Here is a 115343-nt window from a genome sequence, read left to right as displayed (position 1 = left end):
CCACTGGGCAAGCCCACCACCAACGGCGCACCTGCCGTTGAGTTCGCCGGTTCTGGCCAGCCTACCAACCTGCCGATGGTCGGCCAGCCGGTCATGCGTGGCCCGTTGGCAGAAGAAGCAGGTGGTATCACCGAAGGCGATGATGGCGTACCGGTAGAAGGCTCCAGCGCCACGCCTCCGACCGTCACCACCGTGGCTCCACCACCTGGCGCAACCGCAAGCCCTGCACCTGTCCCGGCGGCCAAGCCAACGCCTGCGCCGACTCAGGTCGCTACCGCCAAGCCAGTCCCGGCACCAGTGGTCAAGCCAGCGCCAGCCCCTGTGGCCAAGCCAGCTCCCGCCGTCAAACCTGCGGAAAAACCGGTCACCGTGGCCAAGGCCGCTGCCGGCAGCGGCTGGTACGGCAGCCAGCCAGCCAAGAACTACGTGGTGCAGATCCTCGGCACCAGCTCTGAAGCCAACGCCCAGGCGTTCGTGAAAGAGCAGGGCGGCGAGTACCGTTATTTCAAGAAAGTGCTCAACGGCAAGCCTCTCTACGTGATCACCTACGGCAGTTTCCCGAGCCGCGCGGCAGCCGACTCCGCTATCAAGGCCTTGCCAGCGAAGGTCCAGGCTGGTAAACCTTGGCCTCGCACTGTTGCCAGCGTTCAACAAGAACTCGCAACAACTCGCTGAAGATCCGGCGACCTTACCCAGGTCGCCCTCCCAGCACCTCAAAAAACAACAAAGCGTGCAGCCCTGAAGGCCGCGCGCTTTGTGGTGTCTGCGTTACAGTAGCTTTTGAGTAGTAGCAGTCAGAATTAAAAAAGTTTTGACTAGCACAGCATATCGCTTTAAACCTTTCATAAATGCGACATAGATTTGCGACAGTTCGTCGCCAAATTTGTGGGCGTCTGTGTCGGTGTGTACAATGACCTCCCTTTTGCCCCCGCTAAGCCGGCGTACGTTCGGCGTGGAAGGTAACCGGTTGAATTGAAAAGAAATTTGCCTCGAAATAAGAGGCAGCCTGGTGAGAAAGTGTCTATGAAAGCAGGTCTGTACCAACCCGATGAATTCAAGGATAACTGTGGTTTCGGCCTGATTGCCCATATGCAGGGCGAACCCAGTCATACCCTTTTGCAAACGGCCATCGAGGCCCTGACCTGCATGACCCACCGCGGTGGGATCAACGCTGACGGCAAGACCGGTGACGGTTGCGGCTTGCTGATTCAAAAGCCTGACCAGTTCCTGCGCGCAATCGCCAAGGAAACCTTCGGCGCCGATTTGCCCAAGCAATACGCGGTGGGCATGGTGTTCTTCAATCAGGACCCGGTAAAAGCCGAGGCCGCTCGCGAGAACATGAACCGCGAGATCCTGGCCGCTGGCCTGCAGTTGGTCGGCTGGCGCAAAGTGCCGATCGATACCAGCGTACTCGGCCGCCTGGCCCATGAGCGCCTGCCGCAGATCGAACAAGTGTTCATCGCAGGCGATGGCCTGAGCGACCAGGACATGGCGATCAAGCTGTTCACCTCCCGTCGCCGCTCGTCCGTGGCCAACGCCCTGGATAGCGACCACTACATCTGCAGCTTTTCCCACAAGACCATCATTTATAAAGGCCTGATGATGCCGGCGGACTTGACCGCCTTCTATCCAGACCTGAGCGATGAGCGCCTGCAAACCGCGATCTGCGTGTTCCACCAGCGCTTTTCCACCAACACTCTGCCGAAATGGCCGCTGGCCCAGCCATTCCGCTTCCTCGCCCACAACGGCGAGATCAACACCATCACCGGCAACCGCAACTGGGCCGTGGCCCGTCGCACCAAGTTCGCCAACGATTTGATGGACCTCGAAGAACTCGGCCCGCTGGTCAACCGCGTGGGTTCCGACTCTTCAAGCATGGACAACATGCTGGAACTGATGGTCACCGGTGGCATCGACCTGTTCCGTGGCGTGCGCATGATCATTCCGCCAGCGTGGCAGAACGTCGAGACCATGGACCCGGACCTGCGGGCGTTCTATGAGTACAACTCGATGCACATGGAGCCGTGGGACGGCCCGGCCGGCGTGGTCATGACCGATGGTCGCTACGCGGTGTGCCTGCTCGACCGCAACGGCCTGCGCCCAGCGCGTTGGGTGACCACCACCAACGGCTTCATCACCCTGGCCTCGGAAGTCGGCGTGTGGAACTACCAGCCTGAAGACGTGATCGCCAAAGGCCGCGTGGGCCCTGGGCAGATCCTTGCCGTGGACACCGAAACCGGGCAGATCCTCGACACCGATGCCATCGACAACCGCTTGAAGTCGCGTCACCCCTACAAGCAATGGCTGCGCAAGAACGCCCTGCGCATCCAGGCGACCATGGAAGACAACGACCATGGCTCGGCTTTCTATGACGTCGACCAGCTCAAGCAGTACATGAAGATGTACCAGGTCACGTTTGAAGAGCGTGATCAGGTACTGCGCCCCCTCGGCGAGCAAGGCTACGAAGCCGTCGGCTCCATGGGTGACGACACGCCAATGGCCGTGTTGTCCCAGCGCGTGCGCACGCCATACGACTACTTCCGCCAGCAGTTCGCCCAGGTGACCAACCCGCCGATCGACCCGCTGCGTGAAGCCATCGTGATGTCGTTGGAAGTGTGCCTCGGTGCCGAGCGCAATATCTTCCAGGAATCGCCAGAGCACGCGTCGCGCGTGATCCTCAGCTCGCCGGTCATTTCCCCGGCCAAGTGGCGCTCGTTGATGACCCTGGACCGCCCAGGCTTCGACCGGCAGATCATTGACCTGAACTACGACGAGAGCCTCGGCCTGGAAGCCGCTGTGCGCAACGTCGCCGATCAGGCAGAAGAAGCGGTGCGCGCCGGTCGCACCCAGATCGTGCTGACCGATCGCCATATCGCTCCAGGCAAGCTGCCGATCCACGCGTCCCTGGCCACCGGCGCGGTACACCACCGCCTGACCGAAAAAGGCCTGCGCTGCGACTCCAACATCCTCGTCGAAACCGCCACCGCCCGCGACCCGCATCACTTTGCGGTATTGATCGGCTTTGGCGCCTCGGCGGTGTATCCGTTCCTGGCCTACGAAGTGCTGGGCGACCTGATTCGTACCGGCGAAGTGCTGGGTGATTTGTACGAAGTATTCAAGAATTACCGCAAAGGCATCACCAAGGGCCTGCTGAAGATCCTGTCGAAGATGGGCATCTCCACCGTCACGTCCTACCGTGGCGCGCAGTTGTTCGAGGCCATCGGTCTGTCGGAGGAAGTTTGCGAACTGAGCTTCCGTGGCGTGCCAAGCCGCATCAAGGGCGCACGTTTCGTCGATATCGAAGCCGAACAGAAAGCCTTGGCGGCCGAAGCCTGGAGCGCGCGTAAGCCGATCCAGCAAGGTGGCCTGCTCAAGTTCGTACACGGTGGCGAATACCACGCCTACAACCCGGATGTGGTCAACACCCTGCAAGCCGCTGTGCAGCAGGGCGACTACGCCAAGTTCAAGGAATACACCGCGCTGGTGGATAACCGCCCGGTGTCGATGATCCGCGACCTGTTCCAGGTGAAAACCCTGGACACGCCGATGGACATTGCCGAGGTCGAGCCACTGGAGTCGATCCTCAAGCGCTTTGACTCCGCCGGTATTTCCCTGGGTGCCTTGTCACCTGAGGCCCACGAAGCCCTGGCCGAAGCCATGAACCGCCTGGGTGCGCGTTCCAACTCCGGCGAAGGCGGTGAAGACCCGGCGCGCTACGGCACGATCAAGAGCTCGAAAATCAAGCAGGTCGCCACTGGCCGTTTCGGGGTGACCCCGGAGTATCTGGTCAACGCCGAAGTGCTGCAGATCAAGGTGGCCCAGGGCGCCAAGCCCGGCGAGGGCGGCCAACTGCCAGGCGGCAAGGTCAACGGTCTGATCGCCAAGCTGCGTTACGCGGTGCCTGGCGTGACCCTGATCTCGCCGCCGCCACACCACGACATCTATTCGATTGAAGACTTGTCGCAGCTGATTTTCGACCTCAAGCAAGTCAATCCCAAGGCCCTGGTCTCGGTGAAACTGGTGGCAGAAGCCGGCGTGGGCACCATCGCTGCCGGCGTGGCCAAGGCCTATGCCGACCTGATCACCATCTCCGGCTACGATGGCGGCACTGGCGCATCGCCGCTGACTTCCATCAAGTACGCTGGTGCGCCGTGGGAGCTGGGCCTGGCCGAGACTCACCAGACCCTGCGCGGCAACGATCTGCGCGGCAAGGTCCGGGTACAGACCGACGGCGGCCTGAAAACCGGCCTCGACGTGATCAAGGCCGCAATCCTCGGTGCCGAAAGCTTCGGCTTCGGTACCGCGCCAATGATCGCCCTGGGCTGCAAATACCTGCGCATCTGCCACCTGAACAACTGCGCTACCGGTGTGGCGACGCAGAACGAGAAGCTGCGCAAGGATCACTACATCGGCACCGTCGACATGGTGGTGAATTTCTTCACCTACGTCGCCGAAGAGACCCGCGAGTGGCTGGCCAAGCTCGGCGTGCGCTCCCTGGAAGAGCTGATCGGTCGTACCGATCTGCTGGACATCCTCCAGGGCCAGACCGCCAAGCAGCACCACCTGGACCTGACGCCGCTGTTGGGCAGCGATCACATCCCGGCAGACAAGCCACAGTTTTGCCAGGTCGAGCGCAACCCACCGTTCGACAAAGGCCTGTTGGCCGAGAAAATGGTCGACATGGCCGGTTCCTCGATCAATGACGCCAGCGGTGGCGAGTTTGCCCTGGATATCTGCAACTGCGACCGTTCCATCGGCGCGCGGATTTCCGGCGAAATTGCACGCAAGCACGGCAACCAGGGCATGGCCAAGGCGCCGATCACTTTCCGCTTCAAAGGCACGGCCGGCCAGAGCTTCGGCGTGTGGAACGCCGGCGGCCTGCACATGTACCTCGAAGGCGATGCCAACGACTACGTGGGCAAGGGCATGACCGGCGGCAAGCTGGTTATCGTTCCGCCGGCCGGTAGCGTCTACAAGACCCAGGACAGTGCCATCATCGGCAACACCTGCTTGTACGGCGCCACCGGTGGCAAGCTGTTCGCCGCCGGGACCGCCGGTGAGCGTTTCGCCGTGCGTAACTCCGGTGCCCACACCGTGGTTGAAGGCACTGGCGATCACTGCTGTGAGTACATGACTGGAGGCTTTGTCGCGGTATTGGGCAAGACCGGTTACAACTTCGGTTCAGGCATGACCGGTGGTTTCGCCTACGTGCTGGACCAGGACAACACCTTCGTCGACAAGGTCAACCACGAGTTGGTCGAGATCCAGCGGATCAGCGGCGAAGCCATGGAGTCCTACCGGAACCACTTGCAGCACGTGCTGGACGAGTACGTCGAGGAGACCGGCAGCGAATGGGGTCGTAACCTCGCCGAGAACCTCGATGATTACCTGCGTCGTTTCTGGCTGGTCAAGCCCAAGGCTGCCAACCTGAAATCGTTGCTTTCCAGCATCCGTGCCAACCCGCAGTGATATGCGCCTGAAGAGTTTGATGAGGTTTTAACATGGCTGAACGTCTGAATAACGACTTCCAGTTCATCGATGTCGGGCGCAAAGATCCGAAGAAGAAACTGTTGCGTCAACGCAAGAAAGAGTTCGTGGAAATCTACGAACCCTTCAAACCCCAGCACTCGGCCGACCAGGCCCACCGCTGCCTGGGGTGCGGTAACCCGTATTGCGAATGGAAGTGCCCGGTGCACAACTTCATTCCCAACTGGCTGAAATTGGTGGCCGAGGGCAACATCCTCGCCGCCGCCGAACTGTCGCACCAGACCAACACCTTGCCGGAAGTCTGCGGCAGGGTGTGCCCGCAGGATCGTCTGTGCGAGGGTGCCTGCACCCTCAACGACGGTTTCGGCGCGGTGACCATCGGTTCGGTGGAGAAGTACATCACCGACACCGCGTTCGCCATGGGCTGGCGCCCGGACATGTCCAAGGTCAAGCCGACCGGCAAGCGTGTCGCGATCATCGGCGCAGGCCCGGCGGGCCTGGGTTGTGCCGACGTGCTGGTACGTGGCGGCGTGACCCCGGTGGTGTTCGACAAGAACCCGGAAATCGGTGGCCTGCTGACCTTCGGCATCCCCGAGTTCAAGCTGGAAAAGACCGTGCTGAGCAATCGCCGCGAAGTCTTCACCGGCATGGGCATTGAGTTTCGCCTGAACACCGAAATCGGCAAAGACGTGACCATGGAGCAGTTGCTCGAAGAATACGATGCGGTATTCATGGGCATGGGCACCTACACCTATATGAAGGGCGGCTTCGCCGGTGAGGACCTGCCGGGTGTGTATGACGCGCTCGACTTCCTGATCGCCAACGTCAACCGCAACCTGGGCTTTGAAAAATCCCCGGAAGACTTCATCGACATGAAGGGCAAGAAGGTCGTGGTGCTGGGCGGTGGCGACACCGCGATGGACTGCAACCGTACGTCGATCCGCCAGGGCGCCAAGTCGGTGACCTGTGCCTATCGTCGTGACGAAGCCAACATGCCGGGCTCGCGCAAAGAGGTGAAAAACGCCAAGGAAGAAGGCGTGAAATTCCTCTACAACCGCCAGCCGATTGCCATTGTGGGTGAAGATCGCGTCGAAGGCGTGAAGGTGGTCGAGACCCGTCTCGGCGAGCCGGACGCCCGTGGCCGCCGCAGCCCCGAGCCGATCCCGGGTTCCGAAGAGATCATCCCGGCCGACGCCGTGGTCATCGCTTTCGGCTTCCGTCCAAGCCCGGCGCCGTGGTTCGAGCAGTTCCAGATCCAGACCGACAGCCAGGGCCGCGTTGTAGCCCCGGAACAAGGCCAGTACAAGCACCAGACCAGCAACCCGAAGATCTTCGCCGGTGGCGATATGGTGCGCGGTTCGGACCTGGTAGTTACCGCGATCTTCGAAGGCCGCAACGCCGCCGAAGGCATCCTGGACTACTTGCAGGTCTAATACCGATCCCCAGCTGCAATGGGATCAAAAATGTGGGAGCGGGCTTGCTCGCGAATACGGTGTAACAGTGACTAGATATGTCCACTGACAACCCGCATTCGCGAGCAAGCCCGCTCCCACATTTGTTTTGCGGCGCTTTCATGTCCGCGACAAATTGACCCGATAGACAAAAGGCTGACCTGCAACCGTGCCTTTTGCGTCCGGCTCTGAGAAAATGCCCGCACTTTTTTTGCGGATGCCGACATGACTGCCCTCAAGAACGACCGTTTCCTTCGTGCCCTGCTCAAGCAACCTGTAGACGTCACCCCTGTGTGGATGATGCGTCAAGCCGGTCGCTACCTGCCGGAATACCGCGCCAGCCGCGCCAATGCGGGCGATTTCATGAGCCTGTGCATGAATCCGGAGTTCGCCTGCGAAGTCACGATGCAGCCGCTGGACCGCTATCCACAACTGGATGCGGCCATCCTCTTCTCCGATATCCTGACCATCCCTGACGCCATGGGCCAAGGCCTGTACTTTGAAACCGGCGAAGGCCCGCGTTTCAAGAAAGTGGTCAGCACCCTGGCCGATATCGAAGCCCTGCCGATTCCTGATCCACACAAAGACCTCGGTTATGTGATGGATGCCGTCAGCACCATCCGCCGCGAGCTCAATGGCCGCGTGCCGCTGATCGGCTTCTCTGGCAGCCCGTGGACCCTGGCCACCTACATGGTCGAAGGCGGTTCGTCGAAAGATTTCCGCAAGACCAAGGCCATGCTCTACGACAACCCACAAGCCATGCACTTGCTGCTGGACAAGCTGGCACAGTCGGTCATTTCCTACCTCAACGGCCAGATCATGGCCGGCGCGCAAGCGGTGCAGATCTTCGATACCTGGGGCGGCAACCTGTCGGCGGCGGCGTACCAGGAGTTCTCCCTGGCCTACATGCGCAAAATCGTCAGCGGCCTGATCCGCGAACACGAAGGCCGCAAAGTGCCGGTGATCATGTTCACCAAGGGCGGCGGCCTGTGGCTGGAAAGCATTGCCGACGCCGGTGCCGACGCGCTGGGCCTGGACTGGACCTGCGACCTGGGCGAAGCCCGTCGCCGTGTGGGTAACCAAGTGGCCCTGCAAGGCAACATGGACCCGACCGTGCTCTACGCCAAGCCGGAGGCGATCTGTACCGAAGTCGGTCGCATCCTCGCCAGCTACGGCAAAGGCAGTGGCCACGTGTTCAACCTCGGCCATGGCATCACCCCGGAAGTGAACCCGGAGCATGCTGGCGCGTTCCTGCGGGCGGTGCATGAGTTGTCGGCGCAGTATCACGAATAACACGCAAAACACATGTGGGAGCGGGCTTGCTCGCGAATGCGGAATGTCAGCTGATACATTCATGACTGATACACCGCTTTCGCGAGCAAGCCCGCTCCCACATTTGAAGCAACACCGTATCAGGTCTTTACGTTCCCCAGCGGCGGCAACTTTGCCAGCTTCAGCGCCACCAGCAGCGCAACGGTCAACAACGCAACGATAAACCCGCCAATCCCGTTCCACCCCGCGTAGTGCCAGAAAACCCCACCCGCCGTACCGGCAATACTCGACCCCGCGTAGTAGCTGAACAGGTACAGCGACGAGGCCTGCCCCCTGGCTTTCAGCGCACGCCGGCCAATCCAGCTGCTGGCCACCGAATGGGCGCCGAAGAAGCCGAAAGTGAAGATCAGCATGCCGATGATGATCAGCGGCAGCGAGCTGAACAGGGTCAGGGTGATGCCGGCGAGCATCAGCACGATAGTGGCCCAGAGCACCCGGCGACGGCCCAGGCGGTCGGCCAGCGAGCCGATCTTCGCTGAGCTGTAGATCCCTGACAGGTACACCACTGACAGCAGGCCGACCACCGCCTGGCTCATGTCATAAGGGGCGGCCAGCAAGCGGTAGCCGATGTAGTTGAACAGCGTGACGAAGGCGCCCATCAGTACGAAGGCTTCGAGAAACAGCCACGGCAGGCCGGCATCCTTGAAGTGCATGACAAAGCCATTGAGCAGGTTGCGCGGCTTGAGGCTGCTGGCGCGGAAGTTGCGCGACTCGGGGAGGATTTTCCAGAACACCGTCGCCGCAATCAGTGCCAGCGCGCCGATGATCAGCATTGCCGTGTGCCAACTGACGAAATCGATCAGTACGCCGGTGATCAGGCGCCCGCTCATGCCGCCAATCGCATTGCCGCCGATATACAGGCCCATGGCCAGGCCGATGTGCTGCGGATGGATCTCTTCGCTGAGGTAGGTCATGGCCACGGCCGCCAAGCCACTAAGGGACAGGCCCAGCAACGCGCGCAGCCACAGGATGCCTTCCCAGGTCGGCATCAGGCCGCTGGCGATGGTGCACACCGCCGCGCAGAACAGCGAGGTGACCATCACTGGCTTGCGCCCCAGGCGGTCGGAAATCGGCCCGGTGATCAACAGGCCAAAAGCGAGCATCGCCGTGGAGACGGAGAGGATCAGGCTGCTTTGCGCGGCATTGATGGAAAATTCGTGGGACAACGCCGGCATCATCGGCTGCACGCAATACAGCAGGGCAAAGGTGGCAAAGCCGCCGGAAAACAGTGCCAGCACCGTGCGCATGAACATCGGCGTATCTTTTTCGATGTACACATCGTTGAGCTGCGCCACCACCTCGTCGAGGGCGGTGGGTGGCAGTTCCTGGGCGAGTGGAGCGACAGCAGATTTCACGCGGGACCTCGGGGGCAAAGGCTGCCAGGGCTGGCAATGAAAAAAGAATATAGCTGGCTAATGATTCTTTCCAATATATTGTTCGACCTGTTTGATAGCTTTTACAACCTAATGAGGTTTTCATGGAATTGCGCCACTTGCGCTACTTCATCGCCGTGGCTGAAGAGTTGCATTTCGGCAGGGCGGCCCAGGTCCTGGGCATCTCCCAGCCGCCGTTGAGCCAGCAGATCCAGGCGCTGGAACAGGAAGTGGGCGCCCGCTTGTTTGAACGTACCAATCGTCGGGTTGAGCTGAGTGAGGCCGGGCGTTTGTTCCTCACAGAAGCCCGCCTGGTACTGGCCCAGGTCGACAAGGCCGCGGATGTGGCACGCCGGGCGCAGTTGGGGGAGTTGGGTGAGCTGAAGATCGGCTTCACCTCTTCGGCGCCGTTCAACTCCAGCATCCCACAGGCGATTTTCGCTTTTCGCCAGGCTTTCCCGGCGGTGCACCTGAACCTGCAAGAGATGAGCAGTACCGAGGTGGCGGGCGCGTTGGTGGACGAGTCGATCCAGGTCGGCCTGATGCGCCCGCTGCCGCTGCCGGACTCATTAAGTGTCGTGGAGCTGATGCGCGAGCCTCTGGTGGCGGTGCTGAGTGCCGGCCACCCACTGGTAGAAGGCAGCGAGCGCGGTTTGCACCTGGCCCAGTTGGCTGAAGAACCTTTTGTATTTTTCCCACGGGCCTACGGCAGTGGTCTGTACGCCCAACTGATCAACCTGGCACGCGATGCCGGTTTCAGCCCGCACTTCGCCCAGGAGGCCGGAGAGGCCATGACCATCATCGGCCTGGTGGCAGCGGGGTTGGGGGTGTCGGTGTTGCCGGCGTCGTACCAGCGCATCCGTATCGACGGCGTGGTCTATCGCACCTTGCTCGACCCTGAGGCGGTGACGGCGGTGTGGCTGGTGCAGCGTAAAGACCAGCAGTCGCCCATGGCCAAGGCGTTTGTCGAGCTGCTGACGCGCAAGGCGTTGGTGTAGCGGCATTCACATATCAGGTAATGGAACCGGTTTAGTGATTTGCCTTGGAGTTGCGCAAAATCGTTTCTTTTTCACTGAGTGACATGGATGACACTTCTCTATCAACCCAAAGACAGGAGGCGTTTTGCCACGGATTGTCCTGTCCGGCTTTTCAGGCATACTGCCCCAGTTCCCGAAAGGGGCTTGTGAGACTCTGAGGATCCTGGAAATCCAGCCATCGCAGAGCCGGGCAGGACAAAGGCGATGACAAGCCAGCCTGCTTGTGAAGAGGGCGCCGAAAGGCGCCCTTTGTCGTTTCTGGTGTTATGTCGGAGGCATCGATCAGTTCTGCTTCGACGTCCCCGTCTCCTTGAACAACTGCTCCGCCGTACCCGCTTGCGCCGCGCCGCTTGCGCGCAGCCCGGCCATGATGTCGCGGTCGAGCATGCTGATCCAGCGGTTGTAGTTGCGATGAATCTTGCCGTCCTTGTAGCCCAGTTCCTGGCTGTCACGATAGGTGATGGCGTAGCGGGTGCCGGTGTAGCGGATGTCGATCTCGGCGTAGTAGCGGTTGCGCACGTTGATCTGGGCCTGGATCAGGCGTGGGTCGGCGCGCTGGACGGTCCAGTTGCGCTTGTCCAGGGCGGTGAGGATGCTCTGTTTCATTTTCTCTTCGCTGACCTGCTCGTTGGCGGCGAGCGCGTGCTGGGTGTTGAGTACCGGCTTGCTGGTACAGCCGGCAGCGGTCAGCAGGGTCAGGGCGATGAGGGTGGCGCGTAGCAACGAAGACATTCCGTTCTCTCCAATCAAATAAAAGGCTTACTGCCAGCGGCGAAAGATCAGCGACGTGTTGACGCCGCCAAAGGCAAAGTTGTTGTTCATCACGTAGTTGTTGTGCATCTGGCGGAACTCGCCGCGCAGGTAATCCAGTTCGCCGCAGCGCGGGTCGACTTGATCGAGGTTGAAGGTCGGCACGTACTGGTCGTGGTTCATCATCTCGATGCTGAACCACGACTCCAACGCGCCGCAGGCACCCAGGGTGTGGCCCAGGAAGCTCTTCTGCGAACTGATGGGCATACGGCTGCCGAACAGGCTGCTGGTGGCCAGGGTTTCGGCAATGTCGCCTTGTTCGGTGGCGGTGCCGTGGCCGTTCACGTAACCGATGGCATCCGGCGTCAGGTTGGCATCTTCGAGGGCCAGCTCCATGGCCCGGCGCATGGTGACCTGCTCGGGACGGGTGGTGTGCTGGCCGTCGGCGTTGCTGCCAAAGCCGACGATCTCGGCATGGATATGCGCGCCACGGGCCAAGGCATGTTCCAGCTCCTCAAGCACCAGCATGCCGCCGCCTTCGCCGATCACCAGGCCGTCGCGGCCGCTGTCGTAGGGGCGTGGGCTGGTCTGCGGGGCGTCGTTTTTCAGGCTGGTGGCGTAGAGCGCATCAAACACCATGGCTTCGGTGGGGCACAGCTCTTCAGCGCCGCCGGCGAGCATCAGCGGCAGGCGGCCGAATTTGATTGCCTCATAGGCATAGCCGATGCCCTGGCTACCGCTGGTGCAGGCGCTGGACGTGGGGATCAGGCGTCCGGTGAGGCCAAAGAAAATGCTGATATTGGCCGCTGTGGTGTGCGGCATCATGCGCACATAGGAGTTGGCGTTCAGGCCCTCGGCCACCGAGTTGAGCAGCATATTGCCAAACGCCTTGATCTCATCGGTGCTGCCGGTGGATGAGCCGCAGGCCACACCCATGCGCCCGTCCTTGATCGACGCATCGCCCAGCAGGCCGGCGTCCTGCAACGCCTGCTCGGCGGCCCACACGGCCAGGCGCGAGACCCGGCCCATGCTGCGCAGTTGCTTGCGGGTCCAGTGGGCCGGCACCACAAAATCGTCAATCGGCCCGGCCAGCCGTGTGTTCAGTTCGCTGAAGCGATCCCACTCATCCATGCGCCGGATGCCGCTGCGCTGGGCGCGGAAGTTGGCGACGATGGTTTCCCAGTCGCAGCCCAGGGAGGTCATGCCGGCCATGCCGGTGACTACCACACGTTTCATCAGCACAGGCCCCCATTCACGGCCAGGACCTGGCGGGTGATGTAGCCGGCCTCGGCCGACATCAGGAAGTTCACCGCACTGGCGACCTCTTCTGGCGTACCCATGCGTTGCGCGGGGATCATCTTCAGCAGTTCTTCCACCGGCACGTTCTCATCAAGCATTGCCGTGTCGATCAGGCCGGGGGCCACGCAGTTGACAGTGATCTTGCGCTTGCCCAGCTCGATTGCCAGCGCCTTGGCCGCACCGATCAAGCCGGCCTTGGACGCGCTGTAGTTGACCTGGCCACGATTGCCGATCAGCCCCGAGACTGAAGTGATGCACACAATGCGCCCGGCCGCGCGGCGCCGGATCATCGGCATCATCACCGGGTGCAGTACGTTGTAGAACCCGTCGAGATTGGTGCGCATCACCACGTCCCAGTCATCCTCCGACAGGGCTGGAAACGCGCCATCACGGGTCAGCCCGGCGTTCAGCACTACACCGTAATAGGCGCCGTGGGCTTCAACGTCGGCTTCGAGGATCTGCTTGCAGGTGGCACGGTCTGCCACATCAAATTGCAGCACCCGCGCCTTGCGTCCCAGGGCCTGGATTTGGACCTGTACGGCATCCGCCTCGGCGCGGCCACTGCGGCAATGCAGCACGATGTCATGGCCGGCCTGGGCCAGGCGCAGGGCGATAGCGCGGCCGATACCCCGGCTGGAGCCGGTGACCAGTACGGATTCAGTCATGACGCGTGTCCTTCGATTCAGCTAAATAGTTGGCCGCCTGGGGCGGTCGAAATACGTTCAGGCGCGCGCTGGCCTGGATGCCGTCGCCGGTCAGGTGGCATTCGAACACACCCATGCCGTTGTCGTCTTCCAGTGAGCGCAGGCCGTGGATGGTCAACTCGGTGCCGGCGGGAAAGTGCTCGACGTTGCATTCGAACTTACGGGTGCCCAACAGGAACCCCAGCTCGACGGCTTCGCCGTTCTGCCGTGCCCGACAGCCGGCATAGGCGGCGACGCTTTGCGCCATCAGCTCGACGCCGACCCAGGCCGGCAAGCTACCGTCGGCACGGTTGAACAGGCCGCCGGGCTTGACGGTGAGGCGGGTGCGGATCTGCTCTTCATCGAACGCCAGCACCTGGTCGATCAGGATCATGTCCCCGGCGTGGGGCAGCAGTTCGGCGAGCGGCCAATTGATCATGGGGCGTCTCCGATAATCAGGCTGACGTTATTGCCGCCGAAGGCAAACGAGTTGCTCATCAGGCAGCGTGTTTGCAGGGTGTCGCCGACCTTGGCCCAATGCAGGGTAGGCAGCGCCGGGTCGGCTTGACCGTCCCAGACATGCGGCGGCACGGTACCTTCCATCAGGCTCAACCAGCAGAACGCCGCTTCCAGCGCACCCGCGGCGCCGAGGGTATGCCCGGTCAGCGGCTTGGTCGAGGAACAGGCCACGCCAGCGGGAAACAGCGCTGCCACGGCCAGGCTTTCCATCGCATCGTTATGCTGGGTCGCGGTGCCGTGCAGGTTCAGGTAACCGATCTGCGCGGATGTCAATTTGGCGCTGGCCAGGGCTTTGCTCATCGCCTGCAATGCGCCCTTGCCGCTGGGCTCAGGGGCGGAGATATGGTGGGCATCGCAGCTCGCGCCACTGCCCAGCAAAGCGATCGGCGCCGGGCTTTTGCTCATCAGGAACAGCACCGCCGCCTCGCCGATGTTGATGCCGTTGCGGTTCACCGAAAACGGGTTGCAACGCTGGGCGGATACCGCTTCCAGGGAGGTAAAACCGTTGAGGGTCAACTTGCACAGGCTGTCGACCCCACCACACAGCACCGCATCGCACAGGCCCAGGTCCAGCAGGCGCTGCGCGCTCATCAGGGCGCGGGCGCTGGACGTGCAGGCGGTGGAAATCACATAGGCCGGGCCGCTCAGTTGCAGCCAGTCGGCGAGGAAATTGGCCGGGGCGCCGAGCTCTTGTTGCCGATAGTCATAATCTGCGGGGAAGTGCCCTTCACGCAGGTAGTCGGCGATACCGCGACTGGCCTCATCGATGCCCGAGGTGCTGGTGCCCAGCACGATGCCGATGCGCGAGGCGCCAAAGGTCTGGATCGCCTGTTGGATCGGGCCTTCGATCTGCAAGGCGGCCTCCAGCAACAGCTGGTTGTTGCGACTGTTCTGTTGTGCCAGGTGCGGCGGCAGCGCTGCCAGCTCACCGGGCACGCTACCCACCGGCAATACCCGCTCGGGAACCCAGCCGCTCTCGCTGCGCATGCCGCTGCTATCGCCGGCAAACAGGTTGCGCCGCACTTCGTCCTGGCCGCGACCCAGGGCACAGATGATCCCGAGGGCGTTGAGGTAGGCCGTCATGGGGTGTTCCCAAGCGCGCTGACGCGATAGTTCAGATGCTGGCCAGGCATGCTCACGCTGAATGCCAAGGGCGCCTGGTAGATCACTTGCCAGTGTGGCTTGAGCACCCGCACGCCATCGTCTTCACGGGCTTGGGGGTAGTTGCCTGGCAGCTCGGCGGCGGGCGTCAAAGCAAACAGTAAGGCGGCAAACAACTCGCGGGCCTGGGGATTGGGTGGCAACAAACCATCCGCCTGCCAAGTCCCCTCCACCAGCTTTTGCCGGGCCTGGGGGATGCCCAGCGGATCCATCAGCGACCAGCGCAAGGCATCGCCTTCGCGCTGGATCACCAGCAACCAGTCCTGGCGCTGGCCATCCTGTTCGCGTTCTACATGCAATTGCAGCGGCAGGGCCAGGCTTGGGGTGTGCACAGGCAGCGGCGGCTGGCTGGCGCAGGCGGCCAGCAGCAACAGGCAGCCGATCAACAGCGCACGGATCATGCTGTCGGGCCTGTGAATGGCTTGCGTGCGACCACATTCACCAGGGTCTCTTCACGCTCGCCAAACGGCTTGGGTTGGCGCAGGCCCCAACGCTCCAACAGGCCGAAGTCCGCCGAGCGGCTCCACCACAGGTAGGGGTACGACACATTCTGCGGGCCAAACTCGAAGCCCTGGTCACGGATCATCTCCAGGTACTCTGCGGCACTTTTCTGCACGTGCATCGGGTGGCGGAACAGCCAGCGAATCACCCAGGTGTCGATATAGGCTTCGGTGGACTCGGCAAACAGCAGGTAGCCGCCGGGCTTGAGCACTCGGTAGAACTCGGTCAGCGCCCGTTGCTGCTCCACCAGGTGGTGGAAGGTCTGGTGGCAGAACAGGATGTCGACACTTTCATCGGCCACCTCAAGGGTTGCGCAATCACTGCCGATCAATTCGATATCAATGCCCTGGCGCGCGGCTTCGGCACGGCTCAGATCGAGGCTGTGGGGGTCGGCGTCAAGGCCGATCAAGCGTTCGGGGGCGAACACCTGCTGCAAGTAGCGGAACGATTTGCCCTGGCCGCAACCGGCATCCAGCAGCACCGGCGCCTCAGGCAACGGGTCGCTGAACAGGTTGCGCAGGTCGTTGATTGCCACGCGCAATACGTGATGCTGCCAGGTGTGGCTGCGCAGGAACCAGAAGCCGAACCTGGTTTCTTCGACGTAGTTTTTGCTCAAGTACTCTTTTTGCACAGACGAGCTGCTCATACGTTATCCCCTGCACAAATTTCCGAGAGCATCCGCAAACGGCGCTTGGGTTCGCTGACAAATGGGTTGCGCTCGTCCCAGGCATAACCGGCAAGGATCGAGCTGATCATGCGACGGATTTCCGGCGAGCTGCCTGGGTGGTAGATCACATCCTGGAACGTGCCGGCGTACCAGCCTTCGACGTAGCAGCGGAAGGTGTCGACCCCGCGTTTGAGTGGCTCGGCGAACTCGGTTTGCCAGTCGACGCTTTCACCCGTCAACTGGCGGTGCAAGAGGCCTGCGGCCATGCTGGCCGAGCGCATGGCGATGGTCACGCCAGAGGAGAACACCGGGTCGAGGAATTCGGCGGCGTTGCCCAGCAGCGCGAAGCCCGGACCATGCAGCGTCGTGACATTGGCCGAGTAACCGCCGATGGTCCGCGCCGGAGTATCCCAGAGCGCGTTGGCCAGGACGCGGGACAGGCTTGGCGTTTGCTCGATAAAGCCGCGCAGGCAGGCATCGAGGTCGGCGTCGTGACCGTCGAAATGCGCCTTGGCCGCCACCACACCTACCGAGCAGCGCCCGTTGCTGAACGGGATGGTCCAGAACCAGATATCGCGCTGGGTCGGGTGGGTGGTGATGAGGATTTTGCTGCGGTCGAAGCCTGGGTGCTCGATACGGTCTTCGACGTGGGTGAACACCGCCTGGCGCAACGGGAAGTTCGACGGTGCTTCGAGGTCCAGCAAGCGTGGCAGCACGCGGCCGTAACCGCTGGCGTCGAGGACAAAGCCGGCCTTGATGTGGTATTCGCGGCCATTTTCGCGGCGTACGTGCAGGTAGCGGTGGCCGGCGGCGAAATCCACGCCGACCAGGGTCTGGCCGTAACGGATCTCTACCCCTTGCAACGCGGCCTGATCGGCCAGCAACTTGTCGAAATCGGCGCGCTGGACCTGGAAGGTAGTGGGCTTGCCATCGCTGAACGTATCGCCGAAATCGAAGGCACTGTAGCGCTCGCCCCAGGCAAACGCGGCGCCGGTTTTCAGCTGGAAGCCGGCGGCGTTGACTGCGTCGAGCATGCCGGCTTCTTCGATAAAGTCGATGCAGTGGGACAGCAGGCTTTCGCCGATGGAAAAGCGCGGGAAGTACTGGCGCTCGATGATCAGCACATCATGCCCTTTACGCTTGAGCAACGCGGCCGCAATGGCGCCGGACGGGCCGGCACCGATCACCACGACCTGGCGATGTTCCATTTCAACTGTGGGCACTGTGGCTCCTTGCCGGGTTGGCGATCATCACATTCAACTCGATAAAATTAGTGGGCATCATTGCGCATGTTCCTGGCGGCCAGCCCACGGCGCCAGCATAAAGCTGAAGGCCAGGCCCAGGCTCACCGACAGGCCGAAGTTACTCACCGCCGGGGTGCTGGACACCGCCAGCAAACCAAAGGACAGCCAGGTGGTGACGGCTGCCAGCAACGTCCCCAGCAGGCTGACCGCGGCCCCGCCGATCTGTTCGCGCATGAGGATCGCATAGTCGACGCTGATCGCCGTTACCAGCAGCAGGCCGAACAGGCTGAACAGGGTCAGCGGCTGCCCCAGCCAACCGAGGCTGGCCAGGCTGCACAGGGCGGCCAGCAGCGGTAGCGCGACGATCCGCAGCGCGCCGCCCAGGCCAAAGGGCAAGAGCAGCAGCAAGACGATCAGTACACAGGACAATAATTTCAATTCGGCGGCGCTGACCTGGGTCGCGGCAAAGACCTGGTTCAGGTCGCCGAGGCGATCCACCAGTTGCACGCCAGGCAAGTCCTGGGCCTGGATGCGCAACAGCGCCGGGTTGTTCAAGCCTTGCAGGCTGACCATTGCCGCCACGCCGCCATCGACATTGCCCAGCCACAACAGGCGCCAGGGCTCGGCCAACGGGCCGGCCAGGGCCGCGTTGATATCTGCGGTGGGCAGCGTCTGCAACTGCGCCAGCTCCCCTTGCAGGGCGCTGGCCGGAATGCCGAGGTCCAGCAGCGGTTGCCACAGCGCCGGCAATTGCTTCAGGGCCTCGCGCAGTTGTTGCTGTTCGTCAGGCGTGCTGACCAGTTGATTGAGCGCCAGGTAACCCTGGAGCTTGTCCATATGCACCAGTTGATCCAGGCGTTGGCTCAGGGCCGCCTGGCGTTCCAGCAACTGCTGTTGATTATCCGCACGCACCAGGAAGAACTGGCTGGTGGGCTGGTAGCCGGTAATGCGTGCAATGGCCTGGGCTTCTTGCAGTAACTGCGGCGGCGCGCCGATCCACTGGCGAATATCGTTCTTGCTGTTCAACTGCCACAGGCCACCGGCACAAAACAGTAGGGCCAGCACCAGTAACGCCTGGCTCGGCAAGCGTTTGAGCAGCGATTCGCGCACCCCCAGCAGGAACTCGGCGACCCGCAGCGGCCACTGCGCCGGGCGCAGGTCCAGGCCGTTGAGCAGCGCCGGCAACAGGCACACCGCCGACAAATAGGCCCCGACCAGACCTGCGGCAGAGAATACGGCGATTTGGGTCAGTGCCGGGAATGGCGTCCAGGCCAGGGCCAGGTAGCCGATGCAACTGGTGGCCAGGCTCAGGCTCAGGCCCGGCAGGGTCAGGCGCAAGGCCGGCCAACTGCGCCAGGGTTGCAGGTTCCAGCTCTTGGACAGGTAGTGCAGCGGGTAGTCGACCGCCACGCCGATCAGGCTCGCCCCCAGCACCAGGGTCATCACATGCATATGGCCAAACAGCGCCACGCAGGCCACTGCACCAAACAGCATGCCCACTAGCACCGGGACAAACGCCAGCAACACGCGCCAACGACGGAACGCCAGTAACAGCAACAGCAGGATGCCGACGGTGGCACCGCCGCCGACCCAGGTCATCTCCCGGCTTGCCTGTTGTTGGCCATTGGCCGCGTACAGCAGGCCGCTGGCGGCCAGCAGTTGTACGTCGTGCTCGGCGGCCTGTGCGCGGCTGGTTTGCAGCAAGTCGGCGACTTGCAACGGCAGTTTCATATCAAAGGCATTGCCCTGGGTGCGCGCACGCAGCAGCACCCAGCTTTTGCCGTCGGCATCGGCGATCAACGCGCCGCTACCGATATCCAGTTGCACCGCGCCGTGTTGCGGCTGGCTGCTCTGGATGCGTCCGGTCAGGCCCAGCCAATCATCCTGGCTTGGCACCAGGCTGAAGCCGGTGAAGGGGTCGAACAGTGATTGCACACGCTGCTGGATAAACGCTTCGGGCTCGGCGATCAACTGTTCGCGGTCCTTGGCCGAGAGCATCGCCAGGCGCCCTTGCAACAGTTGCTCGCGCAGGGCGGGCAAGTCGGCCTGCAAGGTCCAGGTGACCTTTTCAAACAGGCCGCTGGCTTGCCACTGTTCGCCGAGTTGTTGGGCCATGCCCAGGGCTTGCTGGCGATCGGTATGCCCGACCAGCACCAGCATCTCGCGGTTCAGCGGCTCTTGCATGCGTTGCTCGGCCATAAGCTCCAGCGCATCCGGCGAGTTGCCTGGCACCAGTTCCATCAGGTTGGCCGACAGCGGCGCGCCATGGCGCCACTGCCAGCCGGCCAGGGCCAGCACGGCCACCAGCAGGATCAGGAACAGGCGCGGCAACCAGCGCTCACTGGGCAAAGTCGTGTTGCTCCGTGTCGCTCAAAGGTTGCGTGCTGGTGCTGTCCTGCATGCGCAACACCGTGCTGTCGCCCTGGGTTTCCAGCAATTGGATGGTGTGCACCAACTCGCCACCGTCGATATTGATCTGGGTGAACACCTGCTTGAGCAGCAGCGAGCGTGGGGTCAGCATGAGTTTCCAGGCCGTGGCCGTGCCTTGCAGCTGCAACTCGAAGTCGCGCTGCAAGCCACTGCTGTCACCTTGCAGCACCGCGAGGAACAAACGGTTCTGCTCGGCCCCGGCGCTTTTGTTGGGCAGTGGCTGCCAGCCGTTGGCATCGCGGCGGGCAATGCCCTGGGCGTTGATGCGATAGTCCTGTTGCAGCGGGGTTTTCAGCAGCCAGAGCAGGCCGTGGTCCCGGGCCAATACAAAGGTGCCCTTGCTGGTCAGCGGCTGGGGCAGGGCGCGCAGGTGTTTTTCCTGGATGAAGTTGCCGTGGATCACCGAGGGCTTGGCCAGTTGGTCGCTGAGCTGCTGCAAGTCAAAAGCATAAGCCCCAAAACTTAGCAACAACCCAGCCCCTGTAGGAGCGAGCTTGCTCGCGAAAAACCTGAGGACGCCGCGCAGTGTCAGGCGTCCCGCGTTATCGTTGGCGACCATCGCGGGCAAGCCCGCTCCTACAGGGGGCCGCATTTCAAAGCCCCTTCGACGGCCCTCTGTGGGAGCGAGCTTGCTCGCGAAAAACCTGAGGGCGCCGCGCAGTGTCAGGCGTCCCGCGTTATCGTTGGCGACCATCGCGGGCAAGCCCGCTCCTACAGGGGGCTGCATTTCAAAGCCCCTTCGACGGCCCTCTGTAGGAGCGAGCTTGCTCGCGAAAAACCTGAGGGCGCCGCGCAGTGTCAGGCGTCCCGCGTTATCGTTGGCGACCATCGCGGGCAAGCCCGCTCCTACAGGGGTCAGCATTTCAGGGCCCTTTCGACGGCGTCAGTGAATACTTTGGGCGAGGCCAACTGCATTTCGCGGCTGGCAATTTCGACGGCCACTTGCACGGTACTGGCGCGGGTCAGGCGTTCGCCGCTGGCAAGGTCGGTGATCAGGTAGTTGACCTTCAAGCGGCTCTCCCATTCCACCAGGCTGGCGCGCACGTTGAGAGTCTGGCCAAAGGTGGCGCCACGCACGTAGCGCAGTTGCATGTCGATCACCGGCCAGGCGTAGCCCGACTCAAGCATGGCCGTGTAGTTATGGCCGAGCTTGTCCAGCAGCGCGCAACGGGCGATTTCCAGGTATTTCACGTAATGGCCATGCCAGACCACGTTCATCGTGTCGATATCGAAGAACGGCACGAGAATCTGTGTGTCGCTGTGCAATACGCCGGGGCTACGCATGCAGCCTCCAGTGTTGCGCGGCGATACGTTGCAGGCACAGGCGCAGTTCGCCTTCCAGGGCGCGGTCTTCAATGACTGGCGGGAAGTCCTTGGCCAGCTCGATATGCATGGCCGCCAGGGCCGGCGGCAACGGACGTGCATCGGCGACCTGGGCGCGCAGCCACACGCCCTGGTTGGCGGCGAGCAAGGTAGCGGCGGCGACCTGTTCGGTCAGCTCCAGCACGCGGATCGCATCGCGGGCGGCAATGGTGCCCATGCTCACTTTGTCCTGGTTGTGGCACTCGGTGGAGCGCGAGAACACGCTGGCCGGCATGGTGTTTTTCAACGCTTCGGCGGTCCAGGCGCTGGTGCCGATCTGCACGGCCTTGAAGCCGTGGTTGATCATCGCGCGATCCGCCGGGGCGCCCGACAGGTTGCTCGGCAAACCATGGTTGTAGCGCTCGTCCACCAGCAGTGCCAGTTGCCGGTCGAGCAGGTCGGCGACGTTGGCCACCAGGTTTTTCAGGCTGTCCATGGCAAAGGCGATATGCCCGCCGTAGAAATGCCCACCGTGCAGCACGCGCTCGGCCTCGGCGTCGATGATCGGGTTGTCGTTGGCGCTGTTGAGTTCGATCTCGATAAACGAACGCAGCCAGCTCAAGCTGTCGGCCAGCACGCCAAGGACGTGGGGCGCGCAGCGCAGCGAGTAGCGGTCCTGCAGGCGGTGCAGCGGCGCGGTCGGGGCGTCGATGGCCAGGTCCTTGCGCAACCAGGCCGCGACCTGCATCTGGCCGGGGTGTGGCTTGGCGGCGAACAGGCGCTCGTCAAAGTGCTCCGGGTTGCCTTGCAACGCCACCACATTCAACGCGGTAATGCGTGTGGCCAGTTGCAGCAGGTAGTCGGCGCGGGCGAAGGCCAGGCAGGCGAGGCCGGTCATCACTGCGGTGCCGTTCATCAGTGCCAGAGCTTCCTTGGGCCGCAGCACCAACGGGGTCCAGCCCAGTTCGCGATGCACATCGCCAGCTTGGCGGCGCTCGCCGCGAAACAGCACTTCGCGCTCGCCGGACAAGGTCGCAGCCACATACGACAGCGGCGTCAGATCGCCGCTGGCACCCACTGAGCCCTCTTCGGGGATCAACGGCAAGATGTCATGTTCAAGGAACGCATGCAGGCGCTCCAGCAGTTCAACCCGCACCCCGGACACGCCATGGCACAGCGACTGCAAGCGCGCCGCCAGCACCGCACGGGTGGCCTGGGCGTCGAGCAACTTGCCCAGGCCGCAGCCGTGGAAGGTGTACAGATGACGCGGCAAAGCCTCGACATGCTGCAACGGTACCGCCACCACACACGAGTCGCCGTAGCCGGTGGTCACGCCGTAGATCACGCCTTCCTTGTCCAGCAGCGAATCGAGGAACTGCGCGCCCTTGGCGATGCGCTGGCGGTAACCGGCATCGTCTTGCAGGCGGGTAGGCGCCTGACGGTTGGCCAGGGCCAGCACGTCTTCGATGCGCAAAGGGAGTTCGCCGAAGGTTACCGGCTCAAGCAGATGCGTCGTCATCGGTCTTCCAGAAAGGGTAAAAGTTGAACCATTGTTGGGGCGCTTGCAGGCAGAACTGGCCCAGGCGCTCGGCATAGCGGGCGGTCCAGTGGGCGATCACGTGCTGGCGGTCGCTGCGTTTCCATTCGATCAATTGCGCAAAGGGCTCGATGATCAGGCGATAGCGGCCCTGGTGCTTGAGGCACATCAGCAGGTTGACCGGGCATTTGAGCAGGCCTGCCAGCAGCCACGGGCCCTGGGGGAATGCCGCGTCATGGCCGAGGAAGTCCACGCGCACCGTGCGTCCACCGTGCAATGGTACGCGGTCACCGGCAATCGCCAGCCATTCGCCGTCGTCCAGGCGCTGGCTGAGCAGCAGCATCACTGCCGGGTCCAGCTCGCTGACCTGGATCAGTCGCAAGTTGTTCGCCCCGGCTTCACCCAGCAGGCGGTTGAACTGTTCGGCATGCTTGGTGTGCACCAGCACGTTCATGGTGACTTTCTCGCCAAGCTCCGCGAGGGCGCGGCACACTTCCAGGTTGCCCAGGTGCGCACCTACCAGCATCTGCCCGCGCTCGCCGCGCAGTTGCCCGCGCAGCTGCGCCGGGTCGATGATTTCGATCTGTTCCAGGCGCAGCTTGCCGTTCCATACGTCGAGCTTGTCCAGCAAGGCGTCGGCGAAGGCCATGAACTGGCTAAAGACCCTTGTGTGGCTGGGGCGCAGGTCGTCGCGCCCGCTCCAGTCGGCCAGGCGCTGCTGGTATTGCCAGATGCTCTGGCGGGCGGCACGGCCAAACACGAAAAAGTACAGGACGATGCCATACAGCAGCGGGCTCAACACGCGGCGGCCGAGGACCCTGGCGGCGAACGCGGTGAATTTCATCAGCCGGAAACTGCCGCGCTCCTGGCGGTCGGCCCAATGCCGGGGGGCGTCGCTCATGCCTGCCACCGTCGCCAGAGGATCATCGGCGCGCGCACCAACATGCCGAAGAACAACCGGGTGTGCATCGAGGAAATCAGCGCGTTGTCGTGGACCATCCGAAAGTGCGACAGGCCATCGGCCGGGTAATGCACCTTGGTCGGCAGCCAGCGCATCGGCTGGTTGCGCCACGACAGGCGCACCACGATGTCGGAGTCGAAATCCATGCGCTTGCCGATCCGCGCCGAGTCCATCAGCGTCAGTACCGGTGGCAGTGGGTAGATACGAAACCCGCACATCGAATCACGGATCTGCAACGACAGGCTGTTGATCCACACCCAGACGTGGGTCAGGTAACGGGCGTAGAGGCGGCCCTTGGGCACGCTGTCGTCGTATTCGGGGTAGCCGCAGATCAATGCGTCGGGGTGCGCGCGCGAGGCGTCGAGAAACAGTGCGACTTCGCGCAGGTCGTGCTGGCCGTCGGCGTCCACTTGCAGGGCGTGGGTGAAGCCCAGGCGCGCGGCTTCGCGAAAGCCCGCCATCACCGCTGCGCCCTTGCCCTGGTTGGTGGGCAGGGTCAGCAGCGATACGTTATCCAGGCTCGCCAGTTGCGCCAGCACCGCGGCGCAGGCCGGGCTGCTGCCATCGTCTACCAGCAGGCAGGGCAGGCCGTGGTCCAGCAAGTTGCGGACCACGGCGGGCACGGCGGCTTCGTGGTTGTAGACCGGGATCAGGGCGCAGGGGTTATGCATGGTGGTGGACGCCTGATGGACCGAGTCGACTGCATCGCAGGCAAGCCAGCTCCCACACTGGATTTGTGTTTGGCATGAAACCAATGTGGGAGCGGGCTTGCCCGCGATTGAGCGCGCAGCGCTCACCCAACCTATGCATGAAAATTCTCCAGCAAAATTCGCCCGCTGGAACATGCCGCACTGTCATTGCGATAAGCGAAGTACAACTTGCCGCGCTCACGATCAAAGCGCAGGTGCAGTTCGATCACATCGCCGGGGCGTACCAGTTGCTGGAACTTGAGTACTTCCATGCCGGCAAAGGTCGGCGGTAGGTCGAGCAGTTGCTGGCCCAGATTGAACGCCCATTCCACCTGCACCACTCCCGGCAGCACCGGTGTGTGCGGGAAGTGTCCGCTGAAATAGGCCAGGTCCGGCGGGATGCTCAGCTGCAGAGTCCATTCGCCGTCGTTCTCGGTTTGCGCCAGGACTTCCGGGGCCTTGGGCCTAGGCGCCAACAGCAGTGCCTCGACTTGCGCCTGGGGCAGCTTGCCTTGGGTATTGAGCGGCAACTGGCGCAACAGGCGCCAGCGGCGGGGCAGGGCCAGGGCTTCGCAGTGTTGGCCCAGGTGTTGGCGCAGGGTCTGGGTGACGGTGCGCCGGCCCTGGTTACGCAAGGCGTGCAGGCCGTCGCCACTGAGGACCACCAGGGCGCCCAGCGAGGCGCGGTTTTCCTGGACCACGCCCAGGCGTGCCTCGGCGACCCAGGCGTGCTCCGCCAGGGCTTGTTCGAGCATCGGCAGGGAGATGCGTTTTTCTTCCAGCTTGACGATCCGGTCCAGCCGTCCCAGCAGCTCAAAGCGCCCGTCGGCGTGGATCAGGGCGGCGTCGGCGGTCTGCTCCACATGCCCGGCCGGTAGGTACGGCGAGGCAATGCGCAACGCACCGTCGGCGTCCTGGCTCAGTTGCACTCCGGCAAACGGCTGCCACGGCGTTTGGCCCTGGCGCCAGGCAATGCCGCCGGTTTCCGAACTGCCGAGGATCTCGGTCGGCCACTGTTGCAGGCGTTGCTGCAGGCTCTGGGCAGCGTCTGCGGGCAGTGCGCCACCGGAGGAAAACACCCGCTTGACCTGGCTCAGTGCCGGCCAGTCGAGGTTGTCGCCCATGCGCTTGAGCAGCGCCGGGCTGGCGACCCAGGCAAAGTGCGGCTGCTCGCGGCTGGCGCGTTGCAAGTCTTCCGGGAACGGCAGTTGCTGGCGCACAAAGGTACGGCCGGCGCACAACGGCCACAGCACGCGAAACAGCAAACCGTAGATGTGTTGGGTGGCGACGCTGCCGATGATGCACGCCCGGCCGAGGTCGGCGCCCCACAGGGTTTCCAGGGCCTGGACCTCATTGGCCAGTTGGCGCAGGGTTTTGTCGATGCGCTTGGGGGCGCCGCTGGAGCCGGAGGTGCACAGGCTCAATTGGCACACCTCCAGGTCGAGGGCTGCGGCGCTGAGCGGCGTTTGGTAGAGCGCCTCAAGGTCGTCGGCTTCACTCAGCCAGGCGTCCACCTCGTTGGCCCAGCGTTGGCGGGTCTGGGGTTGCAGGTCGGCAGGCAGCAATACGCTGACCCCGGCACGCCAGGCACCTAGCAAGGCCACAGCCAGCAGGCCGGCATCGGTCAGATGGACGGCCAGGCGCTGGATGCCACGGGTTTGCAGCCCGGCCGCCAGGCTCAGGGCCCGCTCACACAGCTGTGCGTGACTCATCGAAGGCTCGGTGGTGACCGAACGCAGTTGCACAGGCTCAAGCAACAGGTGCTCAAGATTGACCCAATTCATACGCGGCCTCGAACCCTTTGTCGTACCAGCCATTCCACGGCAAACAACAGGCCCATCAAGCCATAGGCGATCAGACCGTTGTACAACATCCACCAGCTCAGCGGTGCCCACAGGGTGAGCGCGGCGGCGAGCAGGCCGTTACACAAGAAAAATACACTCCACACCACGGTGACCTTGCGTGTGTACGCAATGGCTTTCTCGGGCAATTGCGGGTCGCTCAGGCGTGCCAGGCGCTCGACCATCGGCGGGCCGTATTTCAGGCTCAGGCCAAACAGCGCCAACATGAAGACGCTGACCAGGCTGGGGTACCAGCGCAGCATCTGCGGGTTGTCGAACCAGGCCAGCAGCAGGCAAAACACGACCGCTACAAAGGCCATCCAGCCGCTGCCGGGGCGTCGTGCACCGGTCAGTGCGCGCAGCAGCCACAGGCTGGCCAGCAGCAGGCCGAATTGCCACGGGGCGAAATGCTCCGTGCCGTAATACACCGCAAAAGGATACAGCAGCCCTACCAGCAACAGGCCAAGGCCGATCAGCCGGCTCATGCGGCCGGTTGGACCAGACGGTAGACCGCCTCGACCACGTCGTTGACCGTACGCACAGCCTTGAACTCTTCGGCGGCGATTTTCTTGCCGGTCTGGCGCTTGATGTGGTCGATCAGGTCCACCGCGTCGATGCTGTCGATTTCCAGGTCCTGGTACAGGTTGGCGTCGAGGGTGACCCGTGCCGGGTCCAGTTCAAATAATTCCACCAAGGCATCGCGCAGGGTGTTGAAGATATCGTCACGAGTTTGCATGGTTAAGTCTCAAGCTGCCTGTCTGGCCGTGACGAACGCCGCGAGGCTGGCCACGTTGATGAAGTGATTGCGGGTGTCCTTGGCGTCGGCATCGATCTTGATGCCGTACTTTTTCTGGATCGCCAGGCCCAATTCCAGGGCATCTACCGAATCCAGGCCCAGGCCTTCGCCGAACAGGGTTTGCTCGCTGCCAATGTCGCAGGCGTCGATGTCTTCAAGGCCCAGGGCCTCGATGATCAGGGTTTTAATTTCGTGCTCAAGGCTGTTGGGATTGCTCATCTTCGGCGAGCTCCTTAATGAAATAGTGATGCAGGTAATCGTTGAGCTTGCGTGAGGCCTGGGGTGCGGGCCCTTGTGAGGCAAACACCTGTGGGTCTATATCGGCACCCACCTGCAAACTGAAGTGAAAGCGGCGGTGGGGGATGCGATACCAGGGCTCGGCCTTGGTCAGCGTGGTCGGGCTGACCTTGAGCACCACGGGGGTGATGATTGTCGCACCCCGCAGGGCGATGGCGGCGGCCCCGCGATGAAAGGCCGGCGCTGCGCCTGGCACGGTGCGGGTGCCTTCGGGGAAGATAATCAGGGTCTGGCCGCCCCGCAGGGCGCCCGCTGCGGCATCGAGCATGTCGATGCTGCCGTCATTGCTGATATAGCCGGCATCGCTCACCGGGCCACGGGTGAAGGGGTTCTGCCAGAGGCTTTGCTTGACCACGCAATTGGCCTGGCGCACCAGGCCGATCAGCACCACGACGTCAATCAGCGACGGGTGGTTGGCGATGATCATCTGCCCGGGACGCCCGAGTTTCTCAGCGCCTTCGACGCTGTAGGTCAGGATGCCGGCGCGCTGCATCATGTTGATAAAGAACCAGAACAACCGCCCGATGGTCAGGCGCGCCCGCCGTTGGTGCTGCTGTGCGTCCCCCGGCAGGCAACTGAGCAGCGGAAACACCAGAAGGCGCAGGCACAGGCCGCCCAGGCCAAACAGCGTGAAGCTGGCCGCCGTGGCAAACAGGCGCCAGTAGTAGGCGTCCCGGGGTTTGTCGGTCAGTGTTTGCGTTGCCAGTTCCATACTCGGTTCTTCCAGGCATGTTGGCAGGCGCCTTGCTCGGTGAGCAGGGTGCGCAGCAGGTTCAGGGCGTGAGGCCACTGGGTGTTGGTCGGTTGGACAGTCGCGGTGTGCAGCGCCAGTTGCCATTCGTCGCCTGGGGTCAGCAACAGGCCCAGGGCGTAAGGGAACGGCACGTCGTTGATCCAACTGGCATAGGCTTGGGGTGGCTGTTCTTCGGTGATCACCAGCAGCACGGCCGGTGCGCCTTCGTTGAGTAGGGCTGCGGCTTCCAGCATACCGTGCTCCAGGCCATCGCCTGCTGCGGCCAGGGCGGTCATTTCACTGGTTTCATTGCGCAGGATCGACCACAGGCCAATCACCGCGTTGTGTACCGACAGGCTGAACTGGGTGGGCGACAGGGGCTGGTCATTGGCCAGGTCGCTGAGGATATCCAGGGTGCGCGGGGTTTCGCCATGGCGTGAAACAAACACCAGTGGCAGGTCCTGCAGGCCTTCGGCCAATGGCCAGCCGACACTGAAGGCCATCCGGGCCAGGCGGCTCAGGCGCCGGCGTTGCATGGCGGGCAGAAACGACACATCGGGAGCAGCATCGCTTTGGGCCAGCAACGTCGGGGCCTGGTACCAGTCGCGCCAGGCATCCACGCTGTCGAGCCCAGGGGCCCAGGCGCGCCATTGGGCGATGTTGAAGTTGATCACTGAGAAAATATCCCGCCCCTGCGGGCTTCCTTGTGCTGCAAATTGCCCATGAAACCGGGGCATGGCGCGATGGCCGAGTGGCGCGCATTATCCCGGTGCGGTGGGGTTCTAGCAAACTTTGGTAAAGAATTGTTCACGGGATATTACAAATTTTCTGAAAAGAATCACTGATTGTCCGTTATGGCGGTGGGGGCGAATATCAGAAGGCTCCTACTTTGTAGGGCTGCTACAGGTTTGTGAGGTGAGATCTAGCCGTCGATGTTGTAGTACAGGAGTGAACAAGGTAGCTAACCGGCGCTTTTGCCCTCTACACTCGATCATTCATTGATACACGGAGGTTTTTCCATGCGGCGCGTGGTGTTCAATCAAAAAGGTGGTGTTGGCAAATCCAGCATCGCCTGTAATCTGGCGGCAGTCAGCGCCAGTGAAGGCTATCGAACCCTGTTGGTGGACCTCGATGCGCAGGCCAATTCGACCCAGTACCTGACGGGACTGACGGGCGACGATATCCCCATGGGCATTGCCGATTTCTTCAAGCAGACCCTGTCTTCCGGGCCGTTTTCGAAGAAAAACCAGGTCGATATCTACGAAACCCCCTTCGACAACCTGCACGTCATCACCGCCACCGCAGAACTGGCAGACCTGCAGCCCAAGCTTGAGGCCAAGCACAAGATCAACAAGCTGCGAAAGCTGCTCGATGAGCTGGCCGAGGATTACGACCGAATTTACCTGGATACGCCGCCGGCCTTGAACTTCTATGCGGTTTCCGCGCTGATTGCAGCTGATCGCGTATTGATCCCGTTCGATTGCGACAGCTTCTCGCGCCAGGCGCTGTACGGCCTGCTGGCGGAAATCGAAGAACTCAAGGACGACCACAACGAAGGCCTGGAAGTGGAAGGCATCGTGGTCAATCAGTTCCAGGCCCGGGCGAGCCTGCCACAGCAAATGCTCGATGAGTTGATTGCCGAAGGCCTGCCGGTGCTGCCGGTGTACCTGGCCAGCTCGGTGCGCATGCGTGAGTCCCACCAGGAAAGCAAACCGCTGATCCACCTCGACCCGCGACACAAACTCACCCGACAGTTCGTGGAACTGCATAACCTGCTGGAAAACACCTGATCCATGTAGGCGCCGGCTTGCCGGCGAAAAACGTCAACAATAACGCGGGGCATCTGGTGCCCCGTATTGTTCTCGGGTTCTTCGCCGGCAAGCCGGCTCCTACAGTGAGGGGGTCATACTCCCTGGCTGCGCAACCAGCTCATCAACTGTGGTAACGCCAATGCCCCGCTCTGGCGCGCCACTTCCCGGCCGTTCTTGAACAGGATCAGGCTGGGAATCGAGCGAATCCCCAACTGCGCCGAAAGCTGCTGGTTGGCTTCGCTATCGAGCTTGGCCAGGCGGCACTTGCCCGCCAACTGCCCAGCCGCCTGTTCAAACACCGGCGCAAACGACTTGCACGGCCCGCACCACTCGGCCCACACATCCACCAGCAGCGGCAAATCGCCCTTGATCTGGCTGGAGTAGTCGCCCTGTTTCAGGTCAAACGGTTTGTTCAGCAGCACCGGCTGCTTGCAGCGCCCGCACTTGGGCGCATCACCCAGGCGTTCGTGGGGGATGCGGTTGAGGCCGTTGCAATGAGGGCAGGGGATTACCAGGGGATCGGACATGGTGGGCTCTGTGGTTGATGTGGCCAATGATTGTTATTTGGAGCCGTTGCGAAGACTTATCAAGCAACAGTGCCCTCAAGAGGAGCAACTGATCTCCAAATGCTTGCCCCAATCGGGCGGCCGCTGCGCGTATTGCTCCATTCCCGCCTGTTCTTCAAATGGCTTGCTCAACACCTCATGCAACCTTCGCACTTCATGGTAGTCGCCTGACTCGGCGGCGGTGATGGCGTTTTGTGCAAGGTAGTTGCGCAGGATGTACAGCGGGTTCACTGCGTGCATCCGCTCGCGGCGTTCTGCCTGGGGGCTGTTGCCATCGCGCTCGACACGGGCTTTGTATAGGTCTGCCCAGGTATCGAACCCATTGAGGTCAACAAAGTCATCGCGCAACTGCGCCACGGCCAGTGCGGCGGACTCATCCCCCAGGCGGCGGAAGAACAAGGTGTAGTCCACGCCGCTGTCCTGCATCAATTGCAGCAATCGCTCCACCAGTTTCTGGTCGTCGTCTTCGGCGCTGGTCAAGCCCAGGCGGCGGCGCATCAGGTCCAGGTAGTGGGCCTGGTAGAGCGGCAGGTACAGGCCGAGGGTTTCGCGCAGGGCGTCAACGCTGATATACGGCGTCAGCGCCTGGGCCAGGGCGCTGAGGTTCCATTGGCCAATCGGTACCTGGTTGCTGAAGGAGTAACGCCCTTCGTGATCGGAGTGGTTGCAGATGAAATGGGCGTCGAAGTCATCGAGGAAGGCAAATGGACCGAAGTCGAAGGTAATGCCCAGGATCGACATGTTGTCGGTATTCATCACCCCATGGCAAAAGCCATAGGCCTGCCATTTGGCGATCAGTTCGGCGTTGCGCTCGACGATCTCGCGGAACATCGCCAGGTAGGGTTCGGGTTGTTCCTGGCACTCGGGGAAGTGCAGGCTCAGGACGTGCTCGGCCAGTTGCTGGTGCAACTCGGTTTTCTGGGTGTAGTAGAAGTATTCGAAGTGCCCAAAGCGGATATGGCTCGGTGCCAGGCGCAGGACCATCGCGGCGCGCTCCTGTTTTTCGCGCCACACCGGGGTGTCGGAGCCGATCACGCACAGGGCGCGGCTGCTGGGAATGCCCAGGGCATGCAAGGCTTCGCAGGCGAGAAACTCGCGGATCGAGGAGCGCAACACCGCACGGCCATCGCCCATGCGTGAGTAGGGCGTTTGCCCGGCGCCCTTGAGGTGCAAGTCCCAGTGTTCGCCAGCGGCGTTATACACCTCGCCCAGCAGCAAGCCCCGGCCATCACCCAGTTGCGGGTTGTATGAGCCGAACTGATGCCCTGAATAGACCATCGCCCGCGGTTCGGCTTCGGCCCACAGCTTATGGCCGCTGAACAGTTCGGCGAATACCGGTGTTTGGGCGATAGCCGGGTCGAGATCAAGCAGGGCCATGGCCGCATTGCTCGCCACCACCAGGCGCGGGGCGTCGATGGGTTCGGGTAGGACGTGGGTTGAGAAACCATCGCCCAGGCGGGCGAAGCGGTTGTCGAAGGTCAGTTCGTCGAGGGCTTTCACTGGCCGTCTCCAGCAGAATGTCCGAGCATTCTGCTGGGGATAGCGCGGTTAGTCGAGTTTGGTGGGCGGTGGTGGTTGTGGCGAACCGTCATTCGCCGGTTTGCTCAGGGGCTCGATTTCCACCAGCTTGTATTCCTGGCCGTGCAGGTTCTTCAGGTAGACCTCCATCTGGCGGAACGAAATGTTGATGCTCTGCTTCTTGAACTCACGGTTGATGAAGCGGTTGACCTCATCGATCACCGGGTTCCGGTCGCCCAGGTCGCGTACGTGCATGCGCAATTCGTGGTCCAGGGTACTTTCGCCGAAGTTGAGGAAGTACACGTGGGGTTCCGGATCTTTCAGTACCCGTGGGTTATCCCTGGCGGCCTTGAGCAGCAATTCCTTCACCAGGTCCAGGTCGGAGCCGTAGTCCACGCCCAGCTTGAGGGTGACTCGGGTGATGGTGTCGGTGAGCGACCAGTTGATCAGTTGCCCGGTGATGAAGGTTTTGTTCGGGACAATGATGTCCTTGCGGTCGAAGTCGGTGATGGTGGTGGCGCGGATACGGATCTTGCTCACCGTGCCCGACAGGTTGCCGATGGTGATGGTGTCGCCAATCCGTACCGGGCGCTCGAACAGGATCATGATGCCGGAGATGAAGTTGGCGAAGATCTCCTGCATGCCGAAACCCAGGCCCACCGACAGTGCCGCCACCAGCCATTGCAGCTTGTCCCAACTCACCCCGAGGGTCGACAGGGTGGACACGAAACCCACGCCGGCAATTACATACGACAGCAAGGTGGTGGTGGCGTAGGCGCTGCCCTGGGCCAGGTCGAGTTTGGACAGCACCAGCACTTCCAGAAGCCCCGGCAGGTTGCGCGCCAGGGCGAAGGTGATGCCGATGATGATCAGTGCGCCGAGCATGTCGCCGATGCTGATGGGCACCATGCTGATATTGGCGCCGGTGCCGCTGGTGTATTCGTAGAGGGTGACGTTGTCCAGGTAGGAGAACACCGAGATCAGGTCCGACCAGACCCAGTACAGCGCGGCGATAAAGCCGCCGAGCAGGGCCAGGCGAATCAGGCGCATGGACTGTTCGTTGACCTGCTCGATGTCCAGGGTCGGCTCTTCGACCACCACTTCGCCATCGCCGGCTTCCTTGGCAGCCTGGCGCTTGGCCAGGGCCCGGGAGTAGGCCAGGCGCCGCGCGGCAACGCTCAGGCCACGGACGAAGGTGGCTTCGATCACCAGCCAGAACATCAACAGGTACAGGGTGTTGATCAGGCGATCACTGAGCTTGAGGGCGGTGTAGTAGTAGCCAAAGCACACGGCGATAAACAGGGCGATAGGCAGCGCGGTAAACAGTACGCCCACCAGTTTGCGAAACAGCGAGGCTTTCTCATGGGTCGGGCTGTTGAGCAACAGGCGGCTGAGCAGCCAGGCCATCAGCCCATAACAGGTCAGGACTACGGCGATACCCAGCACATCGTCCGCCAGGGCGGCAGGTTGATGTTCGGCGATCGACACCACGGCCACCAGCGCCAGGACCACCAGCCCCAGCTTACGGATCCAGCCCTGGAGGAATTCGACCTGGGGTTTTTCCCAGCGGAAATGCAGCTCGGCCACACCGCCCGGCGCCAGGATCCGATAGGCGGTGTAGAACACCAGCCATGCCTGGGCGATCTGCACCAGGGCCATGCCCAGGTTGGCGTTCTGCCCACGGGCGTCGATTTGCAGGGCGTAGCCGCACAGCGCCAGGCCGAGGCTCACCGGCAGAGCCAGGAAGATGTTGACCAGAATTGCGATGGGAGTGTGCCACTGGCTGTCACGTTTGAAGTGACCGATATCCATGTGGATCTTTTTCAGGCGCTCGTACAGGTTGCTGCGCCGCCACAACAGTGCGCCGATCAACAGCAGCAGGGGTAAAAACAGCAGCGGGCGTTGGGTCAGGCCGTCATACAACTCGCTGAGGCTGGAAGCCCAGGGCAGGGTGTCGACCTGCTTTTCCAGGCGGTTGGGTACGGTTTCCAGCCATTCGATGTCCAGCGGTTTGTTGCTGGGGATCCAGAACATCTGTTCGTCGAGGGTCGCGCGCAAGCTGGACGCGGTACTCAGCAGTTGCTTCTGGTTCAACTGCAGGGTGATGGATTCATTGAGCAGCGCACTCAGTTCCCGGCTCAGGCGCTCCAGCAGGTCGCTGCGGGTCACGGCCAGTTCCATCAGGGTGCGGCGCAATTGCGGGGTGACCTGATCCTCTGGCTGATTGGCCAGCAGGTTTTCGACGTAAGTGCTCGGCGAGCTGATCAGTTCGCGCTGCTGGTTGACCTCGAACTGGTACAGGCGAATGTTGGCAATATCGTCGGCCAGGTCGCGGTCGACCTTCAGGCGCGGCAATGCCTGCTTCTGCTTGTAGAGGATCTTCGACAGCAACAGGCTGCCCTTGAGCACGTTGATCTGCTCGTCCAGGGCCGAGTCACTTTGGGTCACGTTGTCCAGCAACTGCTTGGTCTGCAGGTTCTGCTGGGTCAGCTCATTGAGCCGGTCGGTGCTCTTGAGCAGGTAGTCAGAGAGTTTCAGGTTGGCTGCACTTTCCGTCGCCAGCAGGCTGCTGCCGCCGGCCTTCTGCGCTTCGATGGACTGCTGGGTCACGGTCTCCTGGGACTGGGCCAGGCGCTTCTGGTTGATCAGCGTCTGCAGGTCCTGGATTTCCTGTTCCATGCGCGCGGTTTTTTCCACCACCAGGTCATGCTGGCTGTTGCCCAGGTCCTGCAGTTGGCTGTTGCCTGCCAGCTCCTGGCGGCGCAACGGGATCAAGGCATTGAGCGCCGCCAGTTCGGCGTTCAGCAGGTTGCGCTGGTCGCTAGTGAGGGGTTTGCCATTGTCCTTGCCGGCCTTGAGGGTGGCGTTGATCTGCTGGATGCGCGTCTGGCTGTTGCTGATCTCGGTCTGGGCGCGCTCGGGCCGGGTTTGGGCGGCGATGCTCAAGCTGTTGGCGTCGGCCAGCTCCTTTTGCAGATCACCTTGCTGGGTGCTGCGCTGCACCAGCAGTTGTTCAAGTTGCGGGATTGGCAGGCTGGCATAGCGCTGCGCGACCGGGACGACCTTGCTGGCCTTGAGCCGGGTCAGTTCGCGGGCGTTTTCCGTGGTCTGGCGCGGGGCGTCTTCCAACTGGCGCTTGAGATCGGCCAGGCGTTGCTCGTAATCCTGCTTGTTGCCGAGGAATGTCAGGGTCTGCTGCAGTACGTTTTGCAGCGCCTTCATGTCGGCGTCAGGCAATTTTCGGTCAGGCAGTTTGTCCAGGGTCTGCTGGACACTCTCGGTGCTCGGCGGGTCGGCGGCATACACAGGGCTGACGCAGAGGCTCAGGCCGAGCAGGGCAGTGGCTAAAAAAGTGCGCAGGATTGTCATAGAGACCGGTCGAACAAGATGAAGAGTAGGGGGCGTCCTGGCATCCAATGGCACGCCGTCGCCCCGCAGTTTAGAGGAAGAGTCCGGGGCCCGGGCGACTTCCTTCGGGGAATCTGACGCCGACTTTGCCGATCTTGTTCCCCTCCATCACCGCGACGGTCCAAATGGTGTTGTTCCACTCCACCTGGTCGCCAACAATCGGCGCACCGCCGACTTTGTGGGTGATGAACTGGCCCAGCGGCATGTCCGGGTCGATACCGTCGAGCTTGAGCCCGTAGAGTGCCGATACCGCGCCCAACTGGGCGTCGCCTTCCAGCACGAAATCACCGAAGAAGCGCAGGTCCAGGCCCCGTTGTGGTGCCTGGCTGAACAGTTTGCCGAGGGCGGCGAGGTTGTGTTCATGGCCGATGACACAGAGCAGATCACCGACTTCCAGCACTGTACTACCCGACGGGTGGAGCAGTTGCTGGCCACGAAATAACGCAGCGATCCGCGTGCCTTCGGGCATTTTCAGCTCGCGCAGGGCGGCGCCGATGCACCATTTTTCGGCACCCAGGCGATAGACGAACAGCTCCCACTCGCTGGTGACGTGCACTTCCAGGGCCGCCCGGGAAATCGGTGCGGGCTCGGGCGGTACCGTCACTTTCAGCAACTTGGCGACCCAAGGCAGGCTGGTGCCCTGGACCAGCAACGACACCAGCACGATAAAGAACGCCAGGTTGAAATACAGTTGGGCGTGGGGCAGGCCGGCCATCAGCGGGAACACCGCAAGAATGATCGGCACCGCGCCGCGCAGGCCGACCCAGGCGATAAACACTTTTTCGCGGCCATGGAACGCCTTGAACGGCAGCAGGCCAACCGCCACTGACAGCGGCCGGGCAAACAGGATCATCCACAGCGCCAGGCCCAGGGCCGGCAGGGCGATCGGCAGCAGGTCATGAGGCGTGACCAGCAGGCCCAGCACCAGGAACATGCCGATCTGCGCCAGCCAGGCCATGCCGTCGAGCATATGCAGGATCCCGTGGCGGCTGCGTACCGGGCGGTTACCGATCACCAGGCCGCACAGGTACACGGCCAGGAAGCCGCTGCCGTGCAAGGCGTTGGTCAGGGCAAAGACGAACAGGCCGCCGGCGATCACCAGGATCGGATACAGGCCGTTGGCCAGGTTGATGCGGTTGACCAATTGCAGCATCAGCCAGCCGCCACCCAGGCCGATAATGCCGCCGATGCCGAATTCGCGGATCAGGTGGGTCAACAGGCTCCAGTGCAGGCCGGTCTGGCCGCTGGCGAGCATGTCGATCAGGGTCACGGTGAGGAACACCGCCATGGGGTCGTTGCTGCCGGATTCGATTTCCAGGCTGGCGCTGACCCGTTCGTTCAGGCCCTTGCCGCCCAGCAGCGAGAACACGGCGGCGGCGTCGGTGGAGCCGACGATGGCGCCGATCAGCAGGCCTTGGATCATATTGAGGTCGAACAGCCAGGCCGCCGCCATGCCAGTGAGGCCGGTGGTAATCAACACCCCCACGGTCGCCAGCGACAGGGCTGGCCACAGTGCCACGCGAAAACTCGCGACCCGCGTGCGCAAGCCGCCATCGAGCAGGATCACTGCCAATGCCAGGTTGCCCACCAGGTACGCGGTCGGGTAGTTATCGAAAATAATCCCGCCGCCATCGACGCCGGCGAGCATGCCCACGGCCAGGATGATCACCAGGATCGGAATCCCCAGGCGGGACGAAAGAGAACTCACCAGAATGCTCGCACTTACCAGCAACGCGCCGATCAAGAACAGGCTGTTGATGGTTGTTGCATTCAAAGGCAGTACTCCGGAAAGAAAGGCGAGGCGCAGACTGACCATGCAGTCTGCGTGCCAGCGATTCTAACCTGTTGAATTGCTGCGCTGTCAAAAGCTTTCAGGTTGTGCCTATAAAATGGCGGGCAGTTCCAGTACTCGTCGCAGGCCTGCGGCTATTTATCAAATCAATATGTGTTTGTACGGTCAGAGTTGGTTTTTATGCGCCAATTGAAAGGCATGAACTTGTATGTCTAGTTGAGTGGTCTGTCTGTTATTGGCTTGGACAACTTTAGTAGGATGGTCACGTCCAGCTGGAACCGACAAGGTCTCCATTCTTTACTTGCCCTTCTACAGTAATGCTAAGAGGCTGCCGGCCGAGCACAAAAATATGGGTTTTACCTTCTTCCGAGTCCCAGTTCAAAAACGTGTCGCCCGGTTTTTTTATGGCCTCAGGACCTAGGGTCTGGATGGTGAAAGAGTCCAGACCCATGTGTTTCAGAGTGTCAGAAAGGTCTATGCGATCGTTGCCGGTTTGGAAACCATAGATTTTATGAGAACCGGCGCTTGGGTTGGATGGGCCGTAGATCGAGTAGGTGTTTCCTCCTGTATCGTTGGGGCTTACTCTGATGCCGCGGGCTGTGTCCGCTGGGGTGGTGGAGGAGTCCTGAATGGATGAGGCTGTTTCTAAAGTGTTCACGCTCGAAATGGTCATGATGTTTTACTCTCTCTTTGTTTGAATGTGTGTCCTGAATTAAATGGTTTGATTTTCGCTAGTGCGAGAATTAAGTATTCCATGACTGACTTTTTATTTGCCATGGCGGGTGTGTTTCGAATGTTTGCGTTTTTGATATTATTTTTATAGTGGGTTTTCTTGGGGGGAAGTACTTGGCGGGCTATTGAATAGTTCGGCGTGCGATGAGTTGGTTGGAAGGAGGGGTTTATATAAATACAAACTCGCTTGAAATGCTTCGGGCTGAGAATGGAGGTTGATGCCCTCCATTCTTCATTATTTCAATCAGAGCCGAAAACGCCCCACCATCCCATTCAAATCCACCGCCAGGCGCGACAACTCGTTGCTGGCCGCACTGGTCTGGCTGGCACCCGTCGCCGATTGCACCGACAAGTCGCGAATGTTCACCAGGTTGCGGTCCACTTCCCGCGCCACTTGCGCCTGTTCTTCCGCTGCGCTGGCGATCACCAGGTTGCGCTCGTTGATTTCGACGATCGCGCTGTTGATGGTATCCAGGGATATTCCTGCGCCTTTGGCGATATTCAGCGTCGATTCGGCACGCTCGGTGCTGTTGCGCATCGAGTCCACCGCCTGTTCGGTGCCGGCCTGGATGCTGCCGATCATCCGCTCGATTTCGCTGGTGGACTGCTGGGTGCGATGGGCCAGGGCCCGCACTTCATCGGCAACCACGGCAAAGCCGCGGCCGGCTTCCCCTGCGCGGGCTGCTTCAATGGCGGCGTTCAGGGCCAGCAGGTTGGTCTGGTCGGCCAGGCCGCGAATCACGTCCAGCACCTTGCCGATGTCCCGGGACTCTTCGGCCAGGGCGCCAATCAAGGTGGCTGTGCCTTGCACGTCACCACTCATGCGCTCGATGGCGCTGACGGTTTCCTGCACCAGATCACGCCCGTCGCCGGCCGAGGTGGTGGCGTTTTTCGAGGCTTCGGAGGTGCTGACGGCATTGCGCGCGACTTCTTCGACGGCGCTGGTCATTTCGTTGACCGCAGTGGCCGCCTGTTCGATCTCGTTGTTCTGCTGGGTCAGGCCGCGAGCGCTTTCGTCGGTGACGGCGTTCAGTTCTTCCGCTGCCGAGGCGAGCTGGGTGGCCGAGCCGGAAATACGCTGCAGGGTGTCGCGCAATTTTTCCTGCATTTTATTCATTGCCCGCAACAGGCGGCCGGCTTCGTCGTCGCCATCGACCTTGATCGGCCGGGTCAGGTTGCCTTCGGCAATGTTCTCGGCGGCGTCCAGGGCCTGGGCGATGGGCAGGGTGATGCTGCGTGTCAGCAGCCAGGCGAACAGCACTGTCAGCGCCGTGGCCAGCACCAACAAGGCAACCACCAGGTCAAAGGCTGAATCATATTGATCGGCGGCTTTCTGGTTGCTGTCGTTGGCCATCGAATTGTTGATGTCCAGCAGGTGCGTCAGGACCGTGTTGACCGCCTCGGAGTTGCTCAACAGTTCGGTGTTGAGCAAGGTACGCAGCTCTTCGGTCTGGTTGTTGCGCGACAGGCTCTTCATCCGCTCTTCAATCTGGCGGTACTGGCCCAACAGGCGCACGTAATCGTCGTAGGCTGAACGTTCCTCACGGCTGTCGATCAGCTTTTCGTAGACAGTCTGGGCTTCGCGGATCTGCTGGTTGCGCAGTTCGAAGGCTTCCAGGGTCTTTTGTTGCACCTCCGGTTCGCGGTTGGTCAGCAAGCGGTAGGACAGCACGCGCAGGCGCAGGGTCAGTTGGGTGAAGTCATCGAGGGCGCGAATGCTTGGCACGCTGCGCAGGGTGATGTCTTCGGTGGCGCCACGGATCTTGCTCATCTGGTTCAGGGCAAAAATACCGAGAAACAACATCAGCGCACCAATGCACGCGAAGCCGAGAAACGCGCGCGGCGCGATATTCATATTACGAAGAGACATGCAATGGTCCTGGGAGAGGCGCGATCCGTGCGGCGTTGAGGCGGGGTATGCATGACCTATCGGACGTACGACTAAAGTCTTGAGGGGCTGCGCGCTTTTGTCGCACCCTCGGTGGATCGGAATGGATTCAGGAACCAGATGGCGTAAATGCAGTCACTAAGGCTCGCAAGCGTGGCCTGCCCCGTGCAATCAAGGCTGCGCGCCAGGATATCCCTGGCTTCCACGGTGAATTTTCTTTATCGTCACCGCCCTTTGAAAAAGCCCGAGAATTCAAAATGTTAGAAACATCCCTCAGCCAACTGGAACAACTGGTCAGTGACCTGGTACAGCAGAATCAGGAACTGCTGGGCACCAATGAATCCCTCAAGGCGGAACTGGCCCGTGCCAAGGACGAAAACGACAGCTTGCAGCTGAACCTGATGGAGCAGGAAGAAAAGCAGGGCGCCACCGCAGCCCGTATCCAGGCGTTGGTTGAGCGTGTGAGCGCAGGTCCTGTCAGCGCATGAATGAAGGGATAAAGGTCGTTTCGATTCTCGGTGAGGATTACTCGATCAAGGCCCCGGACGGGGAAGACAACACCCTGCTCAAGGCTGTGACCCTGCTCAAGGCATCCTTGGCCACCACCAAGCAGAAGTACCCGACCTTGATCGGCGACAAACTGCTGGTGCTGGCGGCGCTGAACCTATGTGCCGAGCAGATCGAGATGCAGCAGCGTCACCAGCAGGAACTCGACCGTTACCAAGAGCAAGTCAGCGCCACGGTCGAGGTGATTTCCAAGGCCATCGGCCAGCCCTGATCAGAACCATTCGTCCTGCATGGCCAGGCACGTATCGTCCCGTGCCTGCAGGATCGCCAGTTCATGATGGCACCCCGGTATTTCCCAGGTCAGGAAGTACCGGGCGGCTTGCAGCTTGCCTTTATAGAAGGCCACATCCGCCGCATTGCCTTTGGCCAGCCCTTCTTCGGCGCGGATCGCCTGTTCCAGCCAGCGCCAGCCAATCACCGTATGCCCAAACACTTTCAGGTACAGCGCCGAGTTCGCCAGGCTGCTGTTGACCTTGCCCTGGGCGAGATCCACCAACAACCCGAGGGTCACGCTTTGCAGGCGTGCCACCAGTTGCTCCAACGGCTCGCGCAATGCTGTGAGTGACTCATATTGCTGGGCCCGGGCTCCGGTCTCGGCGATCAGGCGGATCAACTGCTTCAAGCCCGCACCGCCGTTTTGTGCGAGCTTGCGCCCCAGCAGGTCCAGGGACTGGATGCCGTGGGTGCCTTCGTGGATCGGGTTCAGACGGTTGTCGCGGTAGTACTGCTCCACCGGGTATTCACGGGTGTAACCGTGGCCGCCGAGAATCTGGATCGCCAGCTCGTTGGCCTTCAGGCAGAACTCCGAGGGCCAGGACTTGACGATGGGGGTCAGCAGGTCCAGTAACTCATGGGCCTGCTTGCGTCCGGCCTCACTGTCCAGGGTGGTGGTGTCATCGAACAGCCGCGCGGCATACAGGCCCAGGTCGAAGGCGCCTTCCACATAGGCTTTTTGCGTGAGCAGCATGCGCTTGATATCGGCGTGCTGGATGATCGACACCGGGGCGGTGTTCGGGTCCTTGCTGTCCGGCAGTCGGCCTTGCGGGCGCTCCCGGGCGTAGTCCAGGGAATACAGGTAACCGGCGTAGCCGAGCATCACCGCACCCATGCCGACGCCAATCCGTGCCTCGTTCATCATCTGGAACATGCAGGCCAGGCCCTGGTGCGGCTTGCCCACCAGATAGCCGACACACTCGCCGTTATCGCCGAAATTCAGTGCGGTGGAGGTGGTGCCGCGCCACCCCATCTTGTGGAACAGCCCGGCCAGCAACACATCGTTGCGCTTGCCCAGACTGCCATCATCGTTGACCAGGAACTTGGGCACGATAAACAGCGAAATGCCCTTCACCCCGGCGGGCGCATCCGGCAGCTTGGCCAGCACCATGTGCACGATGTTTTCCGACAGCGGATGATCGCCGCCAGAGATGAAGATCTTGTTGCCCTTGAGGCGGTAGGTGCCATCTGGCGCGGGCTCGGCGCGGGTGCGGATATCCGACAGCGACGAACCGGCATGGGGCTCGGTCAGGGCCATGGTGCCGAAGAAGCGGCCTTCGATCATCGGTTGCAGGAAGCGTTGTTTCTGTTCCGCGCTGCCAAAACTCTCGATCAGATTGGCCGCGCCCATGGTCAGGAACGGGTACGAGGTCGAGGCCGCATTGGCTGACTGAAAGTGCGCAAAACACGCTTGGGACAGCAGGGTTGGCAGTTGCATGCCGCCTGCTTCGAAGCTGCGGGCAGCGTTGAGGAAGCCGGCTTCGAGAAAGGCATCAACGGCAGGTTTCACTTCTGGAATCAGGATGGCCTGACCGTTTTCATAGCGCGGCTCGTTCTCGTCACCCTTGCGGTTGTGCGGTGCGAAGTACTTTTCGGCGATGTTGCGGGCGGTGCCAATGGCAGCATCGAAGGTTTCGCGGTTGTGCTCGGCAAACCGCTCGCGCTGGGTCAGGCCCTCGGCATCGAGGACTTCGTACAGCTCGAAAGCCAGATTGCGGGAACTGAGGAGCGTCTCGGACATGGCGGCTTACCTATGAGGGAATAGGTCGGAGTCTAAGTCTGGGAATAGAGGCGCGATAGCAAGATTGATCTGGGTGATAGAGCAGCAAAACACAACGTAAAGGTATGACGCGGTCAATGTAGGAGCTGGTTTCGACTGATGCAATGCAGTGGGGCGCCCATTGCAGGCGCCCCACGTTGGCATTGATCAGCCGATAGTCATCAAGCTCGCATTACCGCCGGCCGCAGCGGTGTTGACGCTCAACGCGCGCTCGATCACCAGGCGCTCCAACGCAATGTTGGTTTCGCCCGAAGACAGGCCGTTGACCCCGACAATCGCGCCACTGCGCTGGGCCACTTGCTGGCAAACCCCACGCAGTTGGTCGCTGTCGCCGTGGTGCAGGACGGCGTCGAAGATCACTTCGTCCTTGGTCCAGTCGGCCACGCGCTGGATCTTCGCCTGAATTTCCTTCGGCAGCCGTGGGAACAGCGCTTTGGTCAGGTCGGATTCCGGCCACACTGCCGAGCTACCCACAGCCAGTACGGCCGCCAGTTGCGACAACAGGTCGCCTTCCACCTCTGCCAGGCACAGCACGTGCTCGCGGGGCAGGATGGCGTAGCTGTTGCGCTCGCCGGTCGGGCCGGCCAGTTGGCGGGTGATGCCGCTCTGCGATTGCGCCGCGAACTGGCTGCACAGGCTGCTCAGGTCGCTGAACTTGTTGCTGTCGGCCCAGGTTTTCAGGGCGGTCAGCGGTTGGCTCATGGCGTCACGCAGGCGTACATCCGGCGCGGCCAGTGCATCACCGCGTACGAAGGATTGCTCGATCGCATCGGTAGGGCGCGTCGACAGCAAGCGGTACAGGTACAGCGGGCCACCGGCTTTCGGGCCAGTGCCCGACAGGCCTTCGCCGCCGAATGGCTGCACGCCGACCACGGCACCGACGATGTTGCGGTTGACGTAGACGTTACCGGCATGGACGTTGTCGATCACCTTGGCGATGGTCTCGTCGATACGGGTGTGCACGCCCAGGGTCAGGCCGTAGCCAGAAGCATTGATCTGGCCGATCAACTGGTCGATCTCTTTACGCTTGTAGCGCACCACGTGCAGCACCGGGCCGAAGATCTCCCGTTGCAGCTCGTCGAAGCTTTCCAGCTCGATCAGGGTTGGCATCACGAAGGTGCCGCGCTTGATTTCTTCGCTGTCGGCAATCGCCACCTGGTACACGGTGCGGCCTTTGTCGCGCATGGCCTGGATGTGCTTCTCGATGCCTGCCTTGGCTTCGGCGTCGATCACCGGGCCGATATCCACGGACAGGCGCTCCGGGTTGCCCAGGCGGCATTCAGCCATGGCACCCTTGAGCATTTCGATGACGCGGTCTGCCGAATCTTCCTGCAGGCACAGTACACGCAGGGCCGAGCAACGTTGACCGGCACTGTCGAAGGCCGAGGAGACGACGTCGATCACCACCTGCTCGGTGAGGGCCGAGGAGTCGACGATCATTGCGTTCTGGCCGCCGGTTTCGGCGATCAGCGGAATCGGGCGGCCCTGGGCATCCAGGCGACCGGCGACGTTGCGTTGCAGCAGGCGCGCCACTTCGGTGGAGCCGGTGAACATCACGCCTTTGACGCGCTCATCACCGACCAGTCGGGCACCGACGCTTTCGCCCTGGCCCGGCAGCAGTTGCAGCACGCCTTGCGGAATGCCGGCTTCCAGCAACAGGCGCACGGCCTGCGCGGCCACCAGCGGGGTTTGTTCGGCCGGCTTGGCCAGCACCGGGTTACCGGCGGCCAGTGCAGCGGCGACTTGGCCACTGAAGATCGCCAGCGGGAAGTTCCACGGGCTGATGCAGACCACCGGGCCCAATGGGCGGTGGGCGTCGTTGGTGAAATCGTTACGGGCCTGCACCGCGTAGTAACGCAGGAAGTCCACGGCTTCACGCACTTCGGCGATGGCGTTGGCGAAGGTCTTGCCGGCTTCACGGGCCAGCAGGCCCATCAATGGCTGGATCTCGCCTTCCATCAGGTCAGCGGCGCGTTCCAGGATCGCCGCGCGTTCGGCCGGCGGGGTGGCCTGCCAGATCGGTGCGGCGTTAAGGGCGCACTGGATCGCGTTGTCGACGTCTTCGACGGTGGCTTCCTGGACATGGCCGACCACATCACGCAGGTCGGACGGGTTCAGTACCGGCGCAGCAACTTCATTGCTGGACGCGCAACCGAGCATCGGCGCAGCTTTCCAGTGGTTGTGCGCGGTGGCCAGCAAGGCGCAGGACAGTGACGCCAGGCGGTGTTCGTTGGCCAGGTCGATACCGGCCGAGTTGGCACGCTCGCTGCCATACAGGTCACGCGGCAGCGGGATACGCGGGTGCGGCAGGCCGAAGCCGCCTTCCAGCGTCGCCATCTGCTCGATGCTGGCCACTGGATCGGCCACCAGCTCCTGGATCGAGATGGATTGGTCGGCGATACGGTTGACGAACGAAGTGTTGGCGCCGTTTTCCAGCAGGCGACGCACGAGGTAGGCCAACAGTGTTTCGTGGGTGCCAACCGGGGCGTACACGCGGCACGGGCGGTTCAGCTTGCCTTCGGAAACCTTGCCTACAACCTGTTCGTACAGCGGTTCACCCATGCCGTGCAGGCACTGGAACTCGTACTGGCCGGGGTAATAGTTCTGGCCGGCAATATGGTAGATGGCCGACAGGGTGTGGGCGTTGTGCGTGGCGAACTGCGGGTAGATGACTTCCGGTACCGACAGCAGCTTGCGTGCGCAGGCAATGTAGGAAACGTCGGTGTACACCTTGCGGGTGTACACCGGATAGCCTTCCAGGCCTTCGACCTGGGCGCGCTTGATTTCGCTGTCCCAGTACGCGCCTTTTACCAGGCGGATCATCAGGCGGTGACGGCTGCGGCGTGCCAGGTCGATCACGTAGTCGATCACGTACGGGCAACGCTTCTGGTAAGCCTGGATCACGAAACCGATGCCGTTCCAGCCGGTCAGTTGTGGCTCGAAGCACAGGCGCTCCAGCAGGTCCAGGGACAGTTCCAGGCGGTCGGCTTCTTCGGCGTCGATGTTCAGGCCGATGTCGTATTGCTTGGCCAGCAGGGTCAGGGACAGCAGGCGCGGGTACAGCTCGTCCATCACGCGCTCGTACTGGGCGCGGCTGTAGCGAGGGTGCAGGGCCGACAGCTTGATGGAGATACCCGGGCCTTCATAAATCCCACGGCCATGGGAGGCTTTGCCGATGGAGTGAATGGCTTGTTCGTACGAGGCCAGGTATTTCTGCGCATCGTGTTCGGTGAGTGCGGCTTCACCGAGCATGTCGTAGGAATAACGGAAACCCTTGGCTTCGAACTTGCTCGCGTTGGCCAGGGCTTCGGCGATGGTTTCGCCGGTGACGAACTGCTCGCCCATCAGGCGCATGGCCATGTCGACACCCTTGCGGATCATCGGCTCGCCGCTTTTGCCGATGATGCGGCTCAGGGACGAGGTCAAACCCGCCTCGTTGTGCGTGGCCACCAGTTTACCGGTCAGCAACAGGCCCCAGGTGGCGGCGTTGACGAACAGCGATGGGCTGTTACCCAAGTGTGGGTGCCAGTTGCCGGTGCTGATCTTGTCGCGGATCAGCGCGTCACGGGTGCCCTTGTCCGGGATGCGCAGCAGCGCTTCGGCCAGGCACATCAGTGCCACGCCTTCCTGGGACGACAGGGAGAATTCCTGCAACAGGCCCTGAACAATCCCGGCACGGCCGCCGGCGCTCTTCTGATTGCGCAGTTTCTCGGCAATCGAGGCGGCCAGCTTGTTGGTGGCCTCGGCCATTGGGGCCGGCAGGCGTGCCTGCTCGATCAGCATCGGCACCACTTCTGGCTCGGGGCGACGGTAAGCAGCAGTGATCGAAGCGCGCAGTACCGATTGCGGGAGGATGCTTTCAGCGAATTCCAGGAAGCACTGGTGGGCGTGATCGTTCTGCACCTCGCCGGCGTCGTCTGCGTCCTTGATGCCCGAGCCGTTGAGCTCGGTCAGGGTTGCACCACCCTCAAGTTTCTCCAGGTAATTGAAAATTGCCTGCTTGATCAGCCAGTGCGGCGTGCGATCAATGGAGGTCGCGGCGGCCTTGAGGCGTTCGCGGGTTGGGTCATCGAGTTTGACCCCAAGGGTGGTCGTAGCCATATTTTTATCCTCATGGGTGCCACTACTGCGTGGCATCAGCTGGCGGCAAGATTAGCTTTGCGCTGAACGAGGTGCAACCGGGTGCAACCCATTTTCTTCATGAAACCCGCGCTGCTCGTCAGAAAACAATTTCACTCGACGGAATCGGCTTGATATTGGTGCATTTGCTTCTGGATTTGGCTGTTCTTGCTCCGAAAAGGAGCAAAAAGCCGCCGTTTGCCGAAAAACGCGCTTAGGTGCAACTAATTCTCACGAAACTGGTTGCACCTTATTTGCTTTGTTGAATAGCATTCGCGCACCAAGGTGCAACCATCTGCAAAGTTCGGTTCATCGGCTGATGGCTTTCCTGGGGAAACGTCAGTCATAAATGCGCGGCATGCAGCTTCGTCTACAAGCTACTCTCTTGTAGGTGGGCTGACAGACCGCCGCTACATAAAAACAAAGCCAGGGCGTAACTCAATGAGCGTAAGTAATCCAACCCTGATCACATTTGTGATCTACATCGCGGCAATGGTGTTGATTGGTCTCATGGCCTATCGCTCCACCAATAACCTTTCCGATTACATTCTAGGCGGTCGCAGCCTCGGCAGCGTCGTCACCGCACTCTCGGCTGGCGCCTCGGATATGAGCGGCTGGTTGTTGATGGGCCTGCCAGGTGCCATCTACATGTCGGGCCTGTCGGAAAGCTGGATCGCCATCGGCCTGGTTGTCGGTGCTTACCTGAACTGGCTGTTTGTGGCCGGTCGCCTGCGCGTGCAGACCGAACACAACGGCGACGCCCTGACCCTGCCGGACTACTTCTCCAGCCGCTTTGAAGACAAAAGCGGCCTGCTGCGGATTATCTCGGCCGTCGTGATCCTGGTGTTCTTCACCATCTACTGCGCCTCCGGCATTGTGGCCGGTGCCCGTCTGTTCGAAAGCACCTTCGGCATGTCCTACGAGACGGCGCTGTGGGCCGGTGCTGCGGCGACGATTGCCTACACCTTCATCGGTGGTTTCCTGGCAGTGAGCTGGACAGATACCGTACAAGCCACCCTGATGATCTTCGCGTTGATCCTGACGCCCATCATCGTGCTGCTGGCCACCGGCGGCGTGGACACCACGTTCCTGGCCATTGAAGCGAAAGATCCAACCAGCTTCGACATGCTGAAAAACACCACCTTCATCGGCATCATCTCGCTGATGGGCTGGGGCCTGGGCTACTTCGGCCAGCCGCACATCCTCGCGCGTTTCATGGCGGCGGATTCGGTGAAGTCGATTGCCAAGGCGCGTCGCATCTCCATGACCTGGATGATCCTGTGCCTGGCCGGCACCGTGGCTGTAGGCTTCTTCGGTATTGCCTACTTCTCGGCGCACCCAGAAGTCGCCGGTCCCGTGACCGAAAACCCTGAGCGTGTCTTCATCGAGCTGGCCAAGCTGCTGTTCAACCCATGGATCGCGGGCGTGCTGCTGTCGGCCATCCTGGCTGCCGTGATGAGCACCCTGAGCTGCCAATTGCTGGTGTGCTCCAGCGCCCTGACCGAAGACTTCTACAAGGCTTTCCTGCGCAAAGGTGCTTCCCAGCTTGAACTGGTATGGGTCGGCCGTATCATGGTGCTGGTGGTTGCGTTGATCGCCATCGCGATGGCTGCCAACCCGGAAAACCGTGTACTGGGCCTGGTGAGCTACGCCTGGGCAGGCTTCGGTGCCGCGTTCGGTCCAGTGGTCCTGATCTCTGTACTGTGGAAAGGCATGACCCGCAACGGCGCACTGGCCGGTATCCTGGTCGGCGCGATCACCGTGATCGTGTGGAAGCACTTCGAACTGCTGGGCCTGTACGAAATCATCCCAGGCTTTATCTTCGCCAGCCTGGCGATCTACTTCGTGAGCAAGATGGGCGCACCTACCGCCGGTATGGTTGAGCGCTTCACTGCTGCCGAGAAAGACTACAACCTCAATAAATGAGGCGTTCATGCGAGCCTTGATGGCCCGCTGAACTGAAAACGGCCCGCATCCTTTGGATGACGGGCCGTTTTTTTGCCCAAAGTTAATCGAAGTAAGTGATGATCAGCCCTGCCATACCGGCCACACCCAGAAGGGCGGTTCCGTGAAGCAGAATCTTGATGTCGCGTGGAAAGGCCTGTACCTGCTGAAGGTCAACGACACCACGTCGCGCATTCAGCCTGGGCAGCGCAATGGCTGCATACACTGCGCAAAGCCTCATCATTCTTCCTCGCGGTGAGTTCCCGAAGTAACTGCCGTGAAAGCTGACGAGTCGACACTTGTTTAAGTGAGCTTCCATAGCCTCAAGCTTTCGATAACACAAAAACACTCCGAGAATATTGGTAATAACTACCGCCGTTAGCGAGCCGATTACGATCTGGGCGCTGGCAGGGAGATTCAAGAAATAATCAATATTCATACAAAAGTAATCCTGCCTTTTCGCCGCCCGTACCCCCGAGGCTCCCACCTGCTGCGCCGCCAATCCCTGCGCCAATCAGCAGGCAAGTCAAGGCTCCTGGGCCAGTGGTGGGGGCTAAAATGGTGAGGCATAGTAGCGATCCGGCAGCGCCACCGAGTGAGCCACCAGCAACCCCGCCGGCCAGTTTTCCCAGTTCGGTATATTTTGCCATCCTGCACTGCTCTTCTCTTCCAGTAGAACATGCCTCCTTAATTTGCAGCGCCGTCGAGGTCGTACTCAACGCAATTCCCAGTGGCGTGCCGTTCTTAAGCAGCTTCGCGGTCTTTGAAATCCGCGCAACGGTTTCGGCATACCGAGTGATCTCCCCGGTATGCAGGTAACTCCTGGTGGATATCCCCAGCATTTTCTTGATCGAGCCCTCATTGCGTAAACCCGTGCCATATCGGGCGAACCCGCGCATCTGCGACTCCAGCTTGGCAAACAAGGTTTGGCGTCGGGCCAGGAAATCATCTCGCACCGTGCCCCCGCCCTGGCGCAGGGACTGTTTGTGCAGGGCATCAATGTCTTCAAGGGTTTTGCCAATGCCTTGCAGATGGCGACTCCAGGCGTCGCCCGCCGTACCTATACCCAGCGAAGCGAAACCCAGCAGTTTTTGTCGGTGTGGAGGCATTTCACAAGAGGGTGGTTGCGTGTCATACAGGCATTCCTTTGAATGAAGATGACGCAGCAATTTAAGGACCCGACTCACGTCTGTCGTGCTTGTGGCGGCTGAATTCGGGGGGCTTTTACAGTTTTGGGAAATGGGCTACTCAATCCAGTCCGGTGTCCGACAAAAAGCACCGCCCGGCATGCAGCCCTGCACCTTTGCCCGCGTAGAAGGTAAACTTCGCCCCCTGCGCAGGAGCAACCATGAATTATCGTCACGCCTTTCACGCCGGCAACCACGCCGATGTCTTCAAACACCTGACCTTGACCCGCCTCATCGCCCTGATGTCGCGCAAGGAGCAGCCGTTTGCCTATCTCGACACCCACGCCGGGATTGGTCTGTACGACCTGCAAGGCGACCAGGCCAACCGCACCGGTGAATACCTGGAGGGCATCGCCCGCCTGTGGGGCGAGGCGGACCTGCCGGCGCTGACCGCTGACTACATGCAGGTGCTGCACGAGATGAACCCGGATGGCCAGTTGCGCTATTACCCAGGTTCGCCAGAGCTGGCGCGACGCCTGACTCGTCCCCAGGACCGCGTGCTGCTCAATGAAAAACACCCGGAAGACGGCGTGCTGCTCAAGGACAACATGAAGGGCGACCGCCGGGTGAAGGTGCATCTGGGCGAAGGTTGGCATGTGCCACGGGCTTTGCTGCCGGTGCCGGAAAAGCGTGCGTTGATGCTGATCGACCCGCCGTTCGAGCAACTCGACGAGATGCAGCGCTGCGCCGCCTCCCTCAAGGAGGCCGTGGGCCGCATGCGCCAGACGGTCGCCGCGATCTGGTACCCGGTGAAGGACCAGCGCATGTTGCGTCGCTTCTATCAGGACCTGGCAGGTACCGGCGCGCCAAAGCTGCTGCGCGTGGAATTGCTGGTGCATCCGCTGGACACGCCCAACACCCTCACTGGCTCGGGCCTGGCGATTGCCAACCCGCCGTGGGGGTTGGAGGAGGAGTTGCGTGAGCTGCTGCCGTGGCTGTCGAAGAAGCTGGGGCAGACCCAGGGTGGGTGGCAGATGGATTGGCTGATTGCCGAGTAACCGGATCTAAAGGCGGTCACAGAACAAATGTGGGAGCGAGCAAGCCCGCTCCCACATTTTGATTGGGTTGTCTTTTAGATCGGGCAGGTCACGCCAGTACCGCCGATACCGCAGTAACCCTGCGGGTTCTTCGCCAGGTACTGCTGGTGATAGGCCTCGGCGAAGTACACCGTCGGCGCCTGGTCGATTTCAGTGGTGATTTCGCCCAGCCCAGCCTTGGTCAATTCTTGCTGATAGGCCTGTGCGCTGGCATTCGCAGCGTCCAGTTGCTCTGGCGTGGTGGCATAGATCACCGAGCGATACTGGCTGCCGATGTCGTTGCCCTGGCGCATGCCCTGGGTCGGGTTGTGCAGTTCCCAGAACATCTTCAGCAGGTCTTCGTACTTGAGTTTGGCCTGGTCATACACCACCAGTACCACTTCGCTATGACCGGTCAGGCCCGAGCAGACTTCTTCATAGGTCGGGTTTGGCGTTAAGCCGCCGGCATAGCCGACCACGGTGCTGACCACGCCGTCGCGCTGCCAGAATTTGCGTTCGGCGCCCCAGAAACACCCCAGGCCAAAGATCGCGAATCCCACATCATCCATGAACGGGCCCAGCAGCGGATTGCCGTTGACGAAGTGCGTCTCGGGCAGGCTCATCGGGGTTTCACGACCAGGCAAAGCTTGTTCGGCAGTAGGCAGCACGTTTTTATTCACCAGGATTTCCGAGCGCAAGACCATGATCAGTCCTCTCGTCAGGTTGAGTTAACAGTTCAGACCACCAGTGTGCCCGAGTGTTACAGCGCTGTCAGGCGATTGGCCCGCGTGGATAGCGTTTGAGCTTGTCCAGCAACTCGGAGCCGGGGATTGGCCGGTCGAACAGGTAGCCCTGGCCGACGTCGCATCGATGGCGGCGCAGGAACGCCAGTTGCTCGGCGGTCTCGATGCCTTCGGCGACCACCTTGAGCTTGAGGTTGTGCGCCATGGCGATCACCGCCGAGGTGATTTCCATGTCGTCCTGGTTATCCGGGATTTCATGGATAAAGCTGCGGTCGATCTTGATGATGTCGATGGGGAATTTCTTCAGGTAACTCAGGGATGAGTAACCAGTGCCGAAATCATCCATGGCCAGGGTCAGGCCAAAGCTCTTCAACTGGTCCAGTTGCAGGCGCGTGTCCTCGGTGGCTTCCAGCAGCAGGCCTTCGGTCAGTTCCAGCTCCAGCAGGTTGGCGGGCAATTGCTCTTCCTTGAGGATACTGGCGATGGACGCCACCAGGTCCGGGTCGGAAAACTGCTTGGGCGACAGGTTGATCGCCACCTGCAGGTTGCCCATGCCGGCGGCGCTCAACTGCTTGCTCATGCGGCAGGCCTGGCGCGCGATCCATTTGCCGATGGGGATGATCAGCCCGGTCTCTTCGGCAACGCTGATGAACTGGTCCGGACGGATCATGCCCTTTTCCGGATGGTTCCAGCGCAGCAGCGCTTCCATGCCCAACAAGCGACCGCTGCGCAGGCACAGCTTGGGTTGGTAGAACACGTCCAGCTCGTTCTGGGTCAGGGCGCGGCGCAGGTTGTTTTCCACGAACAGTTTGTAGCTGGCCTCGGCATTCAGGGCCTCGGTAAACACCTGCACCTGGTGTTTGCCGTTAGCCTTGGCCTTGTGCAGCGCCAGGCCGGCGTTGCGCATCAGGGTCTGCGGGTCGCGGCCATGCAGCGGCGCGCAGGCCAGGCCCACGGAGCCGGTGACACTGATCAGTTGGTTGTCGACGAACATCGGCTTATCGAGGGTCATCAGCAGTTGGCAGGCCATTTGCTGGCCGACCTCAAGGTCGGCGTTGTCGAGCAGCACTGCAAATTCGTTACTGGCAAAGCGCGCCAGGCTACCGCCGGCATTGAGACTGTTGCGCAGGCGCCGGGCCAGGCTGATCAGCAACTTGTCGCCGGTCTGGTGGCCGAGGCTGTCATTGATCCGCTTGAAGTTGTCGATGTCCACCAGCAGCAGGCTGATGGGCGCGTCGCTGTCGCGGGCGAAGCGTTCATCGAGGTTGCGGATGAATGCCGGGCGGTTGCCCAGGTTGGTCAGGTTGTCGGTGTAGGCCAGGCGTTCGATACGCTGCTGGGCCAGTTTGGTCTGGGTGATGTCTTCGTAGATGCCGATGTAGTGGGTCAGTTCGCGATTGTCGCCATAGACCTTGGAAATCGACAGTTGGCCCCAGTACGGTTCGAGGTTTTTGCGCCGGCTCTTGAATTCGCCCTGCCAGCTGTTGCTCTTGGCCAGGCTGGAGGGCGCGTCGAACAACAGTTCGCTGAGGTTTTCCAGGGCCGGCAACTGGGCCAGGCGATGACCGTGGACTTCCTCGGTGCTGTACTGGGTGATCGCGGTGAAGCTGGGGTTGACGTACTCCACCACGCCGTCGCAATTGACCAGCAGGAAGGCATTGGCACTTTGCTCCACGGCGCGCTGGAATAGGTGCAGGGCGCTGGTGGCGGCGCGGCGGTTATGGTTGTTGATGACCTGGGCGAACTGGTCGGCCAACTCGCCGGCAAAGGCTATCTCATCAGATAGCCAATCCCGGGTGCCGGTGCTTTGCTCCAGGCACAGCACGCCCACTACCTGGCCGTCGATGCGGATGCTGGCATCGAGCATCGCGTGGACGTCCATGGGGCGCAGGGTTTCGACCATTTCCCGGGTGCGCGGGTCGCGCATGGCATTGCTGGCATCGATGGCACGGCTGCTGTGCAGGGCTTCCAGATAATCCGGGAAGCCGCTGGCATCAATCGACAATGGCAGATGGTGCTGTTGGTCGGCGCGATTAAAGGCCGAAATCGGCACCAGTTGCTGACCTTCCAGATTCCAGATGCTGGCACAGTCGATCTGGTAGATGTCACAGGCGCTGCGGGTGATCAGTTCGGCGGCTTCTTGCAGGGAGTTGTTGGTGCTGTAGCGCTGGCGGGCCAGCAGCAGGATCAGTTCCTGTTGGGCACGCACCCGTTCCAGGTGCTGCAACTGCTCCTGCTGCGCGCGCTGGTTGAGCTCCAGGGCGATCTGCAGGCGACTGTTCTGGTCTTCCAGGTCGGCGGCGGGCACAGGTGTCAGGTTACTGAACAAACCGTCCACCACCATCAGGTAGCCGCGCAGCAGATGGCGATTGTGCTGCTTGTAGGCCTCACCCACCTCCAGCAGGCTCAGCGGGCCGTCGTTGGTGTGCAGGGTGTAGCGCACCAGGTAATGGGGGCTGAGGGTCAGTTGCTGCTGGATCGCATCGTGCAGTTGGTAGCGCGCCTGGGGCTCCATCAGGCTGGCGTAGGGCGAGCCGACCAGCGAGCACAGCTCTACCGCGGGCAGGCCGAATTGGCGTTCACAATTGGGGTCGAGGTACAGCAGCGCCCAGCTTGCCTCATTCAGCCGCTCGAAACGCAGCATACCGAGGCGCGAAGGCACCGGTAATTGCGTCACGACCTCGGCCGCCGTTCGGGCGACATCGGGTTGGCTTTTCATGGGGAAACTCGCTTGGAAAAATGCGCATCGCGCCGGGCTATCGCCCTCTTTACTGTTGTCTGCGGCAAGGTTGCATCATGCAGCACGGACTGACAAGTGAGGATGAAGGCTAAGTGCTATAAGTGGGTTATCGGCCGCGCAGCGGTTTTCTACAGTCGCAATGATGGACGGTTATCCTGCATGCCCTTTGTAGGCGCGAGCTTGCTCGCGAAAATCGTTAACGATAACGCGCCTAACCTGAATGAGCGTGGCGTCCTTGAGTTTTTTCGCGAGCAAGCTCGCTCCTACAGAAGGGCATGGGCAATTCAGGTGGGCAAAAAAAGCCCCGCCAAATTGGCGGGGTTGAGGTACGAGCGTGGCGCTCGGAAATCGGTGCAGCCAGGCCTCCCCGGTGAAGGGGAGGCCCGTTGGGTTACAGCAGGATCGTGCGGATGTCGTTCAGCAACTGGCTCAGGCGCTGGGTGAAACGTGCAGCGGCCGCGCCATTGATCACACGGTGATCGTAGGACAACGACAGCGGCAGCATCAGCTTCGGCTGGAAGGCCTTGCCGTCCCAGACTGGCTGGATGGTGGCCTTGGAGACACCGAGGATCGCCACTTCCGGCGCGTTGACGATTGGCGTGAAGCCAGTGCCGCCAATGTGCCCGAGGCTGGAGATGGTGAAGCAGGCACCTTGCATGTCGTCCGGAGTCAGCTTCTTGTCACGGGCCTTGGCAGCCAGTGCAGCCGCTTCGCCAGCCAGCTGCAGCAGGCTCTTCTGGTCGACGTTCTTGATGACCGGTACCAGCAGGCCATCCGGGGTGTCGACCGCAAAACCGATGTGCACGTACTTCTTGCGAATGATCGCTTTGCCGCTGGGTGCCAGCGAACTGTTGAAGTCCGGCAGTTCCTTGAGCAGGTGCGCGCAGGCCTTGAGCAGCAGTGGCAGTACGGTCAGTTTCACGCCGGCCTTCTCGGCCACGGCTTTCTGCGCAACGCGGAAAGCTTCCAGGTCGGTGATGTCGGCCTGGTCGAACTGAGTCACGTGCGGAATGTTCAGCCAGCTGGCGTGCAGACCGGCTGCGCCGATTTGCATCAGGCGGGTCATCGGCACTTCTTCGATTTCGCCGAAGCGGCTGAAGTCCACGGTGCGGATTGGCGGAATGCCCGAGCCACCGGTAGCAGCGCCGGCAGCCGGAGCTTCCTTGGCTTTTTGCATCATGGATTTGACGTAAACCTGTACGTCTTCCTTGAGCACACGACCGTGCGGACCGGTTGGGCTGACTGCGCTCAACTCGACGCCGAACTCACGGGCCAGTTGGCGCACAGCAGGACCGGCATGGGTCTTGGCACCGCTTGGTGCTGGGGCAGCAGCCGGGGCCGGAGCGGCCTCGGCTTTTGCCGTAGGCGCCGGGGCAGCAGCAGGTGCAGCTTCAGCCTTGGCGGCCGGAGCAGCGGCGGCTGGAGCGGCAGCAGCAGGAGCCGCAGCGCCCGCTACTTTCAGCTTGAGGATGAAGTCACCAGTGCCGACTTCGTCTTCCAGCTTCACGGCAATGCTTTCCACCACGCCGGCAGCCGGCGATGGGATTTCCATGGAGGCCTTGTCGGACTCCAGGGTGATCAGCGACTGGTCGGCTTCGACGGTGTCGCCGACTTTAACCAGCAGCTCGATGATCTTGGCCTTGCCCGACGAGCCGATGTCCGGAACGTGAATGTCCTGGACGGTAGCAGCGGCGGCAGGTGCAGCAGCCGGGGCCGCTGGGGCCTCGGCAGCAGCGGCAGGCTTTTCAGCGGGAGCCGGGGCAGCAGCAGGAGCGGCCGCCGCAGGGGCCGCATCAGCGGCACCTTCGATTTCCAGCTCAAGCAGTTCGTCGCCTTCTTTCAAGCGGTCGCCCAGCTTCACTTTCAGGCTTTTGACCACGCCGGCCTTGGGAGCAGGGATTTCCATGCTCGCCTTGTCCGACTCCAGGGTCAGGATGCTCTGGTCGGCTTCGACTTTGTCGCCGACCTTCACAAACAGTTCAATTACTTCACCTTCACCGCTGCCGATGTCAGGTACGCGAATGAGCTCGCTCACAGATAGTCTCCTCAGCAGTCCAGTGGGTTGCGTTTTTCCGGGTTGATCCCGAACTTGACGATGGCATCCGCCACCACCTTGGGTTCGATCTCACCACGGTCAGCCAAGGCTTCCAGGGCTGCCAACACCACGAAGTGACGGTCGACTTCGAAGAAGTGACGCAGCTTCTTGCGGCTGTCACTGCGGCCGAAACCGTCGGTGCCCAGGACTTTGAATTCCTTGGACGGGACCCACTGGCGAATTTGTTCAGCAAACAGTTTCATGTAGTCGGTAGAGGCAATGACTGGACCTTTACGGCCGGCCAGGCACTCTTCGACATAGCTCTTGGCTGGCTTCTGGCCAGGGTGCAGGCGGTTGCTGCGCTCTACGGCCAGGCCGTCGCGACGCAGTTCGTTGAAGCTGGTCACGCTCCACACGTCAGCGCCGACGTTGAACTCTTCACGCAGGATCTTCGCCGCTTCACGCACTTCGCGCAGGATGGTGCCGGAGCCCATCAGCTGTACGTGGTGTGCCGCTTCCTTGGTGTCTTCTTCGAGCAGGTACATGCCCTTGATGATGCCTTCTTCAACACCGGCCGGCATGGCTGGCTGCTGGTAGGACTCGTTCATCACGGTGATGTAGTAGAAAACGTCCTGCTGCTCTTCGGTCATCTTCTTCATGCCGTCCTGGATGATCACCGCCAGCTCATAGCCGTAGGTTGGATCAAAGGTGCGGCAGTTCGGGATGGTGGCAGCCAGGATGTGGCTGTGACCGTCTTCGTGTTGCAGGCCTTCGCCGTTCAGCGTGGTCCGCCCGGCAGTACCGCCGATCAGGAAACCACGGGTACGGCTGTCGCCGGCAGCCCAGGCCAGGTCGCCAATGCGCTGGAAGCCGAACATCGAGTAGAAGATGTAGAACGGCAGCATCGGCTGGTTGTGGCTGGAGTACGAAGTACCGGCAGCGATGAAGGAGCTCATGGCGCCCGCTTCGTTGATGCCTTCTTCGAGGATCTGGCCCTTCTTGTCTTCTTTGTAGAACATCACCTGGTCTTTATCGACTGGCTCGTAGAGCTGGCCGACGGAGGAGTAGATGCCCAACTGACGGAACATGCCTTCCATACCGAAGGTACGGGCTTCGTCCGGGATGATCGGGACGATGCGCGGGCCGATTTCCTTGTCCTTGACCAGTTGCGCGAGGATCCGCACGAAGGCCATGGTGGTGGAGATTTCACGGTCGCCCGAACCGTCAAGGATAGCCTTGAGGGTGCTGAGGTCTGGTGTCGGCACACCGAAGCTCTGTGCGCGGCGTTGTGGCACGAAACCGCCCAGGGCAGTGCGACGTTCGCTGAGGTAGCGGGCTTCGGCGCTGTTTGGCTCCGGCTTGAAGAACGGCAGGTTTTCCAGTTCTTCATCCTTGACCGGGATGTCGAAGCGGTCACGGAACAACTTCAGGCTGTCGACATCGACTTTCTTGGTGTTGTGCGCGGTGTTCTTCGCTTCGCCGGCACCGGTGCCATAACCCTTGATGGTCTTGGCCAGGATGACGGTAGGTTGTTCTTTGTGGTTGACCGCTTCGTGGTACGCCGCGTAGACCTTGTACGGGTCGTGGCCGCCACGGTTGAGTTTCCAGATCTCGTCGTCGGACAGGTCTGCAACCATCGCCTTGAGTTCTGGCGTGTTGAAGAAGTGTTCACGTACGAACGCGCCGTCTTTGGCCTTGTAGTTCTGGTATTCGCCGTCGATGACTTCGTCCATGCGACGTTGCAGGATGCCGTCGACGTCCTTGGCCAGCAGTGGGTCCCAGAAACGGCCCCAGATGACTTTGGTCACGTTCCACTGAGCACCGCGGAACACGCCTTCGAGTTCCTGGATGATCTTGCCGTTGCCGCGAACCGGGCCGTCGAGGCGCTGCAGGTTGCAGTTGATGACGAAGATCAGGTTGTCCAGCTTCTCGCGGCCGGCCAGGGAGATAGCGCCCAGGGATTCCGGCTCGTCGCACTCGCCGTCGCCCAGGAAGCACCAGACTTTCTGCTTGCCTTCGGGGATGAAGCCACGGGCTTCCAGGTACTTCATGAAACGTGCCTGGTAGATCGCCTGGATCGGGCCCAGACCCATGGAAACGGTCGGGAACTGCCAGAAGTCAGGCATCAGCCAAGGGTGCGGGTAGGACGACAGGCCGCCACCGTCGACTTCCTGGCGGAAGTTGTTCATCTGGTCTTCGGTGATGCGACCTTCCATGAACGCACGGGCGTAGACGCCTGGCGAGGTGTGACCCTGGAAGTAGATCAGGTCGCCGCCGTGTTCGTCGGTCGGGGCCTGGAAGAAGTAGTTGAAACCGATGTCATACAGGGTTGCGCTGGAAGCGAAGCTGGAGATGTGACCGCCCAGGTCAGAATCTTTCAAGTTCGTGCGCATAACCATCGCCATCGCGTTCCAGCGTACCAGCGAGCGAATGCGGCGTTCCATGAACAGGTCGCCAGGCATGCGTGCTTCGTGGGTAACAGGGATGGTGTTGCGGTATGGCGTGGTGATGGCGTAGGGCAGTTGCGAGCCGCTGCGGGTCGCGAGTTCGCCCATACGGGTCATCAGGTAGTGAGCACGGTCTTCGCCTTCTTTATCGAGAACCGATTCCAGGGCGTCCAGCCATTCCTGGGTTTCGACGGGATCGAGGTCTTGCATGGCTTGCTCCAGGGCGGAAAGGCTACCAGAATCGGTTGCCTGAAGTTTGCGACTGGCCTTGTGGGCAGACGACATAAATTCTTGGATGGCCGAAGGTTGCTTCGGCGTCCTGTAGTTTTACTACAAATCGTCGGCCATTTCAGCCTTTCGAATGTATATACGAGTAGTAAAACTACACAAGACTGAGCGTATGGCTCGGTCTGGCTGGTGAGCATAATCGTTATTGTTGATCTTTTGCGAACGAGAAAAGGTAGAAGTTTAATGTTGCCTGCCAAAATTAATGTTTTTTCAGCTATTTCTAACTTTTGTTCGACAGTCCTTCATCGCGCGCGGTTCTTGCGTTCACAGCCACAAGCCATTTGCGCGCCGATCAAGGATAGACCATGAGCCTTCCAATGCTGGTTGAACTCCCAGCCATTCTGTTGCCATTTGCGAGCAGGGCCGAGCAGTCATTTCGTGACGCGGTGGCCATGCTGGAGGCCGATCATGGCCTGTCCGCGTGGACGCCGCAACGCTGGGCTGACTTTTCCCGGGTATGCGCTGCCAGTGATTTCGTCATTGAACAGAGTGTTCGTGACCCTTTGATGTTGCTCGAACTGGTGGCCAAGGGCGAGCTGGATCGCGGCTTTGCGCCCGATGAACTGTGCGGGCAGATTGCCGCAGCGGTGCAGCAGGCTGAAACAGAAGAAGAACTGGGCCGCGTGCTGCGTCGCCAACGCACTCGCCAGCAAGTGCGGATTATTTGGCGCGACCTGACCCGACAGGCGGACCTGGTGCAGACCTGCCGTGACCTGTCGGACATGGCCGACGCCAGCATCGACCAGGCGTACCAGTGGTTGTACCAGCGCCACTGCGCGCAATTCGGCATCCCCACCGGCGGGCGCAGCGGCGAGCCGCAGCAGATGGTCATCCTCGGCATGGGCAAGCTGGGCGCGGTGGAGTTGAACCTGTCGTCGGACATCGACCTGATCTTCGCCTACCCCGAGGGCGGCGAGACCGTGGGCGCCAAGCGTGCCCTGGATAACCAGGAGTTCTTTATCCGCCTGGGCCAGAAACTGATCAAGGCCCTGGACCCGATGACCGTCGACGGCTTTGTGTTCCGTGTCGACATGCGCCTGCGGCCCTATGGTTCGGCCGGGGCGCTGGTGCTCAGTTTCAATGCATTGGAGCAGTACTACCAGGATCAGGGCCGCGACTGGGAACGCTACGCGATGATCAAGGCGCGGGTGGTGGCCGGCGATCAACAGGCCGGCGCGCAGTTGCTCGATCTGTTGCGCCCGTTCGTCTATCGGCGCTACCTGGATTTTTCCGCCATCGAAGCGCTGCGCACCATGAAGCAGTTGATCCAGCAGGAAGTGCGGCGCAAGGGCATGGCCGAGAATATCAAGCTGGGCGCTGGAGGCATCCGCGAGGTGGAGTTTATCGCCCAGGCGTTCCAGTTGATCCACGGTGGTCGTGACCTGAGCCTGCAACAACGGCCATTGTTGAAGGTGCTGGGCACCCTGGAAGGCCAGGGCTACCTGCCGCCGGCGGTGATTGCCGAGTTGCGCAGTGGCTATGAATTCCTGCGCTACACCGAACATGCGATCCAGGCCATCGCCGACCGTCAGACACAGATGCTGCCCAACAATGATGAAGACCAGGCGCGTATTGCGTTCATGCTGGGTTTTGCCAATTGGACCGCGTTCCATGAGCAATTGATGTACTGGCGTGGCCGGGTGGACTGGCATTTCCGCCAGGTGATTGCCGATCCGGACGAAGAGGACGGTGCAGAAAGCGAATTGGTGGTGGGCGGTGAGTGGTTGCCCCTGTGGGAAGAATCCCAAAATGAAGAGGCTGCCTGTCGCCAATTGGCTGAAGGCGGCTTTGCCGACGCGCCCAAGGCCCTGAAAGCCTTGGCCGGCCTGCGCAGCAGCCCGCAACTGCGGGCGATGCAGCGCCTGGGGCGTGAGCGTCTGGACGCATTCATCCCGCGCCTGCTGGCCCAGGCGGTCGAGCACGCCAACCCGGACCTGGTGCTGGAGCGCGTACTGCCGCTGGTAGAAGCCGTTGCCCGACGTTCTGCGTATCTGGTGCTGTTGACGGAAAACCCTGACGCCCTGCGTCGGCTGTTGACCCTATGCGCCGCCAGCCCGTGGATTGCCGAGCAGATCACCCGCTTCCCGTTGCTGCTGGACGAATTGCTTAACGAAGGCCGCCTGTTCAAGCCGCCGTTGGCGCCGGAGTTGGCTGCCGAATTGCGCGAGCGCCTGACGCGTATCCCTGAGGATGATCTTGAGCAGCAGATGGAGGCCTTGCGCCACTTCAAGTTGGCGCACCGCCTGCGGGTCGCGGCGTCGGAAATCGCCGGCAGCCTGCCATTGATGAAAGTCAGCGATTACCTGACCTGGCTCGCCGAGGCGATTCTTGAGCAAGTGCTGGCCCTGGCCTGGCGCCAGACCGTCGCCCGCCATGGTTCGCCGCAGCGGTTGGACGGGACCTTGTGCGATCCGGGTTTTATCATTGTCGGTTATGGCAAGGTTGGTGGTATCGAGTTGGGCCATGGTTCGGACCTGGACCTGGTGTTTATCCATGACGGTGATCCGCAAGCCGAAACCGACGGCGCCAAGCCGATCGACGGTGCGCAGTTCTTTACCCGGCTGGGCCAGCGGATCATTCACCTGTTGACCACCCAGACCAACTCCGGGCAGCTGTACGAAGTGGATATGCGCCTGCGACCTTCTGGCGCATCCGGGCTGCTGGTCAGCTCCCTGGGGGCCTTTGCCCGTTATCAGGAAAACGAGGCCTGGACCTGGGAGCACCAGGCCCTAGTGCGGGCACGGGTGTTGGTTGGCAGCCAGGACGTGGGCCGGGCGTTTGAGGCCGTGCGGGCGCAGGTGCTGGGGCGCACGCAGGACCTGGCGAAGCTGCGCCAGGAGGTCAGCGAGATGCGCGCCAAGATGCGCGACAACCTGGGCACCAAGTCGACCGGGGCCGGCACAGCTGCGAATGCCTTCGAGCCCACGGCGGTGTTCGATCTCAAGCAGGACGCCGGAGGTATCGTCGATATTGAATTTATGGTGCAATACGCCGCTTTGGCGTGGTCTGCGCAACATCCATCGTTGCTGCGCTATACCGATAACATCCGCATCCTGGAAGGCCTGGAGCAGGTCGGGCTGATGCCCGCCGCCGATGCCCACCTGTTGCGTGAGGTGTATAAGGCTTATCGCTCGGCGGCCCATCGCCAGGCCTTGCAGAACGAGGCAGGGGTGGTTGCCGGGGATCAGTTTGCTGACGAACGGCGCCAGGTGAAACGGATCTGGCATGAGCTGGGGCTAAACTGAACCAGATCAACACAGCGACACGATGCTGATGTGGGAGCAGGACTTATGTGGGAGCGGGCTTGCTCGCGATGCAGGCGCTGTGGTCTGTCAGTCAGGCCGCGGCGATGCTATCGCGAGCAAGCCCGCTCCCACACAAGCCTGCACTCACATGAGTACGGTCTTACAGTTATATCGAGGCGGGGAGGCATGAGCCTCCCCGAATCGTTTGTGGAAACTACATGAATATTCTGATCGTTGGGCCCAGTTGGGTCGGTGACATGGTGATGGCGCAGACACTGTTCCAGTGCCTGAAACAGCGTCATCCCGACTGCCAAATCGACGTGCTCGCCCCCGAGTGGAGCCGGCCGATCCTGGAGCGCATGCCCGAGGTGCGCCAGGCCTTGAGCTTCCCGCTCGGCCATGGCGCGCTGGAGCTGGCGACCCGGCGGCGTATCGGCAAGTCCCTGGCCGGCCAGTACGACCAGGCGATCCTGCTGCCCAACTCGATGAAGTCGGCGCTGGTGCCGTTCTTCGCCGGTATCCCCAAGCGCACTGGCTGGCGTGGCGAGTTCCGCTATGGCTTGCTCAATGATGTGCGCAAGCTCGACAAGGCCCGCTACCCGCTGATGATCGAGCGCTTCATGGCCCTGGCCTACGCGCCCGATGCCGAGTTGCCGACGCCGTATCCACGGCCGAGCCTGCAAATCGACCCGGTTACCCGCGATGCGGCCCTGGCCAAGTTCGGCTTGACCCTGGACCGGCCGGTGCTGGCGCTGTGCCCTGGTGCCGAGTTTGGCGAATCCAAGCGTTGGCCGTCGGAGCATTACGCCAAGGTTGCCGAGCTGAAAATCCGCGAAGGCTGGCAAGTCTGGCTGTTTGGCTCGAAAAACGATCATTCGGTGGGTGAAGACATCCGCCAGCGCCTGATCCCCGGCCTGCGCGAAGAAGCGGTCAACCTCAGTGGCGATACCTCGCTGGCCGAGGCCATTGACCTGCTGTCCTGTGCCGATTCGGTGGTGTCCAACGACTCCGGCCTGATGCACGTGGCTGCTGCGCTGAACCGCCCGCTGGTGGCAGTGTATGGCTCCACTTCGCCAGGCTTTACGCCGCCGTTGGCCGACAAGGTCGAAGTGGTGCGCCTGGGCCTCGATTGCAGTCCCTGCTTTGACCGTACCTGCCGTTTCGGTCACTACAATTGCCTGCGCCAATTGCTGCCAGAGCCGGTGACTGAAGCCTTGCAGCGGTTGCAGGGCAACGTGGTCGAGGTTCACTGAGTTGCGGGTACTGGTAATCAAGACCTCATCCCTGGGCGATGTGATTCACGCCTTGCCGGCATTGACCGACGCGGCCCGGGCGATTCCGGGGATTCGTTTCGACTGGGTGGTGGAAGAAGGCTTCGCCGAAATCCCCACCTGGCATCCGGCGGTGGACAAGGTGATCCCGGTGGCGATTCGCCGCTGGCGCAAGAACCTCTGGCAGACCTTCAAGAGCGGCGAGTGGCGGCGCTTCAAGAAGCAGATCCAGTCCACCAAATATGACCTGGTGATCGACGCCCAGGGCTTGCTCAAAAGCGCCTGGCTGACCCGCTATGTGCGGGCACCGGTGGCCGGCTTCGACAAGCAGTCGGCCCGCGAGCCAATCGCCGCACGTTTCTATTCCCGTCGCCTGGCGGTTGCCCGTGGCCAGCATGCGGTTGAGCGCTTACGCCAGTTGTTCGCCGTGGCCCTGGGTTATGACCTGCCCAAGGGTCTGGGGGATTACGGCTTGAGCACCGAAAAACTGCTGGGCCTGCCGCCGAAAAAACCATTCGTGCTGCTGCTTCATGGCACCACCTGGGACACCAAGCATTGGCCCGAAGCCTACTGGCGCGACCTGGCCGAGCGCATGGGCAGCCTGGGCGTGGATGTGAAGTTGCCGTGGGGCAATGCCGCCGAAAAAGCCCGTGCCGAGCGCCTGGCCCAAGGCCTGGCCAACGCCGAAGTGTTGCCTAAATTGAATCTGGCCGGTGTGGCGCGCGTCCTGGCTGGCGCCCGGGCCTGTGTCGCCGTGGATACCGGCCTGGGGCATCTGGCGGCTGCACTGGATGTACCGACGATTTCCCTGTTCGGCCCAACCAACCCGGGCCTGACCGGTGCCTATGGCAAGGCGCAGATCCACTTGGGCAGCGATTTCCCCTGCGCGCCGTGCCTGCAAAAGAAATGCACCTACCAACCGACCGCTGAAGACCAGCGTCGGTTTGATCTCAAGCGCGAGTGGCCACTGTGCTTTACTCGCCTGAACCCTGAGCGTGTGGCCAGCCGACTGAGCACGTTGTTATTGGCTGAGGAGCTGCACTGATGCAACTGGCATTTGTTCTGTACAAATATTTCCCCTTTGGTGGCTTGCAGCGCGACTTCATGCGCATCGCCCTGGAGTGCCAGCAGCGCGGCCACCAGATCCGTGTCTATACCCTTATCTGGGAAGGCGACATCCCGCCAGGTTTTGAAGTGCTGGTGGCGCCGGTCAAGGCGTTCTTCAACCACCGCCGCAACGAGAAGCTGACCGCCTGGATGCAGGCTGACCTGGCCAAGCGCCCGGTGGACCGCTTGATCGGCTTCAACAAAATGCCAGGCCTGGATGTGTACTACGCGGCAGACGGCTGTTTTGAAGACAAGGCGCAAAACCTGCGCCACTCGCTGTACCGCAGTTTTGGTCGCTACCGGCACTTTTCCGAGTACGAGCGCGCGGTGTTTGCCAAGGACGCCAAGACTGAAGTCCTGATGATCTCCGAGGTCCAGCAGCCGCTGTTTATCAAGCATTACGACACGCCGCTGGAGCGCTTCCACCTGTTGCCGCCGGGCATTGCCCAGGATCGTCGGGCGCCGCCGAATGCGGCCGAGATTCGTGCCGGGTTTCGCGCCGAATTCAACCTCGCGGACGACGATTTGCTGCTGGTGCAGATCGGTTCGGGCTTCAAGACCAAGGGTGTGGACCGCAGCCTCAAGGCGCTGGCCGCACTGCCTGCGGATCTGAAAAAGCGCACCCGCCTGTTTGTAATTGGCCAGGACGACCCCAAAGTATTCCAATTGCAGAGTGCTACCCTTGGCCTGGGCGACAATGTGCAGTTCCTCAAGGGGCGCAGTGATATCCCGCGTTTTCTGCTGGGCGCCGACCTGTTGATTCACCCGGCGTACAACGAAAATACCGGGACTGTGCTGCTCGAAGCAGCGGTGGCCGGGTTGCCGGTGTTGGTCACGGCAGTGTGCGGGTATGCCCATTACATCAGCGAGGCTGATTGCGGGCGCGTGCTGGACGAGCCGTTCGAACAGGCCCAGCTCAACCACTACCTGGCCGGGATGCTCGGTGATCAGCAGCAACGTGCGGCCTGGAGCCGCAATGGTCTGGCCTTCGCCGAGACGGCCGACCTCTATAGCATGCCGCAGCACGCTGCGGATGTAATTCTGGCGGAGCAACACTGATGAAGTTGATTCTTGCCGAACCGTTCAAAAGCCTTTGGGCCGGACGCGATGCGTTCGCCGAAGTCGAGCTGTTGGACGGCGAGGTTTACCGTGAACTGGAAGCCCGTCGCACCTTGCGTACCGAGGTGGATGGGCGCGGCTACTTTGTGAAAATCCACCGTGGCATCGGCTGGGGTGAAATCTTCAAGAACCTGTTCACCGCCAAATTGCCGGTGCTGGGCGCCGGGCAGGAGTGGCAGGCAATCCAGCGCTTGCACGAAGTTGGCGTACCGACCATGACCGCCGTGGCCTACGGCGAACGCGGCGCCAACCCGGCCGACCAGCATTCCTTTATTGTCACCGAAGAGCTGGCGCCGACCATCAGCCTGGAAGACTTGAGCATGGACTGGCTCAAGCAACCGCCAGAGCCGCGTCTCAAGCGCGCGCTGATTGCCGAAGTAGCGCGCATGACCGGGATGATGCACCGCGCGGGCGTCAACCATCGCGACTGCTACATCTGCCATTTCCTGCTGCACACCGACAAACCGGTGACGGCCGATGACTTCAAGCTCTCGGTGATCGACCTGCACCGTGCCCAGGTGCGGCCGCGCATCAGCCAGCGCTGGCGCAACAAGGACCTGGCGGCCCTGTATTTCTCGATCCTGGATATCGGCCTGACCCGCCGCGACAAGTTGCGCTTCCTCAAAGACTACTTCCAGCAACCCCTGCGCCAGATCCTGGCCGAAGAAGGCGCGTTGCTGCAGTGGCTGGAGCGCAAGGCCAGCAAGCTCTATGACCGCAAAGTCCGGTACGGAGGCGCGCTCTGATGGCGGGTTGGAACCTGGAACCTGCTTACTCGGAGCTTGTGGACGATTTTGGTAGCCTCGACGCAGTGTTTGCCCTGCAAGGCGAGCGGCTGACCCGCGACCCGTTGTCCGAAGTGATTCGTGTAGAGCGCGGCGGGGTCAACTATTACGTCAAGCGCTACACCGGCGCCGGCAAAGGCTTGCGCCGTTACCTGGGCAAGCCACGGGTCAAGTCCGAGTGGCAGAACCTCAAGCGCTTCGCCAAGTGGGGCATTCCCACCGCCGAAGTCGTGGCCTGGGGCCTGGAGCGTAAGGGCCTGGCCTATGACCGTGGGGCGATGATCACCCGCGAGTTGCCCAGGACCGAAGACCTGGCAGCCTTGGCCGAGCGCAAGGATCCGCAACTGTCCGACCCGGTGTGGGTCGACAAGGTCAGCCGCCAGCTCGCCGAATACACCCGGACCCTGCACGACCAGCGGTTTACCCACAACGATTTGAAGTGGCGCAACCTGCTGATCGACGACCAGCAGACCCTGTACCTGATCGACTGCCCCAACGGCGACTTCTGGCGCGGGTTCTGGCTCAAGTACCGGATCACCAAGGACCTGGCGTGCCTGGACAAGGTCGCCAAATACCATCTGTCGGCCACCCAACGCCTGCGTTTCTACATGCAATATTGTCGGCGCAAGCACTTGAGCGTGTCGGACAAGCAACGGATTCGCCATGTGCTGAAGTTTTTCGAGGGACGCGAATGAACGACTTCCTGGCAACTGAAGACCGGGCCTTGCTGGAACGGCATGGCCTGGCTGATTTCGATGCCCTGTGGGCCAGGCAACTGGATGCGGTGGATGAGCCCAACACCAGTCGCGGCGGCTGGAGCAGCGTGTTTCGCCTGGAGCTGGAAGGCCGTGGCTTTTACCTCAAGCGCCAGAGCAACTACCTGACGCGCACCCTGCATCGGCCGTTGGGCGAGCCGACCTTTGCCCGTGAGTTTCGCAACATTAGCCGCTATCGGCAGAAGGCGATCCCGGCCTTGCAGGCGGCCTTTTATGGGGAGCGCAAAGTCGCCGGCGAATACCGCGCCTTGTTGCTGACCCGCGCGCTGGATGGCTGGAATGACCTGGATTCACTGCTGGAACAGTGGCCGACCCTGAGCGACGCCCAGCACCGCGCAATCCTCGTGGCCTGCGGCCAATTGGCGCGCAAGCTTCATGGCGTCGGCCAGGTGCATGGCTGTTTTTACCCCAAGCATATCTTCCTGCAGGCCACCGGCGACGGTTACGCGGCGCAGTTGATCGACCTGGAAAAAACCCGGCCGCTGTTGCTGGGCCGGCGCGATCGGGTCAAGGACCTTGAGCCGCTGCTGCGCCGCGCCGGGGCGTGGTCGCAAGAGCAAGTACGACAGTTTCTGGCGGCCTACCTCGATCAGCCTCTGGATAGCTCGTTGGTCGATAACTGGGCGCAGCTCCTGGCGGGTCGACGCAGTCACAAGGAGGCCCGTTGATGCGCCTGTCTGAACTCAAAAACGCCGGGCGCACCCCTGCGCTGCCCTTGAGTATTGAGTTGGCGGATGCGGCGGGGCCTGGGCAATTGCAACTGCTGAGCCTGCTGCGGGTGTTGCCGGGCCAGCGTTATGTGGGCGCGGCTATCTGGCGCGGCCGGCCGGTGCTGGCCAAGTTGCTGGTGGGTGGCAGCGCGGCCCGGCATTTCCAGCGTGAACTCCAGGGTGTGCGCCTGCTGGCCGAACAAGGCCTGAGCACGCCGCTGTTGCTGGCTGACGGTCTGCAAGACGGTGAGGGCGGCTGGCTGCTGTTCGAATTTCTCGAAGGCGCACAAAGCCTGGCTGAGGCCTGGGCGGCTGTTGAAACCATGCCGCCTCTGGCGGATGAGCAGCAGGCTGTGTTGGCCGAAGCGCTGGGCGCGATTGCACAGATGCACGCCAAGGGACTGTGGCAGGAAGACCTGCACCTGGACAACCTGATGCGCCAGGGCGAAAAACTGTATTTGATCGATGGTGGCGGGATCTGCGTCGAACAGGCGGGGAACCCCCTGTCACGCAACCGGGTACTGGAAAACCTCGGGGTGTTTTTTGCCCAGTTGCCGAGCAACCTTGAGCCGTTTACCGAAGAATTGCTGGTGCATTACCTGTTAAGCAATGGCGAGCACGCCTTGCCCCTTGAAGCCCTGCAAAAGCAGGTGCGCAAAGTCCGGGCCTGGCGCCTGAAAGACTTCCTGGGCAAGGTTGGCCGCGAATGTACCTTGTTCAGTGTCGTGCGCGGGGCCTTTGGGCTGCGGGCGATTCGTCGTGAAGAAGAAGCGACCCTGCTGCCGGTACTGGCGCAGGTCGATGCGTTTATCGACCAGGGCCAAATGTACAAGGCCGGCGCCTCGGCCACGGTGGCCGGGGTGGATGTCGCGGGCCGTCCGCTGGTGATCAAGCGTTACAATATCAAGGGCTTTGCCCACTGGCTCAAGCGCTTCTGGCGACCAAGCCGCGCCTGGCACGCCTGGTGCGAAGGCAACCGCCTGGCGTTCCTGGGAATCGCCACACCCAAGCCGCTGGCACTCCTGGAGCGGCGGTTTTTCTGGCTGCGCAGCCGGGCTTACCTGGTGACGGAACACTTGACCGGGCCGGACCTGATTGAGCATCTGGCGCCGTACGTGGAAAACGGCGAGGTGCCCGAGCCTGAACTGCTGGCCCTGGAGCGCTTGTTTGGCGAACTGATTCGTGAGCGGATCAGTCATGGTGATTTCAAGGGACGCAATCTGTTCTGGCAGGAGGGGCGCTGGGTGATGATTGACCTGGACTCGATGTGCCAGCATGGATCCCTAGGCAGTTTCGCCCCGGCGTTTGCCAAGGATCGCGCGCGGTTTATGCGCAATTGGCCTGAGAGTAGCGCGCTTTACCGGGTAATTGATCAGCGTTTGCCCAAGGGGATCGCGCCTGATTAATGTTTTGACTAAGTTGCACTCTGGAGTTTATTTCTCGGGGTTAATAAGTTGTGCCGGTACTTGGTGGGTTTGTCTGTCTGGATAATTTCATCAAGTGTCCGGTGACTTAATCTTGGGAGTGTGCAAATGACATCAATTACTGGTTCCCCCTCATTTTCTTTTTATAATGATCTTGCTAATAAAAACAAACCAATAGATCCCGTGAACCCTGTTCGGCCAATAGATAACGTGCAGTCGGGTTCTCGTAATCCGCTGGACCCTACTGCTGGCGATGATGCCGAGTATTTCAGTGCTGAAACCCAGGAGTGGCAGCCAACGGCCTCTGATGGTAAGGGAAGCGGTGGATATGCAAATCTCGGTGATCCGTATCGGGAGCCTATAGATTTTGAAATAGTGGCTGGACCGAATGGTGATTGGGTGCAATCAAACGGCAGCAGGTGATTGCTTGAAAGTCGCATGGGGCTTTCGTTTTGTTGTTTGCTATGTAGTTATTTTGCTGATGGTTTGTAGGTAATGTCTGTGATTAACATGGGAGCCGATTGGGCAGCGCAAGTTGCCCATCGGTTTTGTATTGTTCAGAAGCTGTATTGGGCTCCTGCACCGGCATACCAGGATCGGCCTGGCGCGGCCTCGTAATAGCGCTGGTTGCTGTCGCCTACGATCACCGACCCCACGTATTGGCGATCCAGCAAGTTATCCAGGCGCAAAGTCTGATGAAAGGTCCAGTGCTCCACCTTCTGCTCAAACCGTGCACGCCAGTTGAAGACGCTCTAGCCCGGCGCAGCACGCTCCTGGTTGGTGTCCTCGACATAGATCTTGCTGCGGTACATGCCTTCGACAGCGGTGCTGAGCCAATCCCGTGGTTTCCAGTTCAGCTCGGCAAACAGCAGGGTCTGCGGGACGCCGGGCAGGTAGTTGCCTTTGTCGATGGATTTGCCGTTGTTGCTGAAGTCACTGTCGTAGGTGGCTTGCAGGCGGGTGTAGGCGAGGTTGGCGCTCCACTGCTCGCTCAGTTGACTTTCGATGCCCAGTTCAAAGCCGCGGCGCAGGGTGCGGCCGGCGTTTTGGTAACTGGTGCGGCCATCCTTTGAGGCAGTGACTACCAGCTCATCATCGGTTGTGATTTGGAACACCGCAGCATTGACCCGTGTGCTGTTGTTGATTTGTGCCTTTAGACCTACTTCATACTGAGTGCTTTCAGCCGGTTTCAGGCCAAAGTTGAAACCCTCTACATCGCCGGGCGCATAAGCCAGTTCGGCCTGGGTCGGGGTTTCGAATCCCTTGCCGGCGCTGACGTAGCCATGCAGATCAGGGGTGAAGGCGTACATCACGCTCATCGAGGGCGTGTTTTTCTGATAGGTCTTGCTGCCGCTGGCGTCACCATTGCTCAGGAATTGGTCATCGACGTCCAGTTCCATGGTGCTGTGGCGCAGCCCGGCTTGCAGGGTCCAGCGGTCAATGGCCCAGTTGGCCTGGATATATGGGTCGAGGCTGCGGGCGGTGTCGATTTCATTGCGGCGCAATTCGCCTTTCACGCCCAGGGTGTTGCCGTTGTAGTTCTTGTAGCCGTGGCGGCTGTCTTCGCTCTGGTCGAAGTCCAGGCCGGTGATGATCATCAGTTCACCCGGCACGCTGGCGATGGGCTGCATCCAGCGTACGCCGGCGCCGTAGAACTTGCGGTCGAATTGCACCACGCCGCCACCGCGTTCGTTGCTTGGGACGCCCTTGGGAATCGACAAATACTGAATCACACTCCGCCGCCCGGTATAGGCATTCACCTGCAACGTCGCATCGCCAATGTACCGCTCGTAATTCATCCCCAACTGCTGATGGTCAATGCTCTTGCGCGTGTTGTACGTCAACGCGTTGCTGGTGACCGAACGCGGGTCGGCCTTATAGTCAGCCCACTTTTGCCCCAGTGGATCCTGGGTGCCGTTCTGCTCCAGGCTGCTGTAGATCAGGGCCAGCTTGCTGTCGTCATCGGGCTCGACATTAAGCTTGGCGAAGGTCTGGTCGCGACGGGCGCTGCTGTGGTCGCGGTAGCCGTCGGTGTCCATGCGCGAGGCGTCGAGGACAAACCCGGCACCGTCCACCGCGCCTTCGGCGCTGAGGTGGTTCTTGTTCAGGCCGTCGCTGCCGAACAGGGTTTCGGCACCGATGCGTGGCGGGCCCTCGCCGTTGCGCGAGAACATCTGGATCACCCCGCCGGCGTTGCTGCCATACAAGGTGGCGGCTGGACCGCGCAGCACTTCTATGCGCTCGGCAGTGTCAAGGTTGAACGTGGCCGCCTGGCCCTGGCCATCCGGGGTGCTGGCGGGGATGCCATCGGCAATCAGCTTGATCCCGCGCACGCCAAACGCCGAGCGCGCGCCAAAGCCCCGGGACGAAATCTGCAGGTCCTGGGCATAGTTCTGGCGGTTCTGCACCACCAGCCCCGGCACGCGGGCCAGGGCCTCCGAAGCGTTGATGCCCAGTTGGCCATCGCTGATCTGTTCACGGCTGATGCTGTCCACCGAGTAGGGCAGGTCGAAACTGCGACTGACGCTGCGCGAGCCTGTCACCACGCTGGGGTCGAGGATCAGCGGGGCATCTTCTGCCTGGGCGGGTTGCTGCAGGCCCAGCAGGCCGGGGAGCAACATCGCAAAACAGGTGGGGACAACGACTTTCATGAGCGAACCAACTTCCATGACGCGCAGCGCGGGCGCGGAAAAAAGGGCGCGAGTTTAACGATTCTGTGAGGCTTTTCCGAAGAATATTCCCGCACAATTTCGGCATATTCGTCTTACGCAGTCTTGGGTTAGGCTGCCCGCCTCATGCCAAAGGAGGGTTGCCCGTGAATCCTACAAACATTCTGCTGCTTGCCGCCATTGTCCTTTCGACCACGGCCTGTGGCACCATCGATACGGTGTTTCGCGAAGACGCGGTGGCCAGCCAGAAACTCAAGGACCTGCGCAGCCATTGCGAGAGCGTGCCCCGTATCTACAGCGGCGTGGTGTACGACTTCTGCTCCCTGAATGGCGAACCCAACAGCAAGAAAAGCCTGGACGACCAGCAGATCGGCCCGCTGCCGTGGATTGCCGTTGATTTCGCCCTGTCAGGCGTTCTCGATACTTTGGTACTGCCCTACACCGTCTACCGGCAGAGTCGTGATGGCAGTATCGAGATTTTCCGATAACGCCTCTTGTTTCTCCCTGCCATTTGCAGCTAGAGGCGTTTTGCCTCTTTTAAGCTATAATCCCGCCCTTTAGCTTTTCTCGCCGAGGCGAGGGGCACACATTTTTCAGGCGCAAGCGCCTGCTTGCAGACTAAAAGAGGCTAGACCCCAGTGGCATTGACGATTCTTGGCCTGTCCGGCGCCCTTAGCCATGATCCTTCCGCAGCCCTGTATATCGACGGCAAGCTGATCGCGGCTGCCGAAGAAGAGCGCTTCGTACGCGATAAACATGCAAAGAACCGCATGCCCTACGAATCGGCGAAATTCTGCCTGGAACAGGCCGGTATCAAGCCTTCCGACGTTGATGTGGTAGCGATCCCGTTCGCCCCGATCAGCTTGTTCGGCGAGGCTCGCTGGCACTATGCCAAGCGGTACTGGTACGCCCCGGACCGCGCCCTTGACGCGATCCTGATGGGTAATCGCCGCTACAAGCGCTATCGCAACAAGATTGTCTGGTGCCTGGAGCAACTGGGCTTCGATCCGAAGAAGATCAAGATCGAGCCGGTTGAACACCACCTGGCCCACGCTTCCAGCGCCTATCACTGCTCGGGTTTCCAGGAGAAGACCGCGATCCTCGGGATCGACGGCAAGGGTGAGTACGCCACCACCTTCTTCGGCTACGGCGAGAACGGCAAGATCCACAAGATCAAGGAGTTCTACGATCCGGACTCCCTCGGCGGCCTGTACGGCGCGATCACCGAGTTCCTCGGTTTCGAGATGCTTGATGGCGAGTTCAAGGTCATGGGCATGGCGCCGTATGGCGATGCCAGCAAGTACGACTTCTCGCGCCTGGCCTCCTTTGAAAACGGCGAGTTGGTGATCAATACCGACTACGCCAACGTCATCGGCCTGCGCCGCTATAAAGAGAAGGGCAAGGGGTTCTACTTCTCGCCAAAACTGATCGAATGGCTGGGTCCCAAGCGCGAAGGCGACATCGCCGACGAGCCGTACATCCACTACGCGGCGAGCATGCAGGCCCTGTTCGAGAAGCTGGCCTTGCAGATGATCGACCATTACCTGGGCGATATCCTCAAGGAAACCGGCAAGCTGGCCTTCGCCGGCGGCTGTGCGCTGAACGTCAAGTTGAACCAGAAGATCATTGCCCGCGACGACGTCAAGGAGCTGTTCGTGCAGCCGGCGTCCGGCGATGCCGGCACCGCCGTGGGCGCGGCGGCCTATGTGTCCCATGCCCGTGGTGTACCGGTAGAGAAGATGGAGCACGTCTATCTCGGCCCGTCCTACAGCAACGAAGAAGTGATTGCCGCGTGCGCCAAGCACCCGAGCAAGCCGAAGTGGCGCCAGATCGACGACATGCCAAAGCGCATCGCCCAGATCATGGTCGACGGCAACCCGGTGGCCTGGTTCCAGGGCCGCATGGAGTTCGGTCCGCGTGCCTTGGGCGGTCGTTCGATCATCGGTTGCCCGAGCGCCGTGGGCGTGGCTGACCGGATCAACCACCAGATCAAGTTCCGCGAGCGCTGGAGGCCTTTCTGCCCGTCGATGCTCGACACCGTGGCCCCGCAGATGATCAAGGTCGATCACCCGGCCCCGTTCATGACCTTCACCTTTGAAGTGGCGGAGGAATGGAAAGCCCGCGTGCCGGAAGTGGTCCATGAAGATGGCACCTCCCGCGCCCAGGTGCTCAAGCGCGAATACAACCCGCGCTACTACGACATGATGAAAGAGCTGGAAGTGCTGACCGGTAACGGCGTGTCCCTGAACACCTCGCTCAATCGCCGTGGCGAAGCGATGATCTGCTCGCCGACCGACGCACTGAACATGTTCTTCGGCTCTGACCTGCAGTACCTGATCATGGAAGACATCCTGGTCGTCAAAGACGGTGTGGAAGGGCAAGTCATTGACTGAAGCACTGATTGGCGTCGTCATCCCCGCCTACAACTATGCGCGCACCCTGGGGCGCGCGGTTGAATCGGTGCTGGCACAACTCGACGAAGCCGATGCACAGTTGTTGGTGATTGATGACGGCTCTACCGATGAGACGCCGCAGGTGCTGGAGGCTTTGTTGGCCAAGCACCCGGGACGTTTCCGGGCCTTGCGCAAGCCCAATGGCGGCTTGGCCTCGGTGCGCAATCGCGGGATTGAAGAGTCTGCTGGCCAGTACCTGATGTTCCTGGACGCCGATGATGAAATGGCACCCGGTGCGCTGGCCCTGGTCGCGCAGCATATTGCCGCTCACCCGGACAGTCGCTTGATCATCGGTGGCCACTGGTCGGTGTTCGAGGATGGCAAGCGCCGCCTGCATGCCGTCAAGCCGCTGCCTGCCACGCCTTATCTGCGAGTGCGCGGGTATTTGCTGGACAAGACCATCGCGATCTCCAATGGCGCCTGCGCCATGCATCGAGACATCTTCTCGGTGGGCAACTACCCGGAGCGCATGCGTAACGCCGAGGATATCCCGGTGTTTGCCCAGGCCCTGGCGCGCGTATCCTGTACGGTCATCGATCAGCCACTGGCGTTGATCTACAAGCATGCCGACAGCTTGCGGCATGACATCAATCACAGTGTGGCAGCGGGCGTGAGCCTGGTTGACGAGGTCTTCTCGCCAGTGCGAATGCCCAAGGCGTTGCAAGGCCTGCGCAGTGCGTTTCTCGCGCAGCGCTGCCTGTCTCTGTTTCGCAATTGCCTGAGCGCTGGTGAATACACGCTGGCCCGGCAGTTTTACTGCCAGGCGGTGCGTACCGACTGGCGCGCGCTGACACGTTGGTCGTACACCCGCAAGGCGCTTCAGCTGTTGTTCAAGTAAGAGTTTTATAGCCTGTTAGGCTACGCCGTGAATCACCAATACAGCGCCTGAGTTGATTGCAACGACCGGGCGCTTGGTTTTTGGCGGCGTGATGGTTTTCTGAAATGGATGTTTTCCAAATCTTGTGCACGCGATGTGACGCCAGGTTTTAAGGGGGGGGTGTGGTTGGTATAGGTAGCAAGGTGTGGGCTCGGGCTTTGAATGTGGTCGTCGAACATCCCGTTCGAGTGGCATTTTTTGGGAGCCTGCTGCTCTCCCTGATCGCCGTGCTGGGCGCGGCGACTGTCGGGCGTGATGCTGCTTTCTACCTGACCATTGCCCAGGATGTTCAAGTCCACGGCCCGAAAGTCGCCTTTGCCGTCTTCAACTGGCCCTGGTTCTCCCTGCTCCTGGCGGGTACCCATTCGGTTTCAGGCCTGCCCATAGAACTGAGCGCTTACTTGTGGTGCTCGCTGTTTGCCGCGGGCACCTGTGCGCTGCTGGTTGACTGCGTGCGCCAGCGCTCGGTACAGGTGGCGCCATGGGCTTGCCTGGTGGTGCTGGCGATGCCAGCATTCAATATGTTTCGTGGCGAGATCCTGCGTGAGTTCGGCTTCTGGTTCTTCTGCATCCTGACGCTCTGGCTGGCCATGCGTTGGCAGGCCCGAGGCGGGTGGCTGCGGGCAATAACCATCCATCTGGCGATTGTCGCGGCGGCAGCTTTCCGGCTGGAAGCGTTGTTGCTGTTGCCTGCGTTGGGTTTGTGGCAGTTGCCTGGCCTGTGGGTGCGCGAGCGGCGCCTGGCGCTCTTGCAGTTTGTCGCGCTGCCGCTGCTTGCGGTTGTGGCGGGGATGGTGCTGATCTCGGTGACGGGCGGCTTTACATCGGCCCGTGTTGCCTACTATTTGGACCTGATCAACCCAAGCAGTGTGCTGGCGTCATTCGATTTGCTGCGCGAGCAGTTTGCCAACTCGCTGATCAACAAGTACTCCCAGGATGAAACGGGGCGCATCATCTTTTTTGGCATTCTGGCGGCCATGGCCATCAGCTTTGTGAATATTTGCGGACCCTTTGCCGTGCCGTTTTTACGGGGTAGCAATTGGCAGGCAATAAAGCGCTATTGGCATGAATATCGGCCTTTTGCCTGGGCGGCAGTGATGTACCTGCTGGTGTTGCTGCTGTTCTTTATCCAGCAGCAGTTCATGAATGTGCGCTACATGAGCTTCTTGAACCTGCTGTTTGTGCCGGCGTTGGCGATAGCGCTGCAGATGTTTGCCCGGCAGTTCCCGCGCCTCGGTAAGGTCTTGGTGGCGGTGTGCCTGCTGGTGATGCTATCCAACGTGGTGTCCACCGGGCCGGGCAAGGTCCAGTACGTCGACGCTGGGCGTTGGATGGCGGCGAATGTCGAGCCGGACGTCCCGGCCTATTTCGATGACGGCCGGATCGGCTATTACGCCGGGCGTGGTTATCTGCTCAAGCAATTGACCCGGGAAGCGGCCATGTCGCCGGCCCATGCAGATAAATTCCGCTACTTCCTGATCGAGGCCCGCGGTAACGAACCCTGGCTCACCAACTGGCTGGCCGAGCGCAACCTGCGCATTGTCGAGCGCTTCGCCAATCGCCGAGGCGCCACGGTACTGGTCATCACCCAGTAAAGTCAGCCCAGTAATTGCTGCAGGCGCTCAATCAACGGCGCCTGCTGGCTACCTGCCGGCAAGCCTTGGCGATAGCCATCGAAGAAGGCTTGCCCGGCATCATCCCCCAGCAGCCATTGCCGATCCTCGGGATAGCGCCGCAGATGGCTGAAGTTGCGCAGCCGCTTGCTCTGGCTCAGCGGGACGCTCTGGCAGCTCAGGTCGGCAATGTCGATCAGCCCCAGGGTGTTTTCCGGTGTCAGGACCACGTTGCCAAAGTGCAGCGAGCGAAAGTACACGCCTTTCTCATGCAATTGCGCGATGAAACAGCCGAGGCGCCCACGCAGGGCGTCGGCGTCTTGCTTGGCGAGTTTCAGTTGGCGGATGGTTTCCCCGGCCAGCGGGCTGTAGTACACCGCATCCCGCGCAATGCTGGGGATGCGATACACCGCAATGATGCGCGGGCAGGGTATGTCCCGTTGCTGTAGCGCGCGGGTGTTGTTGGCGAAGCGTTGTGCATAGGGGTAGAACAGCGCCGAACTGAGCAGACGCTTGCGCCGGAACAGTTTGAGTATGCAACCATCGGTCAACCGGAGCACCTTGTCGCCAGAACCATCGGCTTCCAGCACCTGCGCGCCGGCGCGCAATGCCTCGTAGGTGTTGTGATCGATTACTTGCATGCCTGACTCCCATCAATAGCCGGTTATCTTAACCGACTTGGTGCAAGGCTGGCCCCTGCTCGTGTTTTTTGGGGCGAAGAGGCCTGTGATATGATCCGCGCCTTACTGATTTGCGCGGATTCCCATGAGCAGTCCTGAACCGAAAACCCAGTCGACGCTGGCGATTTACTTTCGCCTCCTGACTTACGTACGGCCTTATGTGGGTCTGTTCATCCTGAGTATCGTCGGGTTCCTGATCTTCGCATCGACCCAGCCGATGCTCGCTTACATCCTCAAGTATTTCGTCGATGGCCTGGCGAACCCCGAGGCCAGCCTGTTCCCCGGCAACCCTTATCTTGGCAAGTTGCAGTTGCTGGAAACCGTGCCGCTGATGATCGTGCTGATCGCCGCGTGGCAGGGCGTGGGTTCTTTCCTCGGCAACTTCTTCCTGGCCCGGGTTTCCCTGGGGCTGGTCCACGACTTGCGCGTGGTGCTGTTCAACAAGCTGTTGGAGTTGCCCAACCGCTTCTTTGACAAGAACAACTCCGGCCACCTGATTTCCCGCATTACCTTCAACGTCACCATGGTCACCGGGGCTGCCACCGATGCGATCAAGGTGGTTATCCGTGAAGGCATGACCGTGATTTTCCTGTTTTGCACCCTGGTGTGGATGAACTGGAAGCTGACCCTGGTGATGCTGGCGATCCTGCCGGTGATCGGCATGATGGTGAACAGCACCAGCCGTAAATTCCGCAAGCAAAGCAAGAAGATCCAGGTGTCCATGGGCGACGTGACCCATGTGGCCTCCGAGACGATCCACGGTTACCGCGTGGTCCGCAGCTTTGGCGGCGAGCAGTATGAAAAGGTGCGCTTCGAACAGGCGAGCCTGAGCAATACCGAGAAACAACTGGCGATGACCAAGACCGGCGCGGTGTACACGCCGATGCTGCAGTTGGTGACCTACAGCGCGATGGCCGTGGTCATGTTCCTGGTCCTGTATTTGCGTGGCGATGCCTCGCCGGGTGACTTGGTGGCCTATATCACCATGGCCGGCTTGTTGCCCAAGCCGATTCGCCAGCTTTCCGAAGTCAGCTCCACCATCCAGAAGGGCGTGGCGGGTGCCGAGAGTATTTTCGAGCAATTGGATGAGCCGGTAGAAGTCGACCAGGGCGTGATTGAGCATGAACGTCTGGCTGGGCGCATTGAAGTGCGCAACCTCAGCTTCCAATACCCGGAAAGCGACAAGAAGGTGCTCAACGACATCAGCTTTATCGTCGAGCCTGGGCAAATGGTCGCGTTGGTGGGGCGTTCGGGCAGCGGCAAGTCGACCCTGGCGGGCTTGATCCCACGCTTCTATCAGCATGAGCAGGGGCAGATTCTGCTTGATGGCGTGCGCGTGCAGGATTTCACCCTGCGCAACCTGCGCCGGCAAATTGCCCTGGTGACCCAGCAGGTCACCTTGTTCAACGACACCGTGACCAACAACATCGCCTATGGTGACCTGGCCGGCGCGCCAACCGACGCCGTGCACCATGCCGCTCGCGAAGCGTATGCCGATGAGTTCATCGTGAAGATGCCCCAGGGCTACGAAACTATGGTGGGTGAGAACGGCGTGCTGCTGTCCGGCGGCCAGCGCCAGCGCATCGCAATTGCCCGGGCCTTGCTCAAGGATGCACCGCTGCTGATTCTCGATGAGGCGACCTCGGCCCTGGATACCGAGTCCGAGCGCCACATCCAGGCCGCCCTGGACCATGTGGTGAAGAACCGCACGACCCTGGTGATTGCCCATCGCTTGAGCACCATCGAGAAAGCCGACCTGATCCTGGTGATGGACGATGGCCAGATTGTCGAGCGCGGCACTCATGTCGAGTTGCTGGCGAAGAATGGCTACTACGCCCGCCTGCACGCCAAGGAGTTTGAAGAAGGCGACCCGGTGGCGCCCTCCCACGTGACGGATGCCTATTGAGGCGTCATTGGCGCCGGGCTGGAATCGACCGCCAGGATTGAAGCGGTCGATGCTTTTCCCTGTGCTAATATCGCGCCCCTGTTCATTTTGTATGTGGGTTGCTCCATGAAGTTGTCCATGCCGCGATTCGATCAAGCCCCTGTCTTGGTGGTCGGCGATGTCATGCTCGACCGTTACTGGCATGGCGGTACCTCACGGATTTCCCCTGAGGCACCGGTACCGGTAGTCAAGGTCGAGCAAATCGAAGACCGTCCAGGCGGCGCTGCCAACGTCGCCCTTAACATCGCCGCACTCGGCGCCCCGGCCTCCCTGGTCGGCGTGACCGGTGACGACGAAGCCGCCGACAGCCTGACCAACAGCCTGCGCGGCGCTGGTGTGCGTGCCCTGTTCCAGCGCATCGCCCATCAGCCGACCATCGTCAAGCTGCGGGTCATGAGCCGTCACCAGCAATTGCTGCGTATCGATTTTGAAGAACCTTTTGCCACCGACGCCCTGGCCCTCAGTGAGCAGGTCGACGAGTTGCTCGAAGGCATCAAGGTGCTGGTGCTGTCGGACTACGGCAAAGGCGCACTGAAAAACCACCAGATGCTGATCCAGGCCGCCAAGGCCCGTGGCATCCCGGTGCTGGCCGATCCCAAGGGCAAGGACTTCTCGGTTTACCGGGGCGCCAGCCTGATCACGCCGAACCTCAGCGAATTTGAAACCATCGTCGGCGGCTGCGCCGATGAGCACGAACTGGTGAGCAAAGGCGCAAGCCTGATGGCCGAGCTGGACCTCGGCGCCTTGCTGGTAACCCGTGGCGAACACGGCATGACCCTGCTGCGCCCCGGTCACCCGGCCATGCACTTGCCGGCGCGTGCGCGGGAAGTGTTCGACGTCACTGGTGCCGGCGACACGGTGATCTCCACCCTGGCGGCGGCGATCGCGGCGGGGGAGGAGTTGCCCCATGCGGTAGCCCTGGCCAACCTGGCGGCGAGCATCGTGGTTGGCAAGCTGGGTACGGCGTCGATCAGCGCCCCGGAACTGCGTCGTGCGATCCAGCGCGAGGAAGGCTCGGAGCGTGGTGTGTTGAGCCTGGACCAATTGCTGCTGGCGATTGACGATGCCCGTGCCCATAACGAAAGCATCGTTTTCACCAACGGTTGTTTCGACATTCTGCACGCCGGGCATGTGACCTACCTGGAGCAGGCTCGCGCCCAGGGTGATCGCCTGATCGTGGCGATCAACGACGATGCTTCGGTCAGCCGCCTGAAAGGGCCGGGCCGGCCGATCAACAGTGTCGACCGGCGCATGGCGGTGCTGGCTGGGTTGGGCGCGGTGGACTGGGTTATCAGCTTCTCCGAGGGCACCCCGGAAAATCTCCTGGCCCAGGTCAAGCCTGATGTGTTGGTCAAGGGCGGTGATTACTCGGTCGACCAGGTGGTCGGCGCCGATATCGTCAACGCCTATGGTGGCAAGGTCAAAGTCCTCGGGTTGGTGGAAAACAGCTCGACCACCGCGATTGTCGAAAAAATCCGCCAAACCAACGATGCCGCTCAATAGGTTTTACCGTTATGTCTGATGCTCTCGTACTGATTACCGGCGGTGCCGGCTTTATCGGTTCCAATCTGGTTGATGCACTGCTTGCCAAGGGCTATGCGGTGCGGGTGCTGGATAACCTGTCCACTGGCAAGCGCAGTAACCTGCCACTGGACAACCCGCGCCTGCAATTGCTCGAAGGCGACGTGGCCGATGCTGCACTGGTGGCCCGAGCGGCTGTAGGGGCGACGGCAGTGGTGCACCTGGCGGCAGTCGCTTCGGTGCAGGCGTCGGTGGATGACCCTGTCAGTACGCACCAGAGCAACTTTGTCGGTAGCCTGAATGTCTGCGAGGCCATGCGCCAGGCCGGGGTCAAGCGCGTGGTGTTTGCCTCCAGTGCTGCGGTGTATGGCAACAACGGCGAGGGCGACTCCATCGATGAGCAAACCGCCAAGGCGCCGTTGACGCCTTATGCTTCGGACAAGCTTGCGAGCGAGCACTACTTCGATTTCTACCGTCGCCAGCATGGCCTGGAGCCGGTGATTTTCCGCTTCTTCAATATTTTTGGCCCGCGCCAGGATCCTTCATCGCCGTATTCCGGGGTGATCAGCATCTTCAGCGAGCGTGCGCAAAAAGGCCTGCCGATTGCGGTGTTTGGCGACGGGGAGCAAACCCGGGACTTCATGTACGTCGGGGATCTGGTGGCGGTGTTGGTGCAAGCGGTGGAAATGGCCGAGGCGCCCCTGGGTGCGATCAATGTCGGCTGGAACCGCACCACCACGCTCAAGCAGTTGCTGCAGGCGCTGTCGGAAATCATCGGTTCGTTGCCGGCTGTCAGCTACACAGAACCGCGTTCGGGGGACATCCGGCACTCAAGGGCCAATAACCAGCGCTGGGCAGCGAGTTTCACATTGCCTGAGCCGACGCCGCTGAAGGTTGGGCTGGAAAAACTGCTCAACCAGTAAGTACCACTTGCCACAGGCGGGGCTGCTTTAGTGACCCGCCTTCTTCGGTACGATCTTGCGCAAGATCTGCCGGGCCCGGCCAGTCAGCTGTTTCAACTTCGATTCCTTCTCCGGCGCGCTGAGGCCCTGTTGCCTGAGCCAGTCCTTCCAGCGAATCCGCTCATCGCGCACCAGCCAGCCTTCCTGCTGGGCAAAACTTTCGGCCAGGTACAACCCGCGCGTGCTCGCCGGCACCAGTTGATCCTTCTTCAGGGTATACAGCTCGGCGCAAGGCTGGCCGTCCTTCAGGGGCATCAGGTACAAGTCCGGGCGCTGGCGGTCCAGGCGTGCCACCAGTTGATCGCCCTCCAGGCGTTCATCGACATGGAACAAGCTCAGGGACTTGGCTTCCTTCGGCACTTCCAGGCGCAGGTCGTAGATCAATTGCAGTGAGGCCGTGGGCAGGTGCACATAGGCCCGCGGGCGTTCGATCAACTGCATGTTGGCGCAGCGCACCGGGCGGGCGGCGCCGGACAACGGCGACAGACGAAACGGCAAGGCCTCACGGTAATGCAGCGCGCTGGAGTAGGGCGCCGGCAGCCAGGTATCGTTGAAACGTCCGCCCAGCCAGCCCTCCGGGGTTTCCAGCAGGCATTCCTCGGCGATTTCCTGAATGGCGGTGTGCAGCGGCAGGTTCAACTCGTGGGCCGGCACGTAGCCGGAAATCAACTTGAGCACCACATCGCCACGGTCCTGGCGACGCTGGCGCACCAGCACCCAGTAATCGCGGTTTTGCCAATGCAATGTCAGGCGCACCGACACCCCGAGGTTGGCCAGTTCCAGGGCGAAGCGCTCGGCGTCTGCCACTTCTACCGGCTTGCGCCGCTGCAGGGTCTGGGCAAAATTGAGCGGCATGCCCACGCTCTGGTAGCTCAGGCCTTCGGGGGTGGCTTCGACGTACAGCGGCAGTGTTTTAAAGTTGCTGGGGTTTTTTCTTATGAGCGTTCGCGGCATGTCGGCTCCTTCTTGCGTCGGGGTCGGCCGCGTCGGCGGCATCAGGATTGGCGAATGATCTTGGCAGCGGTTGCCACATTGTGGGCAAGGTGCAACGGGTTGATGGTCCCGACAATAGCACTGGCCACGCCCGTTTGCGCAAACAACAAGATGAAACTGGCATGAATTGGATCCACTCCTGGCTCAAGGCAGGCATGACCACTGGCCAGGGCCTTTTTCACCAGGATGCCTTTGCCGTGGGCGGCGGCGTAATCAATCACGGCCTTTTCGTTTTGTTCGTTCAGATTGTAGGTGACCATGGCGCAATCACCTTGTTCCAGAGCCTTCACGCCGCCTTCGACGGTTTTGCCGGAGAAGCCGAAACCGCGAATCTTGCCCTCGGCCTTGAGGTCCGCCAGGGTCTGGTAGACCTCGCAGTCGTTGAGGATATGCAAGTCGTTACCATCGGAGTGCACCAGCACCAGGTCGATAAAATCCGTTTCCAGGCGTTTCAGGCTGCGCTCCACGGACAGCCGGGTGTGGGCTGCGCTGAAATCGTGATGGGACACGCCGTCGACAAATTCTTCGCCGACCTTGCTGACAATTACCCAATCCTGGCGCTGACCACGCAGCAGCGGGCCCAGGCGTTCTTCGCTGTGGCCGTAGGCGGGGGCGGTGTCGATCAGGTTGATCCCCAGCTCGCGCGCCTGGCGCAGTAACATCCGCGCCTGCTCATCATCGGGAATCTGGAAACCATTGGGGTACTTCACGCCCTGGTCGCGCCCCAGCTTCACGGTGCCCAGGCCCAGTGGCGACACCAACAGGCCGGTGCTGCCCAGGGGGCGATGAAGGTCGTGCAGGGTCGGCAGGCTCATGGCAACAATTGCTCCCAGGCAGGTTGGGCGATGGCTGGGCGCGGCAGTTCCGGCAAGGGTTCGCTGGGTGCTGGCTGGATGCCGTCACGTTCCAGGGCGTTGAGCACTCGGTCGGCGAAGTCCGGCGCCAGGGCCAGCTTGGTTGGCCAGCCCACCAGCAGGCGGCCCTGTTCGGCGAGGAACGCGTTGTCCGGCCGGGTCAGGCCTGATTGCAGGGGCTCGGCGCGATCTACACGCAAGGTTGCCCATTGGGTCTGGCTCATATCGATCCACGGCAGCAACTGCGCCAGCTCCTTTTGCGCCGTGGCGATCTGCTCGGCGGGCGTGCGGTGCACACCTTCGGCCTCGGCGATATCGCCGCCCATGTACCACACCCAATTGCCATCGGCGGCCGGGTGCGTGGTGATGGTGATCCGTGGCTTGGTACCGCCACCCAGGCAATGTGCGTACAAGGGTTTGAGGCCAGGGCCCTTGGCGATGATCATATGCAGCGGGCGCTTTTGCATGGCTGGCTGGCTCAGGCCCAGGGCCGTCAGCAACTCGGCGGTGCCACCGCCGGCACTCAGCACGATGCGCTGGGCGCGAATCGCCCGGCCATCGACTTTCAGGCCAACCAGGATGCCACCCTCAAGCAGTGGCTCGATCTGTTGCCCGGCGAGCAGGCCGTCACCGGCCAGTTGCGCCAGGCGTTCGATCAGGCTCGGCACATCCACCACCAGTTCGGCCAGGCGATAGACCTTGCCCTTGAAGCGACGGTCTTGCAGGGCCGGCGGCAAATCGTCGCCCTTGACCTGGTCGACACGGCCGCGCACCGCTTTGCTGGCGAAGAAACTGGTGAGATTGCCGGCCAGGGTGCCCGGCGACCACAGATAATGGGCCTGGGACAGCAGGCGCACGCCTGTCAGGTCCAACTCGCCTGTGCCCGCCAGCGCTTCACGCCAGCGTCGCGGCATGTCGGCAATGGCTTCGGAGGCGCCGGTCAGGGCGCCGTGCAAGGCGTATTTCGCACCACCGTGAATGATCCCCTGGGACTTCACGCTCTGCCCGCCACCCAGGGTCGCGTTCTCCACCACAATCGTGGAAAACCCCTGGCTGCGCAGGCGCGCATTGAGCCAGAGGCCGGCAACCCCGGCGCCGACAATCAGGACGTCGGTGGAAATAACGGATGGCATGGGGCGACCTCAGTGTTCAGAACAAGAGGCCAAGTATACAGACTCGACGGCGGGATCTTTGCTCAGGATCAACAACTGTAGGAGGTCAGTGCCCTGCCGTTTTCGAAAACAACTGAATCACCACCACTCCCAGCACAATCAAACCCATCCCGAGCATCGCCGGCAGATCGAGCTTCTGCCCATAGATAAACAGCGCCGCGATGCTGACCATGACGATCCCCAGCCCCGCCCACACCGCGTAGGCCACGCCCACCGGAACGGTGCGCACCACCAGGGTCAGCATCCAGAACGCCACGCCGTAACCCACGATCACCAACAGCAGAGGAATCGGCGTGCTCCAGCCCTTGATCGCTTTCATGGAAACGGTGGCGATCACTTCCGAGCAAATGGCAATGGCCAGATAGTAGTAGGCGGCGGTCATGGGGCAATCCTCGGAATGGGCTCAATACTGTAGGAGCGAGCTTGCTCGCGAAAATCGTTAACGATTACGCGTATAACCTGGTTGAACGTGGTGTTCTTGGGTTTTTCGCGAGCAAGCTCGCTCCTACAAAGGTGGGCATTTTAGTGCGTTCTCAGATGGGGTAAAGTCATTACCTATCCGAATTCAAGATAGGTTTAACCCATGAGCGTGCAATGGAACCTGGAGCAGATGCGCCTGTTTGTCAGCGTCGCCGAACAGCGCTCGTTTTCGGCGGTGGCGCGGGACCAGCGCAAGGCGCAATCAGCGGTAAGTAGTGGTATTGCCTTGCTGGAGGCCGACCTGGGCGTGAGCCTGTTTGATCGTAGCAGCGGCCGCCAGCCCCGGTTGACCGAGGCCGGCACGGTGCTGCTGGAGGAGGCCCGGGAAGTGCTGCGCCAGTGCGAGCGCCTCAATGGCCGCGCCTTGTCCCTGATGCGTGGCGAAGAAGCACGGCTGCGCCTGGCCCAGGACGAAGCCATGCTGTATCAGCCGGTACTCGACAGCCTTGAGGCGCTGGCCGGGAAGTTTCCTAGCCTGGAAGTGCAATTGTCGAGCACGGCCCAGGGGGATGTCGCACGCAAATTAGTCGAGCGCAAAGCGGACTTGGGATTGCTGTTCTATCACGACCAGATCCCCGAAGCGCTTGAGCGGCGGGTGGTCGGCAGTGTGGAGATGGTCACGGTGTGCGGCGTCGGCCATCCACTGGCCAGCGGTGGTTTTGTCGATTGCCAGCGCCTGGCGCAGTTTCGCCAGTTGCTGATGTCGACCCAGACCAGTGTCTACCCCGGCAGCGAAGCGGCCAGCCCGCAGGTCTGGCGTGCCGACAGTTTCTATGTGTTGGCCGAGTGGCTGGCCCGTGGCCTGGGTTGGGCCTGGTTGCCGCGGCATGTGGTGCAATACCCGACCTATCACGGGCAGATGGTCGAGTTGGATAGCGAATGGACGCCGCCGGCCCTGGTGGTGGAGCTAGTCTGGCGCCGGGATGAACCCCTGGGCCCGGCGGCGCGCTTTCTTGCCGAACGGTTTACCGAGTGTTTGCAGGCGATCGGCTGAAAAAGTCGATAAACTCCGCCGCCATGAATAGAACTCTCTACAGCTGTCTGTTTTATCTGGCGCTACCGTTGGTGGCCTTACGTCTATGGCTACGGGCACGCAAGGCGCCGGCCTACGCCAAGCGCGTCAGCGAGCGCTTTTCCTACGGTTTGCCGGTACTCAAGCCCGGCGGGATCTGGGTGCACGCGGTGTCGGTGGGCGAGAGCATCGCTGCCGCGCCGATGATCCACGGTTTGCTGGAGCGCCACCCTGGATTGCCGATCACCGTCACCTGTATGACGCCCACCGGTTCCGAGCGGATCCAGGCGTTGTTCGCCAATGAGCCGCGCATCCAGCATTGCTACCTGCCCTATGACTTGCCGTGTGCGGCCAAGCGTTTTCTGGACCGGGCCCAGCCCAGGCTTGCGGTCATCATGGAGACCGAGTTGTGGCCCAACCATATCCACCAATGCGCCAAGCGCGGGATTCCCGTGGCCCTGGCCAATGCGCGGCTGTCGGCCCGCTCTGCCAAGGGCTACGGACGTTTCGCCAAACTGACAGCACCGATGCTGGCAGAAATGAGCCTGTTCGCCGTGCAGACCGCCACCGAGGCCGAGCGTTTTCGCAGCCTGGGCGCACGCCCGGAAACGGTCGAAGTCACCGGCTCGATCAAGTTTGACCTGACCATTGACCCACAATTGCTGGAGCGTGCCGCCGCGTTGCGCGAGCAGTGGCAGGCCAGCGAGCGCCCGGTGTGGATCGCGGCCAGTACCCACGAGGGTGAAGATGAAGTGGTGCTGGCGGCCCACCGGCAGTTGCTGGTCAGCTATCCCAACGCCCTGTTGATTCTGGTGCCCCGGCATCCGGAGCGTTTCAACACGATGTTTGAGCTGTGCCAGCAGCAGGGTTTTGCCACGGTACGGCGCTCCAGCGGCGCGCCGGTCAACGCCCAGACCTCGGTGTTGCTGGGCGACACCATGGGCGAGTTGCTGTTTTTGTATGCCTTGGCCGACAGCGCTTTTGTCGGCGGCAGCCTGGTGCCCAATGGGGGGCACAACCTGCTGGAGCCCGCAGCGTTGGCCAAACCGGTGATCAGCGGCCCGCATCTGTTCAACTTCCTCGAAATCGCCGCGATGATGCGCGAAGCCGGGGCGTTGCGGGAGGTGGAGGATGCCGAGGGATTGGCCGAGGCAGTGCGGCAGTTGTTTGAACTGCCGCAGGATGCCCAGAAGATGGCGCAGGCGGGGCTCAAGGTGATGCAGGGCAATCAGGGGGCGTTGAAGCGCTTGCTCGATGGCCTCGATCGCCTGATCAACCGCTGACCTTGTGGGAGCAAGCCCGCTCCCACATTTTATTATGCGGTGGGTTTAGTAGCCGGGGCGGGCCTTCAGTTGTTCGGCCGCAGCCTTGGCCAGGTCTGGCGGCAGGAAGTCCTTGTCCGGGTTGTAGTCAGCCTTCAGGTAGCGCGCCAGGTCCTGCAAGTCCCCCGGGTTCAATGTCCCCGCCGCCTGCTTCAAGCGCAGGTTGTCGAGGATGTAGTCGTAGCGGCTGTTGTTGTAGTTGCGCACCGACGCGTAGAGCTGGCGCTGCGAATCCAGCACATCGACGATATTGCGTGTGCCCACCTGGTAACCGATTTCCGTGGCTTCCACTGCGCTCTGGTTGGAGATGATCGACTGGCGGCGTGCCTGCACCTGTTCCACATCGGTATTCACTGCGCGGTGCAGGTTGCGGGTGTTTTCCACCACCTGGCGGCGCAGGCCTTCGCGTTGCTGCTCGGTCTGGCCCAGGCGCGAATAGGATTCGCGCACTTGGGAGCTGGTGAGGCCGCCGCTGTACAGCGGGATATTCAGGCGCAGGCCGATGGTGCGTTGTTCGACATCGCCGCGATACGGCTGGCCGAAGGCATTGGGGTTGCTGAAACCCAGGGCGTCGTTGTCGCCTTTCTCGTATTGCGCCACGGCGTCCAGGGTCGGCGCGTGGCCGGCCTTGCGTTGCTTGAGGGTTTCTTCGGCGGCGGTGACTGCATAGTTGCTGGCCAGCAAATTCAGATTCTGCCGGCCGGCGGTGTCGACCCAGGCCTTGGCGTCGTTGGGCGACGGCGGCAATACCGGCAGGGTGTGGACGATGCCCTGGATCGCGTTGTACTGGCGGTTGGTCAGGGTGATCAGCGCTTCAAACGCGTCATCCACCTGGCGCTGGGCGAGGATCCGGTTGGCCCGCGCGGTGTCGTAGCTGGCCTGGGATTGCAGCACGTCGGTCTTGTCCGACAGGCCCACGTCGAAACGTTCGTTGGACTGGTCCAGTTGGCGCTTGAAGGCAGCCTCTTCGGCCTTGGTCGAGGCCAGGTTGTCCTGGGCGCGCAGCACGGAGAAGTAGTTTTCGGCGCTTTGCAGGATCAGTTCCTGTTCGGTGGCCGAGAGTTGCAGCGCAGCCTGCTCGTTGACCGCTTCGGCGGCTTGCAACTGGAACCAGCGGTCGGCACGGAACAGCGGCTGGCTCAAGGTTGCGCGCCAGGTATGGGCGTCGCGATTGGCGGTGGCCGACGGTGTGTCGATCTGGGTGCGCACATTGTTGATGTCGGCACCGGCCGAGAGATTGGGCAGCAGGCCGGCACGGGCCTGGGGCACCACTTCTTTCTGCGCGCCGTATTGCGCACGGGCGGCGGCCAGGTCGGCATTATTGTCCACCGCTTCCTGGTAGACGCTGACCAGGTCGGTTTTGGTCGACAAGGGCGCTTCAACTGCCCAGACCATTCCATTGGTCGCACAAGACACGGCAAGAGCCAGTGAAAGTTTGCGCAGCATGAGGCGATTCCTAGATAAATATTACGGTGATAATTTAGCGCCCAAGGCTACGACGAGCAATCCATAGCGTCAAGGCGTTGAGACAGTAGCCGAGTGTAGTGGCCGTATCACGGCGCAACAATCCTGTAATTGCGCCATTCATCACGCTGAATGCACCGCTATTGGCAATTTGCCTGCTCCATGGTCTAGACTGGCCGCGTTCTTGTCGGGGTGCCTTGTTATGAGGCTGAGATCGGTAAATACCGGATCCCGTTGAACCTGATCAGGTTAGCGCCTGCGTAGGGAACAAGATTTCTCGTCACCCGGCGAGTCCTCTTGTGCTTCGTCCGGGATGTTGTTCGACAATCGAACAGCCCTCGTGCGCCAAGCACAGCACTGGTTCCAGTGCGTCCGTCCGTCACAGGTTCGCTCCGACAAAAATCCACTGCCTGGATGTGTCTGGAGAGCCCGTGATGAGTACAAAACTAAAAAACACCGTGCATTTGAGTGAGTCGGCCAAGGTTGACTCGGGATCCGTGCAGCCGTTTACCCGCTCGCAAAAAGTCTATGTGCAGGGCACCCGCCCGGACATCCGCGTACCGATGCGCGAAATCAGCCTCGACGTGACGCCTACCGACTTCGGCGGCGAAATCAATGCGCCTGTGGTGGTCTACGACACCTCCGGCCCGTACACCGACCCGAATGTCATCATTGACGTGCGCAAGGGCCTGGGCGATGTGCGTTCGCCGTGGATCGAATCCCGTGGCGACACCGAGCGTCTGTCGGGCCTCAGTTCGCACTTCGGCCAGCAGCGCCTGAGCGACGCCGAACTGACCGCCCTGCGTTTTGCCCACGTGAAAAACCCGCGCCGCGCCAAGGCCGGGGCCAACGTCACGCAAATGCACTACGCGCGCCAGGGCATCATCACCGCCGAGATGGAATACGTCGCCATCCGCGAAAACATGAAGCTTGAAGAAGCCCGCGCCGCCGGTCTTCTGACCCAGCAACACGCCGGCCACAGCTTCGGCGCCAGCGTGCCGAAAATCATCACCCCCGAATTTGTGCGCGAAGAAATCGCCCGCGGCCGGGCGATCATCCCGGCCAACATCAACCACACCGAACTGGAACCGATGATCATCGGCCGTAACTTCCTGGTGAAGATCAACGGCAACATCGGCAACAGCGCCCTGGGCTCGTCCATCGAAGAAGAAGTGGCGAAACTCACCTGGGGCATTCGCTGGGGTTCGGACACCGTGATGGACCTGTCCACCGGCAAGCACATCCACGAAACCCGCGAGTGGATCATCCGTAACTCGCCGGTGCCGATCGGTACGGTGCCGATCTACCAGGCCCTGGAAAAAGTCGGTGGCGCTGCCGAAGACCTGACCTGGGAGCTGTTCCGCGACACCCTGATCGAGCAGGCCGAGCAGGGCGTCGACTACTTCACCATCCACGCCGGCGTGCTGTTGCGCTATGTACCGCTGACCGCCAAGCGTGTCACCGGTATCGTTTCCCGTGGCGGCTCGATCATGGCCAAGTGGTGCCTGGCGCATCACAAAGAGAACTTCACCTACACGCATTTCGATGAAATCTGCGAAATCATGAAGGCCTACGACGTCAGCTTCTCCCTCGGCGATGGCCTGCGTCCGGGGTCGATTGCCGACGCCAACGACGCCGCGCAGTTCGGTGAGCTGGAAACCCTTGGCGAATTGACCAAGATCGCCTGGAAGCACGACGTACAAACCATGATCGAAGGCCCGGGCCACGTGCCGATGCAGTTGATCAAGGAGAACATGGACAAGCAGCTGGAGTGCTGTGACGAAGCGCCGTTCTACACCCTCGGCCCGCTGACCACTGACATTGCACCGGGCTACGACCACATCACCTCCGGCATCGGCGCGGCGATGATCGGCTGGTTCGGTTGCGCGATGCTCTGCTACGTCACGCCCAAGGAGCACCTGGGCTTGCCGAACAAGGATGACGTGAAGACCGGGATCATCACCTACAAGATCGCGGCCCATGCGGCAGACTTGGCAAAAGGTCATCCGGGCGCACAGATCCGTGACAACGCCTTGAGCAAGGCGCGGTTCGAGTTCCGTTGGGAAGACCAGTTCAACCTCGGCCTGGACCCGGACACCGCGCGCTCCTACCACGATGAAACCCTGCCCAAGGATTCGGCCAAGGTCGCGCATTTCTGCTCGATGTGCGGGCCGAAATTCTGTTCGATGAAAATTACCCAGGAAGTGCGCGAGTACGCGGCCAACCAGCGTATCGAGGCGGTGGATGTGGATGTGGCCAAGGGCTTGGCCGAGCAGGCGGAGCGGTTCAAGCAGGAAGGCAGCCAGCTCTACAAAAAGGTCTGATCCGAGATCGCAGGCGCCTGTAAGGGCCTCATCGCGAGCAAGCCCGCTCCCACTCGATCGAGCTCCACATGGAATGCGATCGAATGTGGGAGCGGGCTTGCTCGCGAAAGCAATCTCTCAAACAACCAATACTCCTCAGAGATTCCACCCCCGAGCATTCAACCGAGTACCTACTCTCCCGACATTGCAGTCCCCATAGACAAACGTGTCTTCGGCGCCCGCGATCTGTTCTCCCTGTGGTTCTCCCTCGGTATCGGCCTGATGGTCCTGCAAACCGGTGCGCTGCTGGCCTGGCTGGGTGGTATCAGCACCTATCATCTGTTGGCCAATCTGTACCCGGATATCGGCGCAACCCTGCCGGCACTGGCGCTGACAGGGCTGCTGCAATTTATCCTCGGGCGCGCCTTCAGTGGCGCACGGGCACCAGTTCAGGCTTGATGATGCCGTCGAGGCGCGCATAAGGGATCTGCAACTCGACGTGGCCCATGGCGTAGGGCGCAATCGTGGTCGTAGGGTACTTGAGCACCACTGCTCCATAGGTCAGCGCCACGTTCGGGGTTTTCTGGAAGGGCCAGCTTTTCACGTAGTCCGGCTCCAGGCTCAGGCGGGTGCTGATCAGCCAACTGTTGTGGGCCACCTGGGCGGCTTTCCAGAACGCGTCTTCCTTGCCGGGACGCAGCATGTCCGCGAGGGTCAGGTTTTTTTGCTGCTGGCGCGAGTAGTTGATGAAGCCGCGGCCAGGTTCGCCATGGGCACCGCCGGTGTCCAGGTAGCTGGACAGCTCGATGATCACCAAGCCGTCATGCTGCTCCCGTACCTTGGCCTGCAAGTACATGCTGTTGCGCGGGCCGGATTCGCGCAGGAATTTTTCCCGATAGGCGTTCAGCGACGCCGGCAGTGGCGCGCCGGGGGTGGTGCGGGTCATTTCCAGCAGGCGCTGCTCGATCAGCGCATCGAGCTTGGGCTCGCTGGCGAAATGCACGGTGTCGATGTTCACCAGTGGGCAATCGGCAGTGGTGCAGCCGGGTTGCACCACTTCGGATGCATCGCGGGTGGCTTCCAGCGGCGCTCGGTAGCTGGGTTGGAACAGGCTCTGGCAAGCGCCGAGGGTCAAGGCAATACAGGCCACGGAGGCGACTTTTAACAGCGACATGGGCGTCCTTCATAAAGCGGAGAAGAGCGAAAGATATGGGGCTTCGACTACCGGCATCCCAGTCAGTTCGCCACTAAGCTGATTACAGTGAGTTTGACCTGAGCCGCCTGTCCCGGCAACCGCAAAGGGGCTGCACCGAGGGACGCGGGCGCTGTAGGATGGCGCGATGCCAAGACACACACCGCAATAAACGAGGGTTGATATGACCGACAGTGCGAAATCGACGCCGAACAGAATTGAAGTGGTTCAGCGCGACAATGCCTACCAGGGCTTCTACAAGCTCGATCGCGTGCAGCTGCGTCACGAGCTGTTCGACGGTGGCATGAGCCGGGTGATCGATCGTGAAGTCTTTGTGCGCCATGACGCGGTGTGTGTACTGCCCTACGACCCGCAACGTGATCAAGTGGTACTGATCGAGCAATTTCGAGTTGGCGCCATGGGCCGCACCGACAACCCCTGGCTGGTGGAGATGGTTGCCGGGCTGATCGACAAGGACGAGCAACCGGAGGAGGTTGCACACCGCGAAGCCGAGGAGGAAGCTGGGTTGACCTTCAGCGCGCTGTGGCCGATCACCCAGTATTTCCCCTCGCCAGGGGGCAGCACCGAATTCGTCCACCTGTTTTTGGGGCGTTGCGACAGTAGCGGTGCTGGCGGCATTCATGGCCTGGCCGAAGAAGCAGAAGATATCCGCGTCACCGTGTGGGCCTTTGAAGATGCCCTGCAAGCGGTACGCGACGGTAAGATTTCCAACGCAGCCAGCATTATCGCCCTGCAATGGCTTGCGCTTAATCGCGCGGAAGTGAGGGGGCTATGGCAGTAAAGGCACGGGAACGTTACCGGGTCGACCTGATCGGCTTGCAAGCCGCTTGCGAGGCCAACTACGCACGGCTGATGCGCTTGCTGCCGGACATGCGCCACACGCCCGAGGCGCGGCGCATTGCCGTGACCCATGGCGACCAGATGCTCGGCGTGCTGACCCTGGAAGTGATCCTCACTTGCCCGTATACCAGCACCTTGCGCGTGCGCCAGGAACACAGCCTGCCATGGTTGCCGGTGCCGCAGTTGGAAGTGCAGGTGTATCACGATGCGCGGATGGCCGAGGTGATCAGCGCCGAACATGCGCGGCGCTTTCGCAGCATCTATCCTTATCCCAATGTGTTCATGCACCAGCCCGATGAGAAAGCACAGCTCAATGTGTTCCTCGGTGAATGGTTGAGCCATTGCCTGGCCTTGGGCCATGAGTTTGAAGTCGTGCGGTAGATGTGAACTGCGTCTGCTTCACAGGTTTCCTCTTTGCGTCCTGCCCCAGCATAATTGCGCCCATTGCCCATTTTTCGTGATCGCCCTGGGAGAACGCCTTGCCGAGCGTATCCACCGTGAACCCTGATGCACCGGCGTTGCTGGTGCAACTGTCTGACAGCCACTTGTTTGCCGAGGCCGACGGTACGCTGCTGGGCATGAATACCCGTGACAGCCTGCAACGGGTGATCGAGCTGGTGCGGGCCCGGCAGCCGCAGATTGATTTGCTGCTGGCCACCGGCGACTTGTCCCAGGACGGTACGCTTGAGTCCTACCAGCTGTTTCGCGACCTGACCCAGCCAATCGGCGCCCCGGCGCGCTGGATTCCCGGCAACCACGATGAGCCGCAAATCATGGCCCAGGCGACCATGGGCAGTGCGTTGCTGGAGTCGGTGGTGGATGTGGGCAACTGGCGCATTACCTTGCTGGACTCCGCCGTGCCGGGTTCGGTGCCGGGTTATCTGGCCGAGCCGCAACTGCAACTGCTGGCGCAAGCCTTGAGTGAAGCGCCGGGTCGCCATCATCTGGTCTGCTTCCATCATCACCCCGTGCCCATTGGCAGTGCCTGGATGGAGCCCATCGGTTTGCGAAACCCCGAGGCGCTGTTTGCTGTGCTCGACCGTTTTCCCCAGGTGCGGGCGGTGTTGTGGGGGCATGTGCACCAGGAGATCGACCGGGAACGCAACGGCGTGCGCCTGCTGGCGTCGCCGTCGACCTGCATCCAGTTCGCCCCGGGCAGTGAGGATTTCAAGGTCAGCGAAGAGGCACCGGGCTATCGCTGGCTGCGTCTGCATCCCGATGGGCGGTTGGAAACAGGCGTGGAGCGGGTCCAGGGGTTTGCATTCACCGTCGATTACGGTAGCACTGGCTACTGATGGCGATAGTCCCGGGCTAACCTCACCACCGTGACGCCTTGCCCCAGATGCCGCAGCGATGGCTGGATCAGCACGCAATTGTCATACGGTGTGACGATCTCGCGCTGAGCATCTCGGGCGATCACCGTTCCAGCGTGAGTGATCCGCTCCAGTCCACGGAAATCATCAGTGAAACTGAAGTCCATGCTGTGGGCGATCACCGGGTCGGTGACTTGCAGGCATTGCTGGGGCGCAGGCTTTTCCTGGCTAAGAAACCTCGACACATCAGCCTCGGCAACTGCTTGAGTCGCAATCAGGAAGCGTGCTGTCACATCGAGGGCGACGTATTCACTCTTTTTTGAAAAATGCTGGCCCGTCTCGATCAGCAGCGCATTCTTGGGGCTGGCGGCATCGCCAAACCCACCGTAGTCACGCATGCGCCGGCCGTTGGCATGGCCGGCGTCTGCGACGATGGTTGCAGGTACACCTAATGATTGGGCGAACTCCAAGCCTTTGGCGCATGCACCGCACATCATCAGCGGCGGGGATTCTTCGTGCATTGAGTGGATATCGAGCAACAAATCAACACTGTCGATCAGCGGTCGTAACTCCCGTGCTCGGCGCAGTTCGGCGGAGTCGCGCGGGCCGTCGAGGGCCGATGGCAGCCAGACACGGTTCATGTCCTCGTCAATAAAGCGGGTCGCATCAATGTCCTGTGGGTCGAAGCGTTGATAGGCCTGTATGTTGGCAAACCCCAGTGACAACCGCCCCTGGCGCGGGCGCACCCCACTGCGTAACAGGGTATCCACCGCGATTGCCCCACTGACTTCATTGCCATGGGTCAGCGCCATGACCAGCACATGCGGTCCTGGCTTGCCGCTGTCGAAGCTGTGGATGTAGTCGATTCCACAGTTACCGGTTTTCCATTGGCTCAGGTCAGGGAACTGGACTTCCACGGGGTAGGGTTTGAGTGATGCACGAACCTGCTCAAGGGTTTTCATTTCAGTCTCCGACTGACCGATGTGTGTACTTGTCGCGAGGGGGTGGGGCGCGACAAGCAGGAAGAGTGTGTTTAATTGGCAGCGGGGTGGGTGCCGCGCATGCGGCGGCCCAGGCAGACAATCGCCAGTACGCTGATCAAAATGGTCGCCATCACATAAAAACTGGGGGCCAGCTTGCTGCCGGTGGCGTCGATCATCCAGGTCACGATCAATGGCGCAAAGCCACCAAATAGAGTGACGGAAAAGTTGTAGCTCAGCGCCAGACCGGTCCCGCGAATACTGGTTGGGAAGATGTCGGCAAGCATCGCCGGAATCGGCCCCAGGCAGGCGGCGATCAGCACACCGACAATCGCTTGCACAATCAGCAGCGTAGTGAAGCTTGGGAAGGTATTAAGCAGAACGAACATCGGATAAGACGAAAACCCGGTAATCAGCAATGCGATCGTCAGTACCCGAAAACGTCCGTGGCGATCGGATAAACCGCCAAATATCGGAGCCATCAGCATCAGCGTGATGCCGGTCATCAGCGCCCCTAGATACGAGGAGGTGGCGGTGATATTCAGTTGTTTCAGGGCGTAGATAGGCATGTACAGCTTGTGCACGTAGTTGAACGCTGTCGCACCGGCCACCACCCCGATAGCCAGTAACAGGCTGACGTGTCCTTTGATCAACACATCTCGTAGCGGCGTCCTCACCACTGTGCTGGCTACGGTTTTCTTGAAGTCCGGGGTTTCATCGATTTGCGTGCGAATGTAGAAACCCACCGGCCCGATCAGCAGGCCGAAGCCGAATGCCACGCGCCAACCCCAGTCGTTCAACTGCACATCCGACAGCGCATAGCTGAGGATTGCACTGACACCTGCGGCCAGTACCGTTGCCAGCCCCTGGGTCGACAATTGCCAACTGGCAAAGAAACCACGACGCTTGGCATCTGCATGTTCGACCATAAACGCGGTGGCCGCACCAAACTCACCGCCCGTAGAAAACCCCTGGAGCATGCGCGCAACGATGATCAACAGCGGTGCTGCCAAGCCGATCTGCTCATAGGTCGGGGCGAAGGTAATCATTGCGGTGCCGATCAGCATGATCATGATGGACATCGTCAACGATGCCTTTCGGCCAGCCCTGTCGGTGTATGAACCGAGCACGATGGCACCTAGCGGGCGCATCAGGAAGGAAATGCCAAACGAGCCTACGGCCAGCAACAGTGAGGTGGTTTCGTTATCGGACGGGAAAAACTGTTTGCTGATAACTACCGCAAAATAGCCGTAGATCAGCAAATCATAAAACTCCAGCGCGTTGCCGACACTGGCAGCGATGATTTCCTTCCATGGACCTCGCTGGGTTGGAGCCTGTGCCGATGATAAGACGGATGATGGGACTGTCATGGATGTGCACCGGGTCTGTTTCACAGTTGGCATTCGGATTTGCCGAGCCGCAGCGCGGCCTGGCGAGATCGAAGGCATTAATTGTTATGGGTGAAAGCCCGGGTGAAATTGAATCAAGTGCGGGCCAACAGCAATTGCTGTTTCGGCACAGGTTTGAGCTGTTTTGGCACGGGGCCGACAGGCATTGGGATTTACGCGTCTTTAAGTTGATGCAACGACAGCGTCACAGGCCTTCCCAGATATTCATGACCATTTCGCTCTGGTTGGTGCGCAGGCGATGCAGCGAGACGTCGAAGGCCACGTGAAACTCGGGGCCGCCTGCAATCACCAACTCGCCCGAGGCCAGGGCACCTTTGACCACCATGCGCGGCAGCCACGCCAGGCCTCTGCCACGCTTGGCCATTTCCAGGATGGCGTCATAAGAATCAGCCTGGTAGACCATCCGCAACGCTAGGTGCTGTGGTAACCGCTCCAGGTGCTGGGCCAGCACGCCGCGTAGGGCCAGGGAGGGTGAGAAGGCCAGCCACGGGATGCTCAGGGCGTTATGATCGACGGATATCCGCTGTCGCGGCTGCGCCTTTGTGTCTGGCGCGCTGACCGGCAGCAGTTCCTCATTGGCCAGTACTCGGGAGTCGAAACGCTCCGGGTCCAACAGCGTATGGGTCAATGGGCTGGAAAAGCTCAACAGCAGGTCGACCTCGCCGGCGGACAACTTACTGATCGCTTCTTGCGCCCCGCTGGTGACCAATGACACCGCAAAATTGCCCAGGCGCTGGTGCAATGACTCGTACCAGTCCGGGAAAAAATCGCAGGCCAGGGTCCGACCGGTGGCGATGCGCACGGGTTCGTCGCGGCTCAGGGTGGTGCCTTTGAATTGCGCTCTGACAGCGGTCAGCAATTGCAGTGATTGTGTCGCAGCATCCAGGAACAGCGCGCCGCAAGGCGTCAGTGACAGGGGTTGTTTGCGCTCGATCAATGGCGTGCCGACCCATTCTTCCAGCGCCCGGATACGTCGGCCGAACGCGGGGTGCGTGACACAGCGATTTTCGGCGGCACGCGACAGGCTGCGGGTGCGGGCCAGTTCGATAAAATCCTCAAGCCATTCAAGTTGCATGCGGTTTTCCTGCTTGGCGGCTCATCAACGCGGCGGAACCGATAGTACCGCCAGCGGCGATGGGCTGCACCCACAACCCCCCCGTTCCCTGTAAACTGCGCCCCTTTGGCCGATAACGCACGGAGAGCCCGGCATGTCCGCTTCGATCTTGTATATCCACGGTTTCAACAGCGCGCCAGCCTCGACCAAGGCCCGCCAACTGATGGGCGTGATGGACAGTCTGGGTCTGGCCGACCAGCTACGGGTGCCGGCCCTGCATCACCACCCGCGCCAGGCGATTGCCCAGCTGGAGCAGGCGATCAGCGAGCTGGGGCGGCCACTGCTGGTCGGCAGCTCACTCGGCGGCTACTATGCAACCCATCTTGCCGAACGCCATGGTCTCAAGGCCCTGTTGGTCAACCCGGCGGTCAGCCCCCATCGCATGTTCGACGGTTACCTGGGCACCCAGAAGAACCTCTACACCGATGAAACCTGGGAATTGACCCACGATCACGTCGCGGCCCTGGCTGAGCTTGAAGTGGCGGCGCCCCAGGATGCCCAGCGCTATCAGGTATGGTTGCAGACCGGGGACGAAACACTGGATTATCGCCTCGCCGAGCAGTATTACCGGGCCTGTGCCTTGCGTATCCAGGCCGGCGGCGACCACAGTTACCAGGGCTTTGGCCGACAGTTGCCGGCGCTGTTGAGTTTTGCCGGCATTGGCGCAGATCAGTACCAATCCTTCGATTTCACGGCATTGTGAAACCGCAGGTTACTTTTTAATCGAACGACTCACGATGAGACCCCATGGCCACTCCCAGCGCTAGCTCTTATAACGCCGACGCCATCGAAGTCCTCTCGGGCCTCGACCCGGTGCGCAAACGCCCCGGCATGTACACCGACACCAGTCGGCCGAACCACCTTGCCCAGGAAGTCATCGACAACAGCGTCGACGAAGCCTTGGCCGGGCACGCCAAGTCGGTACAGGTCATTTTGCACGCCGACCATTCCCTGGAAGTGTCCGACGACGGGCGCGGCATGCCGGTGGACATTCACCCGGAAGAAGGGGTATCGGGTGTCGAGCTGATCCTCACCAAGCTCCACGCGGGCGGTAAGTTCTCCAACAAGAACTATCAGTTTTCCGGCGGCTTGCACGGTGTGGGTATTTCCGTGGTCAACGCCCTGTCCACGCAGGTTCGGGTCAAGGTCAAGCGCGACGGCAACGAATACCAGATGACCTTCGCCGATGGCTACAAAGCCACTGAGCTGGAAGTGGTCGGCACCGTCGGCAAGCGCAATACCGGGACCAGTGTGTACTTCGCGCCGGACCCGAAATACTTCGACTCCCCCAAATTCTCCATCAGCCGCCTCAAGCACGTACTCAAGGCCAAGGCCGTATTGTGCCCGGGGCTGCTGGTCAGTTTCGAAGACAAAGGCACCGGCGAAAAGGTCGAGTGGCATTACGAAGACGGTCTGCGCTCCTATCTGGAAGATTCGGTCAGCGACTTCGAACGCCTACCCAATGAGCCTTTCTGCGGCAGTTTGGCGGGCAATAAGGAAGCGGTTGACTGGGCGCTATTGTGGTTGCCCGAGGGCGGCGACAGTGTCCAGGAAAGCTACGTCAACCTGATCCCCACTGCCCAGGGCGGCACCCACGTCAACGGTTTGCGCCAGGGTTTGCTGGATGCCATGCGCGAGTTCTGCGAATACCGCAGCCTGCTGCCGCGCGGCGTGAAGCTGGCGCCGGAGGACGTCTGGGAGCGCATCGCCTTCGTTCTGTCGATGAAAATGCAGGAGCCGCAATTCTCCGGCCAGACCAAGGAACGCCTGTCGTCCCGTGAGGCGGCGGCGTTTGTCTCGGGTGTGGTCAAGGACGCGTTCAGCCTGTGGCTCAACGAGCACCCGGAGCTGGGCCTGGCCCTGGCCGAGCTGGCGATCAACAACGCGGGGCGTCGTCTCAAGGCCAGCAAAAAGGTCGAGCGCAAGCGCATCACCCAGGGCCCGGCATTGCCCGGCAAGCTGGCAGACTGCGCCGGGCAGGACCCGATGCGCTCCGAACTGTTTTTGGTGGAAGGTGATTCTGCCGGCGGTTCCGCCAAGCAAGCGCGGGATAAAGAGTTCCAGGCGATCCTGCCGTTGCGCGGCAAGATCCTCAATACCTGGGAAGTCGACGGCAGCGAAGTGCTGGCCAGCCAGGAAGTGCACAACATCGCCGTGGCCATCGGCGTCGATCCGGGCGCCGAGGACATGAGCCAACTGCGCTACGGCAAGATCTGCATCCTCGCCGACGCCGACTCCGACGGCCTGCACATTGCTACTTTGCTCTGCGCACTGTTCGTCCAGCATTTCCGCCCGCTGGTGGATGCCGGTCACGTCTATGTCGCCATGCCACCGCTGTACCGTATCGACCTGGGCAAAGAGATCTACTACGCCCTGGACGAAGCCGAGCGCGACGGGATCCTCGACCGCCTGGTGGCCGAGAAGAAGCGCGGCAAGCCGCAAGTCACTCGATTCAAAGGCCTGGGTGAAATGAACCCGCCGCAACTGCGGGAAACCACCATGGACCCGAACACCCGGCGCCTGGTGCAGTTGACCCTGGAAGACTACGCCGCCACCTCGGAAATGATGGACATGCTGCTGGCCAAGAAGCGCGCCGGTGACCGCAAGGCCTGGCTGGAGTCCAAAGGCAACCTGGCCGAGGTATTGGGCTGATGCGCAGCGGTTTCGCCCTGGCGATACTGTTGTTGAGTGGGTTGGCAGTGGCCGAACCTGCGGTTGAGCTCAAGTTGTTGTCCGAACACCCGGTCGAGGGCATGCGCGGCGGTAACCTGTCGGGCCTGGCCTTGTGCGGCAAGGACTTGTGGACGGTCTCCGACCGCGACGACGACCAGATCTACCGCCTCGATACCCGTGCCGAGACCTGGCAGGCCGAAACGGTCAGGATCGACGTGCCGCCAGTGCCTGAATCGGGCTTGCCGTGGGGCTTGCGCGCACGCACCACGGCGGCTTCGGTGATTCGTGGCGGCGACCTGGATTTTGAAGGCATCAGCTGTGACGCCGCGGGTAATCGTTATATCGTCAGCGAAGCCCACGCGGCGGTGCTGCAGGTACCGGCAAGTGGGGATCCGGAATGGCTGAAGATTGCCCCTGGGATGGTTCGCGAGGCGCGGGCCAGTGGCCTGTTGCTGCACTTCAATGCCTTGTTTGAAGGCCTGGCGGTCAACCCCGAGGGCAATCAGATCTGGCTGGCGGCCGAACGTGAACGGCGCGGGCTGATTTCGATCAAGCGTGGGCAAAGCGTTTGGGATTGTGACGGGCCGTGCGTGCTGTTGAGCGAGGCTGGCCAGGAAATGCAACCCGCGCAGTTTCCGGGCGCCAAGGCCGTTTCCAAGGATTTTGCTGACCTTGCGCTGTTCAACGGCAAGCTGTTTACCCTGGAGCGCAATGCGTTCCAGATCTGCCGGCGCGACAGCGTGACGGCCAAGGTCGAGCGGTGCTGGTCGTACGCCGATGAGGCCCTGGTGCCGAATCGACGTTATCCCCAGAGCTATGGCCTGGCGGAAGCCTTGCTGATTGATGCCGAGGGCGCCTGGGTGGGTATCGACAATAATTTCGGCGCCCGGGCCGATGGTGAAAAACGCCCGGTGGTCTACCGTTTTGCTGCGCCGGCCGGTGGTTGGAGCGCCCAGCCATGAGCGCGCAAGCGCCTGGCAAGCGCGCCGGACGTATATTGATGTTCGTGGCGTGGGGCGCCGGGCTGTTTCTGGCAACACGGTTTTTTGGGCAATGGGAAGCGCGTCAGGAAAACCCCAACGCCGTGGTCACCTCGCAGCAACACGCGGGTTATATAGAAGTGAAACTGGTCGGCAACGGCCAGGGGCATTTTGTTGCCACTGGCCAGATCAACGGCCAGCCGGTGGATTTCATGCTCGATACCGGCGCCACCGACGTGGCGGTACCGGCCGAGCTGGCCGAACGCCTGGGGCTCAAGCGCGGTTTGCCGGTGACTTTGAGCACCGCCAACGGCCGCAGCCAGGGCTATCGTACCCACCTCGACCGCCTGCAACTGGGCGATATCGTCTTGCAGGACGTGCGTGCCCTGGTGGCGCCGGGCCTGGGTGGCGAGCAAGTGCTGTTGGGCATGAGCGCATTGAAACAACTTGAATTTACCCAGCGCGGCGGCACCATGCTGCTGCGCCAGACCAGACAATGATGAGGCCCGCATGAGTGACATCCTTGCAGACAGCTTAGACGGCGTAGAACGCCGGTCGCTGGCTGACTTCACCGAAAATGCCTACCTCAACTACTCCATGTACGTGATCATGGACCGTGCCCTGCCGCATATCGGCGACGGCCTGAAACCAGTACAGCGGCGCATTATCTACGCCATGAGTGAGTTGGGCCTGGACGCCGACTCCAAGCACAAGAAATCGGCGCGTACCGTCGGTGACGTGCTCGGCAAGTTCCACCCCCACGGCGACTCGGCGTGCTACGAAGCCATGGTGCTGATGGCCCAGCCGTTCAGCTACCGCTACACCCTGGTCGACGGCCAGGGCAACTGGGGTGCGCCGGATGATCCCAAGTCGTTCGCCGCCATGCGTTACACCGAGGCGCGGCTGTCGCGCTATTCCGAAGTGCTGCTCAGCGAGCTGGGCCAGGGCACCGCAGACTGGGGCCCGAACTTCGACGGCACCCTCGACGAACCGCTGGTCTTGCCGGCGCGCCTGCCCAATATCCTGCTCAACGGCACCACCGGCATCGCCGTGGGCATGGCCACCGACGTACCGCCGCACAACCTGCGCGAAGTCGCCACGGCCTGCGTGCGTTTGCTCGATGAGCCCAAGGCCACGGTCGAGCAGTTGTGCGAGCATATCCAGGGCCCGGACTACCCGACCGAAGCGGAAATCATCACCCCGCGCGCCGACCTGCTGAAAATGTACGAGACCGGCAAGGGCTCGGTGCGCATGCGTGCCGTGTACCACATCGAAGATGGCGACATTATCGTCACCGCCTTGCCGCACCAGGTCTCCGGCGCCAAAGTGCTGGAACAGATTGCCGCGCTGATGCAGGCCAAGCCGTCGAAACTGCCGCAAGTCGCAGACCTGCGTGACGAGTCCGACCACGAAAACCCGTGCCGCATCGTGATCATTCCGACCAACAGCCGGGTCGACCATGAAGTGCTGATGCAGCACCTGTTTGCCAGCACCGAGCTGGAATCCAGTTACCGGGTCAACGTCAATATCATCGGCCTGGATGGCAAGCCGCAGCTGAAAAACCTGCGCAACCTGCTGGTGGAGTGGCTGGAGTTCCGGGTCAATACCGTACGCCGCCGCCTGCAATTTCGCCTGGACAAGGTCGAGCGTCGCCTGCACCTGTTGGACGGCTTGCTGATTGCCTATCTCAACCTGGATGAAGTGATTCATATCATCCGTACCGCCGAGCACCCGAAAGCCGAGTTGATCGCGCGTTTCGAGTTGAGCGAGATCCAGGCCGACTACATCCTCGATACCCGTTTGCGCCAGTTGGCGCGCCTGGAAGAGATGAAGTTGCGCGACGAGCAGGACGCGTTGCTCAAGGAACAAGCCAAGCTGCAAGCGCTGCTGGGTAGTGAAGCCAAGCTCAAGAAACTGGTGCGCAGCGAGCTGATCAAGGACGCAGAAACCTATGGTGACGACCGTCGTTCGCCGATTGTCGAGCGTACCGAAGCCAAGGCCCTGACCGAAACCGAGCTGTTGCCCAACGAGAAAATTACCGTCGTTTTGTCGGAAAAGGGTTGGGTTCGCTCCGCCAAGGGGCATGATATTGACGCCACCGGCCTGTCTTACAAGGCCGGCGATGGGTTCAAGACTGCTGCAGCCGGGCGCTCCAACCAGTTTGCGGTGTTTATCGACTCCACCGGGCGCAGTTATTCGGTGCCGGCGCATACCTTGCCGTCAGCACGAGGCCAGGGCGAACCGTTGACCGGTCGCCTGACACCACCGCCAGGGGCAAGTTTTGAATGTGTATTGCTGCCTGATGATGACTCGCTGTACGTCATCGCCTCCGACGCCGGCTACGGCTTCGTGGTCAAGGGCGAGGATTTGCAGGCCAAGAACAAGGCGGGCAAGGCCCTGTTGAGCCTGCCGAACAACGCCAAGGTGATCTTGCCGCGTCCGGTCGAGGACCGTGAAGGCAATTGGCTGGCATCGGTGACCACAGAAGGGCGCTTGCTGGTGTTCAAGATCAGCGACCTGCCGCAGCTGGGCAAGGGCAAGGGCAACAAGATCATTGGGATTCCAGGAGAGCGGGTGGCCAGTCGCGAAGAGTACGTGACCGACATCGCAGTGATCCCGGAAGGTTCGACCCTGGTGCTGCAGGCCGGCAAACGCACGCTGTCGCTGCGTCCTGACGATCTTGAGCACTACAAGGGCGAGCGCGGTCGCCGCGGGAACAAATTGCCCCGTGGCTTCCAGCGAGTAGATGCATTGCTGGTGGAAACACCGGCTTAAGGCGATATAGAGCACCCGATCTACGAATTTAACCCGTAGATCGGCGCTTTCGCGCTGGAGTCATGGCGCATATTCACGGATGATATGGCCTTTCCAGCGCCGGCGTGGCTGAGCGCGTATAGGTTATTTTTAGTATTACATTGTGGTTTGCCTTGTGGCAGCCACCTGGATGGGATGATGACTGCTCCACGCCTTCCTTTATTTTTGATGCTCGCTGGCCTTTTGGGGTTGGCGGGTTGCGCTACGCACCAGCCGGTGTCGCTGTACCAACTGGATAGCGGAAACCCTGCGCAGCCAGCGCAAAGTGCTGGCATGGCGGTCTTGCTCGGGCCGGTCGTGGTTGCCGATTACCTGCAACGTGAAACCCTGCTGCAACGCCAGGACGATGGCAGCCTGCAAGGCTCCGTCGATGGCCGTTGGGCGGGCAGCCTGTCGTCGGATATCAACCAGTTGATGCTGCGCCAGGTGGCCGGCCACCTCGACAGCCAGCGTGTGGTGCTGTCGCCGGCACCTACCAGTTTCTCGCCCGATGTTCAGGTGCTGCTGACCATCACGCGCCTGGACTCCGGGGCATCGCAGCCGGCAATCCTTGATGCGCAATGGCGCCTGATCGACCGCCGCGGCCAGGTGCGGGACAACCGCATCGTGCATCTGCAAGAACAACACGCTGGCAGTACCGCTTCCCAGGTTCAGGCCCAGGGTGTGTTGTTGCAGCGCCTGGCAGAACAGCTGTCGGTAGCCCTCAAGCCATTGGCCAACCAGCCACCGATTGCCGAGGCCCCGCGCAAACAGGCCCCGGCTCCTGCCAAGCCGGCAGCCCCGGAAAAGCCGAAGATCCCAATGGCTTCGCCGATTCGCACGGACATGGAAGTGTTCCGCTTCTGAGGTAACAGCCCCCTGTAGGAGCGAGCTTGCTCGCGAAAAACTCAAGGGCAACGCGCTCATTCAGGATAAGCGCGTTAACGTTGACGATCTTCGCGAGAAAAAGCCCACCCATGATCACTCATGGGTGGGCTTTTTATTGGGGGAGGATTCACCCCTTGTTGCGGGTCTCATGCATCCGCGCCAACTGGCGCTCCAGCATCGACGGATAAGGCTCCATCAACCGCTCTACACAGCACGCGCCTTCGGGGCTTGCAATCGGGCGGATCCGCGCACGCTGGCGGATCAAGGCGTCGTCGCTGATCTTGCGCTCCACCAGCAGCAGGTTGCGGCTGTGTTGCGACAAGGCCAGGGCGTCCTGGGCGTTTTCGGTCAGCAGCAGGTCGATCTGGCTCATGCCATACAGGTCGTCGCCCAGGGTCAGGCCCAGTTGCAGTTGCAGGGTGATGCCGCTATCAGCGACTTCGATCTGCAACGCATGGCCCAGCGCCCGCAACAGCTCACCGCAGCAGATGGCGTTGGTCAGGTAGTCTTCGCCGCTGTCTTCGCTGTGGAACAGCATCAAGGTGCTGCCGTCGTTCAGGGTGTGTAGCTCGCTCTGGTACAGCGAGGCCGCCTGGTCGAGGCAGTCGCGGTAGCGTTCCAGCAGCTCGGTCAAGCGTGCGCGGGGCAGGCGGCGCAGCTGTTCCTGGGCGCCCAGTTGCACGGCCAATACCGCACTGTGCTGTGGCTGTGTGTTGTGCGAGACCGCAGGTTTTGGCGCTACCACCGGGGTAGGCACCGACTCGTCGCGCAGGTCGGCAAACGGGTCGTCATCGTCCAGGCTGTCTTCGTCGGCCTTGATGGCTGTGCGCGGTACTGGCTTGAGGCCCGCCACTGGCGCCGACTCGTCGAAGCTCGGGTCGCGCAGGTTGCGCACTTCAAACTCGGGTTCGTCGTCGTAATCGGTGTCGTCAAACGCCGGTTCAGGCTCGACTTCCTGTACCACGGGCTCTGGAGCGAAGCTGGTGTGCAACTGGCGGGCAAGGTCGCCGATTTCATCCTGGCGGTCAGTGGCCGGGGTGTGCTCGTCGATATCGCGCAGCCAGATGCGCAATTGCATCAGGGGCGTGGAGATATGCCGGCCCAGGCGCAGGCTCAAGGCCAGGGCCAGCGCCAGCAGGATCGCGCTGAGGATCCCCATGCTTTGCAGGCTGATGGTCATCGGCTGCTGGAACTGTTGCATGTCCAGGCTGATACGCAATTGACCGGCCTTCACATCCTGAAACGTGATATTGCTCTGGTACAGGCCTTCGGCTTCACCCAGCAGGCCGTTCTTCGGGCGTTGCCCAGCCTCGGCCATGATCCGGTTGTCCACGCTGTAGATGGCGGCGTGGGCCACCAGCGGGTTCTTGGTCAGGTTGTTGAGCAGCACGTTGAGGCTGAGGATGTCGTTGGACACCAGCAACTCAGTCGCCGAGGTGGCGGTCTGGGTCGTCAAGCTCTCGCCCAGGGCGTCGGCTTGCTCGTGCATGGCCTGTTTGAACTGCAAACCCATCACGCACGCATAGATCACCAGGGCCAGGGCGACCAGGATCACGTTATGGCTGGCGATGCGTAATGCGATCGGTACACGGCGGTGGCGCAGTGCCCGGAAGATCAGCAGGAAGAAGTTATCGGTTTTTACTGGCGTGGGCCGGTTCACTTGCGCTCGGCTCTTGGTCCGTGAAGTTGACGCGCAGTATAGCGACAGGCCCAAGACCGGCAAAGCGCTGGCTGTGCCCGATGGTCACTGAAAGTGGGTAGAATGCGGTTTTTTTCCAGCCCGGGGGTGCGCTTTGCGCGAAATTGTCCTGATTAACATCACAGGTGAGGACCGTCCGGGTCTTACCGCGGCCATCACTGGTGTTCTGGCCCAGGGTGGCGTGACCATTCTCGACATCGGCCAGGCCGTGATCCACGACACCCTGTCGTTCGGCATCCTGGTCGAGATCCCGAGCACCGAGCAGGCCTCGTCCGTGCTCAAAGACATCCTGTTTACGGCCTATAAGCTGGATCAGCAGGTTCGCTTTACTCCGGTTTCCGAAGAGGATTACCAGCACTGGGTGGCCGGCCAAGGCAAAAAGCGCCATATCGTCACGCTGCTGACGCGCAAGGTGACCGCCGAGCAATTGCAGCGTGTCAGTTCGATCACCGCGCAGTACGGTTTGAACATCGACCATATTGACCGTCTGTCGGGTCGCATGCCATTGGATACCCCGGCAGACCAGGGCAAGGGCTGTATCGAGTTCTCCGTGCGCGGTGAACCGGCCGATCCGCAGGCTCTGCGCGCCGAGTTCCTCAGCGTTGCCCAGGAGTTGAATGTCGATATCGCCTTCCAGGAAGACTCGCTGTTCCGTCGTAACCGCCGCCTGGCGGTGTTCGACATGGACTCGACGCTGATCGAAGCCGAAGTCATCGACGAGTTGGCCAAGGCTGCGGGCGTTGGCGAGCAAGTTTGCGCGATCACTGAACGCGCGATGGCGGGTGAGTTGGACTTTCGCGCCAGCTTCAAGGAGCGCCTGGCGCTGCTCAAGGGCCTGGATGTCAGTGTGTTGGACTCCATCGGCGCATCCCTGCGCTTGACCGAAGGCGCCGAGACCCTGTTCGCCGAACTCAAGCGCCTGGGCTACAAGACCGCGATCCTGTCGGGCGGCTTTACCTACTTCGCCAAGCAATTGCAGGCCAAGCTGGGCATCGACTATGTGTTCGCCAACGAGCTGGAAGTGGTGGATGGCAAGGTGACGGGCGTGGCGGTCGAGCCGATTGTCGACGCGCAGCGCAAAGCTGATCTGCTACGGGAGTTGGCGCACAAGGAAGGTTTGCGTCTGGAGCAGACCATTGCGGTCGGCGACGGTGCCAACGACTTGCCGATGCTGGCAATCGCCGGGCTGGGCGTGGCGTTCCGTGCCAAGCCTTTGGTCAAGCAATCGGCCAAGCAGGCGATTTCGACCCTGGGGCTGGACGGTGTGCTGTATCTGTTGGGCTTTCGCGACCGCGACGGCCAATAACGACAGGAACGCGGTCAAAAATGTGGGAGCGGCGGTGCGACGATTCGACTTGCTCGCACCGCCGCTCCCACATTTGATTTTCGCTGTATTCGGATCAGGCTTTCGGCAGCGCGATACCCTGGCCCATCTGCACCGGCGTACCCGCCGCCAGTTCTTCGGCCCACTTCACCTGATCCGGCCCAAACAGCACGATGGCGGTCGAACCCAGCTTGAAACGCCCCAGTTCCGCACCTTTTTCCAGGTGGATCGGTGCGCGGGCGGCTTCGTCGTAACGGACGGTTTTCAGTTCGCGCTTAGGCGGCGTCACCAGGCCGGCCCAGACGGTCTCGATCGACGCCACAATCATCGCGCCGACCAATACCACGGCCATCGGCCCACGTTCGGTATCGAACACACAGACAACGCGCTCGTTACGTGCGAACAGTTCCGGCACGTTTTCGGCGGTGGTCTGGTTGACCGAGAAAATCCGCCCAGGCACGTAGACCATTTCCCGCAGGGTGCCGGCCAGTGGCATGTGCACGCGGTGGTAGTCCTTTGGCGACAGGTAGATGGTGGCAAAGTCACCGCCCATGAAGGGTGCGGCAACAGCGGCGTCGCCACCGAGCAATTCCAGCACGCTGAAGCTGTGACCCTTGGCCTGGAACACTCGGCCGTGTTCAATCGGGCCGAGCTGGCTGACGGCGCCGTCTGCCGGGCTCAAGATCGCGCCAGGGGTTTGATCCAGTGGGCGTGCGCCCTCTTTCAAGGCGCGGGTGAAGAAGGCGTTGAAGTGCTCGTAAGCGGTCACGTCTTCGACCAGGGCCTGGGACATGTCCACCTGATAGCGCTTGGCGAACCATGTGGTGAAGGCATTCTTGAACCAACGCACGCGGCACTCGGCAATGCAGCCGGCCAGGCGCGACAGCAGGTGGTGAGGCAGCAGGTACTGGCTGAGGATAAACAAACGCTTTTTCATGAACTGTCCTTAAACCTTAAATCTCGACGGGGGTGTCGGGGTGGTTGCCCCATTCGCCCCAGGAACCGGCATAACCTTTGACTCGCGGATAACCGAGCGCCTTGGCCACCAGGTAGGTGAAGCCAGAACGGTGGTGAGTCTGGCAGTGGGTAATGATTTCTTTGTCTTTGGTCAGGCCCAGGTCTTCGAGGATCTGCGGCATGTCGCGGCGGATCCGCAGGTTGCGCGCCTTGTCCATGCCCGCAGTCCATTCGAAGTTCACGGCGCCGGGAATATGCCCGCCTTTGGCTGCAAGGACTTTCTCTCCCGAGTATTCCAGCGGCCCGCGTGCATCCCAGATCCCCAGGTCAGCAGCGCCGAGGCGGCTTTGCAGGTACTCGCGGGTGGCGGTGGGTTCGTCGTGCAGGGTCAGGCTGATCGGGCCGCCGACGGGTGCGGCGACCTCGGTGGACACAGGGTGTTTTTCATCCAGCCACGCCAGCAGGCCGCCATCGAGGTAGTGATACTTCTTGTGACCAATAACGTCGAGCAGCCAGATAAACCGCCCGGCCCAGCCGCCGCCCTCGTCGTCATACACCACGTAGGTGGCATCTGGGGTGTGGCCCAGTTCGCCGAACAGCTTTTCCAGATCGGCCTTGGCTGGCAGCAGCCCTGGTGCGGGTGGCTGGCCCAGTTGGGTGCGCTTTGGGTCAACGAAGTGCGCGCCGGGGATATGCCCTTCGGCGTAGCGTGCGGCGCTGGTGAGATCCACCAGAATCAACGGCTCGGCGGCGAGCCGGCCAAGCAGGTCGCTGGGCTCGATCACCAGCGGCAAGCCAGAAAAGTCAGGCATGTGAGGTCTCCCGGGCACTAGGTTGAGCGATAAAAGAGGGCGATTGTAACGCAAGCATCAGGCGCTGCGGTTGGTAAAGCAGTGCAGGGCTTTTTCGATGCACTGGGCGGTTTTGCCGAAGGCCTGGACGGTGGTTTCGGAGAACGGCCCTCCGCCCTGGTCGGCAATCATCAGCATCACCACCCGGCCGTTACAGCTCAGGGAGCGCAACAGCAGGTGCTCGCCAACGAACAGGCGGCGCAATGAGGCAGGCAGCAGTGCTGCGAATTGCGCGTGATTGTCCGGGGTCAGGCGCACCTGCGCAGACTTTTCCAGCAAGCGTTGCAGCAGCGTGCTTTGTGCGGCCTCAAGGGTCAGGTTGGCGGCGTCCTTGGGCAGTCCATCGACCTGATGCACGCGCAACGTGGCCAGGGCCTTGTCGGCCATCAGCAGCATGACGCGCTGCATGCCGCTGGCCGCCAGGGCTTCCTTGGCGCAGGTGGTCAAGTGCATGGCGTTGGCGAAGCGGCTCGGCTCCACCAGTAATTCGCTGCAGCGCTTGCGCCAGATCGCCAGGGCTTCGGCCGTGGGTGGCGGTGCTGGCAGCAGGCCGCGATGGACCCGTTGCACATGCCACGGCCAGATCAGCGCCAGCGCCGGATGCCAGAGACTGGCGCTCAAGGTGTGTCGGGCGCTGATCACGGCCTGTTGGTGCACCTGTTGCTGAACGTCGGCCAGCGGTTGTTGCAGGTACAGCGCGGTGAGGTATTGCCAGCGCTGGGTGTGCGGGCAGGTCCAGGATTCCTGCGCCGCCAGCGCCATGCCATTGGCTAGCAGCACAGTGTTGGCGGGCTGGTTCAGCCAGCGCCGTAGCGCCGGGTCGGCATCGAGTTTTTGCTGCTGGCTCAACGGCGCTTCATCGCGGGCGATATGCAGGGCCTTGACCAGCAAACGTTGTTCCTTGAGCAGTAACTGGTAGCCCTGGGAGACCCAGATCGGCAGGCGCCAGGCTTCGGTCAAGCCCAGGCACAACTCCAGCAGGCGCACGCTAAACAATTCCTGCTCGACCTTGTGCGCCGATTGGCCCTTGTGGATCACCCGCAGTTCCCACTCTTCCAGGAGCTTGGGGTAGGCAACGGCCATCGGCCACAACGGCGAGAGAAACAGCAGGCTGCCCCAGTGAATATCCTGCCACAGGCGCGCCAGACGGCTGGCGAACAGGCCGCTGGCTTGTTGCGAGGCATGCTGGCTGACCAGTTGCAGTTGGCGCAAGGCCACGGGGATTTCATTGAGCGGGACTGACGGCAGGCGGGCGAGCAGTTCTTCAGTGCGCTTCAAACCCAGGCGGTTGATCGCCACTTCAAGGTTTTCTGCGGGCTCTGCCAGGCTGCCGTGGGCCTGGTTGTTGGCCTCGCGCATGACGCTCAGGACCAGCGCCGGGCTGTCTTGCATCAGCTCTGCAATATCTCGCAACGAACGGCGACTGTCGCCGATGGCCTTGCACACGGCAACGTGGCTCGCTTGCGGGACGGGCAGGTGAACCTCGTCCAGACGCTTGATCCAGCCAGCCAGGGAGTTGGGTTTTGCAGTTGGGACTGTCGTTTCATTTGCCATGATTGGGGCGCGATCATCACTTGCGGTCAACACGCCCGGAGTGGGCCGAACTGGCTTTTCGCCTTAACGGGCTATAGTCTGGCGCAGATTTGCCGATAAGTAGAAGAAGAGTTTTTAGATCTTCCGAATATGTCCATGAACCCGACGGCGCAAGTACTCATCCCCTATGGCTAAAATTATCGGCATCATCGTCGTCATCGCAAGCGTGCTCGGCGGATATGTTCTGTCCCACGGTAAAATTGCTGCGCTGATCCAGCCCTTCGAAGTGCTGATCATAGGCGGTGCGGCGTTTGGCGCTTTCCTGCAGGCTAACCCAAGCTATATGACCATGCACGTGATCAAGAAATCGCTGGGCATGTTCGGCTCACGTTTCTCCCACACCTTTTATCTGGAGGTGTTGGGCCTGGTCTACGAGATCCTCAACAAGAGCCGCCGCGAAGGCATGATGGCCATCGAGGCTGATATCGAGGACGCTGCGGCGAGCCCGATCTTCGCCAAGTACCCGGCCGTGCTCAAGGACGACCGCATGACGGCGTACGTCTGTGACTACCTGCGCATCATGTCCTCCGGCAACATGGCCCCGCACGAGCTCGAAGGCTTGTTCGACATGGAGCTGTTCAGTCTCAAGGAAGAGCTCGAACACCCCTCCCACGCGGTGACCGGTATCGCCGACGGCATGCCTGGCTTCGGTATCGTCGCGGCGGTACTCGGCATCGTAGTGACCATGGCATCCCTGGGCGAAGGCGACCAGGCTGCGATCGGCATGCACGTTGGTGCGGCGTTGGTGGGCACCTTCTTCGGTATTCTCGCCGCATACGGTTTCTTTGGCCCGTTGGCCACCTCCCTGGCCCACGATGCCAAGGAAGAGTTGAACATCTACGAAGCGATCAAGGCGTCCCTGGTGGCCTCCGCCTCGGGCATGCCGCCATCCCTGGCGGTGGAGTTCGGGCGCAAGGTGCTGTATCCGAAGCACCGTCCAAGCTTTGCCGAGCTGGAACAAGCAGTTCGCGGTCGCTAAATCATGGAAAACAATCAGCCAATCATCATCAAGCGCGTCAAGCGCTTCGCTGCCGGGCACCACGGCGGCGCCTGGAAAATTGCGTTCGCCGACTTTGCGACAGCGATGATGGCGTTCTTCCTGGTGCTGTGGCTGATGTCCACTGCAACCCCGGAACAGAAAATCGCCATTGCCGGCTACTTCAAGGACCCCATCGGATTCTCCGAGAGCGGCACGCCGTTTGTGATCGATCTGGGTGGCTCCCCAGAACTGGCCCCCGAACGCACCATCAACCCGGAGGTGCAGACCGAAGCGCCCCAGGAAAACATCCCGATCGAGCGCCAGACCGTCGAAAGCATGGCCGAGCAGGTCGAGCAGGAACGCCTGGAGTTGCTGCTGCAAGAGTTGCAGAACAAGGTGGATGAGAATCCGCAACTGCAAAAATTCAAGGACCAGATCCACTTCCAGATCACTCCGGATGGCCTGCGTATCCAGATCATGGATGCCGCCAACCGACCGATGTTCGATTCGGGCAGCGCACGTCTGAAGCCCTACTTCGAAGACATCCTGCTAGCCATGGCTGACACCATCAAGGCGGTGCCGAACAAGATCAGCGTCAGCGGCCATACCGATGCCAAGCCTTATTCGGGGCAGGGTGACTTCGGTAACTGGGAGCTTTCCGCCAATCGTGCCAACGCTGCGCGCCGTGCCCTGGTGGCCGGCAGTTATCCGGATCCACAAGTAGCGCGCGTGGTGGGGTTTGCCTCGTCACAGCTGTTTGATGTCCAGGACCCGTTCAACCCGGTCAACCGGCGCATTGATATTGTGGTGCTGACCAAGAAGGCCCAGCGTGCGATTGAAGGTGACCAGGTGCCAACGCCGCCAGTGCCGACCCAGGGCGAGGGTGCGCCGGGCGAAGTGCCGGTGGACCCGAACGCCTTGCCGCCAGAGCAGGAGCCATTGCCGGCCCATGAGTTGCGACAGAAGCTCAATCTGTTTGATGAGGGTGGGGTGAAGGAGCCTACGTTGCCTACGCCGGGCTCGTAAGCGGGTAATGACATATTGCCCCAATGAAAACGCCCCGATCAATCGGGGCGTTTTCATTTCTGGTCAGAGCGGGAGGTAGGCTTTGACGCCACCGATCACACCTTGCATGTCATCGATATGCAGGCGCGGTACGAAGTACTCTCGCCCCTTTGACCGGGTTTTTCTGTGGAGTTTGTCGAGGCGCTCGAAGCTCACGGTATAAATCATGTCGCATTTCACCCAAAGCTCCTTGTAGCCATCTGATTGAAGCGGGTTGGTGCGTAGCAGGTGGTGCCAATCATGCTGGATCTGGGGGGCTGTTGAAGAGATCGGCACCACTGTGCAGAGTTTGCGATTGTGAGTGGAGGTAGGGGATATCACCACGACTTTACGAATCTTCAGCATTTCGGGGGCGACAAAGCCACGTGTGAAATCGCAGAGAAGAACGTCGCCTTGTTTGGGGTGATAGTAGAGAGTCAATCGAATGTCCTGCAAAAAGCAAAGCCGCCCGAAGGCGGCTTCATTCGACACGCAGTGGAGCTTGCTTCGCCCCTTCTGCGCCGCTGGATCAACTTCGCAAAGGATCCAGACTCCTGCCGGCTTGTGCCGGTGACGGAGCGATTATGGGCATCAGGAATTTCGAATTCAAGCGGGCTTGCATGACGAGCCACCCAGTTGCTCTGAAGTCTTGATGCCAACCCTCATTAAATCAATGGAGTAGCGGGTCTTAAGGCGCAATTTATATGTATCAAGGCATGGCTGTTCAGTAGCTGCTCTCCGGCAAGCTGGCGATGATCGAGCGATAGCTGTTCATCCGCTGCTGCTGCACGCGTCCGTCTTCCAGTGCCTTGAGCAAGGCGCAGCCCGGCTCGCGGTCGTGCTTGCAGTCGCGGAAGCGGCAGGTGCCGATCAAGTCGTTGAACTCGATGAAGCCGGCTTCCACGTCGCTGCGGCTGACGTGACCCAGGCCGAACTCACGGATGCCTGGTGAGTCGATCAACTCGCCGCCACCCGGGAAGTGAAACAGACGG

The 115343-nt window shown here is 61.3% G+C and carries 93 protein-coding genes, 4 pseudogenes and 1 riboswitch (2 of these 98 cut by a window edge); of the genes and pseudogenes, 43 read left to right on the top strand and 54 right to left on the bottom strand.

Annotation, left to right across the window (positions count from 1 at the left end):
- The 4 genes from H097_RS20895 to hemE all read left to right on the top strand — a co-directional run.
- Window positions 1-675 carry the end of an AAA family ATPase gene (locus tag H097_RS20895; RefSeq protein ID WP_032862201.1) on the top strand. Its footprint begins 900 nt before the window's first position, so the window shows 675 of its 1575 coding nt (coding positions 901-1575); the start codon falls outside the window, past its left edge; the stop codon is at window positions 673-675.
- A gap of 348 nt (window positions 676-1023) precedes the next feature.
- On the top strand, window positions 1024-5469 hold the full coding sequence (gltB, locus tag H097_RS20890) for a glutamate synthase large subunit (RefSeq protein WP_032862199.1): 4446 nt from the start codon (window positions 1024-1026) through the stop codon (window positions 5467-5469).
- A gap of 32 nt (window positions 5470-5501) precedes the next feature.
- The gene (locus tag H097_RS20885) at window positions 5502-6920 is read left to right on the top strand and encodes an FAD-dependent oxidoreductase (RefSeq protein ID WP_032862197.1); all 1419 of its coding nucleotides are present in this window, start codon (window positions 5502-5504) and stop codon (window positions 6918-6920) included.
- Window positions 6921-7163: 243 nt separating this feature from the next.
- Window positions 7164-8231, top strand: a complete 1068-nt coding sequence (hemE, locus tag H097_RS20880) for a uroporphyrinogen decarboxylase (protein ID WP_032862195.1) — start codon at window positions 7164-7166, stop codon at window positions 8229-8231.
- Window positions 8232-8350: 119 nt separating this feature from the next.
- On the opposite strand, the gene H097_RS20875 is transcribed toward hemE, so the two are convergent.
- Window positions 8351-9625: an MFS transporter gene (locus H097_RS20875; RefSeq protein ID WP_032862192.1), complete on the bottom strand. Its 1275-nt coding sequence runs from the start codon at window positions 9623-9625 to the stop codon at window positions 8351-8353.
- 122 nt (window positions 9626-9747) lie between these two features.
- On the opposite strand from H097_RS20875, the gene H097_RS20870 reads away from it, so the two are divergent.
- Window positions 9748-10641: a LysR family transcriptional regulator gene (locus H097_RS20870; protein ID WP_032862190.1), complete on the top strand. Its 894-nt coding sequence runs from the start codon at window positions 9748-9750 to the stop codon at window positions 10639-10641.
- Between the two features lie 321 nt (window positions 10642-10962).
- On the opposite strand, the gene H097_RS20865 is transcribed toward H097_RS20870, so the two are convergent.
- The 22 genes and pseudogenes from H097_RS20865 to H097_RS20770 all read right to left on the bottom strand — a co-directional run bounded on the left by H097_RS20865 (window position 10963) and on the right by H097_RS20770 (window position 28764).
- Complete coding sequence (locus H097_RS20865) at window positions 10963-11412, bottom strand: hypothetical protein (RefSeq protein WP_032862188.1); 450 nt, start codon at window positions 11410-11412, stop codon at window positions 10963-10965.
- 27 nt (window positions 11413-11439) lie between these two features.
- A complete protein-coding gene (locus H097_RS20860) occupies window positions 11440-12666 on the bottom strand; it encodes a beta-ketoacyl-ACP synthase (RefSeq protein WP_032862186.1) in 1227 nt (408 codons plus the stop codon).
- Window positions 12666-13394 (bottom strand): 3-oxoacyl-ACP reductase FabG, encoded by a 729-nt coding sequence (gene fabG, locus H097_RS20855; protein WP_032862184.1) that lies wholly within the window; start codon window positions 13392-13394, stop codon window positions 12666-12668. Before fabG ends, H097_RS20860 begins: the two co-directional genes overlap by 1 nt.
- Window positions 13387-13851, bottom strand: coding sequence for a hotdog family protein (locus H097_RS20850; protein ID WP_032862182.1), 465 nt, complete (start codon window positions 13849-13851; stop codon window positions 13387-13389). Before H097_RS20850 ends, fabG begins: the two co-directional genes overlap by 8 nt.
- Complete coding sequence (locus H097_RS20845; protein WP_032862180.1) at window positions 13848-15014, bottom strand: beta-ketoacyl-[acyl-carrier-protein] synthase family protein; 1167 nt, start codon at window positions 15012-15014, stop codon at window positions 13848-13850. The genes H097_RS20850 and H097_RS20845 overlap by 4 nt, the downstream gene beginning before the upstream one ends.
- Window positions 15011-15493: a hypothetical protein gene (locus H097_RS20840; RefSeq protein ID WP_032862178.1), complete on the bottom strand. Its 483-nt coding sequence runs from the start codon at window positions 15491-15493 to the stop codon at window positions 15011-15013. The genes H097_RS20845 and H097_RS20840 overlap by 4 nt, the downstream gene beginning before the upstream one ends.
- Window positions 15490-16224, bottom strand: coding sequence for a class I SAM-dependent methyltransferase (locus H097_RS20835; protein ID WP_156356820.1), 735 nt, complete (start codon window positions 16222-16224; stop codon window positions 15490-15492). Before H097_RS20835 ends, H097_RS20840 begins: the two co-directional genes overlap by 4 nt.
- Before the next feature lie 11 nt (window positions 16225-16235).
- Window positions 16236-17483 carry an NAD(P)/FAD-dependent oxidoreductase gene (locus tag H097_RS20830; protein ID WP_082445649.1) on the bottom strand — a complete coding sequence of 416 codons (1248 nt, stop codon included), beginning with the start codon at window positions 17481-17483 and terminating at the stop codon, window positions 16236-16238.
- A 57-nt stretch (window positions 17484-17540) separates the two neighbouring features.
- Window positions 17541-19853 carry an MMPL family transporter gene (locus H097_RS20825; protein ID WP_032862170.1) on the bottom strand — a complete coding sequence of 771 codons (2313 nt, stop codon included), beginning with the start codon at window positions 19851-19853 and terminating at the stop codon, window positions 17541-17543.
- A complete protein-coding gene (locus H097_RS20820; RefSeq protein WP_082445648.1) occupies window positions 19843-20526 on the bottom strand; it encodes an outer membrane lipoprotein carrier protein LolA in 684 nt (227 codons plus the stop codon). Before H097_RS20820 ends, H097_RS20825 begins: the two co-directional genes overlap by 11 nt.
- Window positions 20527-20550: 24 nt before the next feature.
- Window positions 20551-20661 (bottom strand): annotated as a pseudogene (locus H097_RS28885) (outer membrane lipoprotein carrier protein LolA); the annotation flags it as partial.
- Window positions 20662-20685: 24 nt separating this feature from the next.
- Window positions 20686-20796 (bottom strand): annotated as a pseudogene (locus H097_RS28880) (outer membrane lipoprotein carrier protein LolA); the annotation flags it as partial.
- Entirely contained in the window at window positions 20790-21218 is a 429-nt protein-coding gene (locus H097_RS20815) for an acyl-CoA thioesterase (RefSeq protein WP_032862167.1), read from the bottom strand. The pseudogene H097_RS28880 and the gene H097_RS20815, both read right to left, overlap by 7 nt.
- Window positions 21211-22755, bottom strand: coding sequence for an aromatic amino acid ammonia-lyase (locus tag H097_RS20810; RefSeq protein ID WP_032862165.1), 1545 nt, complete (start codon window positions 22753-22755; stop codon window positions 21211-21213). Before H097_RS20810 ends, H097_RS20815 begins: the two co-directional genes overlap by 8 nt.
- Entirely contained in the window at window positions 22736-23674 is a 939-nt protein-coding gene (locus H097_RS20805) for a glycosyl transferase (RefSeq protein WP_032862163.1), read from the bottom strand. The genes H097_RS20810 and H097_RS20805 overlap by 20 nt, the downstream gene beginning before the upstream one ends.
- A complete protein-coding gene (locus H097_RS20800; protein WP_032862161.1) occupies window positions 23671-24405 on the bottom strand; it encodes a glycosyltransferase family 2 protein in 735 nt (244 codons plus the stop codon). The genes H097_RS20805 and H097_RS20800 overlap by 4 nt, the downstream gene beginning before the upstream one ends.
- Window positions 24406-24536: 131 nt before the next feature.
- Window positions 24537-26207 carry an acyl-CoA synthetase family protein gene (locus tag H097_RS20795; protein ID WP_032862158.1) on the bottom strand — a complete coding sequence of 557 codons (1671 nt, stop codon included), beginning with the start codon at window positions 26205-26207 and terminating at the stop codon, window positions 24537-24539.
- On the bottom strand, window positions 26204-26749 hold the full coding sequence (locus H097_RS20790; RefSeq protein ID WP_032862156.1) for a membrane protein: 546 nt from the start codon (window positions 26747-26749) through the stop codon (window positions 26204-26206). The genes H097_RS20795 and H097_RS20790 overlap by 4 nt, the downstream gene beginning before the upstream one ends.
- Complete coding sequence (locus H097_RS20785; RefSeq protein WP_032862153.1) at window positions 26746-27000, bottom strand: acyl carrier protein; 255 nt, start codon at window positions 26998-27000, stop codon at window positions 26746-26748. Before H097_RS20785 ends, H097_RS20790 begins: the two co-directional genes overlap by 4 nt.
- Window positions 27001-27009: 9 nt before the next feature.
- Window positions 27010-27279 carry a phosphopantetheine-binding protein gene (locus H097_RS20780; protein WP_032862152.1) on the bottom strand — a complete coding sequence of 90 codons (270 nt, stop codon included), beginning with the start codon at window positions 27277-27279 and terminating at the stop codon, window positions 27010-27012.
- The gene (locus H097_RS20775) at window positions 27257-28069 is read right to left on the bottom strand and encodes a lysophospholipid acyltransferase family protein (protein WP_032862150.1); all 813 of its coding nucleotides are present in this window, start codon (window positions 28067-28069) and stop codon (window positions 27257-27259) included. Before H097_RS20775 ends, H097_RS20780 begins: the two co-directional genes overlap by 23 nt.
- Window positions 28045-28764: a beta-ketoacyl synthase chain length factor gene (locus tag H097_RS20770; RefSeq protein ID WP_032862148.1), complete on the bottom strand. Its 720-nt coding sequence runs from the start codon at window positions 28762-28764 to the stop codon at window positions 28045-28047. Before H097_RS20770 ends, H097_RS20775 begins: the two co-directional genes overlap by 25 nt.
- A gap of 345 nt (window positions 28765-29109) precedes the next feature.
- On the opposite strand from H097_RS20770, the gene H097_RS20765 reads away from it, so the two are divergent.
- The gene (locus tag H097_RS20765) at window positions 29110-29880 is read left to right on the top strand and encodes a ParA family protein (RefSeq protein WP_029296134.1); all 771 of its coding nucleotides are present in this window, start codon (window positions 29110-29112) and stop codon (window positions 29878-29880) included.
- 113 nt (window positions 29881-29993) lie between these two features.
- On the opposite strand, the gene trxC is transcribed toward H097_RS20765, so the two are convergent.
- The 6 genes from trxC to H097_RS20735 all read right to left on the bottom strand — a co-directional run bounded on the left by trxC (window position 29994) and on the right by H097_RS20735 (window position 39787).
- On the bottom strand, window positions 29994-30428 hold the full coding sequence (gene trxC / locus H097_RS20760) for a thioredoxin TrxC (RefSeq protein WP_032862147.1): 435 nt from the start codon (window positions 30426-30428) through the stop codon (window positions 29994-29996).
- Window positions 30429-30503: 75 nt separating this feature from the next.
- On the bottom strand, window positions 30504-31967 hold the full coding sequence (gene selO / locus H097_RS20755) for a protein adenylyltransferase SelO (protein WP_032862146.1): 1464 nt from the start codon (window positions 31965-31967) through the stop codon (window positions 30504-30506).
- A 48-nt stretch (window positions 31968-32015) separates the two neighbouring features.
- A complete protein-coding gene (mscK, locus tag H097_RS20750; RefSeq protein ID WP_032862143.1) occupies window positions 32016-35354 on the bottom strand; it encodes a mechanosensitive channel MscK in 3339 nt (1112 codons plus the stop codon).
- Window positions 35355-35424: 70 nt separating this feature from the next.
- Entirely contained in the window at window positions 35425-37167 is a 1743-nt protein-coding gene (locus H097_RS20745; protein WP_032862142.1) for a potassium/proton antiporter, read from the bottom strand.
- A gap of 280 nt (window positions 37168-37447) precedes the next feature.
- Window positions 37448-37858: a hypothetical protein gene (locus H097_RS20740; RefSeq protein WP_032862141.1), complete on the bottom strand. Its 411-nt coding sequence runs from the start codon at window positions 37856-37858 to the stop codon at window positions 37448-37450.
- Between the two features lie 303 nt (window positions 37859-38161).
- On the bottom strand, window positions 38162-39787 hold the full coding sequence (locus tag H097_RS20735; protein WP_032862138.1) for a methyl-accepting chemotaxis protein: 1626 nt from the start codon (window positions 39785-39787) through the stop codon (window positions 38162-38164).
- A 275-nt stretch (window positions 39788-40062) separates the two neighbouring features.
- On the opposite strand from H097_RS20735, the gene H097_RS20730 reads away from it, so the two are divergent.
- The gene (locus H097_RS20730; protein WP_032862136.1) at window positions 40063-40293 is read left to right on the top strand and encodes a hypothetical protein; all 231 of its coding nucleotides are present in this window, start codon (window positions 40063-40065) and stop codon (window positions 40291-40293) included.
- Window positions 40290-40583, top strand: coding sequence for a cell division protein ZapA (locus H097_RS20725; RefSeq protein WP_032862135.1), 294 nt, complete (start codon window positions 40290-40292; stop codon window positions 40581-40583). Before H097_RS20730 ends, H097_RS20725 begins: the two co-directional genes overlap by 4 nt.
- On the opposite strand, the gene H097_RS20720 is transcribed toward H097_RS20725, so the two are convergent.
- Window positions 40584-42386, bottom strand: coding sequence for an acyl-CoA dehydrogenase (locus H097_RS20720; RefSeq protein ID WP_032862134.1), 1803 nt, complete (start codon window positions 42384-42386; stop codon window positions 40584-40586).
- 186 nt (window positions 42387-42572) lie between these two features.
- Entirely contained in the window at window positions 42573-46526 is a 3954-nt protein-coding gene (gene putA / locus H097_RS20715) for a trifunctional transcriptional regulator/proline dehydrogenase/L-glutamate gamma-semialdehyde dehydrogenase (RefSeq protein ID WP_032862132.1), read from the bottom strand.
- 29 nt (window positions 46527-46555) lie between these two features.
- Here putA and H097_RS28255 point away from each other — a divergent pair, with 29 nt between their 5' ends.
- Complete coding sequence (locus H097_RS28255) at window positions 46556-46762, top strand: hypothetical protein (RefSeq protein WP_146552247.1); 207 nt, start codon at window positions 46556-46558, stop codon at window positions 46760-46762.
- A 223-nt stretch (window positions 46763-46985) separates the two neighbouring features.
- Window positions 46986-48470, top strand: a complete 1485-nt coding sequence (gene putP, locus H097_RS20710) for a sodium/proline symporter PutP (RefSeq protein ID WP_032862131.1) — start codon at window positions 46986-46988, stop codon at window positions 48468-48470.
- Between the two features lie 82 nt (window positions 48471-48552).
- Here putP and H097_RS20705 read toward each other — a convergent pair whose 3' ends face one another.
- Window positions 48553-48927 carry a hypothetical protein gene (locus H097_RS20705; protein ID WP_032862129.1) on the bottom strand — a complete coding sequence of 125 codons (375 nt, stop codon included), beginning with the start codon at window positions 48925-48927 and terminating at the stop codon, window positions 48553-48555.
- Window positions 48917-49657 carry a hypothetical protein gene (locus H097_RS20700; protein ID WP_229752209.1) on the bottom strand — a complete coding sequence of 247 codons (741 nt, stop codon included), beginning with the start codon at window positions 49655-49657 and terminating at the stop codon, window positions 48917-48919. Before H097_RS20700 ends, H097_RS20705 begins: the two co-directional genes overlap by 11 nt.
- 179 nt (window positions 49658-49836) lie before the next feature.
- On the opposite strand from H097_RS20700, the gene rlmJ reads away from it, so the two are divergent.
- On the top strand, window positions 49837-50673 hold the full coding sequence (gene rlmJ / locus H097_RS20695) for a 23S rRNA (adenine(2030)-N(6))-methyltransferase RlmJ (protein WP_032862126.1): 837 nt from the start codon (window positions 49837-49839) through the stop codon (window positions 50671-50673).
- Window positions 50674-50747: 74 nt separating this feature from the next.
- Here the strand turns inward: rlmJ and msrA are convergent, their stop codons facing one another.
- The 4 genes from msrA to aceE form a co-directional block, all read right to left on the bottom strand.
- Window positions 50748-51395 (bottom strand): peptide-methionine (S)-S-oxide reductase MsrA, encoded by a 648-nt coding sequence (msrA, locus tag H097_RS20690; RefSeq protein WP_032862125.1) that lies wholly within the window; start codon window positions 51393-51395, stop codon window positions 50748-50750.
- Window positions 51396-51462: 67 nt separating this feature from the next.
- Window positions 51463-54153 (bottom strand): GGDEF and EAL domain-containing protein, encoded by a 2691-nt coding sequence (locus tag H097_RS20685; protein WP_032862123.1) that lies wholly within the window; start codon window positions 54151-54153, stop codon window positions 51463-51465.
- A 412-nt stretch (window positions 54154-54565) separates the two neighbouring features.
- A complete protein-coding gene (aceF, locus tag H097_RS20680) occupies window positions 54566-56209 on the bottom strand; it encodes a dihydrolipoyllysine-residue acetyltransferase (RefSeq protein ID WP_032862122.1) in 1644 nt (547 codons plus the stop codon).
- Window positions 56210-56220: 11 nt separating this feature from the next.
- A complete protein-coding gene (gene aceE / locus H097_RS20675; RefSeq protein ID WP_032862120.1) occupies window positions 56221-58866 on the bottom strand; it encodes a pyruvate dehydrogenase (acetyl-transferring), homodimeric type in 2646 nt (881 codons plus the stop codon).
- A gap of 383 nt (window positions 58867-59249) precedes the next feature.
- On the opposite strand from aceE, the gene glnE reads away from it, so the two are divergent.
- The 9 genes from glnE to H097_RS28250 all read left to right on the top strand — a co-directional run bounded on the left by glnE (window position 59250) and on the right by H097_RS28250 (window position 69804).
- On the top strand, window positions 59250-62189 hold the full coding sequence (gene glnE / locus H097_RS20670; RefSeq protein WP_032862118.1) for a bifunctional [glutamate--ammonia ligase]-adenylyl-L-tyrosine phosphorylase/[glutamate--ammonia-ligase] adenylyltransferase: 2940 nt from the start codon (window positions 59250-59252) through the stop codon (window positions 62187-62189).
- Window positions 62190-62407: 218 nt separating this feature from the next.
- Entirely contained in the window at window positions 62408-63442 is a 1035-nt protein-coding gene (waaF, locus tag H097_RS20665; protein WP_032862117.1) for a lipopolysaccharide heptosyltransferase II, read from the top strand.
- Between the two features lies 1 nt (window position 63443).
- A complete protein-coding gene (gene waaC, locus H097_RS20660) occupies window positions 63444-64505 on the top strand; it encodes a lipopolysaccharide heptosyltransferase I (RefSeq protein ID WP_032862116.1) in 1062 nt (353 codons plus the stop codon).
- A complete protein-coding gene (locus H097_RS20655; protein WP_032862115.1) occupies window positions 64505-65626 on the top strand; it encodes a glycosyltransferase family 4 protein in 1122 nt (373 codons plus the stop codon). The genes waaC and H097_RS20655 overlap by 1 nt, the downstream gene beginning before the upstream one ends.
- Entirely contained in the window at window positions 65626-66432 is an 807-nt protein-coding gene (gene rfaP, locus H097_RS20650; protein WP_032862113.1) for a lipopolysaccharide core heptose(I) kinase RfaP, read from the top strand. Before H097_RS20655 ends, rfaP begins: the two co-directional genes overlap by 1 nt.
- The gene (locus H097_RS20645) at window positions 66432-67166 is read left to right on the top strand and encodes a lipopolysaccharide kinase InaA family protein (protein WP_032862111.1); all 735 of its coding nucleotides are present in this window, start codon (window positions 66432-66434) and stop codon (window positions 67164-67166) included. The genes rfaP and H097_RS20645 overlap by 1 nt, the downstream gene beginning before the upstream one ends.
- Complete coding sequence (locus H097_RS20640) at window positions 67163-67915, top strand: lipopolysaccharide kinase InaA family protein (protein ID WP_032862110.1); 753 nt, start codon at window positions 67163-67165, stop codon at window positions 67913-67915. The genes H097_RS20645 and H097_RS20640 overlap by 4 nt, the downstream gene beginning before the upstream one ends.
- The gene (locus H097_RS20635) at window positions 67915-69363 is read left to right on the top strand and encodes a lipopolysaccharide kinase InaA family protein (RefSeq protein WP_032862108.1); all 1449 of its coding nucleotides are present in this window, start codon (window positions 67915-67917) and stop codon (window positions 69361-69363) included. The genes H097_RS20640 and H097_RS20635 overlap by 1 nt, the downstream gene beginning before the upstream one ends.
- Before the next feature lie 126 nt (window positions 69364-69489).
- Entirely contained in the window at window positions 69490-69804 is a 315-nt protein-coding gene (locus tag H097_RS28250) for a hypothetical protein (RefSeq protein WP_139115664.1), read from the top strand.
- 134 nt (window positions 69805-69938) lie between these two features.
- On the opposite strand, the pseudogene H097_RS20630 reads toward H097_RS28250, so the two are convergent.
- Window positions 69939-72032 (bottom strand): annotated as a pseudogene (locus H097_RS20630) (TonB-dependent receptor).
- Window positions 72033-72196: 164 nt separating this feature from the next.
- Between H097_RS20630 and H097_RS20625 the strand changes: the two are divergent.
- From H097_RS20625 to H097_RS20610, 4 genes are all read left to right on the top strand, one after another.
- Complete coding sequence (locus H097_RS20625; protein ID WP_032862107.1) at window positions 72197-72538, top strand: YceK/YidQ family lipoprotein; 342 nt, start codon at window positions 72197-72199, stop codon at window positions 72536-72538.
- A gap of 150 nt (window positions 72539-72688) precedes the next feature.
- Complete coding sequence (locus H097_RS20620) at window positions 72689-74443, top strand: carbamoyltransferase (RefSeq protein ID WP_032862106.1); 1755 nt, start codon at window positions 72689-72691, stop codon at window positions 74441-74443.
- Window positions 74436-75341, top strand: coding sequence for a glycosyltransferase family A protein (locus H097_RS20615; protein WP_032862105.1), 906 nt, complete (start codon window positions 74436-74438; stop codon window positions 75339-75341). Before H097_RS20620 ends, H097_RS20615 begins: the two co-directional genes overlap by 8 nt.
- A 227-nt stretch (window positions 75342-75568) precedes the next feature.
- A complete protein-coding gene (locus tag H097_RS20610; RefSeq protein ID WP_241495439.1) occupies window positions 75569-76975 on the top strand; it encodes a hypothetical protein in 1407 nt (468 codons plus the stop codon).
- A 2-nt stretch (window positions 76976-76977) separates the two neighbouring features.
- On the opposite strand, the gene H097_RS20605 is transcribed toward H097_RS20610, so the two are convergent.
- Window positions 76978-77634, bottom strand: coding sequence for a phosphotransferase (locus H097_RS20605; RefSeq protein ID WP_032862103.1), 657 nt, complete (start codon window positions 77632-77634; stop codon window positions 76978-76980).
- A 124-nt stretch (window positions 77635-77758) separates the two neighbouring features.
- Between H097_RS20605 and msbA the strand changes: the two genes are divergently transcribed.
- The 3 genes from msbA (at window position 77759) to H097_RS20590 (ending at window position 82062) form a co-directional block, all read left to right on the top strand.
- Complete coding sequence (gene msbA / locus H097_RS20600) at window positions 77759-79579, top strand: lipid A export permease/ATP-binding protein MsbA (protein ID WP_032862102.1); 1821 nt, start codon at window positions 77759-77761, stop codon at window positions 79577-79579.
- 105 nt (window positions 79580-79684) lie between these two features.
- Complete coding sequence (gene hldE / locus H097_RS20595) at window positions 79685-81121, top strand: bifunctional D-glycero-beta-D-manno-heptose-7-phosphate kinase/D-glycero-beta-D-manno-heptose 1-phosphate adenylyltransferase HldE (RefSeq protein ID WP_032862101.1); 1437 nt, start codon at window positions 79685-79687, stop codon at window positions 81119-81121.
- Between the two features lie 11 nt (window positions 81122-81132).
- On the top strand, window positions 81133-82062 hold the full coding sequence (locus H097_RS20590) for an NAD-dependent epimerase/dehydratase family protein (RefSeq protein WP_032862098.1): 930 nt from the start codon (window positions 81133-81135) through the stop codon (window positions 82060-82062).
- 27 nt (window positions 82063-82089) lie between these two features.
- Here the strand turns inward: H097_RS20590 and H097_RS20585 are convergent, their stop codons facing one another.
- From H097_RS20585 to H097_RS20570, 4 genes are all read right to left on the bottom strand, one after another.
- Entirely contained in the window at window positions 82090-83055 is a 966-nt protein-coding gene (locus H097_RS20585; RefSeq protein ID WP_032862097.1) for a hypothetical protein, read from the bottom strand.
- A 41-nt stretch (window positions 83056-83096) separates the two neighbouring features.
- A complete protein-coding gene (locus tag H097_RS20580; RefSeq protein WP_032862096.1) occupies window positions 83097-83909 on the bottom strand; it encodes an aldo/keto reductase in 813 nt (270 codons plus the stop codon).
- Complete coding sequence (locus H097_RS20575) at window positions 83906-85081, bottom strand: FAD-dependent oxidoreductase (RefSeq protein ID WP_032862095.1); 1176 nt, start codon at window positions 85079-85081, stop codon at window positions 83906-83908. Before H097_RS20575 ends, H097_RS20580 begins: the two co-directional genes overlap by 4 nt.
- Before the next feature lie 85 nt (window positions 85082-85166).
- Window positions 85167-85502: a multidrug efflux SMR transporter gene (locus H097_RS20570; RefSeq protein ID WP_032862093.1), complete on the bottom strand. Its 336-nt coding sequence runs from the start codon at window positions 85500-85502 to the stop codon at window positions 85167-85169.
- A 201-nt stretch (window positions 85503-85703) separates the two neighbouring features.
- Here H097_RS20570 and H097_RS20565 point away from each other — a divergent pair, with 201 nt between their 5' ends.
- A complete protein-coding gene (locus tag H097_RS20565) occupies window positions 85704-86594 on the top strand; it encodes a LysR family transcriptional regulator (RefSeq protein ID WP_032862092.1) in 891 nt (296 codons plus the stop codon).
- 23 nt (window positions 86595-86617) lie between these two features.
- Window positions 86618-87895 (top strand): lipid IV(A) 3-deoxy-D-manno-octulosonic acid transferase, encoded by a 1278-nt coding sequence (gene waaA / locus H097_RS20560; protein ID WP_032862091.1) that lies wholly within the window; start codon window positions 86618-86620, stop codon window positions 87893-87895.
- Window positions 87896-87940: 45 nt separating this feature from the next.
- Here the strand turns inward: waaA and H097_RS20555 are convergent, their stop codons facing one another.
- Window positions 87941-89380: a TolC family outer membrane protein gene (locus H097_RS20555; protein ID WP_032862089.1), complete on the bottom strand. Its 1440-nt coding sequence runs from the start codon at window positions 89378-89380 to the stop codon at window positions 87941-87943.
- 196 nt (window positions 89381-89576) lie between these two features.
- Window positions 89577-89682: riboswitch (TPP riboswitch) on the top strand.
- 150 nt (window positions 89683-89832) lie between these two features.
- On the opposite strand from H097_RS20555, the gene thiC reads away from it, so the two are divergent.
- Window positions 89833-91722 (top strand): phosphomethylpyrimidine synthase ThiC, encoded by a 1890-nt coding sequence (thiC, locus tag H097_RS20550; RefSeq protein ID WP_032862087.1) that lies wholly within the window; start codon window positions 89833-89835, stop codon window positions 91720-91722.
- Between the two features lie 141 nt (window positions 91723-91863).
- Window positions 91864-92115, top strand: a pseudogene (locus H097_RS28245) (putative hydroxymethylpyrimidine transporter CytX); the annotation flags it as partial.
- A 13-nt stretch (window positions 92116-92128) separates the two neighbouring features.
- On the opposite strand, the gene H097_RS20545 reads toward H097_RS28245, so the two are convergent.
- Window positions 92129-92875 (bottom strand): RsiV family protein, encoded by a 747-nt coding sequence (locus H097_RS20545; RefSeq protein WP_032862086.1) that lies wholly within the window; start codon window positions 92873-92875, stop codon window positions 92129-92131.
- A 202-nt stretch (window positions 92876-93077) separates the two neighbouring features.
- Between H097_RS20545 and H097_RS20540 the strand changes: the two genes are divergently transcribed.
- The 3 genes from H097_RS20540 to cpdA all read left to right on the top strand — a co-directional run bounded on the left by H097_RS20540 (window position 93078) and on the right by cpdA (window position 95049).
- A complete protein-coding gene (locus H097_RS20540) occupies window positions 93078-93695 on the top strand; it encodes an NUDIX domain-containing protein (RefSeq protein ID WP_032862084.1) in 618 nt (205 codons plus the stop codon).
- Window positions 93686-94135, top strand: coding sequence for a DUF1249 domain-containing protein (locus H097_RS20535; RefSeq protein WP_032862082.1), 450 nt, complete (start codon window positions 93686-93688; stop codon window positions 94133-94135). The genes H097_RS20540 and H097_RS20535 overlap by 10 nt, the downstream gene beginning before the upstream one ends.
- 98 nt (window positions 94136-94233) lie before the next feature.
- A complete protein-coding gene (cpdA, locus tag H097_RS20530) occupies window positions 94234-95049 on the top strand; it encodes a 3',5'-cyclic-AMP phosphodiesterase (RefSeq protein ID WP_032862081.1) in 816 nt (271 codons plus the stop codon).
- Here the strand turns inward: cpdA and H097_RS20525 are convergent.
- The 3 genes from H097_RS20525 to H097_RS20515 all read right to left on the bottom strand — a co-directional run bounded on the left by H097_RS20525 (window position 95043) and on the right by H097_RS20515 (window position 98531).
- Window positions 95043-96029, bottom strand: a complete 987-nt coding sequence (locus H097_RS20525; RefSeq protein WP_032862079.1) for a M14 family metallopeptidase — start codon at window positions 96027-96029, stop codon at window positions 95043-95045. The two genes, cpdA and H097_RS20525, sit on opposite strands and share 7 nt — an antisense overlap.
- 71 nt (window positions 96030-96100) lie before the next feature.
- Window positions 96101-97417: an MFS transporter gene (locus H097_RS20520; RefSeq protein ID WP_032862078.1), complete on the bottom strand. Its 1317-nt coding sequence runs from the start codon at window positions 97415-97417 to the stop codon at window positions 96101-96103.
- 223 nt (window positions 97418-97640) lie between these two features.
- The gene (locus H097_RS20515) at window positions 97641-98531 is read right to left on the bottom strand and encodes a LysR substrate-binding domain-containing protein (protein ID WP_032862077.1); all 891 of its coding nucleotides are present in this window, start codon (window positions 98529-98531) and stop codon (window positions 97641-97643) included.
- A gap of 133 nt (window positions 98532-98664) precedes the next feature.
- On the opposite strand from H097_RS20515, the gene H097_RS20510 reads away from it, so the two are divergent.
- The 6 genes from H097_RS20510 (at window position 98665) to H097_RS20485 (ending at window position 105883) form a co-directional block, all read left to right on the top strand.
- On the top strand, window positions 98665-99273 hold the full coding sequence (locus H097_RS20510) for a YqiA/YcfP family alpha/beta fold hydrolase (RefSeq protein ID WP_032862076.1): 609 nt from the start codon (window positions 98665-98667) through the stop codon (window positions 99271-99273).
- A 44-nt stretch (window positions 99274-99317) separates the two neighbouring features.
- Entirely contained in the window at window positions 99318-101222 is a 1905-nt protein-coding gene (parE, locus tag H097_RS20505; protein ID WP_032862074.1) for a DNA topoisomerase IV subunit B, read from the top strand.
- Window positions 101222-102205: an esterase-like activity of phytase family protein gene (locus H097_RS20500; protein WP_032862073.1), complete on the top strand. Its 984-nt coding sequence runs from the start codon at window positions 101222-101224 to the stop codon at window positions 102203-102205. Before parE ends, H097_RS20500 begins: the two co-directional genes overlap by 1 nt.
- Window positions 102202-102723 carry a TIGR02281 family clan AA aspartic protease gene (locus H097_RS20495; RefSeq protein WP_032862072.1) on the top strand — a complete coding sequence of 174 codons (522 nt, stop codon included), beginning with the start codon at window positions 102202-102204 and terminating at the stop codon, window positions 102721-102723. Before H097_RS20500 ends, H097_RS20495 begins: the two co-directional genes overlap by 4 nt.
- Before the next feature lie 10 nt (window positions 102724-102733).
- The gene (gene parC / locus H097_RS20490; RefSeq protein WP_032862071.1) at window positions 102734-104998 is read left to right on the top strand and encodes a DNA topoisomerase IV subunit A; all 2265 of its coding nucleotides are present in this window, start codon (window positions 102734-102736) and stop codon (window positions 104996-104998) included.
- A 177-nt stretch (window positions 104999-105175) separates the two neighbouring features.
- Window positions 105176-105883, top strand: a complete 708-nt coding sequence (locus H097_RS20485; protein WP_082445647.1) for an ABC-type transport auxiliary lipoprotein family protein — start codon at window positions 105176-105178, stop codon at window positions 105881-105883.
- A gap of 148 nt (window positions 105884-106031) precedes the next feature.
- Here the strand turns inward: H097_RS20485 and H097_RS20480 are convergent, their stop codons facing one another.
- Window positions 106032-107564 carry an AhpA/YtjB family protein gene (locus H097_RS20480; RefSeq protein WP_032862067.1) on the bottom strand — a complete coding sequence of 511 codons (1533 nt, stop codon included), beginning with the start codon at window positions 107562-107564 and terminating at the stop codon, window positions 106032-106034.
- A gap of 133 nt (window positions 107565-107697) precedes the next feature.
- On the opposite strand from H097_RS20480, the gene serB reads away from it, so the two are divergent.
- Entirely contained in the window at window positions 107698-108909 is a 1212-nt protein-coding gene (gene serB, locus H097_RS20475; protein ID WP_032862066.1) for a phosphoserine phosphatase SerB, read from the top strand.
- A gap of 94 nt (window positions 108910-109003) precedes the next feature.
- On the opposite strand, the gene asd is transcribed toward serB, so the two are convergent.
- The 3 genes from asd to H097_RS20460 are packed head-to-tail and all read right to left on the bottom strand — an operon-like array spanning window position 109004 to window position 112289.
- Window positions 109004-109864 (bottom strand): archaetidylserine decarboxylase, encoded by an 861-nt coding sequence (asd, locus tag H097_RS20470; protein ID WP_032862065.1) that lies wholly within the window; start codon window positions 109862-109864, stop codon window positions 109004-109006.
- A 16-nt stretch (window positions 109865-109880) separates the two neighbouring features.
- Entirely contained in the window at window positions 109881-110696 is an 816-nt protein-coding gene (rhdA, locus tag H097_RS20465; RefSeq protein WP_032862064.1) for a thiosulfate sulfurtransferase, read from the bottom strand.
- A 57-nt stretch (window positions 110697-110753) separates the two neighbouring features.
- Window positions 110754-112289, bottom strand: coding sequence for an HDOD domain-containing protein (locus H097_RS20460; protein WP_032862338.1), 1536 nt, complete (start codon window positions 112287-112289; stop codon window positions 110754-110756).
- A 166-nt stretch (window positions 112290-112455) separates the two neighbouring features.
- Here H097_RS20460 and motA point away from each other — a divergent pair, with 166 nt between their 5' ends.
- Together motA and motB are read left to right on the top strand one after the other, a co-directional pair.
- On the top strand, window positions 112456-113307 hold the full coding sequence (gene motA, locus H097_RS20455) for a flagellar motor stator protein MotA (protein WP_032862061.1): 852 nt from the start codon (window positions 112456-112458) through the stop codon (window positions 113305-113307).
- Between the two features lie 3 nt (window positions 113308-113310).
- Window positions 113311-114333, top strand: a complete 1023-nt coding sequence (gene motB / locus H097_RS20450; RefSeq protein WP_032862059.1) for a flagellar motor protein MotB — start codon at window positions 113311-113313, stop codon at window positions 114331-114333.
- 63 nt (window positions 114334-114396) lie between these two features.
- Here the strand turns inward: motB and H097_RS20445 are convergent, their stop codons facing one another.
- Together H097_RS20445 and rsgA are read right to left on the bottom strand one after the other, a co-directional pair.
- Entirely contained in the window at window positions 114397-114843 is a 447-nt protein-coding gene (locus H097_RS20445; protein ID WP_239695232.1) for a type II toxin-antitoxin system PemK/MazF family toxin, read from the bottom strand.
- A 232-nt stretch (window positions 114844-115075) separates the two neighbouring features.
- Window positions 115076-115343, bottom strand: the 3' portion of a protein-coding gene (gene rsgA, locus H097_RS20440; RefSeq protein ID WP_032862057.1) for a small ribosomal subunit biogenesis GTPase RsgA. It continues 764 nt past the right edge of the window; 268 of the gene's 1032 nt are visible here — the last part of the coding sequence; its start codon lies off the right edge, out of view; the stop codon is at window positions 115076-115078.

Origin of the sequence: Pseudomonas sp. FH4 (assembly GCF_000510915.2) — a bacterium.
GTDB classification, from domain to species: Bacteria; Pseudomonadota; Gammaproteobacteria; order Pseudomonadales; family Pseudomonadaceae; genus Aquipseudomonas; species Aquipseudomonas brenneri.
The sequence above is the reverse complement of the archived record's forward strand: the minus strand, read 5'-3'. Positions and strand labels throughout refer to the sequence as shown.

Excerpts from the sequence above, each read along its gene's own strand:
- H097_RS20805 (WP_032862163.1), bottom strand. The coding sequence starts at position 23,674 with ATGAGCGACGCCCCCCGGCATTGGGCCGACCGCCAGGAGCGCGGCAGT.
- H097_RS20850 (WP_032862182.1), bottom strand. The coding sequence starts at position 13,851 with ATGATCAATTGGCCGCTCGCCGAACTGCTGCCCCACGCCGGGGACATG.
- waaF (WP_032862117.1), top strand. The coding sequence starts at position 62,408 with ATGAATATTCTGATCGTTGGGCCCAGTTGGGTCGGTGACATGGTGATG.
- H097_RS20520 (WP_032862078.1), bottom strand. The coding sequence starts at position 97,417 with ATGACAGTCCCATCATCCGTCTTATCATCGGCACAGGCTCCAACCCAG.
- H097_RS20545 (WP_032862086.1), bottom strand. The coding sequence starts at position 92,875 with ATGTCGCTGTTAAAAGTCGCCTCCGTGGCCTGTATTGCCTTGACCCTC.
- rfaP (WP_032862113.1), top strand. The coding sequence starts at position 65,626 with ATGAAGTTGATTCTTGCCGAACCGTTCAAAAGCCTTTGGGCCGGACGC.
- rlmJ (WP_032862126.1), top strand. The coding sequence starts at position 49,837 with ATGAATTATCGTCACGCCTTTCACGCCGGCAACCACGCCGATGTCTTC.
- H097_RS20865 (WP_032862188.1), bottom strand. The coding sequence starts at position 11,412 with ATGTCTTCGTTGCTACGCGCCACCCTCATCGCCCTGACCCTGCTGACC.
- H097_RS20730 (WP_032862136.1), top strand. The coding sequence starts at position 40,063 with ATGTTAGAAACATCCCTCAGCCAACTGGAACAACTGGTCAGTGACCTG.
- putA (WP_032862132.1), bottom strand. The coding sequence starts at position 46,526 with ATGGCTACGACCACCCTTGGGGTCAAACTCGATGACCCAACCCGCGAA.
- H097_RS20585 (WP_032862097.1), bottom strand. The coding sequence starts at position 83,055 with ATGCCGCGAACGCTCATAAGAAAAAACCCCAGCAACTTTAAAACACTG.
- H097_RS20570 (WP_032862093.1), bottom strand. The coding sequence starts at position 85,502 with ATGACCGCCGCCTACTACTATCTGGCCATTGCCATTTGCTCGGAAGTG.
- H097_RS20780 (WP_032862152.1), bottom strand. The coding sequence starts at position 27,279 with ATGAGCAATCCCAACAGCCTTGAGCACGAAATTAAAACCCTGATCATC.
- H097_RS20800 (WP_032862161.1), bottom strand. The coding sequence starts at position 24,405 with ATGCATAACCCCTGCGCCCTGATCCCGGTCTACAACCACGAAGCCGCC.
- H097_RS20500 (WP_032862073.1), top strand. The coding sequence starts at position 101,222 with ATGCGCAGCGGTTTCGCCCTGGCGATACTGTTGTTGAGTGGGTTGGCA.
- hldE (WP_032862101.1), top strand. The coding sequence starts at position 79,685 with ATGAAGTTGTCCATGCCGCGATTCGATCAAGCCCCTGTCTTGGTGGTC.
- msrA (WP_032862125.1), bottom strand. The coding sequence starts at position 51,395 with ATGGTCTTGCGCTCGGAAATCCTGGTGAATAAAAACGTGCTGCCTACT.
- parE (WP_032862074.1), top strand. The coding sequence starts at position 99,318 with ATGGCCACTCCCAGCGCTAGCTCTTATAACGCCGACGCCATCGAAGTC.
- H097_RS20510 (WP_032862076.1), top strand. The coding sequence starts at position 98,665 with ATGTCCGCTTCGATCTTGTATATCCACGGTTTCAACAGCGCGCCAGCC.
- rhdA (WP_032862064.1), bottom strand. The coding sequence starts at position 110,696 with ATGCCTGACTTTTCTGGCTTGCCGCTGGTGATCGAGCCCAGCGACCTG.
- H097_RS20705 (WP_032862129.1), bottom strand. The coding sequence starts at position 48,927 with ATGAATATTGATTATTTCTTGAATCTCCCTGCCAGCGCCCAGATCGTA.
- H097_RS20565 (WP_032862092.1), top strand. The coding sequence starts at position 85,704 with ATGAGCGTGCAATGGAACCTGGAGCAGATGCGCCTGTTTGTCAGCGTC.
- H097_RS20810 (WP_032862165.1), bottom strand. The coding sequence starts at position 22,755 with ATGACGACGCATCTGCTTGAGCCGGTAACCTTCGGCGAACTCCCTTTG.
- fabG (WP_032862184.1), bottom strand. The coding sequence starts at position 13,394 with ATGACTGAATCCGTACTGGTCACCGGCTCCAGCCGGGGTATCGGCCGC.
- H097_RS20575 (WP_032862095.1), bottom strand. The coding sequence starts at position 85,081 with ATGCCATCCGTTATTTCCACCGACGTCCTGATTGTCGGCGCCGGGGTT.
- H097_RS20845 (WP_032862180.1), bottom strand. The coding sequence starts at position 15,014 with ATGACGGCCTACCTCAACGCCCTCGGGATCATCTGTGCCCTGGGTCGC.
- putP (WP_032862131.1), top strand. The coding sequence starts at position 46,986 with ATGAGCGTAAGTAATCCAACCCTGATCACATTTGTGATCTACATCGCG.
- H097_RS20515 (WP_032862077.1), bottom strand. The coding sequence starts at position 98,531 with ATGCAACTTGAATGGCTTGAGGATTTTATCGAACTGGCCCGCACCCGC.
- H097_RS20540 (WP_032862084.1), top strand. The coding sequence starts at position 93,078 with ATGACCGACAGTGCGAAATCGACGCCGAACAGAATTGAAGTGGTTCAG.
- H097_RS20775 (WP_032862150.1), bottom strand. The coding sequence starts at position 28,069 with ATGGAACTGGCAACGCAAACACTGACCGACAAACCCCGGGACGCCTAC.
- H097_RS20580 (WP_032862096.1), bottom strand. The coding sequence starts at position 83,909 with ATGAGCCTGCCGACCCTGCACGACCTTCATCGCCCCCTGGGCAGCACC.
- H097_RS20790 (WP_032862156.1), bottom strand. The coding sequence starts at position 26,749 with ATGAGCCGGCTGATCGGCCTTGGCCTGTTGCTGGTAGGGCTGCTGTAT.
- H097_RS20590 (WP_032862098.1), top strand. The coding sequence starts at position 81,133 with ATGTCTGATGCTCTCGTACTGATTACCGGCGGTGCCGGCTTTATCGGT.
- H097_RS20885 (WP_032862197.1), top strand. The coding sequence starts at position 5,502 with ATGGCTGAACGTCTGAATAACGACTTCCAGTTCATCGATGTCGGGCGC.
- H097_RS20635 (WP_032862108.1), top strand. The coding sequence starts at position 67,915 with ATGCGCCTGTCTGAACTCAAAAACGCCGGGCGCACCCCTGCGCTGCCC.
- mscK (WP_032862143.1), bottom strand. The coding sequence starts at position 35,354 with ATGACAATCCTGCGCACTTTTTTAGCCACTGCCCTGCTCGGCCTGAGC.
- motA (WP_032862061.1), top strand. The coding sequence starts at position 112,456 with ATGGCTAAAATTATCGGCATCATCGTCGTCATCGCAAGCGTGCTCGGC.
- glnE (WP_032862118.1), top strand. The coding sequence starts at position 59,250 with ATGAGCCTTCCAATGCTGGTTGAACTCCCAGCCATTCTGTTGCCATTT.
- H097_RS28250 (WP_139115664.1), top strand. The coding sequence starts at position 69,490 with ATGACATCAATTACTGGTTCCCCCTCATTTTCTTTTTATAATGATCTT.
- msbA (WP_032862102.1), top strand. The coding sequence starts at position 77,759 with ATGAGCAGTCCTGAACCGAAAACCCAGTCGACGCTGGCGATTTACTTT.
- thiC (WP_032862087.1), top strand. The coding sequence starts at position 89,833 with ATGAGTACAAAACTAAAAAACACCGTGCATTTGAGTGAGTCGGCCAAG.
- H097_RS20840 (WP_032862178.1), bottom strand. The coding sequence starts at position 15,493 with ATGATCCGTGCGCTGTTGATCGGCTGCCTGTTGCTGCTGGCCGCCTGC.
- H097_RS20860 (WP_032862186.1), bottom strand. The coding sequence starts at position 12,666 with ATGAAACGTGTGGTAGTCACCGGCATGGCCGGCATGACCTCCCTGGGC.
- H097_RS20605 (WP_032862103.1), bottom strand. The coding sequence starts at position 77,634 with ATGCAAGTAATCGATCACAACACCTACGAGGCATTGCGCGCCGGCGCG.
- H097_RS20795 (WP_032862158.1), bottom strand. The coding sequence starts at position 26,207 with ATGAATTGGGTCAATCTTGAGCACCTGTTGCTTGAGCCTGTGCAACTG.
- H097_RS20820 (WP_082445648.1), bottom strand. The coding sequence starts at position 20,526 with ATGCGGCCCCCTGTAGGAGCGGGCTTGCCCGCGATGGTCGCCAACGAT.
- H097_RS20485 (WP_082445647.1), top strand. The coding sequence starts at position 105,176 with ATGACTGCTCCACGCCTTCCTTTATTTTTGATGCTCGCTGGCCTTTTG.
- aceE (WP_032862120.1), bottom strand. The coding sequence starts at position 58,866 with ATGCAAGACCTCGATCCCGTCGAAACCCAGGAATGGCTGGACGCCCTG.
- H097_RS20460 (WP_032862338.1), bottom strand. The coding sequence starts at position 112,289 with ATGGCAAATGAAACGACAGTCCCAACTGCAAAACCCAACTCCCTGGCT.
- H097_RS20740 (WP_032862141.1), bottom strand. The coding sequence starts at position 37,858 with ATGACCATTTCGAGCGTGAACACTTTAGAAACAGCCTCATCCATTCAG.
- H097_RS20535 (WP_032862082.1), top strand. The coding sequence starts at position 93,686 with ATGGCAGTAAAGGCACGGGAACGTTACCGGGTCGACCTGATCGGCTTG.
- H097_RS20525 (WP_032862079.1), bottom strand. The coding sequence starts at position 96,029 with ATGAAAACCCTTGAGCAGGTTCGTGCATCACTCAAACCCTACCCCGTG.
- H097_RS20555 (WP_032862089.1), bottom strand. The coding sequence starts at position 89,380 with ATGCTGCGCAAACTTTCACTGGCTCTTGCCGTGTCTTGTGCGACCAAT.
- H097_RS20685 (WP_032862123.1), bottom strand. The coding sequence starts at position 54,153 with ATGAAAAGCCAACCCGATGTCGCCCGAACGGCGGCCGAGGTCGTGACG.
- H097_RS20720 (WP_032862134.1), bottom strand. The coding sequence starts at position 42,386 with ATGTCCGAGACGCTCCTCAGTTCCCGCAATCTGGCTTTCGAGCTGTAC.
- H097_RS20645 (WP_032862111.1), top strand. The coding sequence starts at position 66,432 with ATGGCGGGTTGGAACCTGGAACCTGCTTACTCGGAGCTTGTGGACGAT.
- H097_RS20640 (WP_032862110.1), top strand. The coding sequence starts at position 67,163 with ATGAACGACTTCCTGGCAACTGAAGACCGGGCCTTGCTGGAACGGCAT.
- H097_RS20735 (WP_032862138.1), bottom strand. The coding sequence starts at position 39,787 with ATGTCTCTTCGTAATATGAATATCGCGCCGCGCGCGTTTCTCGGCTTC.
- H097_RS20655 (WP_032862115.1), top strand. The coding sequence starts at position 64,505 with ATGCAACTGGCATTTGTTCTGTACAAATATTTCCCCTTTGGTGGCTTG.
- H097_RS20725 (WP_032862135.1), top strand. The coding sequence starts at position 40,290 with ATGAATGAAGGGATAAAGGTCGTTTCGATTCTCGGTGAGGATTACTCG.
- H097_RS20785 (WP_032862153.1), bottom strand. The coding sequence starts at position 27,000 with ATGCAAACTCGTGACGATATCTTCAACACCCTGCGCGATGCCTTGGTG.
- hemE (WP_032862195.1), top strand. The coding sequence starts at position 7,164 with ATGACTGCCCTCAAGAACGACCGTTTCCTTCGTGCCCTGCTCAAGCAA.
- H097_RS20765 (WP_029296134.1), top strand. The coding sequence starts at position 29,110 with ATGCGGCGCGTGGTGTTCAATCAAAAAGGTGGTGTTGGCAAATCCAGC.
- waaA (WP_032862091.1), top strand. The coding sequence starts at position 86,618 with ATGAATAGAACTCTCTACAGCTGTCTGTTTTATCTGGCGCTACCGTTG.
- asd (WP_032862065.1), bottom strand. The coding sequence starts at position 109,864 with ATGAAAAAGCGTTTGTTTATCCTCAGCCAGTACCTGCTGCCTCACCAC.
- trxC (WP_032862147.1), bottom strand. The coding sequence starts at position 30,428 with ATGTCCGATCCCCTGGTAATCCCCTGCCCTCATTGCAACGGCCTCAAC.
- H097_RS20815 (WP_032862167.1), bottom strand. The coding sequence starts at position 21,218 with ATGCGTAGCCCCGGCGTATTGCACAGCGACACACAGATTCTCGTGCCG.
- H097_RS20495 (WP_032862072.1), top strand. The coding sequence starts at position 102,202 with ATGAGCGCGCAAGCGCCTGGCAAGCGCGCCGGACGTATATTGATGTTC.
- gltB (WP_032862199.1), top strand. The coding sequence starts at position 1,024 with ATGAAAGCAGGTCTGTACCAACCCGATGAATTCAAGGATAACTGTGGT.
- parC (WP_032862071.1), top strand. The coding sequence starts at position 102,734 with ATGAGTGACATCCTTGCAGACAGCTTAGACGGCGTAGAACGCCGGTCG.
- H097_RS20870 (WP_032862190.1), top strand. The coding sequence starts at position 9,748 with ATGGAATTGCGCCACTTGCGCTACTTCATCGCCGTGGCTGAAGAGTTG.
- motB (WP_032862059.1), top strand. The coding sequence starts at position 113,311 with ATGGAAAACAATCAGCCAATCATCATCAAGCGCGTCAAGCGCTTCGCT.